The following is a 94928-nucleotide window of genomic DNA, read 5'->3' on the forward strand; positions in this document are numbered from 1 at the left end:
ACCGTGAAACGACTTTGCGCCGATGATAGTGCTGCAACCAGTGTGAAAGTAGGTCATCGTCAGGCTTTTATTCCGCATAGCCCCGTATTCTTCGCAGAATACGGGGCTTTTGCTATTCAACATCCCCTTTGTTCCTGTTTCCTGACGTACTGACACAATCTCACATTCAACTTTTTTAGCCTAATCGTTGATTGCGAGCTTATTGAGCCTTCTCAGGTGACAATTTTTCTTTTTGCCCTTTTTCATTTCGCTTGCTTATTTTATTTTCTGAGTTGGATTTAGCTCTCAAAAAAATGAACAATATTTGAACCAAGTAGTTCCTGAATTTGTCCAAATTCTTTTATTCGGATTGCTGCAGTTGAGTGCATATTACGAGTAAATTCCTGCAGCTCTATAATGTTAATAATTTAATTGGGAGATTTTATGCGAAGTATCAACCGGAATATCATCCTCGCAACATTGATGATGTGTTCCTCAATCGTGAGTGCAGCTGACGCACCTAAGAAAAAATGGGATGTGAATGCGGCACCTGGTGAGGGTAAGGTAATTAATCTCGATACGAAATCAGGTACTTGGATGACGGTAGATGTGAGCCCAGATGGCAAGCAAATTGTCTTTGATATGTTGGGCGATCTGTATGTCATGCCGATAGCTGGCGGAGAAGCCAAAGCATTGACGCATACTATGGCGTGGGAGATGCAGGCACGTTTCTCTCCAGATGGTAAACAGATTGCCTACATGTCAGATGCGGGTGGTGGCGATAATATCTGGGTCATGAATGTGGATGGTAGTAATCCCCGTGCCGTGACCAAAGAAGATTTCCGTTTGTTGAATAATCCCGTTTGGCATCCGAATGGGCAATTTATTGCGGCACGTAAGCATTATTCTGGAACACGTTCCTTAGGATCGGGTGAGATTTGGATGTATCACGCTAGTGGGGGTTCTGGTGTCCAAATTAACGAGAAGCCGAATTGGCAGAAGGATTTAGGCGAGCCAGCATTTTCTCCCGACGGTAGATACGTTTATTATTCTCAAGACACGACTGGTGGCACGGCATTTGAATACAATAAAAATTCAAATGCACAAATCTATCAAATTTTTAGAAAAGATCTTCAGGACGGTAAAACGATTGCCTTCGTAAGTGGGGCTGGTGGAGCGGTACGACCAACACCGTCACCTGATGGTAAATATTTGGCCTTCGTTCGCCGCGTGCGTAATCAATCAACGTTGTTTTTGAAAGACTTAAAGAGTGGTGAGGAGTTTCCAGTTTGGGGTCAACTTGAGCGCGATATGCAAGAGGCTTGGGCCATTCATGGCGTCTATCCTTCATTCTCTTGGATGCCCGACGCAAAGCAAATAGTTGTATGGGCGCAGGGGAAAATTTGGCGGGTGGATCCGTTCGCAAAGTCAGCGAAGGAAATCCCTTTCCACGTACAAGATACTCGCGAAATCCGGCCGGCAGTGCGTTTTAATACTCCAGTCGGTACCGATCAATTTGATGTGAAACAGTTACGTTGGGTGAATGTTTCAGCAAAGGGTGATAAGGTTCTCTATTCCGCTCTTGGACACTTATATGTTCGTGATTTACCGCATGGCACACCACGTAGACTGACAAAGCAGACGGATCACTTTGAGTATTTTCCACAATTTTCTCGCGATGGACAGACTGTCGTTTTCACGACTTGGAACGATGAAAAATTAGGTTCCGTTCGTGCATTAGATTTGCGTACAGGGCAGGAGACAATTCTCACTAAAGAGCCGGGAAAATACACGGAAGTCACCATGTCGCCAGATGGCAAACAAGTGGTGTTTATTAAGGCCCGCGGCGGCTATTTGACTTCGCCTTGGCATGGCTTGGAAACGGGTGTTTTTGTTGTCAACACCGATGGTAAATCCAGTCCACGTAAACTCGCTGACGATGGCAGTGCGCCACAATTTTCTAACGATAACCAGGCAGTTTATTTGACGCGTACAAAGTACACCGGTGAAGTGGATTGGTCGACTTCTTTATTCCGAGTGAAGTTAGATAAATCCGAAGATGTGGCTGTCGCTAAAGGCGATTTTGTTTCCGCATTTTCGGTATCGCCTGATGGTAAGTGGCTGGCATTCAATGAGCGCTTCCATGCCTATGTCATGCCGATGCCGTTGGCAGGTAAGGCCTTAACTGTCGGTGCAAAAGCGGATGCACTACCTGTGAAGCAATTAGACGTCAATGCTGGTGATTATCTGCATTGGTCCGGTGATAGTAGCAAGATTCATTTTTCACTTGGGGATGAGTTATTCACGACACCATTGACGGCCGCATTTAGTTTTATTGATGGTGCAGCGAAAGAGTTACCGAAACCAGCCGAGTCTGGTGTAAAAATTGGCTTTCGTGAAACTAGTGATAAACCTTCGGGAGTTACGGTGATTTCTGGTGCGAGAATCATTACTATGAAAGCGGATGAAGTCATTGAAAACGCCAGAATCGTGATCAAAGATAACCGCATTATTGAAATCGGTAAAGCTGACGATATTCGCATTCCGGCTGGTGCCAAATTAATCGACGCGAATGGTAAAACCATTATTCCAGGCTTGGTTGATGTGCATTGGCATGGCGGGATGGGCGAGGGCGAAATTATTCCACAGCAAAGCTGGGTGGACTACGCATCGTTGGCATTTGGCGTGACCACTATTCATGATCCATCGAATGACACGTCTGAGATTTTCACCCATAGTGAGATGCAAAAAGCTGGGAAAGTTGTGGCTCCACGTATCTATTCTACTGGTACGATTTTGTACGGTGCTAAGGCTAACATGAGTGCTGTTGTAAATAGCCTAGATGATGCATTGACACACTTGAAACGCTTAAAAGCAGCGGGAGCGATCTCGGTTAAAAGCTATAACCAGCCACGTCGTGAACAGCGTCAACAAATTCTGGAGGCGGCACGTCAGACTGGCATGATGGTTGTGCCTGAAGGTGGTTCTTTGTTCCAGCATAATATGACAATGGTGATCGATGGTCATACCGGCGTCGAACATTCAATTCCGGTCGCCAATGCTTATGACGACGTGAAACAATTGTGGTCGCAAACGCAAGTCGGTTATACACCAACCTTGATTGTTGGCTACGGTGGTTTGGATGGAGAGCACTACTGGTACGCCCGAACTGATGTATGGAAGCATCCTATCTTGTCACGTTATGTGCCACGCTCAGTGCTGGAGTCACGTAGTGTTCGACGTGAAACAGCGCCAGAAGAAGACTTTAACGTTTTTAAAGTGGCTAAGACCGCGACTGAGTTACAACGGGCAGGTGTGCCAGTTAATATGGGCGCACATGGCCAACGTGAAGGCTTGGGGGCTCATTGGGAAATGTGGACTTTGGCTGGCGGCGGTATGACCTCCTTAGAAGCGATTCGCGCCGCGACTTTGAATGGTGCTCGTTATCTTGGCATGGAAAAAGATATAGGCTCTTTAGAGGTCGGCAAACTAGCAGATATGGTCATCCTCAACGGCGACATTTTGAAGGATATTCGCCAGTCAGATCAGATCGCTCAAGTCATGATTAATGGAAGACTTTATGACATTAATACGATGAATGAAGTCGGAGCAGGAAATAAGCCTAGAAAGGCTTTCTTCTTCGAAGGTAAAAATGCAGGCAACGTACCCGTCAATGTGGAAACACATGGTGAAGGACACGGGCACTAAACCACAATATGCAAGGATGTGCTTATCAATTTATCGATGGCATTTCCTTGCGGTCTTTTATGAATGCTTAGCTTAGAGCTTGTTCGCGTATCGCTTCCGCTATTTTTGAAAATAAGCGATCGATTTGTTCCTTATTGATAATCAGCGGCGGCGACAATGCGATGATGTCGCCTGTAGTTCGTATCAAAACATCTTTTTCCCAAAAACATTTCTCAAAAATATCGTAGGCGCGCGTGTTTGTTTTGCCAGTTTGGGGTTCCAACTCGATGCCACAAACCAAGCCCAAATTACGGATGTCTTTGATGTTTGGCAGACCTCGTAAGCTGTGGGCAGCCTGCTCAAAGTAGGCTGACATGTCTGCAGCGGCTTGAAAGATGCCTTCTTCTTTAAACACATCTAAGGTCGCGATTGCTGCGGCACAAGCGAGCGGGTGGGCCGAATAAGTATAACCGTGAAAAAATTCGATCTGGTCCTGCGGTGCAGCATGCATAAACGTGTCATAAATTTCGGTGCTGGCGATCACTGCTCCCATCGGAACTGCCGCGTTGGTTAAGCCTTTCGCGCAAACGATCATGTCGGGCTTTACCCCGAAATAGTCAGCGCCAAAAGCACTACCAAGGCGACCAAAGCCGGTGATCACTTCATCAAAAATCAATAAAATTCCATGCTTATTGCAAATCTCCCTGAGTTTTTGCAGATAGCCTTGTGGTGGCAGAATCACACCTGTCGACCCTTGAATGGGCTCGACAATGACGGCTGCAACGGTGCTTGCATCATGTAGCGCTAATAGTCTTTGTTCCAATACGTCGGCGAGTTCAACACCATATTCCGGCAGACCTTTGCTGTAAGCATTTTTGGCAATGTTCAAAGGATGAGGCAAATGATCGACACCAGACAAAGCCGGGCCAAATTGTTTGCGATTGCCGGCAATACCACCGACAGAAATACCACCAAAGCCGACGCCATGATAAGCGCGCTCACGCCCGATCAGGCGAAAACGCCCAGCATCACCGCGCAGCTTGTGATAGGCAAGGGCGATTTTTAGCGCCGTATCTACGCCTTCAGAGCCGTCATTGCAAAAGAAAACGCGATCTAGTCCGGATGGCGCCATACTGGCGAGTTTGCTAGCCGCTTCAAATGCCAATGGATGTCCCATTTGAAAAGTCGGTGCGAAATCCATCGTCGCTGCTTGCTTTTGAATGGCTTCCACAATCTTAGGGTGATTATGACCAGCATTTACACACCAGAGACCTGCTGTGCCATCAAGTATCTCGCGACCGTCTGTACTTTGGTAATACATACCTTTGGCGCGTTCTAACATACGTGGCTTGATTTTGAATTGACGATTGGCAGTGAAGGGCATCCAGAAATGTTCAGTTTGCATAATTAAACTCACAGAAGACTAGGTTAGCTTGGCAGCGATGTTGGAGCACAATCATACAATAGATGTTGAAGGTGAATAACGCATCGAGCAAGGAGTTTTCGGATGCAAATTTGATCGAGATCTTGAATCTGGTATCAAGTCAGCTAACTATTTTTAGAACTTTGATTACTTTAAGTTGAACCGATGTAAAGGGTATTTCCATCGAATATTCGTCATTTCTTTCAAGAAAATTCAGTCTTGAACGAATTTTTTGCTGCATTGCAAGATATAATTAAGAGAAAATCCGACTTCACTTACTTATCTTCATTTTCTCATTATGCAATACCTGTCCACCCGTGGTTACGCAGCAACTTCCGATTCTTCCGTTTCTTTTTCCGAAATTTTATTGGGTGGCTTGGCACCTGATGGCGGCTTGTTTTTGCCTAAAACATATCCGCAGGTGACTCCAGAGGAGCTAAATCGTTGGCGTGATTTGAGCTACGCCGATTTAGCATTTGAAGTGTTAAGAAAATTTGCTACCGATATTCCTGATGCTGATTTACAAGACATAACGCGTAAAACTTATACGGCCGAAGTGTATAAAAACGCGCGTAGTGATGAATCTGCACAGGCGATTACGCCACTGCGTATTTTGAAAGAATCTGGGACGCATAAATTGGTTTTACAAGCACTATCGAATGGTCCTACTTTAGCCTTTAAAGATATGGCAATGCAATTGTTGGGCAACTTGTTTGAATATGCGCTAACAAAAAAACAGGCTGAGTTAAATATTTTTGGAGCGACTTCAGGTGATACGGGCAGTGCTGCAGAATATGCAATGCGCGGTAAAAAAGGTATTCGTGTGTTTATGCTTTCACCGCATAAAAAAATGAGCGCATTTCAAACTGCGCAAATGTTTAGTCTGCAAGACCCGAATATTTTTAATATTGCTGTTGATGGAGTCTTTGATGATTGCCAAGACATGGTGAAAGCCGTGTCGAACGATTTAGCATTTAAAACGCAGCAAAAAATTGGCACCGTGAATTCCATTAATTGGGCGCGCGTGGTGGCACAAGTTGTGTACTATTTTCGAGGCTATTTGTCAGCTACGAGCAGCAATGATCAGCAAGTATCCTTCACAGTACCCTCCGGTAATTTTGGCAACATCTGCGCGGGCCATATCGCCCGTATGATGGGGCTGCCGATAGCACAATTAGTGGTCGCAACGAATGAGAATGATGTGCTTGATGAATTCTTCCGCACAGGTGTTTATCGTGTGCGTAAGTCGGCTGAGACTTATCACACGACTAGTCCTTCCATGGATATTTCTAAGGCTTCGAACTTTGAACGTTTCATCTACGATTTATTGGATGGCGATACCGCACGAGTAAAAGCCTTATTTAAGAAAGTGGAAACCGAAGGAGGTTTTGATTTATCAGGTGCAGTTGGCAGTGACGGTGACGAGTTCAAGAAAATCGCGCACTTTGGATTTACTTCTGGTAAATCAGTGCATGCAGATCGCCTGCAAACGATTCGACAAGTGGAAAAAGAATTTGGCATCACAGTCGATACGCATACCGCCGATGGCATCAAGGTAGCACTTGAGCATTTACGTGAGAATGTGACCATGATCGTGTTGGAAACCGCCTTGCCAGCGAAGTTTAATGAAACAATACAAGAGGCACTAGGTCGCGATGCAGCACGTCCCGCAGGATTTGAGAATATCGAGGCGTTGCCACAGCGTTTTACTGTGATGGACACCGATATCGCAGCGATGAAGTCCTTTATTGCTACGCATACTGGTTTGTAGCTTACTGGCGATAAATTCGATCCGTTGAGTGAAAATGCGTAGGCTTGATGGATCGAATTTTTGTTAGATAATATCTTTAGATGGTGCTAGCGGTAGGGTGAAATGGAAGCTGGAGCCTTTGCCCTCGACCGATGTAAACCCGATTTTTCCATCCATCCTTTCGACCATCTCTTTGCAAATCGACAGACCTAATCCCGTGCCGCCTTTTTTGCGGGTACTGCTGCCGTCAACCTGAGAGAATTTTTTGAACAGGCGATCTTGATGTTGCCGTGGTATGCCTTCACCTTGATCTTTGATGGTAATCCGAACTTGACTTGGCTCGCGTTCGACGACGATATGGACAATCGTATTAGGAGAGGAAAATTTCGCAGCATTGGAGAGTAAGTTAGACATAATTTGTAGGACTCGTTGCATATCAGCGAGTATCAAATAGTCGATATCTAGCTTAGTGAATTCAAACTTCACTTGGTATTGTTTGGCAAAGTCTAGATTGTTCTCGATACTTTGCGAAATTACCGCATTGATCGAAAGCGTTTCAATGTGGAACTCCATTTTTCCGGCAGCCAATTTGTCCATATCGAGAATGTCGTTAATGATCAGCGCGAGTTGTTCTCCATTTTGCAGAGCGATACGAATCATTCTGGCTAAGGAATCTGGCAAGCTACCGAAAATGCCACCTTCAATGAGTTTTAACGAGCCAATAATCGAGGTCAAAGGCGTTCTCAATTCATGACTGACTATTGAGACGAATTCACTCTGCATCATTTCTAAGCGCTTGCGCTCAGTGATGTCGCGGAATACCACGATGAGTTCTATGTCGGATTTCTGTTGAACGTGCGAAATGCTAAACTCAATATGAATCGCATTGCCGTGATAGTCGGTAATGACGCTTTCGCGTTGCAAAATATTTGTACCGGTTTCGCTATGCTCGAAGTCTTCGGTACGTATGTTTTGGATAAACCTTGCAATTTCACTGCTTAAACTAAGTGGATTGTCACCACACAATCGCGTCAGAAAATTCGTGGTGGTTAGCATTGACTCTGGAAATTTCAATATGTCTAATGCCGCGGCATTGATAGAATGAATGTCACCGTCGAAACTGGTACTGACAATTCCTTCCGCAACATTGTTGAGAATCGCTTGGGTATATTCGGCGCTGGCTTGCAGTTCTGATTCGGCGGCGACCCGTCGGCTTATGTCGATTACTTGAAAGATCCAATAGGTCTTCTCCAATTTTTCGTATTCAATCAGAGCTAGGCTCAATAGGCATACAACTTTCCTGCCATCTCGATGGCGCAGTCCTAACTCAAACTGTAGGCAACTTTCGCCACGTTGTTCCCATTGATTTAACAACAGAGGCATGGCTAATTGATCCGATAATGTGCTCAGTGGCTGTTGTAAAAGTTCAAACTCTTCATAACCTAAAATGCTACACAGCATAGGATTTGCACTGATCCATTGACCATCTTCAGCAACTAAAGCCATGCCTTGTGGCGCCGTATTGAAGGCACTCATAAAACGCTGTTGACTTTCATTGAGAGCGAAGTAGGCACGAGTCTGTCGACGGTAAGATTGGAATGTTCTGGCAATCAAAAATCCCAACAGAAATGCGATAGACCAGCCAGCAAGACGTTGAACGAGTGTGTAGAAATTAAATTCGTCAGGTTTGTTTGAAATGGTCAACAGTTGAATATCTCGACCCGAAATATTCACTTTTAACTGATTGGCATGGTGTCGGTCTATTTCAAGATTACCGTAAATTGGCTTCGTATGTTTTGCTTGCTCAAGATCGACAATAGCAAAGTCTAACTGTAATTCCTTGGCTCTTTGCGAGGCTTGGGCAAACACCTGATCGGCATTGAGTATGGTACTAACGAGCCCCCAGTAAGAGCCATTGTTGAGAAAAACTGGTACACGATACGCCAAGCCTAGTCCACCTTGCTTAAGTTCGAAAGGGCCGGCTAACGCAGCGTTTTGACTGCGAATGATCTTTTCAATTGCTGGCCATTGCTGTGGATTGTCCGGATAGTAAATTCCTAGTGCGGACTCGTTACCTTCACTCGGCACAATCGTTTGAATCCGATTGCCTGGAGCGATACTGATATTGCGTATGCTTGCTTCATTTGATTGCAGATCCGTTAGCCATGGTTCCATATCCTTGACTCGATATTCGCCATTCTTTGTCTTAATAAAAGAAACCAGCCCCGATGCTAAATGAATGGTGGCATTAAGTTCTGATTCAATCATGGCGCGGATTTCGCCAGCGTTACTGATGATTTTTTGTCGGGCGATACTGTCCTGACGGCTGCGTTCTTCAAATAAGATAAGTTCCGTGGCAAAACCTGTCCCAATAAACACAATCGCTGGCAGCAAGCGACCCAACAGCCGACGCCCGGGCGATTCATGCTCTAAGAAACGAAGTGAAGGCAAGTTCATTGAGAATCGTAAAAAATCAATTTCTTTGATTCAAACACATTCGAGTTTTTATGTCTTGATTTTGCGTTATTTGTTTGTGAAATGTTGTATGAGGCACGAAGCTCGACTTCACCCTAGCAAATACTTGTAGCATTTTGCCTATTATCGGTCATCGTATCGACAATTTTCAATGTGAAGCTTGGCGACTTGGTGACAATTTTTTTGCAGGCTATTCCCTGGTTTGGGCAGTTTGTCTCAATTTGAAAAATGTTCAGGCTTGATTGTTTTACTCTATATCCATCGTAGTCCTCGTACCGCAATGAGTCCCTTCTTTTGCGACACGCGTGACAAGGCTAACTCATACTGGGAGATGGATCATGTTGGAAATACGTCATGTCGTAAAACAATTTGGTAAAAATGTGACCGCAGTTGACGACGTTAGCTTACATCTGACGCGTGGTGTGTTGGGATTGATAGGGCACAATGGCGCTGGTAAAACAACCTTGATGCAAATGATTGCGACCCTCACCAAACCGACCAGTGGTGAAATTATTTTTCAAGGTGTCGATATTGTTAAATCCCCTGACGCGATTCGTACCAGACTGGGATTTTTGCCGCAAGATTTCGGTGTTTATCCAAATTTAAGTGCGCTCGAATTTATGCAATATTTCGCCGCGCTCAAGGGGGTACGTGATCCGGAACGCATACGCTATTTACTGGAACTGGTAAATTTGACTGAACATGCGCAGCGTTCAGCAGCGGCTTTCTCTGGTGGTATGCGTCGTCGTCTCGGAATTGCTCAGGCCTTATTAAATGATCCCGACATCTTGGTGGTTGATGAGCCAACTGCAGGTTTAGATCCGGAAGAGCGCTTGCGTTTTCGAAATTTATTAAGTGAATTGGGAGCTAATAAATTAGTGATTATGTCTACTCACATTGTGTCTGACGTTGAGAGTGTTGCCAGTGAATTGGCGATCATGCGCAATGGAAAACTGATCGGTTTTGATACGCCAGAAAACCTGATCAACCGAGCTTATGGACAGATCTGGACGGTGAAGCTAGCGAATGCCGACGTCGAGGCGATGCGTCAACGCGTTCAAGTTTTACACACTCAGCGCCAAGGCGAATTGGTGTTATTCAGAATCGCTCACGCAACACAACCTCATGCAGACGCCGAACTTGTGCAGCCTAACTTAGAGGATGCATTGATGGCGCAACGTTACTCATTACAAGAGGTGGCATGATGCGCGGGTCACCACTCTCCAGCAAATCAGCTGTCATGCCAGGCATTAAGGCAAATGCGTCAGCAGTCACCTTTCCCATGCAGGTTAATCGTCCGGGCATACTGCAGACACTGCATTTGTTGCAAGTGCTAGCGATGAACGAAGTTAGATTGCGCATGCGCAGACTCAGCACCTTGGTCGCCGTGATGGCGATGATCGCGATTAGCTGGGCCATGATCGTCGATCCAAAAACCGGATCGAGTTTGATGGTGATTCAGCAAGCGCGCGTGTTGTACACCAGTTCGGCTTTGGCGATGGGAAGCGCGAGTATGCTGAGTTTTTTGTTGGCCTTGATTGGTTTCTTCTTGGTGCGTGGCAGGATAGTCGAAGATATTCGCAGTGGGATTGGCTGTGTAATCGCTGCCACACCGGTCAGCAATAGTTTGTTTCTATTTAGTCGCTGGCTTGGTGGTGTAATTTATATGTTGGCATTAATCATGGTGGCGATGTGTTCCATTATGGTGTTACATGCCATGCGAGGTGATGGGCCGATTCAAGTCTTGGTCTACTTACAGACCTATTTATTAGTCTTGGGGCCGATGATCGTTTTCGCTGTCAGTGCTGCGATTTTATTTGATAGTGTTCCACTCTTAATGGGTAAAGCTGGCGACTTCATTTATTTCATCTCTTGGATGTTCCAGCTATCGATTATTGCGAAGATAGAAGAAATGAGTGCTGGCTCTTTGTCACCCTGGTTGTTAATGGATTTTAGTGGCTTGGTGAGTACGATTGTGGTTTTGAAAACGCATTTCTTAACCAATCACTTTTCACTTGGTTCCAGTACCTTTGATCCATTAGTTGTGCCGATTGCTTTGCCCGTCAACTTGTGGTCTTGGCAAATGTTCATATTGCGTCTTTCTGCAGCTGGATTAGCCTTAACACTTTTATTGCCAGCCGTCCTATTGTTACATCGCTTTTCACCAGATAGAGTAAAGCAGTCACATGCTAGAAAACGTCGCTCACCTCTGGAAATATTGAACAACTGGACCCGCCCATTAGCTAAACATGTACAACCTCTTTTTATGTGGGCGGCACGTTCGTCGAATTTTATGGGACAAGTGATTGCCGATATTGCACTGACTTTAGTGAATGCACCGTTCGCTATTATCGCTTTAGTTGTGTTGACGGGGCTTGCTGCAGTATGCAATCTCAAAGCAATACCAGGATTGACTGTGTTTGCCGTGGCATTTTGGGGCGTCTTAATTAGTGATAACAGTACGCGTGATTTTCAAGCCGCGATTGAAGGCATGACTGGTGCTGTAAGAGGTGGTGCTGTACGTCGCTATTGTAGGCAATTGCTAGCGACAATCGTTCTAGGTCTGCTTTTTACTGGCGTGATTATTTTTCGCTTAAGTTTTGTAACTCCCTTGTTTGCTTTGGCTCTGTTGGTTGGCATCATTAGTATTGCGGCTTTGGCCAACAGTTTGGGAAAACTGACCAATACGCCAAAAACATTTATGTCGCTGTATTTGTTCACCGTGTATATCTCAACCCAAGCAGATAAAGCGGTCATGCTGGATATTTTTGGGTTTAATCAGGTCACAACACTAGCGAATGTCATGATGCAATCGGAAATTGCGCTTACTGCGATTGTCCTTGGCTACATTTATACCCGTTGGAAAGCAGCTTAAGCAAAGTTCTTTACCCACCTTGGATGGAAATGTGTGCTGCGATCGCAAGAGCTTTACTAAAGTGTCGTAAAATATTGTCTCAGATTAATATTTAAACAATGACAGAACACACTTTAGTGTTTTTCTCCGTGATTTGTAGCCCATTGAAACCCCACCAACATGATAGAACTGCGTAGAAGCCCAAGAATTAATGTGACCTGGCGCGGCATGATTAAGCTCGCTGAAGGTCATATTTTGCCGATACGCGCCATTAACGTGTCCGCCACGGGCGTATTAATCTTAAGCCCACAAGCCTTGATGATCGATAAAGAGTTTCAATGTATGCTGGAAATCCCCCATATTGGACAAGGTAGCACGGAACTTTATAAGGTCCCCTGCAAAATCGCCATCCTGCATTCAATTTTGAGTGGTGATGCTTTCCGCATTGGCGTGCGTTTTGTTGAAATTGCTGAATTGCATCGAGATTTACTGAATGCCTGGGTATCGCTAGCCAGTAAGCTTGATCCTCCAAAAAATGCCTAATATCTCCCTTGTATTCACAAGCAATATTTGATCTGGAATGATCTTTAATGGTTTGTTTTGCCCGAGTTTGACAGCGTTGTCGATTTTTTGTATCGGCGGAAATAGCAGACCATCCTTGTCCAACTACCCGTTAAAGGCTAAAATGCCGCTGTTTTGGTGCTCGCTGACATAATCATGTCGGCGGTTAAACGGGAAACACAATGCGATTTCGCATGCGTGTGCTGCCCCCGCAACGGTGTACAAACGCTTGGTTTTTTCGCCAAGCCAGCCATCCTTCGTAACCACTGTGCTTCGTGCATGGGAAGGTGTGATGGTGATGTTTGTCAGCCCGGATACCGGCCAAGATAAGTGAAGTATGAGGAACGGGGATGTTCTGTAATGATTCTTCTTGCGCTGGTTTTTTTAAAAAAACTATCTCATCGAACGAGTAATTTCAGTCATTAAGAGCAAACAACAGCAAGCTTGTCGTAAAGCTGCTGCTTTCTTCTATCCAAATCATACTTTGTATTCAAGCACACAACGGGGATCTCGGTGGCTTGCGACTTGCTATGACGTTCAATAATTTGTGTTGAACCGATAGCGCATCAAGTGATTTTATTATGATTCAACAATGTAAACCTCTCAGTCTAGGTCTGGCGATTGCCGCCTGTTTTTCAACTCCTACATTCGCACAAACTGACAATACCCAAGAACAAGTCATTATTACTGCGGCACGGCAAGCGCAAGTCGCTAAAGATGTGTTGGCGGATAATGTGGTGATCACCGCAGAACAAATTCAAAGAGCTGGTGCGACTAGTATTGTCGATTTATTGCAGCAACAACGCGGCATCGAGATTTCACGCACTGGCGGCGCTGGTTCAGTGTCTTCTGTCTTTATCCGTGGGGCGGCAAATGCACAGAGCGTGGTGTTTGTCGATGGTGTTCGTATCGGTTCATCAACGACGGGTGGCGCGACTTGGAGCAGTATTCCACTATCGCAAATCGAAAGAATAGAAATCGTGTATGGCCCACTGTCTAGTTTGTATGGCGCTGATGCCATGGGTGGCGTGATTCAGTTATTTACCAAAAAATCTGGCCCGCAATCTCGTACTAGCTTGAATTTTGGACTGGGTAGTAACAATCTGCGAAAGTTTGAAGCGGGTGTTTTTGGCTCGTCTGCCAATGATTTTCAATATAGTTTGAACACGGCCAAAGAAAGCACCGATGGCTTTTCGGCCTCCAAACCAGCTTCGGGTCCATTTACGTACAACGCCGACAAAGATGGCTACACGCAAAAAAGTTTTAATGGTAATTTGTCTTGGAAATTGAACCCAGATTTGACGGTGGGTGTGAATTTTGTGCAGAGTACGTTGGATGTTGATTTTGATGCTGGCGCTACTCAGAGAGATTTTGGCGTGCAAAAGTTCGATAATGTCGCTACGTTTGTTCGAGGAAAATTAGCCCAAAATTGGAATTCTAGTTTGCAATTTTCACGCAACACCGACCGCGTGTTTACCGATGCTTCCTACGGCAAGAGCAATGCAGACACCATGCAACGTGGCTGGACTTGGCAAAATGATGTGAGCTTCGGTAAAGATGTCTTGCAATTTGTGGCAGAAAAACGTGAAGAAGATGTGCGTACGACGACAGCGGCTCTCAACGGTAAACGTGATACGCAGTCATATGCGTTAGCGTACGTCATGAAACAAGATGCGCATTTAGCGAGCCTGAGTGCGCGCATGGATGATAGCTCTCAGTACGGTAGACACAATACTGGCAGTATCGCTTACGGTTATAAGTTAAGCGATGCATTGCGCGTGAATGCCAGCTATGGAACCAGCTTCCGTGCCCCGACTTTTAATGAATTGTATTACCCATATTATGGTATTCCTTCGAATAAACCAGAGCTTGGAAAAAACACTGAAGTTGGTGTGTTTTACGATGACAGCAGTTTGCAACTAAGTGCGGTTTACTATCAAAATAAAATTACAGATTTATTGGTGTACGCAGAAAAGAAAGATTGCCCGACTGGGTTCAATTTTGGCTGTGCAGCTAACATTAATAAGGGCACACTGTCAGGCTTGACCATGGGTGTGTCGACTCGACTCGGCGCATGGAATCTGCGTACTACGATGGATATCCAAGATCCAACTGACGACACCACCGGAAAACGCTTGGCACGTCGCGCGCAACGCCATGCTAGCTTTGGCGTGGATTACCGCAGCAATGACTTGACCGTCGGTATCGAAAGTGTCGTATCAGGTGATCGCTTTGACGATGCTGCGAATAAAAATCGTTTAGGCGGCTATGGCATCGTTAATCTAGTGACGACTTATAAGATCGCTAGCGATTGGTCTTTGTTAGCACGTTGGAATAATGTGGCAAACAAAGATTATGAATTAGCGAGAAATTATCGTACGCCAGGTTCGAACTTTTATCTTGGTCTGAGTTACGGCTATCGATAGTATCTAAAGTCACTTAGCAACAACGACGTTGTTCAATCAAGGAAACCGTATCGTGTTCATTAACTCGCCAAAACGTGCTGCTACTCTCATGCTGGGAATGAGTGTGCTTGGCTTGGTGAGTTTGTTATTTGCCTGTCTAATCGGTTCGGTTTCTTTGTCTTTGAGTGAGTTACAACAGGCACTAATTGATCTCTTTCAAGGACAGACGTCTACGCTTGCCAGTAGTGTCTTGGACTTGCGACTGTCGCGGGCTTTGTCTGGCTTCGTCACTGGTGCGACCTTGGCTTTATCTGGCGTTTTGATGCAAGCATTATTACGCAATCCTTTGGCTGATCCCTATGTACTGGGTTTGTCAGGTGGCGCCTCGGTCGGCGCTTTAGCGACTATTCTCTTTTTTGGTGCTGGCGTCATGGTCGATGTCGCTGCCTTTGGTGGCTCTATCTCCGTGGCGGCTTTACTCTTCATGCTGGCGTATCGCGATCTCCGTGGTTCGGGTAGCTCAGAGGGTAGTGCGCCTCTATTGCTATTGACTGGCGTGATTGTGGCCGCAGGTTGTGGTGCTGTCGTAACCTTGCTATTGTCGATTGCGCCCGATAGTAGTCTGCGCGGTATGGTGTTTTGGATGATAGGGGATCTTTCCAATACGCAGCCACGATATCTTTCGTGGATCATACTGTTGATCGTACTTGGCGTGATGATGAAGAATGCGCGCGCTATCAATATCGCGGCGATGCATGCGGACAATGCTAGTACCTTAGGAATTAACATCGGGCGCTTGCGCCAAATGCTGTTTGTGTGCGCAGCTTTATTGACTGCAAGTGCAGTTAGTGCCGCAGGGAGTATCGGCTTTGTCGGCCTCATTATCCCGCATGCGTGTCGTTTTGCTTTAGGACCTGACCATCGCTTATTAATTCCCGTTGCCAGTCTTGCAGGCGGGAGTTTTTTGGTGATCGCTGACGCTTTGGCTCGCACCGTGGTGGCGCCGCAGCAGTTGCCAGTAGGTGTTATCACCGCCATCATCGGTGTGCCAGTATTTCTGATGCAATTACATCAGTTGCGGAGAAATTGATGACTGCATCTACCTTATTGTCGACGCAAAACCTACATTTAAAAGCGGGTAGCAGAACGCTTTTAAGTGATTTACAGTGGGAGGTTCAGGCGGGTGAATGCTGGTGCATTATCGGTCGTAATGGCGCGGGTAAAAGCACTCTATTACGCAGCTTGGCTCGCTTGCGTGAATGTGAGTCGGGTTCAATTCAATTGCATGGCAAAGATATTCATGCTTGGAGCTTGGAAGATTTAGCCAAAGAACGTGCCTATCTTTCTCAATCACGCGTCGATGCTTTCGCATATCGCGTGATTGAGACCGTACTGAGTGCGCGTCATCCGTATCACGACACCCATTATTGGGAATCTGCGCAAGATCATGAGATTGCGATGCGTGCATTACGTTTGTTAGACGTCGAAGAATTTGCCCAGCGTGACGTACGCAGTTTGTCTGGCGGTGAACGGCAACGCGTCGCGATTGCGGCGTTGTTAGCACAAGATGCGGCCTTATTATTGTTGGATGAGCCAGCGAATGCCCTCGATTTGAGTCATCAAGTCAGTGTCATGCAGATTTTGGCGCGTGAGTGTGTCGAGAACAATAAGGCCGTGGTCATGGTTAGCCATGATTTGAATTTGTCGTACGGCATTGCGACCCACGCGCTTTTGATGATGCCTGATGGTTCTTATCTCTGTGGTGAGAAAGAACAGGTGATGAATGTCGCCAACCTGAGCTTGTGTTTAGCCCATCCTATCGAACGTTTTGTGCATGGCGAACAAGTGCTGTTTTTACCTCGCGCAAAATAAATCAACGACCCCAAAAATATCATGATTGAACAAAAGGCCTTAGCGCCTGTATTAATGATCTCCGCTATCGCGTCAGGTCAGGGCAAAACCACGGTGACTGCTGCCATTGCGCGGCACTTTACGCAGCAAGGTAAGCGCGTGCGTGTTTTTAAAACCGGGGCGGATTTCATTGACCCTATGATGTTGCAACAAGCCTGCGGTGGTCCCGTGTTGTCGTTGGATTTGTGGTTAGTGGGTTTGCCAGCTTGCCGTGCATTATTGATGGAAGCTGCCCAGCAAGCCGACTTGGTGTTGATTGAAGGTGTGATGGGGTTATACGACGGCACGCCGTCGTCTGCTGATCTAGCCAATGCGTTTGGCGTACCGGTGTTAGCGGTGATTGATGCGTCGGCAATGGCGCAGACCGTGGGTGCAGTGGCGTTGGGTTTGCGCGATTTCGGCCCGGTGCAATTGGCGGGTGTGGTGGCGAATCGCATTGCTTCTGACGGGCATCTGAGCATGATACAAAGTGCTTTACGTGATATCCCGGTGTTAGCTAGCTTACGTCGACAAGACCAGGCACTTCCCGAACGCCATCTAGGCTTGGTGTTGCCAGACGAAGTTGGTGGCATTGACGAGATTTTGAATCGAATGGCGGCCGATGTCTCGCTGGATATCAATGCGTGGAACGCGATACCAAGAATGCATTTCACTGACGATGAAGTTACTTTTGTCGAAGTGCCGCAGCTATTGGCGGGCAAATGTATCGCGATTGCGCGCGACGCCTCTTTTGCTTTCCTATATCCAGCCAATCTATTGGCACTGGAGCAGATGGGTGCTGAGTTAAGGTATTTTTCTCCGCTCGCCAATCAAGCCATACCTGTTCAAGCAGATGCTCTGTATTTGCCCGGTGGCTATCCCGAATTACATGCCGAGACTTTGAGTCAAGCGCAGGATTGGTTACAGTCTTTAGCAGCTTTTCAGCAAGCGCGAAAACCTATTTACGCCGAATGCGGTGGCATGATCAGTCTGGTTGATTGCTTAATTGATCAGGCCGGAAAAGTTTGGAATATGGCGGGTTTATTGTCAGGTACGATCACCATGCAGAAACGCTTAGCGGCTTTAGGTATGCAAAGCTGGATGACGAGTTCGGGCGAGTTACGTGGACATACTTTTCACTACTCGACTTTTGATAGTCCGTTGGCGGCGTCTGCACATACGGTCAAACAGAAAACACAGGAAAAGGGCGAAGTCATCTATCAAGTTGGCAGCCTGCAAGCGACTTATTTTCACGCTTATTTCCCATCTAATTATGCGGCGGCAGCGCGTTTGTTTTTAACCGAGAATCGTTCATGAAAATTCAAACACTGATGGTGCAAGGCACGACATCTGATGCGGGCAAGACCACCGTAGTTGCTGCCTTATGTCGGCTACTGCATCGCGAGGGAATCAAGGTCGTTCCGATGAAGCCACAAAACATGGCCTTAAATAGTGCCGTCACCGAAGATGGTGGAGAAATCGGACGCGCGCAAGCCTTGCAGGCACAAGCCGCCGGATTGGCTCCGCATACGGATATGAATCCGGTATTGATTAAGCCGTCGTCCGATACCGGTGCGCAGATTATTGTGCATGGCAAAGTGCGTGCGGATATGGATGCGCGTGATTATGATCAATATAAAACGGTGGCGATGTCGGCTGTGTTGGCGTCCTACGCGCGTCTGCAACAGCAATACGACAGCATTATTGTTGAAGGTGCAGGCAGTCCAGCAGAAGTGAATTTGCGGGCGCGCGATATCGCCAATATGGGGTTTGCCGAAACCGTCGATTGTCCGGTAATTTTGGTCGCTGATATTGATAGAGGCGGCGTCTTTGCACACTTCCTCGGAACGCTGGAATGTTTATCCCAGTCCGAACGAGATCGCATCATCGGTTTTGTCATCAATCGTTTTCGCGGTGACATCAGCTTGTTGGAACCGGGTCTCGATTGGTTGGAACAAAAGACAGGTAAGCCAGTATTGGCTGTGTTGCCGTACCTGCACGGCTTGATGTTGGACGCAGAAGATGCGATACAGATGAAGCAGAATAGTACCGGCAAGTTTAAGATTATTGTGCCCGCCATTCCTCGTATCGCCAACCATACCGATTTCGATGCCTTGCGCGCGCATCCTGATATCGATTTGCAGTTTATCGGCCCCGACCATCCTATTCCTGCTGCTGATTTGATCATTCTCCCTGGTAGTAAAAATACCCGCGATGACCTCGCATTTCTTAAGCAGCGAGGTTGGCAGCAAGTCTTGGAAAAACATTTGCGCTATGGCGGTAAGGTGATCGGCATTTGTGGCGGTTATCAAATGTTGGGACAAATCGTGAGTGACCCGCATGGCGTTGAGGGTAAGGCTGGTGATTCGGATGGCTTAGGCTTGCTCGATATTACGACCGAATTAACCAAGGAAAAACGTTTGCAACAGGTGCAAGGTCATTGCTTGTTCACAGCGGATCAAACAGCTAGGGTGGCTGGTTATGAAATCCATATGGGGATTACTTATGCCAGCAGCGATACCTTGCCAGCCTTTGTGCTGACCGGTGCCAATGGCAATGAAGAAGAGGGTACTCGTTCGCCAGATAATCAAATTCTTGGCACTTACATTCATGGTCTGTTTGATCATCCCGAAGCCTGCCAAGCTTTGCTCGCTTGGGCTGGTTTGCAAACGGATGTTGTCGTTGACCTCAATACGCTACGTGAGCAAAGCATTGATAGAGTGGCAGATGCTTGTATTCCTTTATTGACGGCTTTGCAGCGATTGGCGTAGTCCCTCATCTCTTGCGCCTGGCCTTTGCGCTAGGCACATTTCCTGGTCAAGGTATAATCCGCGCTTTCCTTGATAGGGAAGCTGGATTCTCTTTTATGGGCTCGTGACTTAGTATTCACAAAGATACCGATTTGTTGCGTTTCCCACAGCTTTTGTATCAAAGTGTTTCCCTCAGAGTATTTGGCTGAACTTAATCCTTAAGTGCCTAGTCGAAGCAGCATCTTTTTAATCATTATTGGTATGTTTATGTTCAAAGTTCCATCGCAATTCCGTTTGGCTCTCATTCCTTTATCTGTGTTGCTTGCGTATAGCACCACGACTTACGCCCAAGAGACGAAAGAAGAGACCGATAAATCGAAAGCTAAGCAAGCAACAGTCAAGGCAGCGCCAGCCGCTGGGGTTCAAAAAGTCGAAATCAGCGGCGCCAAAGGCTACGATGAGCGTCGTCAAGACACCGCCAGCAAAATCGTCGTCACGCAAGAAGACATCGTTCGTTATGGCGATACCAATATTGGCGACGTGTTAAAACGTCTGCCTGGCGTGACCATTGGTGGCGTTCAAGGTCGCGGCGGTGCGGTTCGGATGCGTGGACTGGGCGCTGGCTATACGCAAATTATGTTGAATGGCGAACCTAGTCCTCCAGGATTTTCTTTGGACTCGATTTCACCAGATAATATCGAACGTATCGAAGTTATTCGTGCCGCAACTGCTGAGCTGAGTACGCAATCGATTGCTGGTGCAATTAATATCGTATTGAAAAAAGCCATCGTTACCGCACAGCGTGAGTTAAAAGTCGGCATGAGCGAAGAAAACGGCAAGTATGGCGTGAATGCCAGTTTGCAGTTGTCCGATAAGGTCGGAAAGATGTCTTATTCTGTTTCGGGCAATTTGACACATGGAGAATTTGGCCGTCCGGATACCAGCACTGAAGTACGTACCGATATCGATCCAATCAAGAGTTATGTTCATGCGAGCAAAACTGAGAGTGAAGGTAAGTTTCAATCGATAGGCCTTTCGCCGCGCATCAATTGGATGTTGGCAAATGGGGATGTGTTGACTTCGCAAAGTTTTGCGAACATTAATCGCTTCACCAATCGTAATGTAAAGACAACGATCGCTGATAAAGCGAGCGATTATTTATTTTTGGACGAAACTTCAAACAATGTCTCAAATAGTTCGTCTATCCGTACCAATCTTAACTATGTACACAAGTTAGCGGATAGTGCGAAATTGGATGTACGTTTTGGTGCGAATTATAATCAGCGTGATGGTGAAAACTTTTTGTTGGCGCGAACGACGAAGCAAATCTTGAACCGTGATAATCGTTCCGAAAGTACGGATAACGGTTTTACTTATGGCGGCAAATATACCGCACCATTTGTAGAAGATCATGCCTTAGCTGCAGGCTGGGATGGCGGATTTAGTAAACGCAGTGATTCGGCGATTCGTGATGACGAGCTCACTACTATTGGGACTAATCCTATTTCTAATTCTCTTGAGCTCATTAAGCCAAATGATAGCAATGAGGCTTACAGCGCCAAAGTCAATCGTCTAGCATTATTCGTGCAAGATGAATGGAATTATTCTAAAGCTTTGTCTATCTATGCTGGTGTACGCTGGGAAGGGATTGAAACCAAGAGTGCGGGTAATTCCTATGCCGAGATTACAAATCGCTCCAGCGTATTAAGCCCGATTTTACAAACACTGTATAAAATTCCCGGTAGTAAGAATGATCAGGTGCGCTTGGGTATTACACGCACTTATAAGGCTCCCGATACAGGGCGTTTGATTCCTCGACTTTTCAAGAACGTAAACAATAGTGCAACAAGTCCAGATAGTATGGGGAATCCGAATTTGAAACCTGAATTGGCTTGGGGTTTAGATGCCGGATTTGAGCATTATTTGACCGATGGTGGCATCCTAAGCGTCAACGTTTTTATGCGTCGGATAGAAGACTTTACCGTCACGTCCATCGATAAATATATTAACGATATTGGAGAAAATCGCTTCATTTCCAAGCCAACCAATTCTGGTTTGGCAAATACGCGTGGGATAGAATTCGACGCTAAATTTCCATTGCGAACATTGATCGAAGATGCACCTGCAATTGATTTCCGCGCCAATTTGGCTTTCAATTTCTCAAATGTTAGCGCCGTGACTGGTCCAAACAACCGTCTCGATTCACAAACTCCGGTAAGTGCGAATCTAGGTATTGATTATAAATTGGATGATATGCCGTTGACGCTTGGCGGTAATCTAAGCTTTCAGAATGCAGGAACAGTGCGTATCTCTGATAAACAAACTACCTATGGCATTCCAAAGCGCGTCTTGGACGTGTATGCCCTTTGGAAATTTGATAATAAATCGAATCTCCGGGTCGCTTTAGGCAATGTTTTGCATCAAGATAATTTCTCGTCAAGCACCTATATCGATGCTGGCAGTTCATTAGTAAGCACGAGCAATTCACAAACCCATTTGGCATTGCGAGTGAATTACGAATATAAGTTTTAACTGGTTGTTTGATTAGTCTGAAAAATTTAGGGTAATTCCTGATGGTATAAAAAAGCTAGCCAACAAAAAATGTTGGCTAGCTTTTTTTGTGCGGTATTGATCTCAGTTCTCAGTGTTGAGTTCTAAGATTTTGGTTTGTCGCGTGAACGACAAATGAGTGGTAAGTTTTGTGGATCGATATTCGTTCTGTCGACGCCCTTTAGGGTCATTTTTGCGGGCGCACCAGCATTGGCGCAAACCCAGGTGATAGGAACTACGGGGGCATCGTCGATTACCGCAGGACGAAGGGTCAAGGTTTTATTCATCAATGCTTTATTGGCACGATTGCCAAATTTCATGTGGATGGCGCCGTCTTCTACGGTCACGCTTTGTACAAAATTGCCGACGATCTTATCTGCCGGTGGTAATCCTGCCGCAGTATTATCTGGCGGGAGCGTTTTATCTGTTTTCCATGATATGGCGATCGGCATTTTAGCGATGTCGGTTAATGGAATCGACGTCTCGATTTGTTCGCGAACGATTTTAAAAATATACGAAGGCAAGGCCATTGCAGCCAATATCGCGATCACGGCAACGGCGATCATTGCTTCTAATAGTGAAAAGCCGAGAATTTTTTTCATAGATAGTGAGTGAAGTGAATTTGCCATAATGATGTTGAACTAGGACTCTCTTACGTAAATCCTAGAAAGAATTCTAACAAGTTATTGCCTCCTTACCCAGTTTTGATTGCAGTCTGTCGTAATAACCATTCACGAAAAGCCTGTAAGGTCGGTAACTTCGCATTTTCCTCCGGATAAACTAAATAATAAGCGGTCTGTTCGGGCAAGCTTAGGTCTATGGGCACCACTAATTTTCCGCTATCGATATGGCTTTGTATCATGTAACGTGGAATTAAGGCAGTCCCTAATCCCGCGATTACCGCTTCGATCAGCATGGTAAATAGTTCGTAACGTGCGCCATTCACAGCATTGACGTCATTCGTATGTCCATGCAATTCGAACCAGCGCCGCCAGTCCTCCAGGCGGGTACTTAAATGGAGTAAAGGCATGCTCGCCAATTCGCCGATACCAGCAGATTTTTTGCGTCCTAGGTGTTTTTTCAATAGAGCGGGGCTACACACTGGAATCGCCTGATCCTCCGCCATCAAATAGTCACCAATAGTGCCTGGCCAGTGTGCGTCGCCAGAGTGAATAGCTGCATGAAACAAAGTGTCGGGGAATAAAAACGCACTGGTCTTTGTGCTGAGATTAATCGTGATATCGGGGCGCATTTGCTGAAAATCGGCCAATCTCGGGATTAACCATTGGGTCGCAAATGTCGGAATCACGGCAAGCTCAAGCACTCCCGCGCCTTCTTTATGCGCCATCAGCTCTAAAGTGTCGCGTTCTATTTTATCTAAATGCAGGCGGATTTTTTCCGCATAGTCGCGACCAGCCGCGCTCAATTGCACGCGTTTTTTTACCCTTGCAAATAGCGCCAGACCTAACCAGTCCTCTAGACTGGCGATCTGTTTGCAGACCGCACTCTGCGTCAGAGCAAGTTCATCGGCCGCCTGCGTAAAGCTTTGCAGACGTGCTGCGGCTTCAAATACTAATAAAGCATTTAGGCTCGGGACTTTGCGACGCATACGATGTATTCCAATAATTCACTAAGTCTTGATTTTAACTCCTTTGTCCTGACACGCCAAATTGATTACGATCACACATCATGAAATCGTATCTCTTCCTCTATCTCTATTGAATCTGATGATGAACAACAATATTTTGGCACTTTTGAAGCAACAATTAGGTGAAGCGAAGACAGTCGACTTGGTGAATTTGATGCACATATCGCCAAAATTTTCTGTGTGGGACGATGGGGAGGTATCACGTGCAGAGCTGGCGCAGGTGCTTAATATGTTGTTGTTCAACGATGTACTTGAGCGTGTACCGAGCGGTAAGGCGTATACCGAGGACGTCTTCGCCAGTGGCGAAAAAGTCGTCTTAGATCATGGGGCTTTGCGCACTGTGAGATGGCTGGAGAATGGTGCTTTACCACCGGGTGAGGTGGCAATTACGCGCATCTTGCGGCCGCTTGGTTTTCAATTAAATGGCGTGTTTCCTTTGGATCGTTTGAATATGACGGGGCGGTCGTATGCACACCAAGATGATCCCGACCATATTTCACAATTTTTCGTTAGTGAGTTACATCCAGAGCGATTTAGTCGTGATTTTCAAGAGGCCGTCACGCGTGTGTTGGCGACTTCATGTGATCCATTGACACCTGCTGCCATTTTTTTATTGCATGAGTTGGAGCGAGATGGCCGTCTAACTTTGAACCAAGCACAGCAACTACTGCCGATTTTGCTGATGTGTTTTGCACGTCAGCACGCCACTATCTCAGAATCAGATTACGCCTTGCTCCTGAAGGAATCTGCAGAAATGGCATGGATTGCGACCGAAGGTAACGTCTTTAATCATGCAACCGATCGTGTTGCCGATGTGTTTGCCTTGAGTGAAGAACAAAAATCCTTGGGGCGCCCGATGAAAGTGTGTGTTGAGGTTTCAGCATCGGGACGGGTGAAGCAGACCGCATTTAAAGCGGATCCTGTAATCCGTGACATGCTTGATGATGATGGCAAACGTGTGCAGCGGATAGTGCCAGGATCGTTTTATGAATTCATTAGTCGAGATGTCATGCACGATGGTGATCAGACTCGTCTTGATTTGGGGTTTGACGCTGCAAATGCGCAAGGCATATTTAAAATGACTGCGAACGAGGTTAAATAGAGAACAATGTCATCAAAACCTATGGAAGAACAAAAGCGGCAAGCCGCACTAATCATTGAACTCCAAGAACTGTTGGGTAAGCAGGGCGTATTGATTGACGCAAGTGATTGTGCCGCGTACAGCAAAGGAGCTCGATATGGTGACGGTGTCAGCCTCGCTGTGGTGCGCCCTAACTCGCATGAGCAAGTGGTTGGGATTGTGCGCATCTGTGTTGCCTACCAACAGCCATTGATCGTGCAAGGCGCGAATACTGGTTTGGTCGCTGCTAGTACACCAGATCGCAGTGGGCGCTTTTTGATCTTGAGTTTGGAGCGATTAAAAAGCCATATACAAATTGATCCCATCAATCGTTCGGTGGAAGTGGATGCCGGCGTCAGCTTGCATGAACTCAATGAGGCACTGCTGCCTTATGGCTTATTTTTCCCAATTGATCTTGCAGCAAATCCATCGATAGGTGGCATGATTGCCGCCAATACTGGCGGCGCAAAATTAATTAAATATGGCGATGTCAGACAAAATGTGTTGGGTTTGCGCGTGGTGTTGATGGAGCCAGCGGGGGAAATACTTGATCTACAAACCGCACTTCGTAAAAATAATACGGGTCCAGATCTGAAACAACTATTTGTGGGTAGTAGCGGTGCCTACGGCATTATCACGCGTGCTGTTTTGCAAGTACATTATTTACCTAAACAAACGGCAACGGCTTTGGTGGTGCCACGCGATCAGGCCGCCGTGCTTGAACTTCTGCAGGTGCTGGAACGTGACTGCAGTGAGTTTTTGTCGGCATTTGAGGGGATTTCTGGGGGCGCTTTGCAGGCGGTGTTGCGGCAATTTCCAAGTATAAGTAATCCTTTTTTTCCAGAAGATTGTCCGAACTATTGTGTCTTGGTGGAACTGAGCAGTGGTATCACGGTGACGCATGTTGGTTTTGATTTGCAGGATATCTTGAACGCCTGTCTGGAGCGTCTATTTGGTGATGTGGTTCAAAATGCCGTGTTGGGACGTGGTGCGGAGTTATGGCATATTCGCCATTCGATCAGTGAAGCCTTACGCCATGAAGGTCGGATCATCGCCTTTGATGTAGCGATGCCGCGTTCTTCTTTAGTCGCTTTTCGCGCCGATGCCTTAGCTTGTATTGCGAAGGATTACCCTTGGATTGAGGCACGGGATTTTGGTCATTGGGCCGACGGTGGTTTTCACTTTAATCTGGTCTGGCCACACTTGGTGACGCAGGCTTACGATATCCAAACAGTGCAGGCGATCCGATCTACAATTTATGATTTGGTAGTCCTGCGCTATCAAGGCTGTTTTAGTGCAGAGCATGGTGTTGGTCCATATAATCTGGAGTTTTATCAACGCTACACGTCAATCCTGGCGCAACATCTAGCAGGTACTTTGCAGCATAGCCTTGATCCTTCTAGATTGTTAGGACTGACATGGTTTGGTCGCGAACTAAGTTAGAACAATTAAGTCGTATCTATATGCAATTGATTTGTACGTAAATTGTAATCAATTGTTTTTTGCATGGCTGTGCCAGACTTTTCTCATTATAATTGCGGCGCTTTTATAGCGTCTGCAGAATTGTGTTTCTACACAGCACATTCCCAAATTCATATTTTTGTGGTGTTCCGACTATAGCTAATGTCTATGCATTGCTTGTTGTGTCGGCACACATCAATGACAAGCTCACTTCAAAATTGAATTTACATGAAAACTTGGTAAAAAAAATCGCATGACGGCAATTTGAGAGCGCGATCGCCTTGACGTGCATTGCTTATTTTGTGATGCCTGTACAAAGGCAAATTCAATATTTGGGGGAATTTATCTTGGCAACATCAACAACAAAAACATTTCAATTTCGTACCATCGTATTAGCGGTATCCGCGGCATGCGTCGGATTTTCTGCTCATGCGCAAGAGAGTGGCCAAAAAGAAAAGAACAATCAAACTTTGCAACAAGTAGAAATTCTCGCCAAGCTTTCTACAGAAGTGGCGAGCATAAAATCCAATGCCGCCTTGCGCGACGTGCCAGTCACGCTGAGTGTGGTCCCTGCAGATGTATTGCAAGACCAAGGTGCACTCACCTTAGATGCAGCGATAAAAAATGTCAGCGGTTTGAGTCAAAGTAGTACCAATAACTACGGATACTTCAATAATTATTTAGGGCGTGGTTTGCCGGTGAATTTTTTGCGTGACGGTTTGCCTGACGGACCAGCGGTGAATGGTTATGCGAGAACCTTAACTGATGTTCAGCAAATCGAGGTCTTGAAAGGCCCGGGTTCCGCTTTATATGGTAGCGGGACGCCAGGTGGTTTTGTGAATTTGGTGACAAAGCGTCCTTCAGCGACTGCAGCGAATACCTTAGAACTTGGTGCTGGCAGCTTTAATGCCTATCATGGCAAGATCGATCTGACTGGTCCTATCGATAGCGATATTAATTATCGCCTGATTGGTTCTTACGCCAATACGGATGGCTATCGCGGATATGGAAATAAAACGATAGAAGTGTTGCCGAGTTTTACCATTCGCTCTGGTAGTGACCAATTAACGACCATCGATATTCGTCATTTTGATTCGACAATTCATAATGACTCTGTCGGCATCCCGTTTAGAAATCATCAGATTATCAATGTGCCGCAAGAGAATCGTTATTACACGCCATTTTCTGAGAGCGTAAGTGAAATCAATCGAGTCATGGTTAAGCACGACATGATTCTGAATGCAGATTGGTCGTTACGTGCGAATTATGCGTACGGTAAGCGTGATCTCGATTTCTTGCGTAATGTACCAAGCTGGCGCTTAAATGATCCGGTAACTGGAACGCAAATTGTGAATCGTACTTGGCGTGACCAGAAAGATCGTTTGACAGATAGCTCGGCGCAAGTAGAGGCAATTTGGAATGGTGCTTTTGGTAGCACGAAACATGAAATTTTATTTGGTGCTGGCTGGAATTCGACAGAAGGTGTGACGACCCGTAAGCAAGCATTATTAGCGCCGATTGCTGACATCTTTGCTCCTGTCTTCCCTGAAAAATCCAATGCAGAATTAGACGAAGTGTTGGCTTGGCGTCGTGAAGTGAAGACGGTGCAGACCAGTCTTTATATGCAAGATCAAATCGCCGTATCCAAAGAATTGAAGCTTCGCGCGGGACTGCGCTACGATAACAATACCATTGATGATAATGGTGACTACAACACCTTGTTCGATGCTGGTGGCGCGTTTTTGACGACTTTGGCAAGCAATCAGCAATCCTTCAAGAGTAAGCCACCAGTCATGAAGCGTGAAATCGCCAAGATCGGTACTCACAAAGTGAATCCTTCTCTCGGTGCGGTGTATCAGCCCAACGAAACTAGCTCGTATTACATCGGTGCTTCAAGCGGTAGTTTTTCCAATTTCACCACAGAAATGGGACGTACCGCTTTTAAACCTGAATCTTCAAAACAATTGGAAATTGGTACAAAGTCCGTGTTTTTCAACGGTCTTTTATCGAGTAATGTGGCAATTTACGAGACCCGTCGTGAGAACTTTTTCCAGACTGCGAATGGCTTGACAGGCACTATAGGCTCTTCCAAAACGCAAGGTTTGGACGCTGAATTAGTTGCGCGTCCCGTCACTGGTTTGCAAGTGCGTTTGGCTTACGCCTATCAAGATGCTGTGCATACGAAATATGTGAATGTGGTGACGAATGCGAATGATCTGACGGTCATTGGTAAACGCGTACCGGGCGCATCGCAGAATCAGATCAGTCTGTGGTCAAGCTATGACCTGCAGTCTGCTAGTTTGCGTGGTTTTGGTGTCGGCGGCGGCGTTAGCTATCGTGATGCATTTTATGCCGACGCATTGAATACGAATTTGGCACCAGCTAAACCGGTGCTGGATTTAGTGGCCTACTATCGCGGCAAACGTTTTGATGTGCAGCTGAACGTGAATAACGCAACGAATGCAAGATGGTATCGTTATGCGACAGGTGATATCGGTCTAGCTCCGGGCGATGCACGATCTGCAAACTTGGTAACGCGATTTAAGTTCTAATATCAAGCGCAAATGGCTAGTTTCAGTTCTTGAGTTAAAGCCACTGGTGAATAACCAGTGGCTTTTGTATTTTGGGAATTGCCCTATTAGCTGCATTTCTATCATTTCTGTTTTTCGTGATGATCTGATCCTGTGCTAGTCTCATAAAAGTTATGATGTCAGTCTTTTATTCCATTTGATTTGCGAAAGAAAAAATGAAGCTTCCAATTCTTACACTCAGCGCTGTCCTACTTTTTTATCCATTGATTAGCAATGCGCAGCAAGCCCCGGTGACGACTGGTGCTAGCAGCAAAAAAACCTTCACCATTACCCATGAATCGCAGCGCACAGCAGCGAAAGATCAGGCTCGGACCAATACCTGCTGGAATTTTGCTACAGCGTCTTTTATGGAGAGTGAGGTTGCTCGTCAAGGTGGAAAACTGATCGAACTATCTGAGGTCTTTGGCGTTCGCCATGCCTATCCATTAAAAGCCGATGCTTATTTGCGCGTGCAAGGTAAAGCGACTTTTTGGGAAGGTGGCAATAATCACGACGCGATGGAAATGTTAGCACGCTATGGCGCGGTACCAAAGCAACATTACACTGGGCTCAAGGAAGGCGAAGTGAAGTTAGACCATGCGGAATTAGCAGCTACGACCAAAGCATTTTTGGATGCGGTGATTAAGGCAGGACGTCCAAGCAAATCTTGGCGCTCTGCGTTTGAAGGCATCTTGGATGCGTATATCGGAAAACCGCCAGCGAATTTTGTTTTTGAAAGTAAGCTGTACACACCGCAAACTTTCCGCGATCAGGTATTGAAATTAAATCCCGATGACTATGTCGAAGTGACGAGCTTTAGCCATCATCCATTTTATCAACGCATGCGTTTAGAAATTCCAGACAACTGGTCACACGACAGCCGTTATTTGAATGTGCCGTTGGATGATATGGAAAAAATCATGAACAATGCCTTGACCAAAGGCTATACGATTTCGTGGGGCGGCGATACCAGTGAAAAAGGTTTCAATGTGAAAGAAGGGTATGCAGTGCTGGAGGATGAGGCGAAAGAGGTGACGCAAACCTCACGTCAAGACGCTTTCGACGACTGGCGCAGTACTGACGATCACAGTATGCATATCGTTGGCCTGAGTAAAGATGAAAAAGGAAATCAATTTTTCCTCACGAAAAATAGTTATGGTGTCAGCAGCGGTCCTTTTGATGGACACCTGCACATGAGTAAGAACTATATTCGTATGAAGACAATCTATTTCATGGTGCATAAAGAGGCGATTCCAGAAGACATACGCCGTAAAGCAGGAATCAAGTAAGCTTAAACGCCAACTGCCAATGAATTATTGAGGGAGCAGTTCGCCAAAGATTTTTTGAAACTGGGTTTATGTTGGGTGCAAGACATGCCGATTCCTATTACACAGTAGCTAAGAGATCGATTAAAATGCACTCGCTTTGTGGTGGCTAGACAATACAGTGGTGTCACTTCAAGATCTTCAACTTCAGGAAAAAAGATAATGAAAAAAGTAATTTCTACCCTTGGTATTTTGTTGGCAGGCGCGAGTTTGAGTGCCTGTATTTCGGTCAGTGAAAGTAATCATGAAAGTGGCAAGCAAATTGCGATCATGTCGCAACAAGCGATTGCGACCTGCGGGCAAGGCAATGTCGATAAAGTGTCGACAACAAGCTTTAGTTGTAAGTCACCAAGCTCCAAATAAATCGGCGAGTGATTCACTAGCGCTAAAAAGCACCAGATACTTGTTCAGGATTTGGTGCTTTTTTAATTCTTATCGAAGGAACACATGTCTAAAAACTCTATGGTCGATGCGAACTATCGCTTCATCGCTGCCTATCAAGAGGTGAATGCGCGCATCGCGCAACGTCAGCATGCCTTGGCGTTATATGTGACTCTAGTAGTGAGTTTGTTGGCTGCCTTGGTTGCCTTGAAATCGAATGAAGCCAAAGGTGATGTGCCGGTAGAGTGGTTAATGTTGGGGTTCCCGGTTGCATCATTGTGCCTAGCCTTTCTTAACTATAAAGCTGAGCGAGCCATTACTAATTTGCGTCGTTTTTTATCTGCCTTGGAACAATTGGGCAATGCACACGAGGTCTTGCCGAGTTATAACACCCATCAAAAATGGGCAAGTGGTGCAAACAAAGCGCGTCGTTTTCATGACTATGCTTCAGCAGTCTTGGTGGCTGGTGGTAATTTAATTGGCTTAGGTGCGGTCATGCGAATTTACCCCTCGCGAATCGCCGATACGTCGATTGCACTGTGGGCTTCCATCCTCATCACCGTGATTTCGGTATTGACGATTTTGTTGAGCCCACAATGGAGTTTCAGACCGGAAGACGTCAGCGAAGAGATCAGTCAACCTTGAGATTGGTCATTTGGCATTGAAGATTTTTCTTGTTTCTTACGGATGACATCAATTAGCTTTTGACCAAACACATTAAACAGCAGACCAGCCATGACGATGAGCGCGCCGATAATTTGTGTGTGGTTTAATGATTCATCCAAGAGAATCCAAGCGGACGATAGTCCAACGACTGGTACCAGTAGGCTCATTGGTGCCACCACATGAGTTGGTAAAGCCGCGAGTAGTTTCCCCCATAAAGTGTAGCCAATCAGGCTTGCCGCTCCAGATAGATATAGAATCACCAGCATCGCTGTCAGGCTGATGTGCGTCAAGCTATGCCAGACCACATTAACGCCATCCATCAGACATGACAAAACAAAAAAAGGAATGATGGGCAGCAGGGCGCTCCAAGCGACTAAGCTGAGCATATTTACTGATCCCATTTTTTTACTGACGATGTTGCCGCACGCCCATGATAGAGCCGCACACAGGGTTAAAACAAATCCCGCGGTACTCACTTGTGCAGAGCTAGCGTTGATGCTGGCACTCCCAAGTAGAATCAGTCCAAGACTAGCGATGAATATTCCTAACACATTGCTAGTTTTGAGCTTATCGCCAAAAATCAAGGCGGCTAAACCGACCGTGAAAAAAGCTTGTGCCTGTAAAACTAATGAGGCTAATCCAGCAGGCATACCTACTGCAACGGCGGAAAATAAGAACGCGAACTGGGCAAAACTAATCGTCGCTGCATAGATAATTAGCCACTTTAATGCGACTTTGGGTCTGTTCAAAAAGAAAATCGCAGGAAAGGCGACAAAAGTAAATCGCAATGCCGCCAACAATAGCGGCGGGATTCCCTTCAAACCAATTTTAATCACCACAAAATTCATGCCCCATAAAACGATGACGATCAGGGCAGTGATCATGTGAACTGGTTTGAGTTGGGTATGTGTCATAGATATTTTCTATTTTTAGCCGTCATTATGGTGCAATTTTTTTCGTCTACTTGCCGTCAGCTTTTCTGGAATCATCTTCGAACACCTCGTCATCGCTTGTGGAACTAGGTGGGCTAAGCAATTAGGTCCAGAGTATCAGTAGAGTTTAAACCTTAAGCGTTGGTGTGGAACGGGAGTATTGTTTAGATCATCGAGTATCGCACGCAAGGGATTATATGTCGGACAGCTCGAAGCGCATCTGTAAAATGTCGTCACTGGTACGCACGCTGCAAAATTCTCTGTCCAGACTGGCGAGATGGATTTGATGGATGTCCTCGGCGAGAAATAATTTGCCATCGCTCGCACGTCGGTCAAAAGTGGCGCACGCATCACTGACGAGATAATTATTGAAACCAAGATTGCCAGCCATTCGAGTCGTCGTTGAAACGCAATGATCGGTGCTGATCCCCGCGATCACCAGCGTCGTTATCTCTTGCTGATGCAGATAAGTTTCGAGTTCTGTGCCTATGAAGGCGCTGTTAACCGATTTGGTCATTTCCTTCTCACCCTCAATGGGCATTGCTTCGTCTTTATAGGCAGAGCCGGGACGTTCAGGACGTAATGTGGAATTGGCTTCCACAGAAAAATGGCGAATGTGAATGACTGGCATCTCTCGTTCACGCCAATGCGCCAACAGTCGTGCAATATTGTGTTCTGCCTGAGGATTATTGCGCGGTCCCCAGCCAGGATCATCAAAGGCTTTTTGTACATCAATCAGTAGCAAGGCGGTAGAAAGCGTGGAAGACATGGTGAGCGATTGAAGAATTATTGAAGTTGTTGATAGTGGGATGGTGATGTTTTGTATGCCGTTTGCCAACAGCGGCGAAACTGACGGGCGGAGCCAAAACCAGCGGCGTCTGCAATGCGTTCTATCGACCAATCGGTTTGACTTAATAATTGATCCGCCAAGCTCAGGCGTAAGCTGGTCAGATAATCGTAGACAGAAGTCTGTGCGTGCAATTTGAAAAGGCGTGTTAAGTGTCGGCTACTGGTCGATGCGTGTCCCGCTAGTTCATCCAGATTCCAGGGATGCGTTGGATCTCTGCTGATTAAGTCTTGTATTTTATGGATGGTGGGATGGAGGTGATTTCTGTGTTGCAGCCATGCAGAGAGTTGGGGATCATTGCCGCTGCGCCGGAAATAGACCACCATGGCTCTGGCAACTGCCATCGCCGTTTTTGGCGAGCAAATTTGAGCGATTAAATGCAAGCTCAAATCAATGCCGGCGGTCACGCCAGCGCTAGTCAATACCTTGCCGTCTTCGACAAATATTCGATTTTCTTCGACTTGGATGCTGGCATCAATTTTTGCCAAGTCGATGCAATGGCTATGATGAGTAGTGGCGCGTTTGTTTTTCAGCAAACCGGCATGGGCTGCAACTAATGCACCAGCGCATACACAAGCGATACGGTGACTGGCATTGCAATGTTGGCGCAGCCATTTGATTGTTTGTCGCGCTGCTAAGCTTGTTTGATCAAATTCATCGCCACGCACGCCGGGAATCATGATCAACGCTTGCTCTTCAATGGTTTCTGGAAGTGGCGATAGATTCCCAAGTGATAAGCCGATAGAGCTTGGTATGCTCGATGACGGACTGATATAACGCAAGTCAAATTGGATTTCGCCGAGTCGGCGATTTGCAAACAAAAAAGCATCGGCTGGGCCGGCCAGATCGATCAATAAAATATCGGGCAAAACTATAAAATAGACGATTTGTTTGTCCATGATTTTAGCGAGCGTTGCCGTTTGAAAGCGGGGCTAAGTGAGAAGGTTTTTCGTCCACTAATGTTTGTACATGCTTGACCAAATCAACGGGTCTAAAGAGGCGAGTAGTTCGTGCTGGATAGTGTGCTAAGTCATTATCGTTTCTGCCCATTGATGGCGGGCGTATCGGTCTGGGCTTGAAATTGCCACCACAATTCGGACAGACGCCCTGTAACTTGTGATTGACACAATCGAGACAGAAAGTACATTCGAAAGAACAAATCATGGCATCCTGCGCATGGGGCGGCAGATCCTTATCGCAATGTTCGCAGTTTGGTCGCAGTTCTAGCATGGTTGGCTCCGAAATCTGAAAAGATAATGTGGAGCAGCTTACCATGCTGAAAAAACTTGTACAGCATGAAAAATGACAGCTTGCGGTCAATTCAGGACATTGCTAGAAGTGTCCTGTGAACATGCTCATAATAGGATCAAGGCAAACTTATGGTCATAAATCAGGTATGATTTCCGCTGATTTGTGCGGACATAAGTTGGCAATAAAGTCCGTTGCTATCTTTGATTAAATCTTGGTGTTGACCTTGTTGGACGATATGGCCTTGCTCCAAGACGAACACGGTATCGACTTTTTTGATGGTGGAGTAGCGATGCGCGATGATAATCGTGGTTCGTTCTTTCATTAACTCATCTAAAGCGGCTTGCACCAAGGCTTCGCTTGCAGAATCGAGAGCACTGGTAGCTTCATCCAAAATTAGGATTTTTGGGTTCCGCAAAATCGCTCGGGCAATGGCAATTCTTTGCTTTTGTCCGCCCGACAATTGCACGCCACGATCGCCAACAACTGTGTCATAGCCATTTGGGAAGCCTGAAATAAAATGATGCGCGTTGGCTTTGGTAGCGGCTTGTATGACTTCTTCTAGTGCGACTTCTCGATCGGCGATGGCGAAGGCAATATTCTCGTAAATACTACCGGAAAAAAGTGCAGGTTCTTGTTCGACGATGGCAATGTGATCGCGAATCGCGTTAATGTTGGAATCGTTTGAGAGGAAGTTGTCGAAGTAAATTTGCCCTTGATTGACCGGGTATAAACCGAGCAGCAGACTAGCAATACTGGATTTTCCTGCACCTGATGCGCCGATTAAAGCAATTTTTTCGCCTGGCTGAATTTCAAAATTGAGCGCAGTTAAGGCCGCGGTGTCGGGGCGTTCCGGGTAGGCGAAGTGGACATTGTTGAATTGAATTTTTCCTTGCAGATGAAAAGAATTTTTGGTGGATACACCGTCATTTGGGATCGCATCAGAGTTTTTCTTTAATGCAGCTTGTTTAGCATCATCAGCACCAAGAATCTCAAACACGCGTTCGGTGGCACCGAGTGTCCGCATCCAGTCGCTCCAGAAATCGCTGATAGCGCTAGAAGAACCACTCGCCATACCAGCATAAATGATAAAACTAGTGAACTCGCCCACAGTTAGCTTTCCTTGACTAATGAGATCCGCTGCCAAAAAAAAGGTGATGATGAGTGCTAGGTAAAGCACGATGGAAGAGAGGCCACGGTAGCTTGCTAACAAACGAATATTGCGCAAGATAACCTGCAAGGCTTGGTCGGCAGTATCTGCATATTTATCGTTTGCCAGCTTGTTTTGATTGAAGGCGTGGATCAGCCTTATATTGCTAAAGTATTCCTGCGCGACGCTATTGCTGGCCGCTTTTTTTTCTTGAATGTGGTGTGCGCTGGTTTTGAGTGAGTTACCTATCCAGTCTGTCATCCATAGGCTGAGTGGAATGTAGATCAATAAGATCAGACTCAGTGTAGGTGAAATGCTGATCAGCATAACGGTACACCCGATAAATACCAAACTTGAGCGTAAAGATATCGCCAATCCCATGGTTAAAGTGTCGTGCAAGGCTTCAACATCAGAAGCTAGTCGATTGGTTAGTTCGCCAACCCTGTGTTTATCAAAGAAGGCGATGTCTTGACGTATTAGGGCTGAAAATAGGGTTTGCCGTATTGTCGTGACGATCATATCGCCAGTAGATTCGAAAATGTAATACCGTAAAGTTGTTGCAAGTGCTTGTATCACCAAGACTATCGCTGCGATACCGGCGAAATTTTTGATCCAGCTACTATCAATTTTTGCGCTATTCAAATGATCGATGAAATAGGCCAAGGCTTTAGGATAGGCAAGTTCGATCACGATAGTGATACACATAACCGCTATGCCTAATAAAAGGCGGGTACGAAATGGTTTGAGAACTGACAGTCTTTGTAGGTGCTGATTAATTGGCTTGGTTTGCTTAGGATTCATGCGAGTCTACTGAGTCAAGTTCTTCGATTTGCGTAAGGAATGCGCACCAGTTGTCATCGCCTATCATGCCCTCGGCTTGTAATAATCGCGCGTGGTCTATGAAAAGATAATACGGTGACATGAGCTTGCTATTGATTTCACGGTAGTTTTCCTCTTTGAGAAAAACCGCGAAAGACGCTAATGTTGTGTTGCGCAAAAAACGCCGGACTCGCCATTGCGGCTCATTGCTGACCAACCATAATCGAACTCCCGCTTGTTCGGCACGCATGGCGATTTTTTCAATCTCTGGGAGTTTTTCTTTGCACTTGGGGCATTTTGTCGACAAGAATAACAAGACGATTGCATACTCTGGCAGTAGTAAATCCTGTTCCTGTTTGCTTAGCAAAGTTCGTGCAGTAATTTGGGGGATTTCCGTGCCAGGAGGAATTGGCAATAAATTCTTAGTGCTCTCAGAAATTTGCTTGATCTTTCTTAGTAATTTTAAGCTCAAGCTTAAGTTCAAAAAAGTACACAAGGTCAGCGTCAGTAAACTGAAGTAAATAAGATTTTGATTCATGTTAGTAATCTTTGTCGCTGAAAATGGTGCTGAAAAATTCATGAAAATGCATCATCAACAAGCACAGTGTCAGAGCGATGCCAAATTGTAGCCAATAGATAATCGCTGGCGCTTGCATGTGGGTATTGATTTCGACATGATGATTGGCATAGGTGGCATAGATGGTAGCGCTAAGCAGCAAGAAATTTCGCATTAGGTCATAAGCAGATACTGGCCTTTCTGCCTCACCAAAGCAATTGCAACGGACTAAATCCTTAGAGAAAAATTGATATGCAACTACGAGGCTGAAAATCAAAAAAAGTATGCTGGCAACAAATAAAGTAAGTTGCAAGATCCGGCTGGAGTTAGAGGAGAAAAGTGCGATGGCAATTAGTAGTTCTGTGCCTATTAGTATGGGCACGATAAGCTTGCTCAAGTTTGGTGAAATGCCAAACGACTGCGTCAAGTTGTTTTGAAAACTAGTAAAGCTGCGTAGTTTTCCGACTGCAGCAAAAAAGAAAATGCAGGCTAGGCCAAGCACAATAACGGGCACAATCGTATCTTGCATCGTCATGAAAGATTTATCCGAATCGGTTTCGAAAAATGTTGAATAAAATTTGACTTTTTGTTGATCTACTTGTCCGTGGAGCTGGTTGTCCAATGTGGCGCCAAGCCATCAATACGGTGTGTTCTACTTCGAATTTTTCCTGCACTCGCAATCACGGCATTTATCCACGGAGTTTCCAAACTATCTCGCTGCGCGCCGCCGACATGGGCTTGCAATATTGTTGAAAGTTCCCAAGCGGCATCTTCCACTATTTGATTCTTTGCGATTCGCAAACCTAATGCACTTAACTCCTCACCTGTGATGGCATAGCTGTGTGAGTGATAAGCGCTGACCAAGTGTTGAACGATTTTTTCGCGTTGTTCTATGGAATTCGACCTCAATTGAAAGGCCAATAGTTCTAAAGCAATTTGCTGCAATTCTTTAGTACAACGATAGAAAGCTGCTAAGGATGGCGGAATTATGCTGTTGCAGAGCAATGCTAGAGATTCAGTGCGCGCTTCGTTTGCCTCAATTCCAAACCAGTTTTCAGCCATTTCGCCAAATGCCAAGATATCCATCGCGGAAAAGCTACTACTCATGGTGCCATCGGCATCAGAGCCACCTTGTAAATGGGGGTCGATGGGAGAGAACATCGCTAGCTCGCCTGCAATGATTTGATCGGCGGCCAAACATAACAAGGTGCCAGATGATTGGCAGAAGTAAGGGACGATAATGTTAAATTCTTCGGCGAACGCGCGGAACAATAAGGCAATACGCCGTGTCGCGTTGACCACGCCACCGCGGCAGTGTAAGACCAGATCGAGGCGTTTAACTTTGCCTAATTCTCTTAATTGTTCATAGAGTGGGGGAAGCAGGTCTATATCTAGGTTGGACGCCGCCAATACGATCACTTTACTCTCACGCAGATGTTCTATTTGTAGAATGCTTTCGCGCATTGCTGAGTGACTTAATTGCTGCATGTGCATTCCTTGATGAGTAAATTGGCGACAGTATCAAGTAATTTGAATTCAGGTATCAATTGCTCGATATACAGAAATTGTCCGGCTGGATTGTTTTCAAGAAAAACGTATTCATTCTCGGGCGTCACGATTAAATCCAGCGCGCTAAAATTAAGCCCATAGCTGCTGACGAAATCGCGGCATTGTTGTTCGATGTTAGCCGGAAGTTGAGTTGCTTCGTAAGGAATTTCCGCGCTCATGTCTCGAGAATCAATCATCGTTCTATCATCGGCTTGCGAATGTATCTTAGCAGCGAAAATATGCTCACCGATCAGTGTGACACGTAGCTCATATTGTTTGTGAATGTATTTTTGAAAGTGGCAGGGGAGTTCACTGACTGCATCAATATTCTCCATTAAATCTTCACTGACCAAGGTGGTCGTGATGCCGTGCGTACGTCTTTCTGTGAATTCAACTTGATCCGCTGCGAGAGAAGCGGATGACATTGATTTGAAAATGATAGAAGCTTGCTGCTTTTGATAAAAATCGCGTATATGTTGAGGCTGATTGGAAATGATCGAATTTGGAATTTGAAAACCAAAGCGCAGCGCTCTTTGCAGTTGTTCACCTTTCCACATAGCGCCGCGCATGATGAGCGGGTGACCGATCCAAAAACAATTTAAACCAAGTAAGAGACCAAACAAAGTCTGTTCTGCTTCTAGCTTGGCATAAGTTTTTTCCTGCACGCCCAAGTCTTCGGATCGAAAGCTAAATTCACCAGGCTTTCTGGCCCATATCGAGGCGATTTCGTGTAGTTGTATGCTTGAGCCCGATAGAAGGTGTTTGATTTCGCCTTCATTTCCGTGGCTGTTGAAGCTTTGAGTGAGCTGATAATCGCGTGGAAAACAATCTAGATTGAGTCGAAATGCGGTGTGTCCTTTGTGTTGGAGAATCTCTGCAACTAGGTCTACATGTAAGTCAGTGCTATTGCTGATAATGAGAATTTTTTTTGTCATGTTTCAACAATCGATTTGGAATAATGTTCAAGGTGAAAAATGTTTAGCAAAGGAATGACCTAGGTGCTGTTGGAGTCAGCTCTGCATCAAGGAGGGTTTTGAATTTATTCTTATTTTTCTATTTTTAGTCAGGTATGGCTGAATTTAGCGCGTGATAAATTCAGCCAAATGGCGAAGATTTCATTTTTTAGTGGCATAACTCAAAGAAAATCACAGCAATGTGGGGAACTTTGAGAATTGCACTAGGTAAAAATCATTGCGCCTGTCGATCGACAATTAGCACCAGATGCCGTCGTCTTTACGACCATTCCACAATCTTGGTGCACGAGCGTCTGGGCCTGAGCAGCCAGCAATCGCTACGCCATCACGAACTTTCCATTGTGGTGTGATTTGTGTTTTTTCTGCTTTTTTTTCTGCTAATTTAAAGGCGAATAGTTTGCTAGTATTTTGATTCTTCATTTTGTAACCTTCTAAAAATAGTTTGGTTGAAATTAAAGATTTTTCCACAACTGGATGATGTGGAGTAAGCAAGATAGCATTGCAAAAATACTGTGTCAATTTTAAAAGTTCAAAAGAAAAGAAAAAGACAAAAAATTTTATTAATTTACTTTTTTGTGTTTTTATTTGTCTTTTTTTGTGAGTGAACTTGGGCCTCAATTTTTTCATCGTTCACTTGTTAACCATGTTCATAAAGTTGATGGGCCTGAAGATACGAAGTTTGTGGTGCCATAAAGTGTAGTGAGTTGGCCACGTCAATGTAGTTGGATTTCTGCTGCTCCACCATTACGGGTGTTATTAGTGTTATCAAAATACCCCTCCGTGGTCTAAGGCTTTGGCGAGCAAAGCATAGATTAGCTCGGTAATGAGGTAGTCTATCGACTGTTCGCGCAAGTTTCTTCGATCAATTTAAGGGAATGCCATATGTGGGTAGACAGCCATTGCCATCTCGATGCTAATGAATTTGCAGGTAAATCACTCGCCTTAGCGGAGGAGGCTGCACGTATGGGCGTGTCAGCGATTGTGATTCCTGCGGTGCATCGATCCAACTTTTCGGCGGTAGTGGAATTGGCTAGACAAAGAGAAGATTGTTTTTTTGCCTTGGGCATACATCCTATGTATGTAGCGACTTCGCATGAAGACGATCTGCTTTTTTTACGTGCTGAGATCGCACGTTTGTTAGCTGATCCTATGTTGGGGCGAGCCTTGGTCGCGGTGGGGGAAATTGGTCTTGATTACTTTGTTCCTGCTTTGTGCGAATCACCTTTGAAGGAAAAGCAGGAGTTCTTTTACAGCGAACAACTAAAGATTGCGCGAGATTTTGATTTGCCTGTGCTCTTACATGTGCGAAAATCGCAAGATAAAATACTAAAATATTTGAGGCGCATTCCGGTGCGTGGTGGCATCGCGCATGCGTTTAATGGCAGCACGCAACAGGCGCAACATTTTATCGATTTGGGTTTCAAACTAGGATTTGGTGGTGCAATGACATTTACCCGCGCTTTACAAATACGTCGACTCGCCAGTGACTTGCCGCTGAGTAGTATTGTCCTCGAGACAGATGCACCAGATATCGCGCCGCGTTGGTGCCATCCGGGAATCAACACACCGGGTGAGCTGACACAAATTGGTCACGAACTCGCCAGCTTGCGTGGCTTAAGTCATATTCAGACTGCGCAGCAAACTACCGCTAATGTACTTGCTGTTTTGCCGCGCATGCAGGCGCGATTTGTCTTGAGATAATTCTGGTGCGCAGCGCGATTCTAGGCTTAGTTCTTGGCGTCGCGCTGTTGCAGCAACAAGCTGCCTTGTTCAAACTTGTTTATGTTTGCGTCGCCTTTGCGGTTTTGTGCTCGCTGGCGCTGCTGTTATTCCGCCTTCAAACTAAGCATGTTTTTCGACCAGCTTTCGTAATATCGGTGGCAGTGCGCTTTGTGTTGGCGATGGGGTTTGGCTTTTGTTGGGCCAGTCTGCTCGCGCATTATCAGCTGCGCCAAGAGTTGCCCGCAGAATGGGAAGGCCGCGATTTAGTGGTGCAGGGGGTGATAGATCAATTGCCCGGATCAACTGCAAATGGCACGCGCTTTACTTTTACGGTGGAGCGCTATTTACTTCCTGCATCCGCGTCAGCAATCGCATCCTCGGATCAAGAGGAGATCCAAGCTCAATCAAGGATACAGGCATCAACCGACAACTTTCCTAAGCGACTCGCTTTGGGATGGTTCGATGATGCCGATGGCAAGGTCGATACCCCTTCGCTACAACCCGGTCAGCGCTGGCAGTTGAGGGTTCGCTTAAAACGACCACATGGCAATGCCAATCCCAACGGCTTTGACTATGAAGCATGGCTGCTTGAGCAAGGATTGCGGGCGACTGGCAGTGTGCGTTTGAATGCAGGTGCTAGCGCGGATGGCCTTGGCGCAAATTTATTTTTAAATGACTTTGTTTGGAGTCTGCCTAACCTGATAGAGCGAGCTCGTTTTCGCCTCCGCGAGCACATGAAACTCGACCTTGCAGACGCTCCTTATGCTGGTGTGTTAAGTGCGTTGGTGATTGGCGATCAACGCGATATTTCACCAACGGACTGGGCGATGTTTAATCGTACTGGGGTCGGTCATTTGATGTCGATTTCTGGTTTGCATATCACCATGATCGCCGGTTTATTTGCTGGGCTGATGCACTTTTTTTGGCGGCATTCCTTCTTTACCCGCGCGCAATTGCCGCTGTTAATTCCCGCTCCCAAAGTCGCCGTATTGTCGGGATTGATTGCAGCCATCATCTATGTCGCATTGGCTGGGTTCGGTGTGCCGGCACAGCGCACACTGTGGATGTTAGCCGTGCTGGCGGTGGCGATTTGGAGTGGCAGAGCTGCTAGCAGTACACATGTGTTGAGTTTGGCTTTGGGAGTTGTGATTTTGATTGATCCTTGGGCGGTGTTATGGCCAGGATTCTGGTTATCGTTTGGTGCCGTCAGTGTATTGCTTTATGCAAGCGCAGGTAGGATTGATGTCTTGTCACCAGCATCGTCTGATCAAAATTTTATATACAAATTTGGGCCACAAATTCGCGCAGCCGCACGCGCTCAATACGCAATCACCTTTGGTCTGGTTCCGTTGACCTTATTGTTGTTCTCGCAAATTTCACTAGTCAGTCCGATCGCGAATGCAGTGGCGATACCCGTGGTGAGTTTCTTGGTCACTCCGCTTGCTTTATTGGGCAGTGTGTTGCCTTCGCCATTGTCCGGATGGTGCTTATCCATCGCCCATGGATTTGTTGAGGTTTTAGTGCAGTTTTTGGAATTCTTAAATCGTAGTGGCCTGACAGTTTGGCAAACGCCACGCCCAAGTTGGTGGATGTTTTGTGCCGCGACTTTAGGCTTATTGTATATGCTTGCGCCCCGCGGTATTCCTATGCGTTGGTTGGGTGGAATATGCTGTCTACCTTTGCTATTGCAACCAGCGCAGCGCCCCTCAAAAGATCAAATGCAGGTGAGTGTCTTTGATGTTGGGCAAGGTTCTGCCGTGCTGGTAGAAACTGCCCATCACCGTTTGCTCTACGATACGGGGCCAGGGACTACTGCTGACAGCAATAGTGGTACTAGAGTCTTGTTGCCGTATCTGCAAGTGCGTGGCATTGCGCATCTCGACCAATTGGTCGTGTCGCATAGCGACAATGACCATTCTGGTGGTGCGATCAGTATTTTAAAGAATGTGAAGGTCGATCAATTGCTTTCATCCTTGCCCAGCGATCATCCTATTGTCACGACCGCTGAGAAATCATCGCGTTGTGTTGCCGGACAAAGCTGGGAATGGGATGGGGTTCAATTTGAAATTTTGCACCCGGTGCCGGTTATTTATACGAGTGATAAATGGAAACCGAATGCGCTCAGTTGCACTTTAAAGATATCAACGAAGACACATGCAATGCTATTGACCGGAGATATTGAAGCCGTACAAGAAGATCAATTAGTTAATCGTATCCCTGAAAAACTTGCCGCAGATGTTTTGCTGGCGCCGCATCATGGCAGTGGCACTTCGTCAACGGCTGCTTTTTTGCAGGCGGTTAAACCCAGCTTAGCCTTGTTTCAAGTCGGGTATTTGAATCGCTACCATCACCCGAAAGAGGCGGTCATGCAACGGTATCTTGATTTTGGAATAAAACCTCTAAGGACGGACACAAGCGGTGCAATCACATTACAATTTGGCAGCGCCATTAGTGTGAGTGAATACCGTAAAGACCATGCTCGCTATTGGTATCAATAGTTTGCGTAGGCGAACAAAATTTATCTATGCCGCTTAGCGAGAAGTCCGCTGCCAGCATGCCGCTGCAAAACGAAATCCAAATAATTCTTCAAGAAAAAATGTCTAAACCTATCGTTCACTTTTGCCACGGTAATAGTTTTCCAGCGGGAAGCTATCGTCAGATGTTTAATGAATTAGCACCGCATTACGATATTCAATATTTAGACATGCACGGACATAATCCTGCTTATCCGGTGACCATAAATTGGCCTTTTCTAGTGCAAGAGTTGATCGATACTTTAGAGACTCGTTATCAAGATCCTGTGATCTTATTAGGGCATTCTTTAGGCGGTATCTTGTCTCTGATGGCCAGTAGTCAACGTCCAGATTTGGTGCACTGTGTGGTGATGATCGATTCGCCGGTTGTGACCGGGTGGCGCTCAGCTTTCTTAAAGACCTTCCGTGTGCTTGGCCTGTTAGAAAAATATTCGCCCGCGCAATTTTCTTTGAAACGCCGCATGATTTGGCGTGATAAGCAAGAAGCCTTTGAGCATTTTTCGTCGAAAGAAAAATTCGCAATCTGGCCACCGGCAGTGTTGCAAGACTATATTGATGCCGGAATGCAGGATCATCCAGAAGGTATTTGTCTGAAATTTACGCGTGATATTGAAAGTCAGATTTACATGACTTTGCCTAGCAACCTTGGTTCGGTTTCCAGAAAAATTACGCAAGTGCCAATCGGTTTTGTTGGCGGTACTGAATCAGTGGAATGTCGGCAGGGTGGCTTGAAAACTACGCGTCGGCTATGTGGGGACAATTTTGTGCAACTGCCTGCAGGTCATCTATTGCCGATGGAAATGCCAGAAAGAACCGCCGAAGCCTGTCACGCCATGATACAAAAATTATTGAAAAAAACGACCTGAGTCAAAGCACCAAGGCAAATCCTCACAGCAAGTAATCATCGCGTAAAATACAAATCTTACGTTTCTACTTTGAGCTGACTATGCGCCGATCCACTAATTCATCTTTGTTCTTGACATCTTCATTCTCATTATTAGCATTCCTATTCAGTGGCAATGGTTTGGCACAGGATACACATACGAATGAATTAAGGGGATCTTGGCTGCCATCAGCGTCCGAGTATCAGAAAATACAAACGCAAGGTCGTACACAACTGATCTTGGATATACAAAATGACAGTTTGCTTTTGAAAAAAGATGATGGTTTTTATACCAGTGGTAATCATCTGATCATCAGTAAAACGCTGCGTTTGCCGACGCAAGCGATTAGTTACGGTTGGCATTTTGGTCAAGATTTATACACCGCGTCTGACATTAAATTAAAACCAGCACAGATCAGTCCAGTGGATCATCCTTATGCTGGCTGGATTTATACCGGTGTTTTTCGTGAGTTACAGAACCGTGATGGAAGCGGCCTTCGATTAGGTTTGGACGTCGGTTGTCTTGGACCTTGTGCTGGTGGTGAGTGGACGCAAACAAATTTGCATCAAGCCTTAAATCAACCACTTCCGCAAGCTTGGAGTACCCAACTGCAGCAAGAGTGGGGGCTAGTCTTCAATGCCGAACTTGCGCCTGCTCGTTGGAACTTGGCGCAAGATATGGATCTAGCGAGTCGTTTCAAAGTTAGAGTGGGGAATATTTTCACAGATGCCAGAACTGAGTTGATGTGGCGTTACGGACGTTTGAATGATATTCGTGAAGATAATGCCAGTTTCGTATTTGCGCGTGCTGAACTGAGAGTCAGCGCGTATAACGCGACTTTGCAAGGCGGCTATTTTAATAAGCAAGCCTTGGCAATGAATCCAAGACGCGTGATTCCAGAATTGGAAATTGGCTATCAATATCGCCGCAATACTTGGGGATTTTATGCATCGGTGATACGGCGCGGTAGTGAAATTAAAGAACTATCCAACGCAAAAGCCGCACAGAATTTTGCGAAAATCCAGTTCATCTATACGCTGCAATGACGCTATTTTGCAGCGAGCTCATCTAATGAAGTTCAGTCGTCGGGATGTAAGATCGGAGGCTCGGTGCTTTTCGTAGTGCATGGCGCGCTCGGTGCAGAGCCACCATCATGTGTTTTTTACTCATACCAAGCTCTGCGCAAATATCGGTGCTATCGACTTCCAAACAATCCGCCAGTGTAAATGCGCGGGCGTTTTTTATTGGTAGTAAGCCTAGCGCTTGTTCTAATTGGATAAAAAACTTCTTCTGCTCCAAGGCCGCAACTGGATCAAATTCTTCGCACAAACTACTGCGGTTGATACCGTAACGATCATCGGCTAAATGCGGTGATGCATCGATGCTGCAAGTGGTATCAAAATTAGGTTCGGCATATAAGTTTTGTGTTTGCTTTGCTCGGCGAAAATTATCAATGATCTTGAACTTCAGGATGCCGATAACATAGGTCGCCAACGAGGATTTTCCGGCGAAACGTTCTGGTGCTTCTAGTACGGCAAGTAGCGATTCTTGTACCACATCTTCGGCAATCGCATCGTCATAAATGCGTTGCTTTGTGAAGCGCAAGAGTTGGGGGCGCAATTCGCTTAGTTGATCGTATGAAATTAGGCTGATTGCCATATGGTGCTCTCGTTTTATTAGTATCGCTGTTTGTATTTTTTTGTTTTTTCTTAAACAGAAATTGTGCAATCGGTTAACGACGATGCTAGCCAGTCGTCTCTACAAGGCAGTGTAGACATCGTCGTTCTAACCCGAAGTGCAGCTTATTTACTGACGATAGGACGTTGCATAGGTGCGAGTTTTGCTACCAATTTATTCGCAATGGAGGAGGGAACTTGATTCATTTCCATGGCGATCTGTAAGTCCTCCGCCAACGCATTAAAGTGGGCATTGCTTATGCTCATGCCTTGATGGGCTTCGTACATATCTTTGCCTTTGTATTGGCACGGGCCACCGGCTAGTTCGCAAAACTGCGCAACCAATAGAGCACTAAATTCATCCTTTTTCATTTTCGAAAAAAAAGTGTTGATACGCGTGTCGGCTAAAATCAAAGGCACAAAATCATTGACGATTTTGGTAATGCCTTCTGTCTTGCCTAGACCTTGATAAATGCTGTCGTCTTTTTCCATGCTCTGTGCTTGCGCTGCAAAGCTGGTAGAGATTGCGATTAAAGCGATGCTGATGAATTGAGTAAATCTGTGACGGAATGTGTTGTTCATGATGAGTTTCTTTCAAATTTGGTGATGGAGTGTTGTTTTTATATTTTCGTCAACGCAGCTTAAAAACCCGCTTGCATAGACAGATACCAACCGCGTTGTTTCTTTGGATTGAAAATCGTGATATCGCCTAGCTGGACATAGGCAGCCGTGACTGAGAAATTCTTAGTTGGGAAGTAAGCGACAAACACGTCAGAAAAGTCTTTCTCGTTGTCGACACCAAGGTTGCGTGGCTTCATGCGGTACTCTGCGCCAACCACTAATTTTCGGTTAATTAGATAAGCGATTGAACCTTCGAGTTGCGCTTGATATTGATCTTTTTTATCGCCACCAAAGCCAAGCAGGCCCATCTGATTCGCCTTGGTCATTCGCACTGTGCCGTTCACAAGTAAGCTTTGTGCCAAGTAAATTTTCGTGGCAGAGACGTAGTAATCAATACCGTGATCGTCTTTCGCGCCCAACTGCTTTACGTTAGTAATCCCTAGCGCACCGAGCCCACCCACGCTGGCGTCGCGTTTGTATTGCAAACCAGCGGCAATTTGGGGCATCCATCCCGCTTGGTCATACACAGCATCACCGGCCAATTTAACTTTAACGCCGAAAATATCTTGCTTCAAATTGAGTGCATTGAGCGGCGCCAAACTGCCAGTAAATTCTTGCTGCGCGAGCGAGAATTCAACACGATCTGCGATGCCAACGGCAACGCCGTAAGTTTTTAGACGGTAATCTTGTGTATTGACTTGGGTGTAGTGGGCGTTTGCCCCATAGCTATCGCGGGTGCCATATCCAGTGATCAAAGCCCATGGGGTTAAGCCACCACCACCAGCGCCTTCGACTTGGCTTACGCCACCCGTCGCGGTGAGTTTGCCCATGTCGGGCACGCGGGAATCTTGTGCCTGAGCTGCGCTTGCGGATATGCCGATACTAGCGATGGCAATGAGTTTGATTGCTGGATAACGTTTGAACCTGATCATGTGAACTCCCTGATTGTGTAGTTGATGAGCTTTAGTGAATACCGTGGTGTTTCAAGTGACTGCTAGAGACTTATACGCCGGGGAGTTGCAACTGGATTCAAGATTTTTGAAATATTTTTGCGATCGTGCTTTTGGGTGTCTAATTAACAAAAAGCCATCCACATTTTCTCGTGTGGATGGCTTGATGGTTTTGCGGTAATTGATTAACTAATTGGGTCTGACTTAAGCGGTCTTGAGCCAATTGCCTTTGAATAGAATTGGACCACTAGGTTTTTCCGGATTGCTTGAGCCACCTTTGGGTTCCAAACTGATCGCGAGTAATTGCGGTGTATCGCTGTTGACTTCCGCTGGAAGTGTAATACGCAATACATTTTTATCCGCAGTATCGCTGATGACACCCAGAGAGCGTATTTTGCCTTCTTTTGAAATCGACCAAAGCTCTAGGCTTTTGTCTGCAGCTAGCACAGGTTTATCAATGAAACGAAGCAAGATTTGATGATGTTTGACATCACTAGAAATCACGGCGATAGGGCGTGCTTGATCATCTGATAAGGTGGCGACGTACAGATCAGGTGCAATACTTGGCTCTAGAGGTTTGATGACGAACACAGCCAACAGAATCAGCGCTGTACTCGCGATTAAACTAAAACTGCGCCAGAAATTGAGCGATTCCAAGAAATCAAATATTGCATTCTTGCTTTGCATCGCTCCCAATTTGAGCTGTTGTTCGATATTGCGCCAAACCTGTGCTTGAGGCACTTGTTTGCGGCTAAATTCCATCATAGGCATAAGATGCTGCTCCCATTCTCTGACGACTTGTTGTAAGTGCGGATCGTTTATCAGCCAGTTGTGAAAGCGACGGCGTGCGCCACCACGCAATGTGCCGAGCACATATTCGGCGGCTAGTTTGTGTTGTAGTCGCTTATTGTGTTGGATGTTCATAGTTTTGCCCCCGCACCTGTGCCGTTGGCATGGTTAGCATTATTCGTATTGAGACAAAGTCGGAGTTTTTCTAAGCCGCGTCGTATCCACGTTTTAATGGTTCCCATCGGTAATTGCATTTGTTCCGCGACTTCGCTATGGGATAAATCATGAAAGTAAGCCAAGCTCATCGCTTGGCGATGTAGGCCTTCTAATTTTGTCATGCAGCGAGCAAGAGACGCAGCATCCTGACTGAGTTCTAATGCTTGTGCTGGCGTCGGATCGGCGCTTTCCATGGCTTGCCACACTTCAGCTTCGAATTGATCGGTGTCATAGCTCACATGCAAATGCTGGCCATTATTCAGTTTTCGCAGCAGATCAAAGGCGCGATTGCGCACGATCGTCGTCATCCACGTCATCGGTGAAGCAAGACTACTTTGATAGCTAGCAGCGTTATTCCAAATATTGACGAAGCTTTCTTGTAAGACCTCTTCGGCTAATTCGCGGTTTTGTAAAATTCGCAAAATGAAGCTAAATAATTTAGCCGAGCTCGCCTCATATAAATCTCTGAAGGCTTTTGCATCTTGTTTGGCGACGGCGACTAGGCACAGATGTAAATGTGCCGGGTCGGTAGCTGGGGTCGGGGATTTTGAATTTGACAAGAGATGTCCTTTATTGAAGTCGGTTATGTTCAAGACCGGTAGCTGACAAGGTTTAATGAGGACTGGTAGCGCTTGGTGCAGCATGCGGGGTGCATATAACTTATACGGCTACAAGTCCGAATCGGATGCAAGAAATGTCAATTTATTTTTTGATCTTTTTCCTAGGTGAGCAATTTGGCTGCGAATTAATTAGCTAGGTAATATCTTGATTTTGCACAATTTTGTGTCAATTCGTTTACTTGATTCTGGGGCAAAAGCGGGTCAAATTATTTTGATTTTGGATTGATACGGCTCATTACCCAAAAGTCACGCGACTGCCCACGCACTTGTTTGTAGCTCTTGAGTAAACCTTCGCGCTCAAAATCGCAGCGTTGCAATACTTGTAATGAGCGTGTATTGCTATCTAGCACGCAAGCTTGCACCCGCACCAAGTCGACTTTCTGATGTGCCCAGTTGGTCAAGCTACGACAAGCCGCAGTGACAATACCTTTTCCCCAATGGCTAGGAGATAGGTCGTAAGCAATTTCCGCACTCAAATGTTGTTGAGAGAAGGTATGAAAACCGATGGTACCTATTAATTGATCGTTGCAATCTGCAATGGCAAATTTGATTTGTGCCAAGTTCTGCGACCAGTCTTGATTCTGAACGAATTGTTGTAAATTTTGCGGGGAATTGACTTGCCAGCTCCAGTGTTCGGTCACCGCCGACTGTTTAAGATAGTCGCACCACGTGGCTAAGTCATCGGTTCGAATCGTTCGTAAATGATATCCGCTGATTTCGAGCTCTGGCAGTGGATGCGCGGTAAAGGGATTCGGCGACAATTTACTCAAGCCTAGGGGTAAATGCGAGTAGTGAGAGCTGCTTTGACGGTAATTCATTTTCTTGTTGATCCTAATGTTTGCTGTTGGTCGTGGTAAACGCCAACACTTCTAAGGTTTTTCTTACACTTTGGGAGAATTAAATATAGAAAATTTATCATTCATTCGTGTTTGTCTCAAGCGAAAAAAGTCTTATCCGCGACGTGCGCCGCAGGGCATCATGAGGTATAATTCGAATTTCCCGCTTGTGCCGTTGGGCACCTTCTGCAATGACTAAGTTCGTATTCGTTACTGGGGGCGTCGTCTCCTCTCTTGGCAAAGGCATCGCTGCTGCCTCCCTCGCTGCAATTCTTGAATCGCGCGGTCTCAAAGTTACCATGCTCAAACTCGATCCTTACATCAATGTGGATCCAGGTACCATGAGCCCATTCCAACACGGTGAAGTATTCGTCACAGATGACGGCGCAGAGACCGATTTGGATTTGGGTCATTACGAGCGTTTCATCACTGCTAAGATGAAAAAAGTGAATAACTTTACCACGGGCCAAATTTATGAGTCTGTGATTCGCAAAGAGCGTCGCGGTGAATATCTGGGCAAAACTGTTCAGGTGATTCCACATATCACTAACGAAATTCAAGAATACATTCACCGTGGTGCTGCAGGATTTGACGTTGCACTGGTCGAAATCGGCGGCACGGTCGGCGATATTGAGTCCTTGCCTTTCCTCGAAGCTGCGCGCCAATTAAGTTTGCGTGCGGGCCGCAATGCAGCCGCTTTCGTGCATTTGACTTTGGTACCGTTCTTGGCATCTGCTGGCGAATTGAAAACCAAACCAACCCAACACAGCGTACAAAAATTGCGTGAGATCGGTATCTTCCCCGATGCCTTATTGTGCCGCGCTGATCGTCGTATTCCTGATGATGAGCGCGCCAAAATTTCGCTGTTCTCCAACGTGGTTGAAGAAGCGGTGATCTCTGTATGGGATGCCGATACGATCTACAAGATCCCACAAATGTTGCACGACCAAGGCTTGGATAAGATCATCTGCGATAAATTAGGTTTGAATCCAAAACCAGCCGATTTGTCTATGTGGGACAAGTTGATTTACGCTTTGGATAATCCAAAAGAAGAAGTCACGATTGGTATGGTCGGTAAGTATGTTGATTTGACTGAGTCTTATAAATCTTTGACAGAAGCTTTGCGTCATGCCGGTATTCATACTGAAAGCAAGATGAATATCGAGTACGTCGATTCTGAAGAAATCGAAGCGCACGGCACTAAAGCCTTGGAAAAATACGATGCGATCTTGGTACCAGGCGGATTCGGTAAACGCGGCGTTGAAGGTAAAATCTTGGCCGCACGTTATGCACGGGAAAACAAGATTCCTTACCTCGGTATTTGCTTAGGTATGCAAGTTGCCTTGATCGAATACGCCCGAAACAAAGCGGGTTTGACAATGGCGAACTCAACCGAGTTTGATCTGGAAACCGAGCAACCGGTGGTCGCGTTGATCAACGAATGGCAGAGTCATGACGGTAAAGTCGAAACACGTGATGAGAATTCTGATCTCGGTGGCACGATGCGTTTGGGCGCACAGACTTGCGCGGTTCAGCCAAACACGCTGGCTTCTGATATCTACGGCAATGTGGTCACCGAGCGTCACCGCCATCGCTACGAAGCGAATAATCATTACCTGAAACGTGTGGAAGACGCGGGCTTGGTGGTTTCAGCACGTACGCCAACAGAAGATTTGTGCGAAATTATTGAATTGCCAAAGAGCGTGCATCCATTTTACTTAGGTGTGCAATATCACCCTGAGTTCAAATCAACACCGCGTGATGGTCATCCGCTGTTTACGGCGTTTGCCAAAGCAGCGATCGCTCACAAGCAAGCACAGCAAGCGACATCAGCTTAAAGGAAAACAGCATGAAATTATGTGGATTTGACGTTGGTCTGGATCAGCCATTCTTTTTGATCGCCGGTCCATGTGTGATCGAGTCGCATCAAATGGCGATGGATACTGCTGGTGCATTAAAAGAAATCACAACTGAGTTGGGTATTCCTTTCATCTACAAATCGTCGTTTGATAAAGCGAATCGGTCTTCCGGTACGTCTTTCCGCGGTTTAGGTATGGAAAAAGGTTTGGAAATTTTGGCGGATGTAAAAAAGCAATTAAACGTCCACGTCCTCACCGATATCCATGCGATAGATGAAATTAAACCAGTCGCAGCGGTAGTCGATGTTTTGCAAACGCCAGCGTTCTTGTGTCGTCAGACCGATTTCATTCAAGCTTGTGCGCAATCTGGCAAACCAGTGAATATCAAAAAAGGTCAGTTTTTAGCACCGCACGATATGATTAATGTCATCGCGAAAGCGCGTTTGGCTGCAAAAGAAGCCGGTCTGCCAGAAGATAATTTCATGGCTTGCGAACGTGGCGTATCCTTTGGTTACAATAACCTTGTATCGGATATGCGCTCACTCGCCATCATGCGTGAAACCAATTGCCCAGTCGTGTTTGATGCGACGCATTCCGTGCAATTGCCAGGTGGTCAAGGTACCTCATCTGGTGGTCAGCGTGAGTTCGTTCCTGTGTTAGCGCGTGCCGCAGTGGCGGTAGGTATCTCAGGCTTGTTCATGGAGACGCATCCAAATCCAGCGCAAGCAATGTCAGATGGTCCGAACGCGGTACCACTCGGACGTATGAAGGAATTGCTAGCGACCTTGTTAGATTTAGATCGTATCGTCAAGAAAAACGGATTTTTAGAATCCAGCTTTAATTAAGACTAAATGCCTCGCTAATCTTAATCGCTTAGCGAGGCAATTTTTTATCTTCGGTTTCAAAGTAGAAGTGAATGAAGATCGCTGCAAAACCATAAATGTGTTTTGAAGAAGAAACTCGGTGCAGACAAAATGAGATACTCGATTTGCATGCGCGGTTTCTGCAAAATCGGACCCGATAGTTTGTGATTTTTGTACCAGACTGGAAACCAATATTTTTGTTATTTGATTGTTTAGGAGAATTTGAATGAGTGCTATCGTTGATATTATCGGTCGTGAAATTATTGATTCACGCGGCAATCCAACTGTGGAATGTGATGTGTTGTTGGAGTCTGGCGTGATGGGCCGTGCTGCTGTGCCTTCAGGTGCATCAACTGGTTCCCGCGAAGCGATCGAGTTGCGCGATGGTGACAAGTCCCGTTACATGGGTAAGGGCGTTTTGAAAGCCTGCGAAAACATCAACACAGAAATCGCTGAAGCGATCATGGGTTTGGATGCGAATGAACAAGCTTTCTTGGATCGTACCTTGATCGACTTGGACGGCACAGAAAATAAAGCACGCTTAGGTGCGAATGCGATGTTAGCAGTGTCGATGGCAGTTGCTAAAGCCGCTGCTGAAGAAGCGGGTTTGCCTTTGTATCGTTACTTCGGCGGTTCCGGCGCGATGCAATTGCCAGTGCCGATGATGAACGTCATCAATGGTGGTGCACACGCTGACAACAATCTGGATATTCAGGAATTCATGATTATCCCAGTTGGCGCACCTACTTTCCGCGAAGCGATTCGTTATGGTGCCGAAGTATTCCATAACTTGAAAAAAATCTTGCACGACAAAGGTTTGACGACAGCGGTTGGCGATGAAGGTGGTTTTGCACCTTCCGTAGAAAATCACGAAGAAGCGATCAAGTTGATCATTCAAGCGATTGAAGCAGCTGGCTACACACCAGGCACGCAAATCGCATTGGGCTTGGATTGCGCGGCAAGCGAATTCTACAAAGACGGTAAGTATCATTTGGAAGGCGAAGGCTTAACTTTGTCTTCAACCGATTTCACTAACTTGTTGGCGACTTGGTGCGATAAATATCCAATTATTTCTATCGAAGACGGCATGGCTGAAGGCGATTGGGATGGTTGGAAAATTCTGACCGAAAAACTCGGCAAAAAAGTGCAAATCGTGGGTGACGACTTGTTCGTGACGAACACCAAGATTTTGAAAGAAGGCATACAAAAAGGGATCGCTAATTCGATTCTGATCAAAATCAATCAAATCGGTACATTGACAGAAACTTTCGCTGCGATCGAAATGGCGAAACGCGCTGGCTACACTGCCGTGATCTCTCATCGCTCCGGTGAAACCGAAGACAGCACGATTGCTGATATCGCAGTTGGTACGAATGCTTTGCAAATCAAAACAGGCTCTATGTCCCGTTCTGATCGTATGGCAAAATACAACCAACTCTTGCGTATTGAAGAAGATTTGGGCGAAATCGCTAGCTACCCAGGCCGTGATGCGTTTTATAATTTGAAGTAATCGCATTTAGAGAAGTTAGTTAATGTCGTGAATTAATGTCGTAAAAAAGGGGAAGTCAGCTTCCCCTTTTTATCGTTATGAAATATAGTCAAATTTTTTTGACCTTCACCTAAGATCGCATGCGTCTAATTACCATCGCCTTATTAGCTTTGTTACTCCTGATCCAGTTTCCGCTGTGGTTAGGGAAGGGCGGCTGGCTGCGTGTTTGGGAATTAGATAAACAAGTCAATGCAACGCACGCCAAGAATGAAGAACTAAAAGCGCGCAACGCTAAATTAGATTCCGAAGTACAAGATTTAAAAAATGGCACAGCTGCTGTCGAAGAGCGTGCCCGCTTTGAACTAGGCATGATCAAGAAAGATGAAATCTTTGTTCAGATTTTGGATGCCGGAAGCCAGGTTGAAAGTAAACCCCAAGTCATCAAACCTGCTGTTAAGAAGAATTGATCAAATTCTCTCTTCGTTTTACCTGCAGTCTCTTAGTTCCACGACTTTCTGAATAACTCAAAATTTTGAGTCGGACTCGGTTGAGTGAACCACCAAGCCATCAACCGACCATCGAGTTCCCACTTCAATGATGGAAGGCAAAATGCACGAATTTCCGCATCAATTGCGCCCAATCAAATCATCACAATACACTACAAAAGTGGGAAATACGTAGCAGATGGAACTTGGTCAGATACGGCAGTCTCCAAGCAATGCGGCTCAGCGGTGCTGTTGCGGCGCATGGCAGAAGTTGGGCAGGTTGGGTTTATCGATCAGCCAGTGCCAAAACAAAACTCGACTCCGATTGTTCCTATGTATGCAGTGACAAGCTCGAAAGACGTTGCTATCGTATTGCGCGTGGAGGAACTACAGAAGTGGCTCAACACCTTCCCTGGAATTTTTGTGAAAGTCGATGGCGTTCCTGGAGGGCGTACATCTGAGGCATATCGACGAGTGACGGGGTCTTATCTTCCGGGTGATCCAAGGGCTAGATAGAATGGGAATCAAGACGCCGAAGAATAAGCCGCACTTCGAACGTCTGACAATAGAAGCTGGTGAAAAAGATTCGGTAGTGACAGCACTATCAAATGCTATTTCTGCTGCACGTGACAGGTATTCCAAATTAAAGGTAATGCCTGCCGATCAATAGAATGCGAACGTGTCCTAGTTCGATTTTTTAGCTAGAAGGCGTTCGAACGCAATTTCTACTTCCGCCACGCTAGGTGGTGAACCTTTATCGCCAAGATTGATGATTTTGTCCGACCAGTTTCCTTCAGTTTTCCACTTTGGCGAGTCACAATAAATTTCTATGGTCGGTGTTTCGTAGGCCGCTGCGATGTGAACTAAACCTGTATCAACGCCGATCACTAAAGCCGCACGTTGTGCTAACACAGTCGCTTCTTGCATAGACAGCTTCGGTAACACTTGCGCATTGCTCATGTGCTCCGCCATCGCTTCGGCTTCAAGTTTTTCGGCGGCACTTCCCCACGGAAGTAAAATTGGCCATTCAGTTACCTGTAAGTCACGAGCTGTGCCTATCCAATTATTTCGTGGCCATTTTTTAGACTCACCCGCAGTACCGTGAAAGAAAACGATATAGGGCGATGCCGGCATCCAATCGGGTTGTAAATCGAGTTTTTGCAAACCAAAACTTGCTGGTGTATCGACCTGATAATTGAGTGCTGCAGCCGCTACTAGCCGTCCACGTAAAACCGCGTGAGTGCGGCGGTCGACCGGAATACTTAAGTCGTGGAAAATTCTTGAAATGCCTTCATAGCCTGAACCTTCTGTACCATTCGCTAAACCGACCTTACGCCCATTCGGCGCTTTGCGTGCCATGCCCATGATGATGCCGGTTTTTAACAATCCTTGCGTATCAAAGATGAAATCGTAAGCCTCTTCACGCAGGGTGCGATAAAAATGTTTTATCTCTGCGCGGGTTTCCTTATTTCCCAAACTTTTACGCCAACGACGTTGTGCATAGGCGATGACTTTGTTAACACTGGGCTGGAGTTTGACCAGATTGACATAGGCTTCTTCGACCACCCAATCGATTTGTGCATTTGGGTAGAGGGCTTTAATATCATCCACCATCGGCATATTGTGGAGTACATCACCTAAGGAAGAGACGCGTATCAGTAGTATTTTCAATTTATGTGCAGATGCTTAGTGTTTATTTAATGGCTAGTGTTTAGGCTGAAATGTGAGCTTTTCGCACTTCAAAAATTAAATTCTCAACGCAAAATTGGTGAGAACTGAGAATGTTGATCGCTTTCATCTGCTGTGCTTATTTTTGATAGGTTGCGGATGTCGTGATATAAAAATCTCTTAAGGCTGCATAGAGAATGTCAGCCGAAAAATACTGATCGACTCTGGATTTGGCAGCCAATCCCATCGTTTGTCGGAGTGATTGATCAGCGATGATTAATTCAAGTGCTTGTACAAATTCAGGGATATTTCCAAACTCATATAATATTCCAGTTTCGTCTTCTGAAACAGAGTCAATTAAACCAGGAATGCGAGAGCCGACAGTGGGAACACCCATTGCTGCAGCGTCAATGACGATAGAACCAAAGCCTTCCCGATGGCTAGGCAAGCACAACACGTCCGTGATTGCTAAATAAACTTCATGATTATTGACATGGCCGACTTCAATGACGTCGTTAAAAAGTGTTGGCTTGGTTTTGCGCAAATTGGCGATTTCACCGTCTTCATCCGGGCCAATAAATAGGAGTTTAATGTTGTGATCTGGATTGGGTAGTCGGGCAAATGCATGCAACATATCAATGGCGCCTTTATCACGCGTTTTTCGCGCAATAAATGAGAGCACAATATGGGTTTTTGTTATCTTCAGGCTTTGTCTTAATTTTTCAGCGGCGGGCGCTAGGTCTTGGTGGTTAAAACGACTAAGGTCAACCCCAGAAAGTGAGCCTTTGGACAAAACGGGCAATGCTTGACTTTGATAGCTTATGCCATGTTGAAGTAAGAAATCTGATTGTGACAAACTGTCGGTTAAGCATCGTTGATTCAAAAAATTAATGAATCGATCGATCGCATAAAAAAAGCTTTTAGAAAAACCTTTTTGTGTAGCCCAAGTTTGACCTGTAAATGTATGGATGCGCACCGGTACACGTGCCAGACATCCGGCAATAGTCGTGAGTAAGCCAGCTTTCGGCATGATGGAATGAACCACATCCGGCTGGTATTTACGTAAGAATCGATAAAGGGAAATCAGAGCGGTGAAATCCTTGAAGACACTGTACTTACGATTAATATCAATATCGACAAATTGAATTGCCGGATACAAGGCTTGATTCGCCGACACGTTTTGTCCTACGACACAAACGTCAAAATCGGCAGATATTCTTTTTAAGGTGTTATTTAAGTGCCATGGGACTACATAGGATGCAGTCACAACTCTCACTACTTTTAATTTCTTGCTCACAAAAATTTATTCCCGCATAAAAGTTGAGTGGCACGCTGTAATTGATAAATTTCAAAAAAATGATTAATTCTTGTGCTCCGTTATCATTTCCGCTAAACCCTCTTGCATTGATATGACATGATGATATTGCAAATCATTTTCAATTTTGTGAATTGGGTAATACGTTTTATTGCTTAACGCATCTATCCTTGACGATGTTAATGGTAACTTAGGTATCCATCCTAAGCAGGCAACGATAGCGCGCATGGGTTTTTCCGGAAATCGTAAAGTTGGTGCTTTTTGATTTAATAATGAAGAAATGATGTCGACAAATTCTTCTAGGGTACGGTAATCAGAGATGTTATAGATTTGCCCTTTGGCCTGTGGTGAAGTGCCGCACAAATAAAGCGCCTCGACGACGTTGTTCACATGCACATAGTTGGCAGATGCACCTTTGGCACCAATAAAGACAAACAGACCTTTTTTGATCATGCCGATCAGACTGCGTAAAGACTGATTTGACATGCCTGTGCCATACACAATCGATGGTCGTAATACGACGCTCTCAAAGGCACCGCTGTTGCTTGCTGAGATGACTAAGGCATCCGATTTTGCTTTCGTCACTTCATACATGCCTGAAGGATTGAGCGTTGAGTTCTCGTCGATCATACATTGTCGATTTAATCCATATGCACCCACGCTACTCAATTGCACCCATCTTCTGATCTTTCCAGTCGCCATTTTGATCAGTAAGCCAGTGCCATCTAGGTGAATTGCCTCCATGCGACTTTCATCACGAATCTCTCCGGCACAGTGATAAAGAACATCAACTTGATCTAGAAAAGAGGACATATTTTCGGCCCGTGTTAAATCGCCAGAAAACCAACGCACCTCTGCAGGAAGATTGGCCAATTGCGGGTCTCGACGTGAAAACACTCGTACTTCGTCACCATTAGTCAGATGACGCAAGACCAGCTTACGACCAATGAAACCTGTTCCACCCGTAATTCCGACAATCAAAAGATACCTCGCAATAATAATTTTTCGTGATGATTGAGTCGCCTATCAAGCGGCTATCGAAGCAATTATATGTGATTCTTAATACGGCAAAACTGCATCCGGCTTGACTGCCAGAATCGCTGTTTTTAATGCTGCCTGAATCCGTACCAAAGCCTCCGGTGTCTCTGCTTCAAAACGCATCACAATCACCGGTGTGGTGTTCGATGAACGGGCTAAGCCAAAGCCATCTGGGTATTCCACACGTAGACCATCAATATTAATGATTTCAGTCGAGCCTGGAAAATTCGCATTTTTTTGCATTGCTGCAATGATGGCAAAATTTTCACCTTCATTCAATTTTAATTGCAACTCTGGGGTGCTGGTCGATTGTGGTAAGTCATTGAGTGTCGCCGTCATGTCGGCCACTTTACTCAGAATTTCCAATAATCGGGCACCAGCGTACATGCCGTCATCAAAGCCGTACCAGCGGTCTTTAAAGAAGACGTGACCACTCATTTCACCGCCCAAAGGGGAGCCAGTTTCTTTGAGTTTGGCTTTGACCAAGGAGTGACCTGTTTTCCACATCAGCGGAACGCCGCCATGATCCTTGATCCAGCTGGACAAATGACGCGTGCATTTTACGTCATACAATATTTGTTCGCCTGGATGGCGACTCAAGACATCGGCGGCAAACAACATCAATTGACGATCTGGATAAATGATTTGCCCATCTTTTGTCACCACGCCTAGACGATCACCGTCGCCGTCAAAAGCCAGCCCAATTTCCGCATCGCCAGTTTGTAAACAATGTATCAGATCTTGCAGGTTTTCTGGATGCGCGGGATCGGGATGGTGATTAGGGAAATTGCCATCAACTTCGCAAAATAATTCGGTCACTTCGCAACCCATGGCACGGTACAAATCACCGGCGAAAGCCCCAGCAACACCATTGCCACAATCGATTGCGATCTTGATCTTACGCGTGAGTTTGACATCACTGACGATGCGTTCTAAATAGGCGGCTTTGATATCATGCGTGCTATAAGTTCCTTCGCCGACTGCAAAATCCTGCGCCACGATGCGGTCGTACAACGCGAGTATCGTATCGCCATAAATCGCTTCACCAGCGAGCACCATTTTGAACCCGTTGTAGTCCGGTGGATTATGGCTGCCTGTGACCATGATGCCGGAAGTCGCGCCGAGCACATGGGTGCCAAAATACACCATGGGCGTTGCGACAACGCCGAGATCAATGACATTGACACCTGTAGCTTGTAATCCTTTTGCCAGTGCTTCTGCTAATGATGGTCCAGATAAACGGCCATCGCGACCGATCACAACCGTCTTCTCGCCTTTGGCGAGCGCGGCACTACCGAAGGCTTGCCCAATCGCGTAAGCGACGTCAGCATCCAACGTTTTATCAATGATGCCGCGGATGTCGTAGGCTTTAAAAATACTCTTGGAAAGTAGGGACATAATGTTCTCTATCTAAAAAATACGAATTTTTTTGAAAGGCTTTGCCGCAGGGGCGCAGAGCACGCAGAGTTTTTTGAATCAGAATCTCTGCGTGCTCTGCGCCTCTGCGTCTAGGCCTTGTTCTTCATCTGCCAAATAAAATCTTCAATACCACACTGAGGTTGATACTCAACCACCAATTGCTGTATCAAGCTGCGGACTTTTTCATACGCGAAATCGCTGCAAGCTTGGTCTAATTCTTCTAAGGCCACTAGTAAATCGCTCCACGCCAATTCCGCTTCTTGGGCGCGCATGATCAGTGGATGCGTGGTACGTTCGACATTGTCACCAATCAGCAATTCTTCATATAGTTTCTCTCCCGGACGCAGTCCGACTTCGCGGATTTCTATTGTGCCTTCAGGATGGTCACTAGACTTTACTTCTAAGCCGCACAGATGCACCATACGACGTGCCAAATCGATGATGCGCACAGGTTCACCCATGTCGAGCACAAATACATCACCGCCTTGACCCATTGCACCCGCTTGTAAAACCAATTGGGCTGCTTCTGGAATCGTCATGAAATAACGTGTGATTTCGCTATGGGTTAGCGTAATCGGACCACCTTGCATGATTTGTTTGCGGAATAAGGGAACGACTGAACCCGAAGAGCCTAGCACATTGCCAAATCTGACCATGCAAAAACGCGTACGACTTTGACGGCGCGCATTTGCTTGCAAAATGAGCTCCGCCAGCCGCTTAGTTGCTCCCATCACATTGGTTGGGCGAACCGCTTTATCTGTCGAGATTAAAACGAACTGTTTAACGCCCGCATCGATCGCTGCCTGTGCCAATTTGAAGGTGCCAAATACATTATTCCGTATGCCCTCGATAGGATTGTGTTCAACCAGCGGTACATGCTTGTAGGCCGCCGCGTGATACACAGTATCGATTTGAAAGCCGCGAAAAATCTTATCGAGCTTGGCACTGTCGTGAATCGAACCTAAGAAAGGTTTGATATCGCAAGCTATTTTCATTTGATCGCGCAGTGCAGACAATTCCTGTTCAATTGAATACAGGGAAAATTCCGACATTTCCAAGAGCATCAGACTCTTGGGATTTTGTCGCAAAATCTGACGGCATAATTCAGAGCCAATGGAGCCGCCTGCACCACTAACCAGAACATTTTTGTCCGTGATGCAGATCGCCAACAAGGCTTCGTCAGGTTCAACCTGATCGCGGCCTAATAGATCTTCAATTTCGACATCTCGAATATCTTGTACCCGTAGTTCGCCGTTAATCAAACTCTTGATCGAGGGCGTGACTTTGACGCGAACTTTGTACATTTCTAGTTGATCCAGAATTTGCTTTTGTTTCGCTTTAGAAACGCTGGGTAAAGCAAGCAAAACTTCCTTCATGCCAAAATTCTTGACTAATTGCGGTATCGCTTCCACCGCGTAGACTTTGATGCCAGCAATCGATGAGCCGTGCATAGCGCGATTGTCATCGATGAAGGCAATGCAATCGAGTTCATGGCCAGCGCGTAAGGCATTGGCGAGTTGCATGCCGGCGGTACCAGCACCATAAATCGCGATTTTGATCGCATTTGGATTACGTCGCATACCGCCAAGGTAGGCCCGAGCAGCTAGGCGGCTGGCACCGACATACAAAATGGCACCTGACCAATATATGACAAATACCGCACGCGAAATAGCAGTCAACTGCAGCATGAAACTTAAGAACGCCAGTGCCAATACCGACAGCGTCACGCCAATCACCACCACGCTGACCATTTTATGATCAATGTAACGTATCACCGCACGGTATAAACCGATTTTGATAAAGATGGGAATGGCAAACAAGGGCACGGCGCAAATCAGCCAGCCATAATGCTTAAGTAATTCGATATTGACAGATTCATAGCGCGTCAAAATCGCCAAAATAAACGCTAATGGCAAAAAAATGGCATCAACCACGCCAGCAATCATTTGCTTGTGCAGGCGAGGGAGGTTGACTAAAGAATGCATCATAGTTCGATGGTCAGAATAATTAGTTTGGGCATCTGAAAATGAATGTCTCCACATTAATGCGTGACGCCATCACGCTTGATGACTTTAAAAAAAGTGAGGAATAAAATTTGAATATCCAGTAGTAATGATTGGTGCTGCAAGTAGTATGCATCCAATTCCACTTTTTGCGGAATCGGCAACTCATCACGACCATTAATTTGCGCCCAGCCAGTCAGACCCGGAACAATCGTGTGTACTTGTTTTTCAGTGCGTAGCGCAATCAAATCTGCCTGGTTATACAGAGCTGGTCGTGGGCCAACGAAGCTCATATCGCCTTTGATGATGCTCCACAATTGTGGTAACTCATCCAAACTCGATTTGCGCAGAAAAGAACCGACTGGCGTCAGATATTGATCTGGATTTGTTAATAGATGTGTCGCTACTGCTGGTGTGTCTATCAGCATAGAACGGAATTTTGGCATTTTGAAAATCTGGTTGTAGCGACCAACACGATCTGACCAATAAATAATGGGACCTTTAGAGCTCAACGCTACTAACAGAGAAACGAAGAGGAAAGGCAGCAGCAAAATAAGGGCAGCGATCAACGCCAAGAATAAGTCAAAGAGTCGTTTCATTTTTTATGATCAGTTTTTGTTATTAGTATTCGTTAATACGGAGGCGCAAGCCTGTAAGCCTTGTGCCAAGGTAAATGGTGGTGTCCAATGCAATACTTTTTTTGCTTTGCTGATGTCGATTTGCAGCGATTGACATAGGCGATCGGTCACCGATTTTTTTCCTAATAGGTGTGCGAAAAAAACTAAGACACTACTAGGAAATGGAAACAATCGAGATGGTACCTGTAAAGCGCGCGCTGCTTGTTGTAATAATTGCGAGGTTGAGACATCTTCATCATCAGAGGCTAAAAATATTTGATTGTAAGCCGCAGGATTTTGTATGCATGTCACAATTAAGTCGACTAAATTCTCTACATAAATCAGGCTACGTCGATTTTGTATTTTTGCTAGTGGTAGTGGTACTTGCTTCTGTACCCAACGAAGCATACTGAGAAAATTCGCGCCAACACCTGCGCCATAGACTAGAGGTGGCCTGATGATCGTCACTGACATCCCAGTTGTTTTGCTTAGCGCGAGGAGTGCTTGTTCCGCTTCCAATTTGGATATACCGTAAGGATCAGAAGCTTGAGCCTGGTCTTCCTCGGTAAAAGCTGTGCCAGGCGAGGTCAGTTCGCCATTCACTTTGACTGAGCTAAGATAAATAAATTGACGTACGCCAGCCTGCGCAGCTTGTTCTGCCAAGCGTATTGTTCCTAAGACATTCACTTGTCGGAAGGCATGCAGAGGGTCACCTGCAGACTCATTCATGACGTGGACGCGCGCAGCGCAATGAATCACGGTATCGATAGGCTGATTGAAGCATGTAGACCACTCAGTATTGCCATCAATGTCGCCAACATTCTGTGTTCGCAAGCCTGCGATTTTTTTATCGGAGCGTGTCGCACACAAAAGGGGATAATTTTTTTCTACCAGTCGTTGCGCCAAATGCGAACCAACGAAGCCAGTCGAGCCAGTCATGAGAATAGAAGGAAGCATAAGCTTTAGTGATAATTTATCTTGGTTCAGAATTAGCGCGTTTATTAAAATACGCGATCGCCGTGTTTAACAAAACTAAATCGATCGTGACTCGCAAAACCCAGGCGATCGCGGCACCCATTAATCCAAATTGTTTGGTGAGTACATAAATCATTGCGATATAAATCAACAGTTCAGCTATGTGAAATTGTGCCGTCAGTTTGGTTTTACCAACCGCGTGCAAAAAAGTATAGGAAACCGTTGCGACCCCATTGATGAATGCGCCTACAATAAAAATTAAAGCGATCGGGTAGGCTTTGGATGCAAATTCTGGTGTGATCCACACCGATAAAACCGGGTAAATCGTCAAGGCAGCTAGGCCACATAGTGCTCCCATAATCTTGATCATACGGCGGTAGTTGTCACTGTAGGTTTTCTGCAATTCATCATGATTTAGGATGGACGCAAAAAGCGGCATCAAAGCCCCGCAAATGGCAGCGGGAACAATCAATAAACGGATTAAACCCTCTTGCGGTATGGCGTAGACTGAAAGTTTATCTGCACCGACTAAGGCACTGATAAAAAAGCGGTCACCATACATCATGAGTGGGCTAATAATACCCGTCACAGACACCCACACACCGTAGGACATCAAATCTCGCATTTGTCGCTGCAGTGATGTCAGTGCCGTGTTGCTGGTCGTGACGATATAGTTTTTGATTCGTAAGCAATGGCGCAATTGAATAAAACCGAATACCACAATGAACAGCCGAATCACGACTAGATATAAGGTAATTTGCCAAAGGCTAGGGCCGTGTAGCGCAATTGAGATGGCTGGCGTGGTGAACATACTAAAACCTAGCAATAGCTTGTTCACGTTCGAGGGCATGAAATAACCCATCCCTTCCATCGCACCTCGTAGTCCGCTAGTAATGGTCGCAGGGATAATGCCCAACGCCGTGATTTGCAGTGCTAATTGCGAGTCAGCTTGCCAGTGCGAACTAATTTTTAACCAGTCCTGTGCCAGATGCGGTGCTAAAAACCAGATGAGCAGGCAACCAAGTAATCCGGTCGCCGTTGTCAGTACCAATCCAGATTTTAGGATCATCTGTATTTTTGCTAAATCCTGACCACTCTGCTGATTCTGTAGGCGACTGATTTCATAAGTCATCGCGCGCCCGGCACCGAAGTCAAATAAGCTGAAGTAGCCTATCAGTGCCCAGATCAATGTTAGAACTCCGAACCCTTCCTCACCCAAGCGCGCTAAGGTGTAGGGAATAAATGCTAGTGCCGCGAGTAAGGGGGCACCGCTGCCGATCAGATTCCAAATCGTATTTTTCCTAAGAGACATGGGCTTTTTCTAAAAGTACGGTTTGCAATAAATCCTGCCAGATTGGTATGGGTAGCTTAAATTCACGACTGAATTTGCTATTGTCCAGACTAGAATTATGCGGACGGCACGCAGGCGTTGGGTAGTCTGCACTTGGAATGCCGTGTATCACTGGAGCCGATTTTGTTAATAAATTCAGTGGCGCTGATTGTCGCATTATTTCCGTGGCAAATTCTTGCCAGTTGGTTTTGCCAGCGGCTGTCATATGGTAAAGGCCGCCATGTTGCGTCCACCAAGTTGCTTTGTCATTGGCGTTTTGTAATTGCTGAATAATCGCGCAAGTCACGTTGGCGAGCCAGCCTGCACTCGTCGGCGCTCCCCATTGGTCATTGACGATGCGCAATTCGTCTTTGTCGTTTGCCAGTCTTAACATGCTGGATAAGAAATTTTTGCCAAGCGAGGAATAGACCCAACTTGTTCTAAAAATGAGGTGTTGACATCCGCTAGCTTGAATTGCTAAATCGCCGGCTAATTTGCTTTTTCCGTATTCGTTGAGTGGCTTTGCAGAATCAGTTTCCAAATAGGGGGTCCAATTTCCTTGATGGTCAGCTTTGTTACCGTCAAAGACGTAATCTGTCGAAAAATGAATCAAGCCGATGTTCCTATTTTTTGCTTCTTGCGCGATCACTTGCGGCGCTAAGGCATTGATGCGATGCGCTAAGTCAATATCACTTTCGGCTTGATCGACGCTGGTATAGGCCGCAGGATTGATGATGAGGTCAGGTTGATGCCGCGCTATCGCTTCGCGAATCGAATCCAGTTGACTGAGATCGAGTTCTCTACGTGTTGGGGCAATAATCTGCCCAAGTTCCGTCAAAGGCTGCAATAGCGCATTGCCGACTTGGCCTGTACTGCCGGTTAGTAAAATTTTCATGCCGCTTTAATGTGGTTAACTATTCGATCTCAGCAAGTAATTGCCCTAGCTGATCTTTGGCTGATAACTGTGGCGGCGTCTGCGTCGGCCAAGGGATGCCTAAAGCTGGGTCATTCCACAGCAAGCAACGCTCATAATTTGGTGCCCAATAATCCGTTGTTTTGTAGAGTAATTCTGCATAGTCACTAGTGACGATAAATCCATGCGCGAAGCCAGGAGGGATCCACTTTTGACGCGAATTGTCGGACGACAGTACTGTTGCTGTCCATTTGCCAAAGTTAGGTGAGTGCCGACGTACATCGACTGCGACGTCGAATACTTCCCCTGCGATTACACGTACCAATTTGCCTTGTGCTTGTTGAACCTGATAATGCAAGCCACGTAATACACCTCGGGCTGATCGTGAATGGTTATCTTGCACGAACTCGGTATTGATGCCCGTGCAGGCGGCAAACGTTTTGGCGTTAAAACTTTCGTAAAAAAAGCCACGTTCATCGCCAAAAATTTTAGGTTCTAAAATCAGGACTTCAGGTAAATCCGTAGAAATGATATTCATGCAATCGTCGATGTCATCAAGGCTTAAAAACTTTTGTTATTAAGTAGGCGTAATAGATACTGGCCGTATTCGTTTTTCTTGAGCGGTTGTGCTAAATCTTCTAATTGCGTGGCGCTGATGTAGGATCTGCGATAAGCGATCTCCTCTGGACAGGCGACTTTCAAGCCCTGTCGTTTCTCGATCGTAGCAATAAATTGACCTGCCTCTAGTAGTGAATCGTGCGTGCCCGTATCCAACCAAGCCATACCGCGTCCCATTAACTCGACCTTCAATTGTCCCTGCTGTAAATAGACATTGTTGACGTCGGTAATTTCTAATTCACCACGTGCAGACGGTTTGATATTCGCAGCGATATCACAGATCTGTTGGTCGTAGAAATAAAGTCCTGTTACCGCATAATTGGACTTCGGTTTGAGCGGTTTCTCTTCAATGCTGACGGCTTTGCGATTGGCATCAAAATCCACTACGCCATAGCGCTCAGGATCGTTTACGTGATAGGCAAACACCGTTGCACCATCGCGATTGTTATCTGCGCGACGTAATAAAGCTTCAAATTCGTGGCCGTAGTAAATATTGTCACCCAAGATCAACGCGGACGGAGAATTGCCGACAAATTCTTTACCAATGATGAAAGCTTGCGCCAATCCATCGGGTGAGGGCTGTACTGCATAACTGAGGCTAATTCCCCATTGAGAACCATCGCCAAGCAGCTCTTGAAAGCGCGGTGTATCTTGTGGCGTCGAAATGATTAAGATGTCACGCATGCCCGCTAACATCAGCGATGTGAGCGGATAGTAAATCATCGGTTTATCGTAAATCGGCAGTAACTGTTTAGATACTGATTTCGTGACAGGGTACAAGCGGGTGCCAGAACCGCCCGCCAAAATAATGCCTTTGCGTGGTATTTGTGTCATGGTTGCGTCTCTTGATTTTTCTAATGGATGTCTTGAACGTGGTATTGAAGGGCGACCCAGTTTTGATATTCGCCAGACAGAACCTGGGCAGTCCAAGCGTCATTGTCGAGATACCAACTGACCGTTTTTCGCAGACCTGTTTCGAATGATTCCGCTGGCTTCCAGCCTAGTTCGCGTTCAATTTTTCGTGCGTCAATTGCATAGCGCTTATCGTGACCAGGTCGATCTTTGACATGACGTATTTGATCGCGATAGTTGCCTGCTACTTTTGGCTGCAATTCATCGAGTAAGTCGCAAATGCTATGCACCACGTTTAAGTTGGTTTTTTCATTCCAGCCGCCAATATTGTATGTGGCGCCGGGTTGGCCTGCTTCTAGAACACGGCGAATGGCTGCACAGTGATCACTGACATATAACCAATCCCTTACCTGACTGCCATCACCATAGATAGGTAAAACCTTTCCCGCCCGTGCGTTGGTAATCACCAATGGGATGAGTTTTTCAGGGAAGTGTAGAGGGCCGTAATTATTCGAACAGTTCGTCGTCAAAGTAGGCAAGCCGTAAGTGTGATGATAGGCACGAACTAAATGATCGGAGGCAGCTTTGGATGCGGAATAAGGACTATTCGGCGCATAAGCAGTGGTTTCTGTGAACGGCGGATCATTGGCTTCCAAGCTGCCATAGACTTCGTCAGTCGAGACGTGTAGGAATCGGAAAGCATTTTTTTCTTGCTCTGGTAACGCTTGCCAGTATGCACGGACTGACTCTAATAGGCTAAATGTGCCATTGACATTGGTCTCGATAAACGCCGCTGGTCCATGAATTGATCGATCAACATGGCTTTCCGCCGCAAAATGGAGGACAGCTCTTGGTTTATGCTTTTGCAATACTTGTTCCAGAATATCGCGTTCATTGATGTCAGCGTGTACGAAAAGGTGACGGTCGTCGTTGTTCAGACTAGAAAGATTGTTTAAGTTGCCAGCATAAGTCAGTTTATCCAGATTGATGACGACTTCATCGCTTTGTGTCAGCCAATCCAAAATAAAATTTGCGCCTATGAAGCCAGCGCCGCCAGTGACTAAAATCATGCCAAGATCCGATCATGTTGATGTTAACGATGAGAGAGCGCAATTTTACGATACTTGACTTGCAAATCGGCCACATACGAGGCTTTTGTCTTTAAATTACCTGATTTCATTGCCATTACTTCACTTTTTTTGTGGCCGCTCATGGTCGATCGCTATTTCAACTAGTTTTTTTGCTTAAAAAAGCAATTTTGACTCTTGAATTGTGCAATACCCACCTCATTTGTATGGACAATGCTTGATTTTTATGGAGATTGTTAATGCAAGAGCAAGATAAACCAGTAGGAAATACTGAAACAATAGCAACTTCGATTGATGTCGAGGCTTTACAAGCTGCTGCTGCGCAGAATCAAGTGGAGCCTGAAGTTGCAATTGAACCCGGCGTTTCAGCGGACACTTTGACGCAGTTGGAAGCGAAAGTGCTGGAATTGCAAGATGCGTTTATGCGTGCAAAGGCGGAGGGTGAAAACATTCGCCGCCGTGCGCAAGAAGATATTTCAAAAGCGCATAAATTCGCCATCGAAAGCTTCGCAGAGTCCTTGGTACCTGTAAAAGATAGCCTGGAAATGGGCTTGAAGGTCGAGACGCAAACAGTGGAATCGATTAAAGAAGGCGTAGAAATGACGCTCAAGCAATTGAATTCCGCATTTGAGAAGAACCGTTTGTTGGAAATCAATCCTCAACGTGGCGACAAGCTTGATCCAGCAAAACATCAAGCGGTATCGATGGTGCCAGCGGAACAAGAATCCAATACGATTGTGGATGTCTTGCAAAAGGGGTACACCATTGCTGATCGATTATTGCGTCCAGCATTAGTGACTGTGGCGCAAGCCAAATAGACGAAATTTTAGATTAATCGGAAAAAAATGGCGAGAAAACGTAAAAATAGCAAAGAAAGCGTTTAAAGCGCCTTGAAAACGCGGTTTTTCGCCATACATCAGATACAGAAGGACGCAGAACCACAAATGATGTTGTTTGCGCGTCCACCAAGTTTGAAACTCAATTGAAATTAAATATATAAATTCTTTAGGATAGGGAAAATATCATGGGAAAAATGATCGGTATTGATTTAGGTACAACCAACTCTTGCGTAGCAGTGATGGAGAATGGCCAACCAAAAGTGATCGAAAACGTAGAAGGCGCGCGTACCACGCCATCGATCATCGCTTATCAAGAAGACGGCGAAATTCTCGTCGGTGCTTCTGCTAAACGTCAGGCTGTCACGAATCCAAAAAACACTTTGTACGCTGTTAAGCGTTTAATCGGACGTAAGTTCGACGAAAAAGAAGTGCAAAAAGATATTTCTTTGATGCCTTACACCATTTCTAAAGCAGACAATGGCGATGCATGGGTATCCGTGCGTGACAAAAAACTCGCGCCACCACAAATTTCCGCTGAAGTTTTGCGCAAAATGAAAAAAACTGCCGAAGATTACCTCGGTGAAGAAGTGACAGAAGCGGTTATCACAGTTCCTGCTTACTTCAACGATGCACAACGTCAAGCAACTAAAGATGCTGGCCGTATCGCTGGTTTGGACGTCAAACGTATCATCAATGAACCAACTGCTGCAGCATTGGCTTTCGGTTTAGATAAAAAAGAAAAAGGCGATCGCAAGATTGCAGTTTACGATTTGGGTGGCGGTACGTTCGACGTTTCCATCATTGAAATCGCTGACGTTGATGGCGAAATGCAATTTGAAGTATTGTCTACGAACGGCGATACTTTCTTGGGTGGTGAAGATTTCGATCAACGCATCATCGACTACATCATCGACGAATTCAAAAAGATCAACGGTTTGGACTTGTCCAAAGATCCTATCGCTTTGCAACGTATTAAAGCCTCTGCAGAACGTGCGAAGATCGAATTGTCTAGCTCACAGCAAACAGAAATCAACGAGCCATACATCGCCATGGCAAATGGTGCGCCAGTGCATTTGAATTTGAAAATCACACGCGCTAAGTTGGAAGCGTTGGTAGAAGAGTTGATTCAAAAGACCATGGAACCATGCCGTATGGCGATCAAAGATGCGGGCGTAAAAACCTCTGACATCGATGACATCATCTTGGTTGGTGGTATGACACGTATGCCTAAGGTTCAAGAATTGGTCAAAGAATTCTTCGGCAAAGAACCACGTAAAGACGTGAATCCTGATGAAGCGGTTGCAGTTGGTGCAGCGATTCAAGGTTCCGTATTATCTGGTGATCGCAAAGACGTCTTGTTGTTAGACGTAACGCCATTGTCTTTGGGTATCGAGACTTTGGGTGGCGTGATGACGAAGATGATTCAAAAGAACACGACTATCCCAACCAAGTTCAGCCAAGTATTCTCGACTGCGGATGATAATCAACCAGCAGTAACGATCAAAGTGTTCCAAGGTGAACGCGAAATCGCGGCGCGTAACAAAGGTTTGGGCGAATTCAACTTAGAAGGTATTCCACCAGCTTCACGTGGCACACCACAAATTGAAGTGACTTTCGACATCGATGCGAATGGTATTTTGCATGTAGGCGCAAAAGACAAAGCGACTGGTAAAGAAAACAAAATCACTATTAAGGCAAACTCTGGTTTGACTGAAGAAGAAATTCAAAAAATGGTGAAAGACGCTGAATTGAATGCGGAAGAAGATCAAAAAGTCAAAGAATTGGCTGAATCTCGCAATCAAGGCGATGCATTGGTTCACTCAACCAAGAAGGCTTTGGCTGAGCATGGCGATAAGTTAGATGCTGGCGAAAAAGAGAAGATTGAAGCAGCAATCAAAGAGTTGGAAGATGTTTTGAAATCTGGCGATAAAGCAGAGATCGATACTAAACTCGGTAACTTGTCGACAGCGTCGCAAAAGTTAGGTGAAAAAGTGTACGCAGACATGCAAGCACAACAAGCCGCTTCTGGTAGTGCCGCAGGTGCAGCACCAGGCGCAGATGCAAAACCACAAGATGATGATGTGGTCGATGCTGACTTTAAAGAAGTGAAAGACGCTAAGTAATACGGCCGTAAATAAAGCAAACCTCTCAATGCAGAGGCACGGAGATGTAGAGTTACACAGAGAAAGGCATAGTCTTACTCTCGTTTTTCTCTAAAACTTTGTGTTTCCGTGTTGAGAGGTTTTGTTGTGAGATGAATGCTAATTAAAACAAGGTGTAATCGAGATGGCGAAGCGTGATTTTTACGAAATTCTGGGTGTTGCGAAAAACGCCTCAGAAGACGAAATCAAAAAGGCTTATCGCAAGCTGGCGATGAAATATCATCCGGATCGTAATCCGGATAGTAAGACTGCGGAAGAAAAATTTAAAGAAGGCAAAGAAGCCTACGAAATGTTATCTGACCCGCAAAAGCGCGAAGCTTATGATCGCTATGGTCATGCTGGCGTTGATCCGAATATGGGTGGCGGCGGAGGTGGTGGCAATGCCGGTTTTGCTGACGCCTTTGGCGATATCTTTGGTGATATTTTTGGTGGTGGTCGTGGTCGCAGCTCAGGTCCGCAAGTGTATCGCGGTGCCGATTTGCGTTACAACTTGGAAATCACCTTAGAGCAGGCAGCCAACGGATTTGATACTACGATCCGTGTGCCTAGTTATGATGGTTGCGATACCTGTCATGGTTCTGGTGCCAAACCTGGTACTTCGCCTGTGACGTGTACCACGTGCGGTGGACATGGTCAGGTGCGTATGCAGCAAGGCTTATTCAGTATTCAGCAAACCTGTCCTAAATGTCATGGCACAGGTAAGATGATTACCGATCCATGTAACCCTTGTAACGGTACTGGTCGAATCAAACGCAATAAAACACTGGAAGTGAAGATTCCTGCTGGTATTGATAACGGGATGCGCATTCGTTCTTCAGGTAATGGCGAGCCGGGTATTAATGGCGGACCTCCAGGTGATCTGTATGTGGAAATTCATATCAAGCCACATCAAGTGTTCCAACGTGAAGGTGATGATTTACATTGCGAAATTCCAATTTCCTTTGTCAAAGCAGCTTTAGGTGGTGACATCGAAGTCCCGACCTTGAGCGGTAAAGCCAGTTTCACGATTCCCGAAGGTACACAATCGGGTAAGACTTTCCGTTTGCGTAGCAAAGGCGTGAAGGGCGTGCGCTCTGGTTATGCTGGTGATTTGTTCTGCCACGTCGTGATCGAAACACCAGTAAAACTCACCGAAAAGCAAAAAGATTTGCTACGTAGCTTTGAACAACTGACGACAGAAGGTGGTTCTAAGCACAGTCCGCAAAGTAAGTCTTGGATGGATAAAGTGAAGAAGTTCTTCGAGTAAGTGGCACTTCGAATGACAAGAAAAGCGCAGATAATTTTTTATCTGCGCTTTTTTTGTGGTTAGCAGCTGAAGGCCTTGTTTTCGTAGGGATAAATTCGAGTCGAAGCTCTAAAAAAGGTAAAATGTCGGCAGTAAAAATGGCAAAGGAGCAATATGAGAGAAGTCATACGTGGCAGTGTTACCCCAGATCAGTTATTTGAAAATAATCGCGAGTGGGCGGCGGAGATACTTAGCCGGGACGCTAATTTTTTCAAGAAACTTGCGGAACAACAAAGCCCAGAATATCTCTGGATAGGCTGTGCAGATAGTCGTGTACCCGCAAATGAACTATTGGGATTGTTACCGGGTGAATTGTTCGTCCATCGAAATATCGCTAACTTGGTTGTGCATTCGGATTTGAATTGCCTCTCTGTTTTGCAATTCGCCGTGGATGTTTTGAAAGTCAAACACGTGATCGTTTGTGGTCACTATGGCTGTGGTGGTGTGCAAGCCGCTTTGACAGGTCGCCGGGTTGGCTTAGCCGATAATTGGTTACGTCACGTGCAGGATGTGCATCAAAAACATGAAAAATATCTGGGTGAAGTATTGCCAGAAAAAGAACGTGTCGATCGCTTGTGTGAGTTGAATGTGATCGAACAAGTCGTGAATGTATGTCAAACCACGATCATTCAAGATGCCTGGGAGCGTGGCCAGTCGGTCGAAGTGCACGGCTGGGTCTATGGTATTCAAGACGGCTTGTTGAACGAACTGGGTATGTCGATTAATTCGGCACAAATGTTAGCGCCGCATTTAGAGCGTAGTTTGGCCCGCTATCAGTAAACTACAAGTTCAGCGCAGAATTTATTTTCAATTGCCCGCACAAAGCGTGTGTTGAAACGCGAAAACCCTGTGACGAATATTACCGAATAAGTCCAAAAAAATACCACAAATAGAGGACAATTGCACACTTCGCATTTGTCCTCTATGTCATGAATTCTCATCCAATTTCTTCACGTATCAACGGCCTTGATACGCTGCGCGCCTGCGCCATCTTGCTGGTCTTGATGTATCACTACATGGTCTTCGTTAGTCATGAACCGAGCTTTGGATTTCTCAGTGAAATCGGCTGGGTTGGTGTAGATCTGTTTTTTGTCTTGAGTGGCTATTTGATCGGTAATCAAATATTTGCTGGCTTAAAAAGTGAGCACGGGTTTTCACTTAAGACGTTTTATATCCGTCGTGCGCTGCGTACGCTGCCAAATTTTTATGTCGTGCTCGCCATCTATTTTTTATTTCCGATTGAGGCTGGCGGAAAAGCCGTGACACCGCTATGGAAGTTTCTAACCTTCACACAAAATTTTGATTTGAAACCGGGTACAGCGTTTTCGCATGCCTGGTCACTTAGTATTGAAGAACAGTTTTATGTGGTCTTGCCCATCGTAGCAATCGCAACGATCGCTTATTTAAAATCAGTGCGTGCAATGTGGCTGGTGTTGCTCGGTGCAATGGCAGGTGCTGCATGTATGCGATACCTGATGTGGCAACAAGTCGGTGACGACTATACCCAGTATTACGTGCACATCTATTATTCAACTTGGTGTCGCTTCGATGAACTGTTACCTGGCGTCGCGCTGGCTTTGCTGAAGAATTTTCATCCGCAAATATGGACGCGTTCGCTTAAATATGGGCACTTGAGTTTATTGGGTGGCGCCGTCCTGACCGGTGTCGCCATGTATTTATTCACCTTCTATAGTTATGTGGAGGGGCAAGGCTTTTTATGGTTCACCACGACCTTTGGCTATAGTTTATTGGCGGCCGGATTTGCCTTGTTGACCTTGGCAGGACTTAGCCCCAATTCGTATTTATATCGTTGGCGCATTCCTGGTGCATCGGTCTTAGCCTTATGGTCTTACGCCTTGTATTTGGTGCATAAGCCGCTCATGAATGCGCTGATCCGTCCATTTGAAACTTGGGGCATTTCCGTCAAATCTTGGATAGGCATAAGTGGCATGTTTGTACTGAGTTTGCTGGCGACGTATGTTCTGTATCGCTTTGTGGAAACTCCCTTCATGCGCCTGCGCGATCGCTATTTTCCTTACAAGTGAAACTCGTTTGTACCGCTTGATATTTCCTTTTGACCCGAATTACCTAGAAAATTGTTCGTAGCGATCTGGAATACTGGAACACTTAATCATCTTTAGTTTGTGTGTATGTCCTATAGCGTTGTTTGGTTCAAGCGCGACTTGCGTTTGCATGATCATGCGGCTTTGGTTGAGGCTGCATCGCGCGGACCGATTTTATGTTTGTACGTGGTTGAGCCTGGTTTATGGGTGCAAGCTGATGCGGCGCGTCAGCACTTTGAATTTGTCTTAGAAAGCTTGCGTGATCTGTACATCGCATTGAAACAATATGGTGGTCGTTTGCATGTGGTGACTGGCGATATCATCGACGTGCTCACGGCTTTGCATGATCAAGCGCCTTTTCAAAATTTATGTGCGCATGAAGAAACCGGAAATGCGTGGACTTATCAACGCGACTTGGCAGTAGGGCGCTGGTGTCGAACGCGCCAAGTTAATTGGTTGGAGTTTAGGCAGTTCGGTGTTGTCCGCCGATTGGCCGATCGCGATCATTGGAAGGCGAGTTGGGACGCGCATGTGGAACAAATGTGTTTGCCTATCCCGGAGCAGATGCAGTTTGCCGACATGCCTTGGCAAGATACCGTGCCACCTTCAGCAGATCGACTTCACTTAAATCATGGTGATCCACCGCGTAGACAGCGCGGTGGACGAGCGGCTGGGCTTGCGGTTCTATCGTCATTCTTACATGAGCGCAGCGCCTACTACCGCGGTGGAATTTCTTCGCCCTTGTCAGCGCCCGATGCCTGTTCCAGACTTTCACCTTATCTGACTTTCGGTTGTCTGAGTTTGCGTGAAGTCGTACATGCCACGGTACAGCGCATGGAACAACTGCATGATGATCCTCTATTTTCAAAACACCCATCGGCCACGCGGATGAAGCAAGGTTTAAATGCCTTCATTAGCCGTTTATACTGGCATTGTCACTTTATACAAAAGCTGGAATCTGAGCCTGAAATTGAATATCAAAACATGCATCGTGGTTATGATGGTTTGCGTGAAAACGATTTTAATGAGGCGCATTTCCAGGCATTCACGCAAGGGCGTACAGGTTGGCCTATGGTCGACGCTTGTATCGCGATGTTGCGCGAAATGGGCTGGATTAATTTTCGTATGCGCGCAATGCTGGTCTCAGTGGCTTCGTATCCCTTATGGCTAGATTGGCGTCCAGTCGGTGCGTGGCTGGCAACCCAGTTTTTAGACTATGAGCCTGGCATCCATTGGAGCCAGATGCAGATGCAATCTGGCACGACGGGCATCAATGTGCCTCGTGTTTATAATCCGATCAAGCAAGCACATGATCATGATCCGACAGGCGTATTCGTACGACGCTGGTTGCCTGCGATGCGTAAGGTACCAGATCTGTTTTTGTTTGAACCTTGGGCCATGCCGGCGGATGTGCAGGCTGCATGTGGTATCAAGTTGGGACAAGATATACCGAATCCTGTGGTCGATCTTGAAAATGCGACACGTGAAGCTAAGGCCAAATTATTTGCGGTACGAGGCCAGTCAGAGGTTAGGGCGGGTAAATCGGCTATCGTAAAAAAGCATGCTTCAAGAACGGTACGCAAAACGAAGCACGCAAAACGCGGGATGACCGAAGATAGGGGTGACGCTAATTCTAGTTCTGAGATGGGAGCAGTATCGCAGTTGGGTTTCGATTTTTAGAGTCGATGCTTGCCTGCATCTTCGAAAGAGTCGATATTCTGTTGGTGAACTTTATATGCACGAGTTCATACCGGATATAGCTGTGATAAATTTTTTAAGCGACGACGTCAAATTTGAATTGTGATGTGTTTAATTCTCTTAACCCAAATCGGTTTCCCACCAAGTGAATTTTCATTTAGCAGTTTTACTGCAACGTAATTCGCCTTGGTGGGTTCATTCATGGTTATGTTAACTGGCGCGTATTTACATTTGTCATTGGTCGCATTGCTGTTGCACGCTGAATGACCGTGCCTGATGCGAGTTTAAATACACTAACCACTTCGACCATTCGGGCCGCCTGTTGATTTAAACTCTCTGCAGCAGCCGCTGCTTCTTCTACCAAGGCCGCATTTTGTTGCGTCACATCATCTAACTCGGTAATCGCTTGGTTGATTTGTTCAATGCCGATTGTTTGTTCATGGGCTGTTGCGCTAATTTCGCCAATTAAGCCTGCTACTTGTTTGACGCGCGTCACAATATCATCCATCGCATTACCCGCACTACCAACTAAACGGCTACCGGCTTCTATCTTCTCTACACTGGCGCCAATTAGGTTCTTAATCTCTTTTGCAGCTTCGGCAGAGCGTCCAGCAAGGCTGCGTACTTCGCTGGCAACCACAGCAAATCCACGTCCCTGTTCACCTGCTCGTGCGGCCTCTACGGCGGCATTTAAGGCCAAGATGTTAGTCTGAAAAGCAATACCATCGATCACGCCGATAATGTCTGCAATTTTCTTCGATGCACCAGTAATCTCTTGCATCGTGGCGACCACTTGGCCGACAACAACACCACCGTTCACCGCGGCATCACTCGCTGCGCTCGCCAATTTATTTGCTTCGCGCGCTGTTTCTGCATTTGTTTTGACCGTCGAATTTAACTCCTCCATGGAAGCAGCGGTTTCTTCTAAATTACTCGCTTGGGTTTCGGTTCGCTGGGATAAATTCGAATTGCCTGCTGCAATTTCACTTGAGCCTGTAGATATGCTTTCTGCACATTCTCGCACTTCACCCACCATTTTTGACAAGCCATCTCGCATGTCTCGCATGCCGCTGAGTAATTGTGCGGCTTCGTCGCTACCTTCGACGTCAATGTCTGAAACTAAATCACCGCTCGCAACGCGTGCAGTTGCCTCTAATGCAGACCCTAGTGGTTGTGTGATACTGACCGTCATGCGCCATGCTAGATAGGCTGCAACAACCAACATGAAAACCCCTGTGATGCTGATCGCCAAAACCGTAGAGCGATTGCTGGCGTTGGTTTGCTCGGTGACTTCCACACGTCGCTGTTTTTGCATGCCGATAAAAGCTGCCAATTCAGCTGACGCCTTGACGGAAAGAGGATCAATTTTTTTGGTAATGACGGCGGCGGATTGCTCGGTATTAAATTGAGCGGCAAGATCAACAGCATCTTTGAAGAAAATATCCATTTGCTTGTCGATATCTGCGAGTCGAGCGAACAACGCTTTTTCTTGGTTGCTTAATCCTAATGATTCTAGTTTTGTCTTCGCCATCAGATATTGACTGCGATAGCGTTTCGCTTCGGCCTCATCTTTCTGTAGCTCTACTGTGTCGGTTTGAAGGCCCATATTGCGTACGGAGACCGCGCTACTCAATAGGTTGTCGCGCATTTCGACGGCAAGATCTTGTTGCAGGTTGGCTCGTTGCAAACTATCAATCAATGCAGTACGGCTTGCTCCTAGGCTATATAAAGCAGCGACTAGCATGCCAGCGGCGGCCAATAAGGTAATGCCGAATCCCAAGCTTAGCCTGAGCCCAATACTGAAATTTCGAAGTTTCATTTCTCACTCCTGAGTGGGAATTCTATTGTTCAAAGCCAATGCTTTGAACAATAGTGTTCTTTGGGATTTAGCTTGCTGGATAAGGGAGTACCTCAAGCCTTTGACTTTTGATCTTCGAATGCAAGGACCAAAAGTCATTACCCAATTGCTTGTTGCTTAGTTTTTATAGATTCCACAGCCGACCAAAGTATCACCAACCCGTTCAAGATACACGCTTTCGCCTCGATTTTTTGAGTGACTGGGTTTAAAAATTTGTAGCCTTCGACCCAACCTTTGCCCTTGCTTTTTGCTAGGTCAACGAACATCTGAATAAGCGGTTTGCCATCCGGGTCTTTTAGTCCAATTAAATCTTTTCCGACTAATTTAGGATTCGCACCTTGCGCTAAGTTTTTACCGTTCAGGTCATAGACGATGATATATAAATCACGGTCTTTGAATAATTTTCCATGGGTGAATTCCTCGTAAGACTTTTCTGCACCATTTGTTTTGATATAGGCGACGGCTTTCTTCACCATTGCCTCTGCTTCGGGTGCAGTGCCTTTTTCAACCGCGAACGCCAGACCGAGCGAGACGTAAAACATGGCGCACATACTTAACAGTAATTTTAAATATTGATTGATATTTTTAGTACTCATGACTTGACTCCAAATTAAATGGGCAAACTTAACAACTAACAAATAAATTGTCTGTTGCTTCTAAAGCAACGAGACTAGGTTGATGGATAAGGGGGTACCTAGAATTACTTCCAGGTCAACCTTAAATGGCAAGAACCGTAGGTCGAGTATAGAAGATTGCTTTTAGGAAAGCCATCGTCTGTGAATGACAGGACACAGAATTTAGAAAAATACTTATTTACCGTGTTTTATTGATCAACATCAAGTTGTATGGTTTGGGCTGGTGTTTTATTGATGCATGAGGAGTGGTTGGGGCTGCGCTAAAAATACTGCAGGCAAACTTAAAGCCGTAGTGATCAGTATTACTAGGATTAAGATGCCGAGCCGTTGATGTGAAATCTAAATTTATATAGGCGAACGAGGCTCGATGTGCATAGCTGTACCGTTCGTATACATGATTTAGGTGCAAGGCTTAGTGCAGCGCTGGAGGAATAGATCCAGTGCACCTTTGACTTTGCGCTTACCATGATGTGAGTCTAAAAATCCCGATTCTTTTGATCACTAGACTTAAACCGCGAGACTTGTGAACCACGCAACGCCTGGTGCTTAGTCTTGCGACCAGTCACTCTTGTCCGCCACATTCTGAAGCTTGATGCTTTCATGGCGTTGCGCATTAGGTGAATCACTGCGCTTTCATCTAAGCCGAATTGACGTTGAATGGCGTCGAAAGTGGTTCGGTCTTCCCACGCCATTTGTATAACTCTATCGACGATAGCTTGATCGATTTGCTGCATCGTCATTTAAGCTTTTTTTGCCCAGGCCATGCACCAGCCTTTGGCATTGACTTGCTTACCACCCAAGGCTGCGCAGTTTGCCCAAGCATCTGTTGGTTTGCCTTGGTAGAGCATGCAGTTGGCGCAGTTTTTTCCTGCGGCGTACGCTGGATATTTCTTAGCATCGACCTTGGTGGCATCATGTTTATAACCGAGTGCAGTGGCGGCAGGGGCATTTTCCTCGATGCGATTGGCTTGAGCGCTGGCTTTGAGGGCGACCCCGAGACTTAATGCCGCAGGGATAGTTTGAATGAGAAATTGGCGACGTGTGTTCATTGGATTTCCTTTGGGTTGTGACGTTATGATTGGTACTTCATTGTTACTGCCATTGTGGGCCCGATAGCAGCCTCAAGCCTGAGGTTTGCGCCATAGCGGACGCACGTATAAAAAAGCAAGATATATGCTATCTAAAAACCGTATCATCGAAGCTTGCCTAAGCAAAGGCGTAAGCCAACGCAAAGCTGGAAGTTGACTCCATAGCGTAACAAATGCTGCAGCACCTGATACTAGCAGCCCATTGGCATCACGTGCATGCAGTTTAGCCAGAGCTTGAGATCGCTCAAGCTGCGTACCTAATTCCTGTTCAGTACAAGAGCTTGCGTCTATCCATTCAATTTGATTTCCGCCGCGCCAATTCTGATATGTCGCGATCTCTTTAGCACACAGTGGACATGCACCGTCGAAATAGATAGTGCAGTTCTTCACGTCTTTGTTGTCTGCGAGTGGCAAATCCTGATTCATCTTGATGGCGTTCTCTCGGTGGAATTCAATTTAGGTTTTTTTCAATGTTCTAAGCTTAGACCATAGTTGAACGCTTGTCCAATGTATGAACCGTAAAAAATCGTGCTATGATGCATTTATTCGGTTCAATTGTGGGTCTTTTGAGTTGTGGCCGAACCTATCTCCTGATTTTCAGGCTTGTCTTGTTTTAAAGTGAGCGTGCTATGAATAAAGATTCGCAAAAGTCGTCCCTTGTTGACGCAAATGCCAGTTACCGCAGTGGTGCTGCGGCTCGCCTCTCTGGCGTTCCCGTAGAAACCTTGCGCGTGTGGGAGCGTCGTTATGGCGTTACTGATCCTTCCCGTTCGGAGCGTGGCCAACGCCAATATTCATTTGAGGATGTGCGGCGCTTGGGTCTCATCAAGCAGTTGGTGGATGCTGGTAATTCTATCGGTGCGGTTGCGCATCTGGATTTACAACAGCTTCTGGGAATGTTGAGTGCTGTGGCGAATCTGCCAGCGGCACAATCGCAAGCGCAGCTCGGCAATGGTTTACTCCGAATCGCCTTGGTTGGAGTGATGATGCGGCAAGCTTTGATCAATCTCGATCCTGAATACAGCAAATTGAGCTTAGTGCAAACTGCGCACAATATGAAGCAGGCCGAAACACAATTAAAGGACGTTAAGGTCGATGTGCTCGTCGTCGAGCAAGGTGAAATCACTGCTCCGGAAGAACAAATCCCTTTATTGAATCGCGCGCAGCAGGCCTGTCAAGCAAACGCAGTGTTGATCTTGTATCGCTTCGCCTCAAGCGATGCGATTCGTCAACTACGTACAGCTGGCTTCCAAGTTGCCCGTATTCCAGCTGATATGCTGGAAATCGATCATTTATGTCGAGTCGCTTTGGCGCGCGCCTTAACTCTGGCAGAACAACAGCAGCGCTCGGGACAAAAGCGAAAAGTTAGTTTGAAGCCGGGTGATAGTTCGCGTACTAGACGCAATCAAAGTATTCCCGATCGTTTATTGGATGATGAACAATTGATGCTGATCGCCAAGTCGGCAGCTAGCATCCATTGTGAATGCCCGCGGCATCTAGTGGATTTGTTGCAGATGCTGACTAGTTTCGAGCGGTACAGTGCTCAGTGTGAAAATCGCAACGAAGATGACGCGAAACTACATCGCGATTTACATCACACAGCAGCACATGCCCGCTCTGCTCTGGAGCAAGCCTTGGTCAGAGTGGCGCAAGCCGAAGGCGTACCCTACTGAGTCTGAAAGTTCGCTGATGAAAATGCGCAAAAAATCTGATTTGCCAAGCAAACACTGTGTGACTTGCGGTTTGCCTTTTGCTTGGCGAAAAAAATGGGAGAAAGTTTGGGAATCGGTGAAATACTGTTCCGAGCGTTGTCAGCGTAATCGGATTGCGACCAATAAGGCAGTGAACTGATGATGAAGACTTTGATAATTTATTGGTTTAGACATGATCTCAGAGTTAGCGATAATCTGGCGCTCAATCACGCGTGCGATTTGGCATGTGAACTTGATGCTGAATTGCTGCCGGTGTTTTGTCATACGACAGCCTATGGATGTTTGCGTACGACTCAGACCATATGGGGCTTTGCTCGTATGTCGTCGCATCGACAAGCCTTTTTACTCGATACATTGGTAGATCTGCGTCAACAACTAAGCAGTTATCAACTCGAATTGCTAGAACTCGATGGTGAGCTTTGTGAGCAGACTGATTTCTTTGCCTATGTTGCCAAGCACTATGACGATGTTAGGTTCGTGTGTGAAGACATCGCGGCACCGGAAGAGATCGCACAGCGCAAAGGATTGCAGGACTTGGGTTTTTCGGTGCAGGCTATTTGGCAATCGACCATGTTGAATCCGGACGATTTTGAGTTTGAGCTGATAGAAATGCCGGATCAGTTCACGGCGTTTCGACACAAAGTCGAAGCCGCTCGCTACACCGTTCGTGCTCCTGTGCCAACCCAGTTAGCAAGGTTACAGACTTTGCCCAGTAGCACCATGCAGCAATTGATTTTGCATTTTGGTGCGAAACGTATCGGTGAAAAGCATGCATTGACTCATGATCAGCGTTCTTCATTTCCCTATTGGGAATCGGCGTTTCAAGGCGGAAGTCGATCGGCGATGCAACACCTGGCCAATTATTTTTCTACTGATTTGGCACACAGTTATAAGCAAACGCGTAACCAATTAAGTGGCGTGGATTTCTCTACGAAATTTTCACCATGGTTGGCAAGTGGTGCTTTGTCTGCGCCTCAAATTATTCACGCATTGCAAAATTTTGAACAAACTCACGGCAAAAGCGATAGCAGCTATTGGATTTGGTTTGAACTATTGTGGCGCGATTATTTTCGATTTTTACATCGTAAATATGGCGCCCAGCTTTATCGACCAAGTGGACTATGTAAAACACCAATCGAATTGCCAGCGTTTGATCCTGCACGATTTCATCAATGGACGCATGCGGCAACGGGAGATGCTTTGATCGATGCCGCGATGTGCGAATTAAGAATGACCGGATATGTCTCGAATCGACAGCGCCAGCAAGTTGCCAGTTATTGGCTGCATGAATTGGCTGGCGATTGGCGCGTTGGCGCAGCGTGGTTCGAGTCTCAGTTACTCGATTGCGACGTCTACAGTAATCAAGGCAATTGGCTGTATTTGGCAGGATTAGGAACGGATCCGCGCGGCTATTTAGGTGGCAGATGGTTTGATCCACAAAAACAGGCAAAGCAACATGATGCCGATGGTCGTTATCGCCGTCTTTGGAATATGCTATGAATAAATTTAGAACAAAGGCCCAGACTCTACGCTTGATTTTAGGCGACCAACTTAATTCACAGCACAGTTGGTTTCAACATCAGCAAGACGATGTGTTGTACGTCATGATGGAAGTGCGGCAAGAAACTGATTACGTTCTGCATCACGCGCAGAAAATTATCGCGATCTTCGCAGCGATGCGTGAGTTCGCACAGCGCTTGGAAAAAGCCGGCCATCGCGTACATTATTTGGCGATTGACGATGTTGAAAATCTGCATGCGATCCCTGCGAATATCGAAAAATTAGCCGCGACTTATCAAGCGCAAGAGTTTCAATATCAGGCACCGGATGAGTATCGTTTAGACGAACAGTTGCGGGTATTTGCGCAAAGCACGGAGCTGAGTTGTCACATGTTTGATAGTGAACATTTTTTTACCGCAAGAGACGAAGCTGACAAGATTTTCGAAGGACGTAAGAAGTGGTTAATGGAATATTTCTATCGTCAAATGCGGGCTAAGCATCAAATATTGATGAACGACCAAGATCCCGCGGGCGGTGCATGGAACTTTGATCATGACAATCGTAAAGCCTGGCCCGGATTGCCGTGGGAGCCTGAAGATTTCCGACCACGTCATGATCATCGTGTGCTGTGGGCGACAATCCAGAATGCTGGCGTGAAAAGCTTCGGTGAACCCAATTCAACTGAATTCGCTTGGCCTTTACACCGAGATGAGGCACTGCAGCAATTACAGGCTTTCGTCCGTCTAGCTTTGCCGCACTTTGGTGATTTTCAAGATGCGATGAGTAGTAAGGCGTGGCGTTTATTTCATTCGCTGCTGTCGTTCGCGTTGAACGTCAAAATGATTAGTCCAAGAGAAGTGATTGATGCGGTCGAAGTTGCATGGGCTCGCGGTGATGTACCGATTGCCGCCGCTGAAGGCTACATACGACAAATACTCGGTTGGCGTGAATATGTGCGCGGCGTGTATTGGCATTTCATGCCTGATTATGCGCAAGAAAATGTGTTCGATCACCAAACCGAATTACCCGCATGGTTCTGGACTGGCAAAACTAAGATGCGATGTCTGGCGCATTCGGTAGGGCAATCTTTGGAGCAAGCGCACGCACATCACATTCAACGCTTGATGGTGATTGGAAATTTTTCACTGCTCGCCGGTTTGCATCCACAGCGCGTGCATGAATGGTATCTCGGTGTGTATATCGATGCGTTTGAATGGGTGGAATTGCCGAATACTTTGGGCATGAGTCAGTACGCCGATGGCGGCGTGCTAGCGACCAAACCTTACGTTTCTAGCGCGGCTTACATCGATCGCATGAGCGACTACTGTAAAGGCTGTCACTACGATAAAAAGCAACGCACTACAGAAAAAGCCTGCCCATTCAATGCGTTGTATTGGGATTTTTTCTCACGCAATGAAAAGCAATTATCGAGTAATCCGCGAATAGGCATGGTGTATCCGCAATTGCGAAAAATGAGTGAAGAGGCGCGCCATGATTTGTCAGAGCGCGCCAGTTATTTGCGTAAGAATTTGAATGAACTGTGAGCGAAATATGCATCTATCAAATCGAGAGCAGTCGTCAGAAGTTGGCAAGCCGATCAAATTGAATCCCAAAAAACTTTTGCTGAGTAAATGGACCAAGGTTGAAGTGGTCGCTAAGCAAAAACATTTTTTGGTGAGCGGCATAGTGCAGCCTGATGATCTGAGTTTGCCGATCACCGAGATTGAGATCGAAGCGGTTTATTCTGGTAGCAAAAAAATTATTTCTTGGCGCGAGTTACAAGATGGCTCGCTCTGGAAACAAGGTTGGGTGTGACATGGAATTTCGTAAGGCGGGTGCAACCCGCGCCGCCCACACGTAGAGCGGGCGAGTTCTAAATATGTACGGCGCGGGTTGCACCCGCCCTTGAATTCAAGACGCGATTCCATCAATGTCATTCCTGCGTGCTTTTGGCAGGAATCCAGCGTCTTCGTTCACCAACGGAGGTCGCTGGACTCCTGCCTTCGCAGGAGTGACAGTGACTCGGTTTGCTGCGTATTTTGTTTTGTGTTGTTAGCTCTTCAGAGAAGGTTCAATATGCAATTACATTCTTTCCCAGAAAATTTCCGCGTGTGCGTCATCGGCGCGAGCGGTGCGATTGGTGCGGCATTTGTCGAAGCACTGCAAAACGATTCTCGTTGCGCACAGGTGATCGCCTTACACAGAAACTCTGTACCCGCAATCGACTTAAGCGACGAGGCAAGTATCGAAACAGCAGCTGCAGAAATCAAATCACAAGGGCCATTTCATTTGATCATTCACGCAGCGGGAATTTTGCATCAAGCCGATTTTATGCCAGAGAAAAAATTGGGTGATTTAAATATGGCGCAGATGCAATCTACGTTTATGGTGAATACGTTTGGCCCCGCAATCGTACTCCGACATTTTTCTAAGTTACTCGATAAACAGCGCGGCGTGTTTGCTTTGTTATCCGCTAAGGTTGGTAGCATCGAGGATAACCGGCTCGGCGGTTGGTATAGTTACCGCGCATCGAAGGCGGCATTAAATATGATGATCAAGACGGCGGCGATAGAAATCAAGCGTTCGCAGCCTAATTCTGTCGTAATTGCCATGCATCCTGGCACGGTGACGTCAGCACTGTCACAGCCTTTTCGTGGCGCAGAGAGAGGGCGGCCAGCATCCTTGGCAGCGAGCGAGATGCTGCATGTGTTAGATGACTTGCAAGCGGATGATACCGCTAGTTTTGTGAGTTACAACGGTGAACATTTGCCTTGGTGATCACGACACTTAAAAGTTAGAATGCAATGACGTTTTGAAGCTATCAATTATTTTGCTAACCAAGGAAAGTGAGTTTTCGTGTGCTGAATTTTTTTCAACAGAAGTGGATCAAACATAGTATTTCGCTCATGCTGCTTCAATTCTTGCTTGCTTGTGCAGCGATTGATCCAAATCATATACTGACCCGCAATGTAGGTAATACCGCGCCGCCAGCCGGAGTGGCATTGGATAGTGATACCAGACAACGAGCCTACGATTTTGTATGGACTCGCGTGAACGATGCCTATGTCGATCCGAATTTGAATGGTGTTGATTGGAAGCGAATTGGTCAAGAACATCAAACGGCTATCGTCAACGCACCGACCGACGACGCTTTTTGGAAGCGTCTCGATCTTATGGTCGCGGAATTAGGTGACGCGCATACCCGCGTGTTATCGGCAAAGCAGTATGCCAATCACAAGGATAAACTGAGTTACAGCGTTGGACTGGGCGTTACTGATGTACAGGGTGAATTAATCGTCACTAGTGTGGCAAAAGATTCTGCAGCCGAGAAAGCGGGTATCGTTAAGGGAAATAAATTACTTAGGATTGAAGGGATTGAAGCAAGTGATTGGTGGCGCTTGCAACTAAGTAAGGCCCGCAAGAATTCGACTGAACGTGCGCAGGCTAAAAGTATCAAGCGTATTCTCAATAGTGGTGACTTGGACGCACCTTCCGATCGCATCGCGTTACAGATTGAACGCAATGATGGATCGTCGATGGAGGTGAGCTTATTGCGAGCAGACTTATCGCGCAAGGATAGTCTCACGAGCAAAATGCTGGATGAGAATTATGGTTATCTTCGTTTGACAGGATTTGAGGCCAGCTTGAGTAAAGAAGTTCAAGCAAGTTACGACAAGGTACGTGCAGCACAAGGCTTAGTAATTGATTTGCGTGGCAATGGCGGTGGTTCTCTGGGATTGTCTTTGGCGATGATGAATCAACTGGTGCAGGGCAATATCGCCATCGGTAAGCGGATCACTCGTACTGGTAAATCACCCACCATGTTGTTCGGATTAATTAGCACCGGAAAATTGGAGCTTGAACTTCGTGGTGTGCAAAACCCTTATCTTGGCCCTGTGGTGGTTTTGGTGGATGGCGACAGCGCTAGTGCTAGTGAATTTTTTGCGGGTAGTCTACAGAGTATCGGCCGTGCCAAAGTGATAGGTGAAACTAGTTGTGGTTGTTTGCTTGGCTATTTGGGATATGCCAATGTGCCAGGCGGCGGTGCCTTAGCTTATAGCGAGATTGATTTTGCACCGGTCAATGGCAAGCGAATCGAGGGCGTTGGTGTAATTCCTGATCAGACCGTGACGCTTACAAAAGCAGATTTGCGTAACAATAAAGATACGGGATTAGAGGCTGCCTTGTTGGCCTTGAAACGTATGCAAGAAGAGAGCGTTGTGAAGTTGGCTAGTGCAATCGAGTAGAATTGAATCATCAGATGCTGTTGCTAAGGGTTTCTTTCTATTGAATTCTTACTCCTACAGCGTTATTTCAAAGCGGAATCGATCCAGTGGGAAAGATCGGTTCTTGTTTCGCAATCGAGTATACTTCTGTGCTGGTGCTTGAACCACCCCTCGGTTGTAGAAGTAATTTAACCTAACAAAGGCTAATCATGTTGCTTAAGACTCCTATCGCGCTATCGCTAGCGATTGCATTCACTGCTGGAAATTTATTGTTAACTTCCGTACCAGCGCAAGCTGCGATGACCGAAGCAGCGCAAACGACAAATCCTTTTTATCAGGAAAGTAAGCTGCCTCTCCAGTATCCGCCGTTCGATAAAATTAAAGACAGTGATTTCGCCTCGGCGTTTGATCGCGGTATGGCAGAAAACATCAAAGAAATTGATGCCATTGCGAAAAATCCTGCTGCTGCAACGTTCGATAATACGATACTTGCCATGGAAAAATCAGGTCAGTTGCTTCGCAGAGCTATCGTGGTATTTGGCAATCTTACCGGCGCTAACACCAACGACGCGCTTGAAAAATTGGATGCAAATTATTCGCCAAAGTTTGCTGCACATAATGACAGTATTTACCTCAACGCTCAATTGTTTGCACGTATTAAAGGCTTATACGAAAAACGTAGCACGCTAGGCTTGGATGCGCAAAGCGTGCGCTTGGTCGAGCGTTATTACACCGACTTCGTTCGTGCCGGTTCAAATTTGACCGAAGCACAAAAAATGCGTGTCAAAGCCATCAACGCGAAACTGGCAATACTCTCAACTAAGTTCAACCAAAATGTATTAGCCGAAGTCAACGACTCCGCACTTATTGTGGATAACCGTGCTGATCTGGCGGGTTTGTCTGATGACGAGATCGATAAACTTGCCGCGTCGGCCAAAGAGAATGGCAAGCCGGGTAAATACCGTATCGCATTGCTGAACACCACCATCCAGCCGCTCTTGCCGCAACTTGATAACCGCGCATTACGTGAACGTCTGCACAAGGCATCGATCGTGCGAGGTAGCCGTGGTAACCAATGGGATAATCGTGCGATAGTCTCCAATGTGACAAAATTGCGCGCTGAGCGTGCAGCGATCATGGGTTACCCAAACTTCGCTGCGTTTAGCTTGGCGGAAGAAACCGCTAAAAACCCAGAAGCCGTCAATAAAATGTTAGCCCAAATCGCACTGCCAGCGGTTGCGAATGCGCGCAAAGAAGGCGCAGTTTTGCAAGCCATGATCGATAGCGAGCAAGCAGCCAAGGGGCAAAAGAGTTTTACCTTGGCGCCTTGGGATTGGTCGTACTACACTGAGAAGGTCCGTAAAGCGCAATACAATTTTGATCAGAATCAGCTCAAGCCCTATCTGGAGTTAAACTCTGTTTTGGAAAAAGGTATTTTTCATGCAGTCACCAAATTGTATGGCGTGACTTTTAAGCGTCGCACAGATCTGCCGGTCTACCATGAAGATGTCACCGTGTATGAAGCCTTTAACGAAGACGGTTCTCAGTTGGCATTGATTATTGTCGATCCTTATGCAAGATCCTCTAAACGCGGCGGCGCTTGGATGAGCTCTTACGTTGATCAGTCAGATTTACTAGGAACCAAACCCGTGGTGGCGTTCCATCTGAATATTGCTAAGCCAACGGCAGGCAAACCAGCTCTGATGACTTGGGACGATGTGAAGACCTCGTTCCATGAATTTGGCCACGTACTGCACGGCATTTTCTCGAATGTGAAGTACCCGTATTTTAGCGGTACCAATGTGCCACGCGACTTTGTGGAATTTCCATCTCAAGTCAATGAAATGTGGTCGACCTGGCCATCGATATTGTCAAACTATGCGGTCCATTGGCAAACCGGCGAGGCTATGCCGAAAGAGTTGTTAGATAAGGTATTGTCGGCGAAAAAATTTAATCAAGGCTTCATTACGACTTCCTATTTAGGATCAGCGCTGCTCGATCAACGTTGGCATCAGGTGTCAGCCGACAAGCTACCAAAAGCCAACGGTGTATTGGCGTATGAGGAAAAAGCACTGAAAGATGTTGGCCTCGATTATGCCGCTGTACCACCTCGCTACCGTACCAACTACTTCGGCCACATCATGGGCGGCTACGCAGCAGGTTATTACGCTTACATCTGGTCTGAAGTGCTGGATGCAGGTACCGTCAAATGGATAGAAAATAACGGCGGCTTAACTCGCGCCAATGGTGACCGCTTCCGCGATAAATTACTTTCACGAGGTGGCAGTAAAGATGCGATGCAGCTGTATCGTGATTTTTCGGAGCAGGAACCAAACATTCAGCCACTGCTTGAGCGTCGTGGTTTAACTGAGAAGTAATCTGAGAAGTAATGACTCTGTAAGCCGTAAATTTAATCCTCAAAACTCGCCAGTGTTTGACGCTGGCGATTCACCACTAATCGTGTGACATCCGGACGTGAATAATGTCCGGTTACGTCAAAATTTTGGCGTTCGCGTCTAACTTGGTTTCTGTCTAAAGTCGCGATCAATAAGCATTCCTGATCAATCACAGGCTCAACGATCCAACTACCGTCCGGTCCTGCAATGCAAGAGCCACCGTTCGCTAAGATGTCGGGGCAACGCGCCAAAATTTTTTCGCGATGTGGTGTGTCTGTAGGAATATCTTCTCTGCGCATTAGACCTGATACCGCAATACTAAAGCTACGACCTTCTTTCGCAATGAAGCGCGTCAGGTCTTCCGTGTTACGCAAATTTCCAGGCCAAATCCCCACATGTAAATCTTCGCCCTGTGCATACAATGCCGCGCGCGACAAAGGCATCCAGTTTTCCCAACAATTTAGTCCGCCGACTGTAAAACCATCTAGCGCATGGGTACGCAAACCGTGGCCATCACCTGCCGCCCAGGTCAGACGTTCTTCATAAGTCGGCATCAGTTTGCGATGCACAGAACCAATTACGCCATCCGCACCGATATACACGCAAGAACAATACACACTGTAACCTGTTCTATCTTTCGGACGCTCTAAACAACCGAGCATGACAGCGATCTGATGCGTTTTCGCGGCGTTGCAAATACTATCTAAATCACCCGCTTCGATATCTACACCTTGCTGCACGTAATAAGCATGCAGATCCTTTTGCACATCATCATTAAAACGCGCACCGTCGGTGAGATCTAACCAGAATGGATAACCGGGTAATAAAGTCTCACCAAAACAAACCAAGCGCGCACCTTGCTTAGCGGCTTGCTGGACGTAGTCGACGATCTTTGCGGTCGTAGCGATGCGATTGAGCCAGACGGGGGCGATTTGGGCTAGGGCGACGGTGATGTGGTCTTGCTGAGAAGTTTGCATGGAAAATTCCAAAGGATTTTTTTAAGACAAGTAGGTTCTATGGCGATAAAGGTTTCTAGTCTTCCGTAACAACTTCTGAGACCAATAAACGATCAATACGGTTCTTATCCAGATCAACAACTTCGATACGAAATCCCGCCCATTCGAAATATTCCGACGACTTGGGTATGTAGCCGAAGTGAGTTAAAACGAAGCCAGCCAAGGTATGGTAGGAGCCAGACGATTCTTCTGGAAATCTAACGTCTGTAGCCAAAACTTCTCGAAAACGGTCGAATGAAATGCCACCATCAATCAGCCATGACCCATCTTCACGTTGTACAGAATCTGCTTCTTGATTATTGTCGATCGCGGCGACATCACCGACTAAAGCACCAAGTACATCGCTTAAGGTCACGATACCTTCAATCTCGCCATATTCATTGATGACAAGCGCGAATTCGGCGCGATTTTTTTTGAATGTTTCGAGTAGCTGCATCGCACTTAAAGTTTCTGGTATGAAGAGCGGAGGCGTGACCGCCTCGGCAATGTCGACATTGACTATGGATTGCTTTTCGATCGCTTGATCGAATAAATGGCCACCATGAATGATGCCAATCACATTTGAGAGATCGCCTTTGCAAACTGGAAAACGGCTATATGGGCTAGCAGCAATTTTCGCCAAGTTATAGTCAAGCGATTCTTCGATATCAATGAAATCAATATCCATACGCGGCGTCATTAAAGCCGCGACACGTTGATCGTCAAGGCGCAGTGCGCGCGAAACAATTTCATGTTCAGTTTTTTCAAACAGACCGGCATCCGTTCCTTCTTTCAGCATGCCAGTAATTTCTTCTTCGGTGACCGCATTGTTCTTAGGTTGGTGTAATCCCATCAAACGCAGCAAGGCTTCTGTCGTGATAGTCAAAATTTTGACAAATGGCCCCATCATGCGTGACAACCATTGCATTGGAGCGGCGATGAGTGAAGCAACCGTTTCTGGATATTGCATGGCAATCCGCTTTGGCAAAAGCTCACCCAGAATCAAGGAGGAAAACGTAATCCCCACCACCACAATCACTAAGGCGATTTCTCTGGCAAATTGCCCAATCATGGGCAGGTGTTCAAGTTTTGGCATGAGTTGCGCGACCAGTGAAGCTTCACCAAACGCACCATTGAAAATGCCGATGAGCGTAATGCCAACTTGTATGGTGGATAAAAAACGACTTGGACTGTCGGACAGTTCTAGAGCCGCTCTTGCGCCACGGCTGCCATTATCGGAAAGTTTCTGTAATCGGATTCGTTTCGAAGAAACTACCGCGATTTCTGACATGGCAAACAAGCCATTGACCAGAATTAAACCAAGGATAATCAATATGTCCATTGTAGGAGGGCACGTTGTATTGCCTTACCCCCATGTGTTGAAGAGCAGTTATTGTACCCAGAATTTTCATTGGTGTATGTGGTCATATTATTTGATCGGCACCAATCGTACAGTTGCACGGCGTACACTGTATGTATCGTTGAAAAAAACGGCTCGTCTTCCCGCGGTACGTCTAGCCTTCCGAATTGCATTAATCACAAAGGAATTTGCTTTGACACTCAAATCAATTTCTGCATCATTCATTTTTCGCGGGATATCGTCTGATAGTTGAGTCGTTTTGCGAACATAGAATACTTTAGAGACTTGGGAGGCAAGCACTTTCAACATGGCAGTGCCTTTTGTTTTTGCTTCGCAATTCGAGAGTCATCTTTTACGGACTTATTGCTTCTTAATTATGTCAATATGCTGGAAGCGTTTGTTTTACTGTCAATGAGGTCGTTATCTAACGATGGATAGAAAGAGAGGATGTTTGAGTGTGAGGGTTTGCCCTTTGACTTTTTGAGTGTCGCGCATTTTGCTTTTCTGCCTGTTGAATGCAATCGACAATCTTTGCGGTAGTCGCGACGCGGTTCAGCCAGACTGGGGCAATTTGCGCTAAGGCGACGGTGATGTAGTCTTGGTTTGGAGTTTGAACGAAGTATCATACGAGTGGATTATTCGTTTTCTGCATGCTAATTGATGCGACTAATTTTCATAGCCAGCTTCGCGTTGATGCCGTATTCCAAGGATGAGAACGACATCATCAAATTCTTCAAAGCTATATAGACCAATATAGCCTGTGTTGCCACGCGAGATCACCAATTCGCGCAATTCTTCTTTGATAGGTCGGCCAATCAGTGGGTGATGTTCAAGCAGAAAAATGGCCTCTTGAATTAAATCTAAAGTTTTTAAAGCGATGTTGGGATCATAGTCGAATAGAAAATCGACCAATCTTTCCAAGTCATTGAGCGCCTGTTGCGAATAAATTATGCGCGCCATGGTTTGGCAGTGAGTTTCGTAGGCGCGACAGTTTTTTTCTTGCTAGCTGCATCCATTTTTTCCTTAATGCTGTTACGCAAGTGCTGATGTACTTCATGCGCTGCATAGCCCAATCCTGACTCCAAAGTTGCAGCACGCGCGGCCTGTGCATCATTGATCAATGCAGCTTGTTTTTCTGCCGCGAGCGTCGCTTTACGAATCGCTTCCACCATAAAGGCATGTGGAGTGACACCCAAATCCATCGCAGCAGCACTCGCTTTCTGCTTTAGTTCGTCGGGTAGTTTGAGTGATGTCGTGGACATGGCAAGCCTCGGTGCTTTGAAAAATAATAGGTAACACTAAAGTAGCACCTTTTGTTTTTCTGTGCAATATAAGAGGCTGTTAATGCGTGTTGTTTTTTTAATTATTTTATGGTGGTATAGAGTTGCGCCTAACTCCGCTCGATCATGGTGGCATCGCTAATTTTTTCAATGATAAGCTGTTGCTTAATTGGATGCACTAATCGAGTAGTGGAAATAACTGAGGGTTTTACAGTAGGACTGTGAAGTGATTATTTCATCGATTTAGCGATACTGCTTGTGCGTTCAGTATGAGTAAATCAAGCTAGATTTAATGCGCATTTCAAGAGCATTCAAACAAATTGTGATTTTTTATTCGACAAGTTAGTATGCATTTTTATTAAATTAAGGTTAAATCCATGAGCGGAAGAAAAAAACGCAAGCAGGAACGATTGCCACGCGAAGACTTAGTAGTTGCACGTGTTCGTGAGGTAGCTGATTTGCCTTTCGTTACTCAAATTGAGGATCACTTTGCGGGAATGTGGAACGAGCTTGGGATTCAAATCAAGATGAATGCTAGTACTCCAGATAGTGAAGTTATTAGACTTCGAAATGAAGTGTTGAAATGTTTGAAAGTTATAGATCAAGAAAACGAGTTGCCATTTACTTGGATCGTTGGCTTCTGGCGAGACGAAAAAAACATAGAGGTGCTTTTGCCACAAGACGACGTTAAGAGTTTGGAGGATACGCTTCGAGCGGTATAGAGCATGGAGAAAAATTGATTTAACATGACTCGCGAGCCTGTAAGAATTTCTGTGTAAATGCCACGGAACAAGTTAGTGATCGTGTTTTTGAATACGATCACCGAACTCAATCATAAAACGATTTAAGGCCATACGCCAATTGTGAATCGGCATCGTCCAT

Annotated in this window: 82 protein-coding genes and 1 riboswitch; of the genes, 41 read left to right on the forward strand and 41 right to left on the reverse strand. The window is 46.0% G+C overall.

What is annotated here, in order from left to right; genetic code table 11:
• The first annotated feature begins 423 nt into the window (after positions 1–423).
• Positions 424–3687 (forward strand): amidohydrolase family protein, encoded by a 3264-nt coding sequence (locus H8K52_RS15560; protein ID WP_186923830.1) that lies wholly within the window; start codon positions 424–426, stop codon positions 3685–3687.
• 67 nt (positions 3688–3754) lie between these two features.
• On the opposite strand, the gene aptA is transcribed toward H8K52_RS15560, so the two are convergent.
• Positions 3755–5071 carry an omega-aminotransferase AptA gene (aptA, locus tag H8K52_RS15565; RefSeq protein WP_186923831.1) on the reverse strand — a complete coding sequence of 439 codons (1317 nt, stop codon included), beginning with the start codon at positions 5069–5071 and terminating at the stop codon, positions 3755–3757.
• Positions 5072–5387: 316 nt separating this feature from the next.
• Here aptA and thrC point away from each other — a divergent pair, with 316 nt between their 5' ends.
• Complete coding sequence (gene thrC / locus H8K52_RS15570; protein WP_186923832.1) at positions 5388–6860, forward strand: threonine synthase; 1473 nt, start codon at positions 5388–5390, stop codon at positions 6858–6860.
• Between the two features lie 63 nt (positions 6861–6923).
• Here the strand turns inward: thrC and H8K52_RS15575 are convergent, their stop codons facing one another.
• Positions 6924–9296 carry an ATP-binding protein gene (locus H8K52_RS15575; RefSeq protein WP_186923833.1) on the reverse strand — a complete coding sequence of 791 codons (2373 nt, stop codon included), beginning with the start codon at positions 9294–9296 and terminating at the stop codon, positions 6924–6926.
• 356 nt (positions 9297–9652) lie between these two features.
• Between H8K52_RS15575 and H8K52_RS15580 the strand changes: the two genes are divergently transcribed.
• From H8K52_RS15580 to H8K52_RS15620, 9 genes are all read left to right on the forward strand, one after another.
• Positions 9653–10519 (forward strand): ABC transporter ATP-binding protein, encoded by an 867-nt coding sequence (locus H8K52_RS15580; RefSeq protein WP_186923834.1) that lies wholly within the window; start codon positions 9653–9655, stop codon positions 10517–10519.
• On the forward strand, positions 10519–12189 hold the full coding sequence (locus tag H8K52_RS15585; protein WP_186923835.1) for a hypothetical protein: 1671 nt from the start codon (positions 10519–10521) through the stop codon (positions 12187–12189). The genes H8K52_RS15580 and H8K52_RS15585 overlap by 1 nt, the downstream gene beginning before the upstream one ends.
• A gap of 159 nt (positions 12190–12348) precedes the next feature.
• Entirely contained in the window at positions 12349–12711 is a 363-nt protein-coding gene (locus H8K52_RS15590) for a PilZ domain-containing protein (RefSeq protein ID WP_186923836.1), read from the forward strand.
• A gap of 137 nt (positions 12712–12848) precedes the next feature.
• A riboswitch (cobalamin riboswitch) is annotated at positions 12849–13069 on the forward strand.
• Between the two features lie 241 nt (positions 13070–13310).
• Positions 13311–15155, forward strand: coding sequence for a TonB-dependent receptor domain-containing protein (locus H8K52_RS15595; RefSeq protein WP_186923837.1), 1845 nt, complete (start codon positions 13311–13313; stop codon positions 15153–15155).
• 88 nt (positions 15156–15243) lie between these two features.
• Positions 15244–16224 carry a FecCD family ABC transporter permease gene (locus tag H8K52_RS15600; protein WP_186923905.1) on the forward strand — a complete coding sequence of 327 codons (981 nt, stop codon included), beginning with the start codon at positions 15244–15246 and terminating at the stop codon, positions 16222–16224.
• Positions 16224–17006: an ABC transporter ATP-binding protein gene (locus H8K52_RS15605; RefSeq protein WP_186923838.1), complete on the forward strand. Its 783-nt coding sequence runs from the start codon at positions 16224–16226 to the stop codon at positions 17004–17006. Before H8K52_RS15600 ends, H8K52_RS15605 begins: the two co-directional genes overlap by 1 nt.
• A gap of 21 nt (positions 17007–17027) precedes the next feature.
• Entirely contained in the window at positions 17028–18341 is a 1314-nt protein-coding gene (locus H8K52_RS15610) for a cobyrinate a,c-diamide synthase (RefSeq protein WP_246464590.1), read from the forward strand.
• Positions 18338–19795 carry a cobyric acid synthase gene (locus H8K52_RS15615; RefSeq protein ID WP_246464592.1) on the forward strand — a complete coding sequence of 486 codons (1458 nt, stop codon included), beginning with the start codon at positions 18338–18340 and terminating at the stop codon, positions 19793–19795. The genes H8K52_RS15610 and H8K52_RS15615 overlap by 4 nt, the downstream gene beginning before the upstream one ends.
• Positions 19796–20041: 246 nt before the next feature.
• The gene (locus tag H8K52_RS15620) at positions 20042–22306 is read left to right on the forward strand and encodes a TonB-dependent receptor plug domain-containing protein (RefSeq protein ID WP_186923839.1); all 2265 of its coding nucleotides are present in this window, start codon (positions 20042–20044) and stop codon (positions 22304–22306) included.
• Between the two features lie 122 nt (positions 22307–22428).
• Here H8K52_RS15620 and H8K52_RS15625 read toward each other — a convergent pair whose 3' ends face one another.
• Both H8K52_RS15625 and H8K52_RS15630 read right to left on the reverse strand, forming a co-directional pair.
• Positions 22429–22926, reverse strand: a complete 498-nt coding sequence (locus H8K52_RS15625) for a pilin (RefSeq protein WP_186923840.1) — start codon at positions 22924–22926, stop codon at positions 22429–22431.
• Between the two features lie 92 nt (positions 22927–23018).
• Positions 23019–23933 carry a LysR substrate-binding domain-containing protein gene (locus H8K52_RS15630; protein WP_186923841.1) on the reverse strand — a complete coding sequence of 305 codons (915 nt, stop codon included), beginning with the start codon at positions 23931–23933 and terminating at the stop codon, positions 23019–23021.
• A gap of 118 nt (positions 23934–24051) precedes the next feature.
• On the opposite strand from H8K52_RS15630, the gene H8K52_RS15635 reads away from it, so the two are divergent.
• From H8K52_RS15635 to H8K52_RS15660, 6 genes are all read left to right on the forward strand, one after another.
• Positions 24052–25074, forward strand: a complete 1023-nt coding sequence (locus H8K52_RS15635) for a DUF1338 domain-containing protein (RefSeq protein WP_186923842.1) — start codon at positions 24052–24054, stop codon at positions 25072–25074.
• A 6-nt stretch (positions 25075–25080) separates the two neighbouring features.
• Entirely contained in the window at positions 25081–26535 is a 1455-nt protein-coding gene (locus H8K52_RS15640) for an FAD-binding oxidoreductase (protein WP_246464593.1), read from the forward strand.
• A gap of 365 nt (positions 26536–26900) precedes the next feature.
• Entirely contained in the window at positions 26901–29105 is a 2205-nt protein-coding gene (locus tag H8K52_RS15645; protein ID WP_186923843.1) for a TonB-dependent receptor, read from the forward strand.
• A 194-nt stretch (positions 29106–29299) separates the two neighbouring features.
• The gene (locus H8K52_RS15650; RefSeq protein WP_186923844.1) at positions 29300–30412 is read left to right on the forward strand and encodes a C1 family peptidase; all 1113 of its coding nucleotides are present in this window, start codon (positions 29300–29302) and stop codon (positions 30410–30412) included.
• Between the two features lie 198 nt (positions 30413–30610).
• A complete protein-coding gene (locus H8K52_RS15655; protein WP_186923845.1) occupies positions 30611–30811 on the forward strand; it encodes a hypothetical protein in 201 nt (66 codons plus the stop codon).
• A gap of 84 nt (positions 30812–30895) precedes the next feature.
• On the forward strand, positions 30896–31474 hold the full coding sequence (locus tag H8K52_RS15660; RefSeq protein ID WP_186923846.1) for a hypothetical protein: 579 nt from the start codon (positions 30896–30898) through the stop codon (positions 31472–31474).
• Here H8K52_RS15660 and H8K52_RS15665 read toward each other — a convergent pair.
• From H8K52_RS15665 to H8K52_RS21335, 10 genes are all read right to left on the reverse strand, one after another.
• Complete coding sequence (locus H8K52_RS15665) at positions 31465–32409, reverse strand: EamA family transporter (protein WP_186923847.1); 945 nt, start codon at positions 32407–32409, stop codon at positions 31465–31467. The genes H8K52_RS15660 and H8K52_RS15665 overlap by 10 nt on opposite strands.
• A gap of 211 nt (positions 32410–32620) precedes the next feature.
• Positions 32621–33196, reverse strand: a complete 576-nt coding sequence (locus H8K52_RS15670) for a cysteine hydrolase family protein (protein ID WP_186923848.1) — start codon at positions 33194–33196, stop codon at positions 32621–32623.
• A gap of 17 nt (positions 33197–33213) precedes the next feature.
• On the reverse strand, positions 33214–34173 hold the full coding sequence (locus H8K52_RS15675) for a GlxA family transcriptional regulator (RefSeq protein ID WP_186923849.1): 960 nt from the start codon (positions 34171–34173) through the stop codon (positions 33214–33216).
• A 4-nt stretch (positions 34174–34177) separates the two neighbouring features.
• Entirely contained in the window at positions 34178–34549 is a 372-nt protein-coding gene (locus H8K52_RS15680) for a DUF1272 domain-containing protein (protein ID WP_425507546.1), read from the reverse strand.
• A gap of 115 nt (positions 34550–34664) precedes the next feature.
• The gene (locus H8K52_RS15685; RefSeq protein WP_186923851.1) at positions 34665–36473 is read right to left on the reverse strand and encodes an ABC transporter ATP-binding protein; all 1809 of its coding nucleotides are present in this window, start codon (positions 36471–36473) and stop codon (positions 34665–34667) included.
• A complete protein-coding gene (locus H8K52_RS15690; RefSeq protein WP_186923852.1) occupies positions 36463–37029 on the reverse strand; it encodes a thioredoxin domain-containing protein in 567 nt (188 codons plus the stop codon). Before H8K52_RS15690 ends, H8K52_RS15685 begins: the two co-directional genes overlap by 11 nt.
• Position 37030: 1 nt before the next feature.
• Positions 37031–37582 (reverse strand): MauE/DoxX family redox-associated membrane protein, encoded by a 552-nt coding sequence (locus tag H8K52_RS15695; protein ID WP_186923853.1) that lies wholly within the window; start codon positions 37580–37582, stop codon positions 37031–37033.
• A gap of 59 nt (positions 37583–37641) precedes the next feature.
• Positions 37642–38535: an SDH family Clp fold serine proteinase gene (locus H8K52_RS15700; protein WP_186923854.1), complete on the reverse strand. Its 894-nt coding sequence runs from the start codon at positions 38533–38535 to the stop codon at positions 37642–37644.
• Positions 38523–39530, reverse strand: a complete 1008-nt coding sequence (locus H8K52_RS15705; RefSeq protein WP_186923855.1) for an MvdC/MvdD family ATP grasp protein — start codon at positions 39528–39530, stop codon at positions 38523–38525. Before H8K52_RS15705 ends, H8K52_RS15700 begins: the two co-directional genes overlap by 13 nt.
• A gap of 276 nt (positions 39531–39806) precedes the next feature.
• Positions 39807–40196, reverse strand: coding sequence for a hypothetical protein (locus tag H8K52_RS21335; protein WP_246464595.1), 390 nt, complete (start codon positions 40194–40196; stop codon positions 39807–39809).
• A gap of 255 nt (positions 40197–40451) precedes the next feature.
• Between H8K52_RS21335 and H8K52_RS15715 the strand changes: the two genes are divergently transcribed.
• From H8K52_RS15715 to H8K52_RS15730, 4 genes are all read left to right on the forward strand, one after another.
• Entirely contained in the window at positions 40452–41270 is an 819-nt protein-coding gene (locus H8K52_RS15715; RefSeq protein ID WP_186923856.1) for a TatD family hydrolase, read from the forward strand.
• Positions 41271–41275: 5 nt separating this feature from the next.
• A complete protein-coding gene (locus H8K52_RS15720; RefSeq protein ID WP_186923857.1) occupies positions 41276–43789 on the forward strand; it encodes a DNA internalization-related competence protein ComEC/Rec2 in 2514 nt (837 codons plus the stop codon).
• A gap of 98 nt (positions 43790–43887) precedes the next feature.
• Positions 43888–44691 (forward strand): alpha/beta fold hydrolase, encoded by an 804-nt coding sequence (locus tag H8K52_RS15725; RefSeq protein ID WP_186923858.1) that lies wholly within the window; start codon positions 43888–43890, stop codon positions 44689–44691.
• 80 nt (positions 44692–44771) lie between these two features.
• Positions 44772–45755: a lipid A-modifier LpxR family protein gene (locus H8K52_RS15730; protein WP_186923859.1), complete on the forward strand. Its 984-nt coding sequence runs from the start codon at positions 44772–44774 to the stop codon at positions 45753–45755.
• Positions 45756–45777: 22 nt separating this feature from the next.
• Here the strand turns inward: H8K52_RS15730 and H8K52_RS15735 are convergent, their stop codons facing one another.
• The 6 genes from H8K52_RS15735 to H8K52_RS15760 all read right to left on the reverse strand — a co-directional run bounded on the left by H8K52_RS15735 (position 45778) and on the right by H8K52_RS15760 (position 50399).
• Positions 45778–46368 (reverse strand): sigma-70 family RNA polymerase sigma factor, encoded by a 591-nt coding sequence (locus tag H8K52_RS15735; protein WP_186923860.1) that lies wholly within the window; start codon positions 46366–46368, stop codon positions 45778–45780.
• 143 nt (positions 46369–46511) lie between these two features.
• A complete protein-coding gene (locus tag H8K52_RS15740; protein WP_186923861.1) occupies positions 46512–46967 on the reverse strand; it encodes a group I truncated hemoglobin in 456 nt (151 codons plus the stop codon).
• 59 nt (positions 46968–47026) lie between these two features.
• Positions 47027–47938, reverse strand: coding sequence for a DUF3034 family protein (locus H8K52_RS15745; RefSeq protein ID WP_186923862.1), 912 nt, complete (start codon positions 47936–47938; stop codon positions 47027–47029).
• 222 nt (positions 47939–48160) lie between these two features.
• Complete coding sequence (locus H8K52_RS15750; RefSeq protein ID WP_186923863.1) at positions 48161–48880, reverse strand: anti-sigma factor; 720 nt, start codon at positions 48878–48880, stop codon at positions 48161–48163.
• Positions 48877–49521 (reverse strand): sigma-70 family RNA polymerase sigma factor, encoded by a 645-nt coding sequence (locus tag H8K52_RS15755; protein ID WP_343044224.1) that lies wholly within the window; start codon positions 49519–49521, stop codon positions 48877–48879. The genes H8K52_RS15750 and H8K52_RS15755 overlap by 4 nt, the downstream gene beginning before the upstream one ends.
• Positions 49522–49787: 266 nt before the next feature.
• Positions 49788–50399, reverse strand: a complete 612-nt coding sequence (locus tag H8K52_RS15760; protein ID WP_186923865.1) for a GNAT family N-acetyltransferase — start codon at positions 50397–50399, stop codon at positions 49788–49790.
• A gap of 209 nt (positions 50400–50608) precedes the next feature.
• Between H8K52_RS15760 and H8K52_RS15765 the strand changes: the two genes are divergently transcribed.
• The 5 genes from H8K52_RS15765 to H8K52_RS15785 all read left to right on the forward strand — a co-directional run bounded on the left by H8K52_RS15765 (position 50609) and on the right by H8K52_RS15785 (position 55629).
• A complete protein-coding gene (locus H8K52_RS15765) occupies positions 50609–52255 on the forward strand; it encodes a CTP synthase (protein WP_186923866.1) in 1647 nt (548 codons plus the stop codon).
• Between the two features lie 11 nt (positions 52256–52266).
• Positions 52267–53121, forward strand: coding sequence for a 3-deoxy-8-phosphooctulonate synthase (gene kdsA / locus H8K52_RS15770; protein ID WP_186923867.1), 855 nt, complete (start codon positions 52267–52269; stop codon positions 53119–53121).
• A gap of 244 nt (positions 53122–53365) precedes the next feature.
• Positions 53366–54649, forward strand: coding sequence for a phosphopyruvate hydratase (eno, locus tag H8K52_RS15775; RefSeq protein WP_186923868.1), 1284 nt, complete (start codon positions 53366–53368; stop codon positions 54647–54649).
• A gap of 119 nt (positions 54650–54768) precedes the next feature.
• Positions 54769–55095: a cell division protein FtsB gene (gene ftsB / locus H8K52_RS15780; RefSeq protein ID WP_186923869.1), complete on the forward strand. Its 327-nt coding sequence runs from the start codon at positions 54769–54771 to the stop codon at positions 55093–55095.
• A gap of 84 nt (positions 55096–55179) precedes the next feature.
• Positions 55180–55629 (forward strand): hypothetical protein, encoded by a 450-nt coding sequence (locus H8K52_RS15785; protein ID WP_186923870.1) that lies wholly within the window; start codon positions 55180–55182, stop codon positions 55627–55629.
• A 168-nt stretch (positions 55630–55797) separates the two neighbouring features.
• Here the strand turns inward: H8K52_RS15785 and waaC are convergent, their stop codons facing one another.
• The 12 genes from waaC to rfbB all read right to left on the reverse strand — a co-directional run bounded on the left by waaC (position 55798) and on the right by rfbB (position 68931).
• A complete protein-coding gene (gene waaC, locus H8K52_RS15790; RefSeq protein WP_186923871.1) occupies positions 55798–56784 on the reverse strand; it encodes a lipopolysaccharide heptosyltransferase I in 987 nt (328 codons plus the stop codon).
• Positions 56785–56920: 136 nt separating this feature from the next.
• Positions 56921–58048, reverse strand: a complete 1128-nt coding sequence (locus tag H8K52_RS15795; RefSeq protein WP_222613802.1) for a glycosyltransferase — start codon at positions 58046–58048, stop codon at positions 56921–56923.
• 93 nt (positions 58049–58141) lie between these two features.
• Positions 58142–59077 carry an NAD-dependent epimerase/dehydratase family protein gene (locus tag H8K52_RS15800; protein WP_186923873.1) on the reverse strand — a complete coding sequence of 312 codons (936 nt, stop codon included), beginning with the start codon at positions 59075–59077 and terminating at the stop codon, positions 58142–58144.
• Between the two features lie 78 nt (positions 59078–59155).
• Positions 59156–60532 carry a phosphomannomutase/phosphoglucomutase gene (locus tag H8K52_RS15805; RefSeq protein WP_186923874.1) on the reverse strand — a complete coding sequence of 459 codons (1377 nt, stop codon included), beginning with the start codon at positions 60530–60532 and terminating at the stop codon, positions 59156–59158.
• A gap of 110 nt (positions 60533–60642) precedes the next feature.
• The gene (locus tag H8K52_RS15810) at positions 60643–62541 is read right to left on the reverse strand and encodes a polysaccharide biosynthesis protein (protein WP_425507547.1); all 1899 of its coding nucleotides are present in this window, start codon (positions 62539–62541) and stop codon (positions 60643–60645) included.
• Positions 62542–62594: 53 nt separating this feature from the next.
• Positions 62595–63155: a sugar transferase gene (locus tag H8K52_RS15815; RefSeq protein ID WP_186923875.1), complete on the reverse strand. Its 561-nt coding sequence runs from the start codon at positions 63153–63155 to the stop codon at positions 62595–62597.
• Positions 63156–63164: 9 nt separating this feature from the next.
• Entirely contained in the window at positions 63165–64130 is a 966-nt protein-coding gene (locus H8K52_RS15820; protein ID WP_186923876.1) for a UDP-glucose 4-epimerase family protein, read from the reverse strand.
• Positions 64131–64146: 16 nt separating this feature from the next.
• Complete coding sequence (locus H8K52_RS15825; protein ID WP_186923877.1) at positions 64147–65460, reverse strand: flippase; 1314 nt, start codon at positions 65458–65460, stop codon at positions 64147–64149.
• Positions 65450–66373: a dTDP-4-dehydrorhamnose reductase gene (gene rfbD / locus H8K52_RS15830; RefSeq protein ID WP_186923878.1), complete on the reverse strand. Its 924-nt coding sequence runs from the start codon at positions 66371–66373 to the stop codon at positions 65450–65452. Before rfbD ends, H8K52_RS15825 begins: the two co-directional genes overlap by 11 nt.
• A gap of 19 nt (positions 66374–66392) precedes the next feature.
• Positions 66393–66929, reverse strand: coding sequence for a dTDP-4-dehydrorhamnose 3,5-epimerase (gene rfbC, locus H8K52_RS15835; protein ID WP_186923879.1), 537 nt, complete (start codon positions 66927–66929; stop codon positions 66393–66395).
• Positions 66930–66952: 23 nt separating this feature from the next.
• Entirely contained in the window at positions 66953–67843 is an 891-nt protein-coding gene (rfbA, locus tag H8K52_RS15840; RefSeq protein ID WP_186923880.1) for a glucose-1-phosphate thymidylyltransferase RfbA, read from the reverse strand.
• Positions 67844–67863: 20 nt separating this feature from the next.
• Positions 67864–68931 (reverse strand): dTDP-glucose 4,6-dehydratase, encoded by a 1068-nt coding sequence (gene rfbB, locus H8K52_RS15845; RefSeq protein WP_186923881.1) that lies wholly within the window; start codon positions 68929–68931, stop codon positions 67864–67866.
• A gap of 257 nt (positions 68932–69188) precedes the next feature.
• Between rfbB and grpE the strand changes: the two genes are divergently transcribed.
• The 6 genes from grpE to H8K52_RS15875 all read left to right on the forward strand — a co-directional run bounded on the left by grpE (position 69189) and on the right by H8K52_RS15875 (position 76978).
• On the forward strand, positions 69189–69767 hold the full coding sequence (grpE, locus tag H8K52_RS15850) for a nucleotide exchange factor GrpE (protein ID WP_186923882.1): 579 nt from the start codon (positions 69189–69191) through the stop codon (positions 69765–69767).
• A gap of 206 nt (positions 69768–69973) precedes the next feature.
• Positions 69974–71911, forward strand: a complete 1938-nt coding sequence (dnaK, locus tag H8K52_RS15855; RefSeq protein ID WP_186923883.1) for a molecular chaperone DnaK — start codon at positions 69974–69976, stop codon at positions 71909–71911.
• A gap of 163 nt (positions 71912–72074) precedes the next feature.
• Entirely contained in the window at positions 72075–73196 is a 1122-nt protein-coding gene (dnaJ, locus tag H8K52_RS15860; RefSeq protein WP_186923884.1) for a molecular chaperone DnaJ, read from the forward strand.
• 153 nt (positions 73197–73349) lie between these two features.
• On the forward strand, positions 73350–74015 hold the full coding sequence (gene can / locus H8K52_RS15865) for a carbonate dehydratase (RefSeq protein WP_186923885.1): 666 nt from the start codon (positions 73350–73352) through the stop codon (positions 74013–74015).
• A gap of 149 nt (positions 74016–74164) precedes the next feature.
• Positions 74165–75280, forward strand: coding sequence for an acyltransferase family protein (locus H8K52_RS15870; RefSeq protein WP_186923886.1), 1116 nt, complete (start codon positions 74165–74167; stop codon positions 75278–75280).
• Between the two features lie 105 nt (positions 75281–75385).
• Positions 75386–76978: an FAD-binding domain-containing protein gene (locus H8K52_RS15875; RefSeq protein WP_186923887.1), complete on the forward strand. Its 1593-nt coding sequence runs from the start codon at positions 75386–75388 to the stop codon at positions 76976–76978.
• A 223-nt stretch (positions 76979–77201) separates the two neighbouring features.
• Here H8K52_RS15875 and H8K52_RS21625 read toward each other — a convergent pair whose 3' ends face one another.
• The 5 genes from H8K52_RS21625 to H8K52_RS15900 form a co-directional block, all read right to left on the reverse strand.
• A complete protein-coding gene (locus H8K52_RS21625) occupies positions 77202–78815 on the reverse strand; it encodes a methyl-accepting chemotaxis protein (RefSeq protein WP_186923888.1) in 1614 nt (537 codons plus the stop codon).
• A gap of 137 nt (positions 78816–78952) precedes the next feature.
• Positions 78953–79450 (reverse strand): cache domain-containing protein, encoded by a 498-nt coding sequence (locus tag H8K52_RS15885; RefSeq protein WP_343044227.1) that lies wholly within the window; start codon positions 79448–79450, stop codon positions 78953–78955.
• A 515-nt stretch (positions 79451–79965) separates the two neighbouring features.
• Positions 79966–80229, reverse strand: coding sequence for a TIGR03643 family protein (locus tag H8K52_RS15890; RefSeq protein WP_186923889.1), 264 nt, complete (start codon positions 80227–80229; stop codon positions 79966–79968).
• Positions 80230–80538, reverse strand: a complete 309-nt coding sequence (locus tag H8K52_RS15895; protein ID WP_186923890.1) for a high-potential iron-sulfur protein — start codon at positions 80536–80538, stop codon at positions 80230–80232.
• 72 nt (positions 80539–80610) lie between these two features.
• Positions 80611–81003, reverse strand: coding sequence for a thiol-disulfide oxidoreductase DCC family protein (locus H8K52_RS15900; RefSeq protein ID WP_186923891.1), 393 nt, complete (start codon positions 81001–81003; stop codon positions 80611–80613).
• 203 nt (positions 81004–81206) lie between these two features.
• On the opposite strand from H8K52_RS15900, the gene H8K52_RS15905 reads away from it, so the two are divergent.
• From H8K52_RS15905 to H8K52_RS15940, 8 genes are all read left to right on the forward strand, one after another.
• Positions 81207–82250: a MerR family transcriptional regulator gene (locus tag H8K52_RS15905; protein WP_186923892.1), complete on the forward strand. Its 1044-nt coding sequence runs from the start codon at positions 81207–81209 to the stop codon at positions 82248–82250.
• A 22-nt stretch (positions 82251–82272) separates the two neighbouring features.
• Positions 82273–82428, forward strand: a complete 156-nt coding sequence (locus H8K52_RS15910) for a DUF2256 domain-containing protein (protein WP_425507548.1) — start codon at positions 82273–82275, stop codon at positions 82426–82428.
• Positions 82429–82430: 2 nt separating this feature from the next.
• Positions 82431–83789 (forward strand): DASH family cryptochrome, encoded by a 1359-nt coding sequence (locus H8K52_RS15915; protein WP_246464597.1) that lies wholly within the window; start codon positions 82431–82433, stop codon positions 83787–83789.
• The gene (locus H8K52_RS15920; RefSeq protein WP_186923895.1) at positions 83786–85333 is read left to right on the forward strand and encodes a cryptochrome/photolyase family protein; all 1548 of its coding nucleotides are present in this window, start codon (positions 83786–83788) and stop codon (positions 85331–85333) included. Before H8K52_RS15915 ends, H8K52_RS15920 begins: the two co-directional genes overlap by 4 nt.
• 7 nt (positions 85334–85340) lie before the next feature.
• Positions 85341–85604, forward strand: a complete 264-nt coding sequence (locus H8K52_RS15925; protein WP_186923896.1) for a TIGR02450 family Trp-rich protein — start codon at positions 85341–85343, stop codon at positions 85602–85604.
• Positions 85605–85865: 261 nt separating this feature from the next.
• Positions 85866–86567 carry an SDR family NAD(P)-dependent oxidoreductase gene (locus H8K52_RS15930; protein ID WP_186923897.1) on the forward strand — a complete coding sequence of 234 codons (702 nt, stop codon included), beginning with the start codon at positions 85866–85868 and terminating at the stop codon, positions 86565–86567.
• 128 nt (positions 86568–86695) lie between these two features.
• On the forward strand, positions 86696–88036 hold the full coding sequence (locus H8K52_RS15935) for a S41 family peptidase (RefSeq protein ID WP_186923898.1): 1341 nt from the start codon (positions 86696–86698) through the stop codon (positions 88034–88036).
• Positions 88037–88224: 188 nt separating this feature from the next.
• On the forward strand, positions 88225–90393 hold the full coding sequence (locus H8K52_RS15940; RefSeq protein ID WP_186923899.1) for a M3 family metallopeptidase: 2169 nt from the start codon (positions 88225–88227) through the stop codon (positions 90391–90393).
• Positions 90394–90425: 32 nt separating this feature from the next.
• Here the strand turns inward: H8K52_RS15940 and H8K52_RS15945 are convergent, their stop codons facing one another.
• From H8K52_RS15945 to H8K52_RS15960, 4 genes are all read right to left on the reverse strand, one after another.
• Entirely contained in the window at positions 90426–91388 is a 963-nt protein-coding gene (locus H8K52_RS15945; RefSeq protein WP_186923900.1) for a carbon-nitrogen hydrolase family protein, read from the reverse strand.
• Between the two features lie 55 nt (positions 91389–91443).
• Positions 91444–92748, reverse strand: coding sequence for a hemolysin family protein (locus H8K52_RS15950; protein ID WP_186923901.1), 1305 nt, complete (start codon positions 92746–92748; stop codon positions 91444–91446).
• A 684-nt stretch (positions 92749–93432) separates the two neighbouring features.
• A complete protein-coding gene (locus H8K52_RS15955; RefSeq protein ID WP_186923902.1) occupies positions 93433–93726 on the reverse strand; it encodes a type II toxin-antitoxin system RelE/ParE family toxin in 294 nt (97 codons plus the stop codon).
• Complete coding sequence (locus H8K52_RS15960; RefSeq protein ID WP_186923903.1) at positions 93714–94028, reverse strand: CopG family ribbon-helix-helix protein; 315 nt, start codon at positions 94026–94028, stop codon at positions 93714–93716. The genes H8K52_RS15955 and H8K52_RS15960 overlap by 13 nt, the downstream gene beginning before the upstream one ends.
• A 395-nt stretch (positions 94029–94423) precedes the next feature.
• Here H8K52_RS15960 and H8K52_RS15965 point away from each other — a divergent pair, with 395 nt between their 5' ends.
• Entirely contained in the window at positions 94424–94768 is a 345-nt protein-coding gene (locus H8K52_RS15965) for a hypothetical protein (protein WP_186923904.1), read from the forward strand.
• Positions 94769–94928 lie beyond the last annotated feature (160 nt).

Origin of the sequence: Affinundibacterium seohonense, from assembly GCF_014284305.1 — a bacterium.
Classification (GTDB): domain Bacteria; phylum Pseudomonadota; class Gammaproteobacteria; order Burkholderiales; family Burkholderiaceae_D; genus Undibacterium; species Undibacterium seohonense.

What these genes read in the sequence shown, in the direction of transcription:
- eno (WP_186923868.1), top strand. Translation starts at nt 53,366, where the DNA reads ATGAGTGCTATCGTTGATATTATCGGTCGTGAAATTATTGATTCACGC.
- H8K52_RS15670 (WP_186923848.1), bottom strand. Translation starts at nt 33,196, where the DNA reads ATGTCTTCCACGCTTTCTACCGCCTTGCTACTGATTGATGTACAAAAA.
- H8K52_RS15620 (WP_186923839.1), top strand. Translation starts at nt 20,042, where the DNA reads ATGTTCAAAGTTCCATCGCAATTCCGTTTGGCTCTCATTCCTTTATCT.
- H8K52_RS15730 (WP_186923859.1), top strand. Translation starts at nt 44,772, where the DNA reads ATGCGCCGATCCACTAATTCATCTTTGTTCTTGACATCTTCATTCTCA.
- H8K52_RS15920 (WP_186923895.1), top strand. Translation starts at nt 83,786, where the DNA reads ATGAATAAATTTAGAACAAAGGCCCAGACTCTACGCTTGATTTTAGGC.
- H8K52_RS15690 (WP_186923852.1), bottom strand. Translation starts at nt 37,029, where the DNA reads ATGAATCAAAATCTTATTTACTTCAGTTTACTGACGCTGACCTTGTGT.
- H8K52_RS15560 (WP_186923830.1), top strand. Translation starts at nt 424, where the DNA reads ATGCGAAGTATCAACCGGAATATCATCCTCGCAACATTGATGATGTGT.
- H8K52_RS15735 (WP_186923860.1), bottom strand. Translation starts at nt 46,368, where the DNA reads ATGGCAATCAGCCTAATTTCATACGATCAACTAAGCGAATTGCGCCCC.
- H8K52_RS15705 (WP_186923855.1), bottom strand. Translation starts at nt 39,530, where the DNA reads ATGACAAAAAAAATTCTCATTATCAGCAATAGCACTGACTTACATGTA.
- H8K52_RS15895 (WP_186923890.1), bottom strand. Translation starts at nt 80,538, where the DNA reads ATGAACACACGTCGCCAATTTCTCATTCAAACTATCCCTGCGGCATTA.
- H8K52_RS15665 (WP_186923847.1), bottom strand. Translation starts at nt 32,409, where the DNA reads ATGACACATACCCAACTCAAACCAGTTCACATGATCACTGCCCTGATC.
- H8K52_RS15820 (WP_186923876.1), bottom strand. Translation starts at nt 64,130, where the DNA reads ATGCTTCCTTCTATTCTCATGACTGGCTCGACTGGCTTCGTTGGTTCG.
- H8K52_RS15595 (WP_186923837.1), top strand. Translation starts at nt 13,311, where the DNA reads ATGATTCAACAATGTAAACCTCTCAGTCTAGGTCTGGCGATTGCCGCC.
- H8K52_RS15655 (WP_186923845.1), top strand. Translation starts at nt 30,611, where the DNA reads ATGAAAAAAGTAATTTCTACCCTTGGTATTTTGTTGGCAGGCGCGAGT.
- H8K52_RS15870 (WP_186923886.1), top strand. Translation starts at nt 74,165, where the DNA reads ATGAATTCTCATCCAATTTCTTCACGTATCAACGGCCTTGATACGCTG.
- rfbD (WP_186923878.1), bottom strand. Translation starts at nt 66,373, where the DNA reads ATGAAAATTTTACTAACCGGCAGTACAGGCCAAGTCGGCAATGCGCTA.
- H8K52_RS15700 (WP_186923854.1), bottom strand. Translation starts at nt 38,535, where the DNA reads ATGCAGCAATTAAGTCACTCAGCAATGCGCGAAAGCATTCTACAAATA.
- H8K52_RS15930 (WP_186923897.1), top strand. Translation starts at nt 85,866, where the DNA reads ATGCAATTACATTCTTTCCCAGAAAATTTCCGCGTGTGCGTCATCGGC.
- H8K52_RS15625 (WP_186923840.1), bottom strand. Translation starts at nt 22,926, where the DNA reads ATGAAAAAAATTCTCGGCTTTTCACTATTAGAAGCAATGATCGCCGTT.
- thrC (WP_186923832.1), top strand. Translation starts at nt 5,388, where the DNA reads ATGCAATACCTGTCCACCCGTGGTTACGCAGCAACTTCCGATTCTTCC.
- rfbB (WP_186923881.1), bottom strand. Translation starts at nt 68,931, where the DNA reads ATGATTTTAGTCACTGGCGGCGCTGGCTTCATAGGCGCAAATTTTATT.
- H8K52_RS15955 (WP_186923902.1), bottom strand. Translation starts at nt 93,726, where the DNA reads ATGGCGCGCATAATTTATTCGCAACAGGCGCTCAATGACTTGGAAAGA.
- H8K52_RS15960 (WP_186923903.1), bottom strand. Translation starts at nt 94,028, where the DNA reads ATGTCCACGACATCACTCAAACTACCCGACGAACTAAAGCAGAAAGCG.
- H8K52_RS15805 (WP_186923874.1), bottom strand. Translation starts at nt 60,532, where the DNA reads ATGTCCCTACTTTCCAAGAGTATTTTTAAAGCCTACGACATCCGCGGC.
- H8K52_RS15590 (WP_186923836.1), top strand. Translation starts at nt 12,349, where the DNA reads ATGATAGAACTGCGTAGAAGCCCAAGAATTAATGTGACCTGGCGCGGC.
- H8K52_RS15950 (WP_186923901.1), bottom strand. Translation starts at nt 92,748, where the DNA reads ATGGACATATTGATTATCCTTGGTTTAATTCTGGTCAATGGCTTGTTT.
- H8K52_RS15615 (WP_246464592.1), top strand. Translation starts at nt 18,338, where the DNA reads ATGAAAATTCAAACACTGATGGTGCAAGGCACGACATCTGATGCGGGC.
- H8K52_RS15575 (WP_186923833.1), bottom strand. Translation starts at nt 9,296, where the DNA reads ATGAACTTGCCTTCACTTCGTTTCTTAGAGCATGAATCGCCCGGGCGT.
- H8K52_RS15910 (WP_425507548.1), top strand. Translation starts at nt 82,273, where the DNA reads ATGCGCAAAAAATCTGATTTGCCAAGCAAACACTGTGTGACTTGCGGT.
- H8K52_RS15680 (WP_425507546.1), bottom strand. Translation starts at nt 34,549, where the DNA reads ATGGTAAGCTGCTCCACATTATCTTTTCAGATTTCGGAGCCAACCATG.
- H8K52_RS15610 (WP_246464590.1), top strand. Translation starts at nt 17,028, where the DNA reads ATGATTGAACAAAAGGCCTTAGCGCCTGTATTAATGATCTCCGCTATC.
- dnaK (WP_186923883.1), top strand. Translation starts at nt 69,974, where the DNA reads ATGGGAAAAATGATCGGTATTGATTTAGGTACAACCAACTCTTGCGTA.
- H8K52_RS15905 (WP_186923892.1), top strand. Translation starts at nt 81,207, where the DNA reads ATGAATAAAGATTCGCAAAAGTCGTCCCTTGTTGACGCAAATGCCAGT.
- H8K52_RS15600 (WP_186923905.1), top strand. Translation starts at nt 15,244, where the DNA reads ATGCTGGGAATGAGTGTGCTTGGCTTGGTGAGTTTGTTATTTGCCTGT.
- H8K52_RS15635 (WP_186923842.1), top strand. Translation starts at nt 24,052, where the DNA reads ATGATGAACAACAATATTTTGGCACTTTTGAAGCAACAATTAGGTGAA.
- H8K52_RS15945 (WP_186923900.1), bottom strand. Translation starts at nt 91,388, where the DNA reads ATGCAAACTTCTCAGCAAGACCACATCACCGTCGCCCTAGCCCAAATC.
- H8K52_RS15925 (WP_186923896.1), top strand. Translation starts at nt 85,341, where the DNA reads ATGCATCTATCAAATCGAGAGCAGTCGTCAGAAGTTGGCAAGCCGATC.
- can (WP_186923885.1), top strand. Translation starts at nt 73,350, where the DNA reads ATGAGAGAAGTCATACGTGGCAGTGTTACCCCAGATCAGTTATTTGAA.
- H8K52_RS15750 (WP_186923863.1), bottom strand. Translation starts at nt 48,880, where the DNA reads ATGAACATCCAACACAATAAGCGACTACAACACAAACTAGCCGCCGAA.
- H8K52_RS15675 (WP_186923849.1), bottom strand. Translation starts at nt 34,173, where the DNA reads ATGGACAAACAAATCGTCTATTTTATAGTTTTGCCCGATATTTTATTG.
- H8K52_RS15740 (WP_186923861.1), bottom strand. Translation starts at nt 46,967, where the DNA reads ATGAACAACACATTCCGTCACAGATTTACTCAATTCATCAGCATCGCT.
- H8K52_RS15940 (WP_186923899.1), top strand. Translation starts at nt 88,225, where the DNA reads ATGTTGCTTAAGACTCCTATCGCGCTATCGCTAGCGATTGCATTCACT.
- H8K52_RS15715 (WP_186923856.1), top strand. Translation starts at nt 40,452, where the DNA reads ATGTGGGTAGACAGCCATTGCCATCTCGATGCTAATGAATTTGCAGGT.
- H8K52_RS15890 (WP_186923889.1), bottom strand. Translation starts at nt 80,229, where the DNA reads ATGACGATGCAGCAAATCGATCAAGCTATCGTCGATAGAGTTATACAA.
- H8K52_RS15695 (WP_186923853.1), bottom strand. Translation starts at nt 37,582, where the DNA reads ATGACGATGCAAGATACGATTGTGCCCGTTATTGTGCTTGGCCTAGCC.
- H8K52_RS15630 (WP_186923841.1), bottom strand. Translation starts at nt 23,933, where the DNA reads ATGCGTCGCAAAGTCCCGAGCCTAAATGCTTTATTAGTATTTGAAGCC.
- H8K52_RS15745 (WP_186923862.1), bottom strand. Translation starts at nt 47,938, where the DNA reads ATGATCAGGTTCAAACGTTATCCAGCAATCAAACTCATTGCCATCGCT.
- grpE (WP_186923882.1), top strand. Translation starts at nt 69,189, where the DNA reads ATGCAAGAGCAAGATAAACCAGTAGGAAATACTGAAACAATAGCAACT.
- H8K52_RS15760 (WP_186923865.1), bottom strand. Translation starts at nt 50,399, where the DNA reads ATGAATTACCGTCAAAGCAGCTCTCACTACTCGCATTTACCCCTAGGC.
- H8K52_RS15810 (WP_425507547.1), bottom strand. Translation starts at nt 62,541, where the DNA reads ATGATGCATTCTTTAGTCAACCTCCCTCGCCTGCACAAGCAAATGATT.
- aptA (WP_186923831.1), bottom strand. Translation starts at nt 5,071, where the DNA reads ATGCAAACTGAACATTTCTGGATGCCCTTCACTGCCAATCGTCAATTC.
- H8K52_RS15685 (WP_186923851.1), bottom strand. Translation starts at nt 36,473, where the DNA reads ATGAATCCTAAGCAAACCAAGCCAATTAATCAGCACCTACAAAGACTG.
- H8K52_RS15605 (WP_186923838.1), top strand. Translation starts at nt 16,224, where the DNA reads ATGACTGCATCTACCTTATTGTCGACGCAAAACCTACATTTAAAAGCG.
- rfbC (WP_186923879.1), bottom strand. Translation starts at nt 66,929, where the DNA reads ATGAATATCATTTCTACGGATTTACCTGAAGTCCTGATTTTAGAACCT.
- H8K52_RS15765 (WP_186923866.1), top strand. Translation starts at nt 50,609, where the DNA reads ATGACTAAGTTCGTATTCGTTACTGGGGGCGTCGTCTCCTCTCTTGGC.
- H8K52_RS15660 (WP_186923846.1), top strand. Translation starts at nt 30,896, where the DNA reads ATGTCTAAAAACTCTATGGTCGATGCGAACTATCGCTTCATCGCTGCC.
- ftsB (WP_186923869.1), top strand. Translation starts at nt 54,769, where the DNA reads ATGCGTCTAATTACCATCGCCTTATTAGCTTTGTTACTCCTGATCCAG.
- H8K52_RS15725 (WP_186923858.1), top strand. Translation starts at nt 43,888, where the DNA reads ATGTCTAAACCTATCGTTCACTTTTGCCACGGTAATAGTTTTCCAGCG.
- H8K52_RS15580 (WP_186923834.1), top strand. Translation starts at nt 9,653, where the DNA reads ATGTTGGAAATACGTCATGTCGTAAAACAATTTGGTAAAAATGTGACC.
- kdsA (WP_186923867.1), top strand. Translation starts at nt 52,267, where the DNA reads ATGAAATTATGTGGATTTGACGTTGGTCTGGATCAGCCATTCTTTTTG.
- H8K52_RS15935 (WP_186923898.1), top strand. Translation starts at nt 86,696, where the DNA reads ATGCTGCTTCAATTCTTGCTTGCTTGTGCAGCGATTGATCCAAATCAT.
- H8K52_RS21335 (WP_246464595.1), bottom strand. Translation starts at nt 40,196, where the DNA reads ATGAAAAAATTGAGGCCCAAGTTCACTCACAAAAAAAGACAAATAAAA.
- H8K52_RS15900 (WP_186923891.1), bottom strand. Translation starts at nt 81,003, where the DNA reads ATGAATCAGGATTTGCCACTCGCAGACAACAAAGACGTGAAGAACTGC.
- H8K52_RS21625 (WP_186923888.1), bottom strand. Translation starts at nt 78,815, where the DNA reads ATGAAACTTCGAAATTTCAGTATTGGGCTCAGGCTAAGCTTGGGATTC.
- rfbA (WP_186923880.1), bottom strand. Translation starts at nt 67,843, where the DNA reads ATGACACAAATACCACGCAAAGGCATTATTTTGGCGGGCGGTTCTGGC.
- H8K52_RS15640 (WP_246464593.1), top strand. Translation starts at nt 25,081, where the DNA reads ATGTCATCAAAACCTATGGAAGAACAAAAGCGGCAAGCCGCACTAATC.
- dnaJ (WP_186923884.1), top strand. Translation starts at nt 72,075, where the DNA reads ATGGCGAAGCGTGATTTTTACGAAATTCTGGGTGTTGCGAAAAACGCC.
- H8K52_RS15885 (WP_343044227.1), bottom strand. Translation starts at nt 79,450, where the DNA reads ATGAGTACTAAAAATATCAATCAATATTTAAAATTACTGTTAAGTATG.
- H8K52_RS15875 (WP_186923887.1), top strand. Translation starts at nt 75,386, where the DNA reads ATGTCCTATAGCGTTGTTTGGTTCAAGCGCGACTTGCGTTTGCATGAT.
- H8K52_RS15825 (WP_186923877.1), bottom strand. Translation starts at nt 65,460, where the DNA reads ATGTCTCTTAGGAAAAATACGATTTGGAATCTGATCGGCAGCGGTGCC.
- H8K52_RS15585 (WP_186923835.1), top strand. Translation starts at nt 10,519, where the DNA reads ATGCGCGGGTCACCACTCTCCAGCAAATCAGCTGTCATGCCAGGCATT.
- H8K52_RS15815 (WP_186923875.1), bottom strand. Translation starts at nt 63,155, where the DNA reads ATGAAACGACTCTTTGACTTATTCTTGGCGTTGATCGCTGCCCTTATT.
- H8K52_RS15650 (WP_186923844.1), top strand. Translation starts at nt 29,300, where the DNA reads ATGAAGCTTCCAATTCTTACACTCAGCGCTGTCCTACTTTTTTATCCA.
- H8K52_RS15965 (WP_186923904.1), top strand. Translation starts at nt 94,424, where the DNA reads ATGAGCGGAAGAAAAAAACGCAAGCAGGAACGATTGCCACGCGAAGAC.
- H8K52_RS15915 (WP_246464597.1), top strand. Translation starts at nt 82,431, where the DNA reads ATGAAGACTTTGATAATTTATTGGTTTAGACATGATCTCAGAGTTAGC.